The organism is Kitasatospora indigofera, from assembly GCF_014655955.1.
Classification (GTDB): Bacteria; Actinomycetota; Actinomycetes; order Streptomycetales; family Streptomycetaceae; genus Kitasatospora; species Kitasatospora indigofera.
Map to the genome: position 1 here is coordinate 57672 of NZ_BNBO01000013.1, position 108060 is coordinate 165731.

General features: G+C 75.0%; 100 protein-coding genes and 1 tRNA gene (1 of these 101 cut by a window edge). 59 read left to right on the plus strand and 42 right to left on the minus strand.

Translation table 11 applies throughout. The features are described 5' to 3' along the window. On the plus strand, positions 1-437 hold the 3' portion of the coding sequence (gene leuE, locus IE329_RS14285; protein WP_190211235.1) for a leucine efflux protein LeuE. The gene continues 226 nt to the left of window position 1, outside the view; 437 of the gene's 663 nt are visible here — the last part of the coding sequence; its start codon lies off the left edge, out of view; its stop codon occupies positions 435-437. A 136-nt stretch (positions 438-573) separates the two neighbouring features. Continuing rightward, a tRNA-Thr gene (locus IE329_RS14290) sits at positions 574-647 on the plus strand. Between the two features lie 161 nt (positions 648-808). Here IE329_RS14290 and IE329_RS14295 read toward each other — a convergent pair. After that, the gene (locus IE329_RS14295; RefSeq protein ID WP_190211236.1) at positions 809-1690 is read right to left on the minus strand and encodes a siderophore-interacting protein; all 882 of its coding nucleotides are present in this window, start codon (positions 1688-1690) and stop codon (positions 809-811) included. Between the two features lie 4 nt (positions 1691-1694). Next, a complete protein-coding gene (locus IE329_RS14300) occupies positions 1695-2738 on the minus strand; it encodes an ABC transporter substrate-binding protein (RefSeq protein ID WP_190211237.1) in 1044 nt (347 codons plus the stop codon). Between the two features lie 121 nt (positions 2739-2859). On the opposite strand from IE329_RS14300, the gene IE329_RS14305 reads away from it, so the two are divergent. The 3 genes from IE329_RS14305 to IE329_RS14315 all read left to right on the plus strand — a co-directional run bounded on the left by IE329_RS14305 (position 2860) and on the right by IE329_RS14315 (position 5908). Continuing rightward, complete coding sequence (locus tag IE329_RS14305; protein WP_190211238.1) at positions 2860-3936, plus strand: FecCD family ABC transporter permease; 1077 nt, start codon at positions 2860-2862, stop codon at positions 3934-3936. Then, positions 3933-4961, plus strand: coding sequence for a FecCD family ABC transporter permease (locus IE329_RS14310; protein WP_190211239.1), 1029 nt, complete (start codon positions 3933-3935; stop codon positions 4959-4961). Before IE329_RS14305 ends, IE329_RS14310 begins: the two co-directional genes overlap by 4 nt. 128 nt (positions 4962-5089) lie before the next feature. Continuing rightward, the gene (locus IE329_RS14315) at positions 5090-5908 is read left to right on the plus strand and encodes an ABC transporter ATP-binding protein (protein ID WP_190211240.1); all 819 of its coding nucleotides are present in this window, start codon (positions 5090-5092) and stop codon (positions 5906-5908) included. Between the two features lie 19 nt (positions 5909-5927). Here IE329_RS14315 and IE329_RS14320 read toward each other — a convergent pair whose 3' ends face one another. Beyond that, positions 5928-9041 (minus strand): putative bifunctional diguanylate cyclase/phosphodiesterase, encoded by a 3114-nt coding sequence (locus tag IE329_RS14320; RefSeq protein ID WP_190211241.1) that lies wholly within the window; start codon positions 9039-9041, stop codon positions 5928-5930. 166 nt (positions 9042-9207) lie between these two features. Between IE329_RS14320 and IE329_RS14325 the strand changes: the two genes are divergently transcribed. From IE329_RS14325 to IE329_RS14340, 4 genes are all read left to right on the plus strand, one after another. Next, complete coding sequence (locus IE329_RS14325) at positions 9208-12531, plus strand: amino acid adenylation domain-containing protein (RefSeq protein ID WP_268257280.1); 3324 nt, start codon at positions 9208-9210, stop codon at positions 12529-12531. 16 nt (positions 12532-12547) lie between these two features. Further along, the gene (locus tag IE329_RS14330) at positions 12548-13384 is read left to right on the plus strand and encodes a leucyl/phenylalanyl-tRNA--protein transferase (protein ID WP_190211243.1); all 837 of its coding nucleotides are present in this window, start codon (positions 12548-12550) and stop codon (positions 13382-13384) included. Positions 13385-13573: 189 nt separating this feature from the next. After that, positions 13574-14614 carry a LamG domain-containing protein gene (locus IE329_RS14335; RefSeq protein WP_190211244.1) on the plus strand — a complete coding sequence of 347 codons (1041 nt, stop codon included), beginning with the start codon at positions 13574-13576 and terminating at the stop codon, positions 14612-14614. Positions 14615-14797: 183 nt separating this feature from the next. Then, entirely contained in the window at positions 14798-15202 is a 405-nt protein-coding gene (locus IE329_RS14340; RefSeq protein ID WP_190211328.1) for a universal stress protein, read from the plus strand. Between the two features lie 18 nt (positions 15203-15220). Here the strand turns inward: IE329_RS14340 and IE329_RS14345 are convergent, their stop codons facing one another. From IE329_RS14345 to IE329_RS40585, 5 genes are all read right to left on the minus strand, one after another. After that, complete coding sequence (locus tag IE329_RS14345) at positions 15221-15805, minus strand: TrmH family RNA methyltransferase (protein WP_073924614.1); 585 nt, start codon at positions 15803-15805, stop codon at positions 15221-15223. Continuing rightward, on the minus strand, positions 15802-16380 hold the full coding sequence (locus tag IE329_RS14350) for a class I SAM-dependent methyltransferase (protein WP_229927433.1): 579 nt from the start codon (positions 16378-16380) through the stop codon (positions 15802-15804). Before IE329_RS14350 ends, IE329_RS14345 begins: the two co-directional genes overlap by 4 nt. Before the next feature lie 216 nt (positions 16381-16596). Continuing rightward, positions 16597-17097, minus strand: coding sequence for a carboxymuconolactone decarboxylase family protein (locus IE329_RS14355; protein WP_190211246.1), 501 nt, complete (start codon positions 17095-17097; stop codon positions 16597-16599). A 104-nt stretch (positions 17098-17201) separates the two neighbouring features. Continuing rightward, positions 17202-17420: a hypothetical protein gene (locus IE329_RS14360; protein WP_190211247.1), complete on the minus strand. Its 219-nt coding sequence runs from the start codon at positions 17418-17420 to the stop codon at positions 17202-17204. After that, entirely contained in the window at positions 17407-17799 is a 393-nt protein-coding gene (locus IE329_RS40585) for a hypothetical protein (protein ID WP_229927434.1), read from the minus strand. The genes IE329_RS14360 and IE329_RS40585 overlap by 14 nt, the downstream gene beginning before the upstream one ends. Positions 17800-17930: 131 nt before the next feature. On the opposite strand from IE329_RS40585, the gene IE329_RS14370 reads away from it, so the two are divergent. Both IE329_RS14370 and IE329_RS14375 read left to right on the plus strand, forming a co-directional pair. Beyond that, entirely contained in the window at positions 17931-18758 is an 828-nt protein-coding gene (locus IE329_RS14370; RefSeq protein WP_190211248.1) for a DUF5753 domain-containing protein, read from the plus strand. Positions 18759-18762: 4 nt separating this feature from the next. Next, positions 18763-18963 (plus strand): DUF397 domain-containing protein, encoded by a 201-nt coding sequence (locus tag IE329_RS14375; protein WP_190211249.1) that lies wholly within the window; start codon positions 18763-18765, stop codon positions 18961-18963. A 79-nt stretch (positions 18964-19042) separates the two neighbouring features. On the opposite strand, the gene IE329_RS14380 is transcribed toward IE329_RS14375, so the two are convergent. Next, on the minus strand, positions 19043-20305 hold the full coding sequence (locus tag IE329_RS14380) for a hypothetical protein (protein WP_190211250.1): 1263 nt from the start codon (positions 20303-20305) through the stop codon (positions 19043-19045). 315 nt (positions 20306-20620) lie between these two features. On the opposite strand from IE329_RS14380, the gene IE329_RS14385 reads away from it, so the two are divergent. Both IE329_RS14385 and IE329_RS14390 read left to right on the plus strand, forming a co-directional pair. Further along, positions 20621-20815, plus strand: a complete 195-nt coding sequence (locus IE329_RS14385) for a hypothetical protein (protein ID WP_190211251.1) — start codon at positions 20621-20623, stop codon at positions 20813-20815. A 157-nt stretch (positions 20816-20972) separates the two neighbouring features. Beyond that, complete coding sequence (locus tag IE329_RS14390) at positions 20973-22616, plus strand: SCO4651 family lipoprotein (protein WP_190211252.1); 1644 nt, start codon at positions 20973-20975, stop codon at positions 22614-22616. A 61-nt stretch (positions 22617-22677) separates the two neighbouring features. Here IE329_RS14390 and IE329_RS14395 read toward each other — a convergent pair whose 3' ends face one another. Both IE329_RS14395 and IE329_RS14400 read right to left on the minus strand, forming a co-directional pair. Next, positions 22678-25116, minus strand: a complete 2439-nt coding sequence (locus IE329_RS14395; RefSeq protein WP_190211253.1) for a lysylphosphatidylglycerol synthase transmembrane domain-containing protein — start codon at positions 25114-25116, stop codon at positions 22678-22680. Between the two features lie 156 nt (positions 25117-25272). Beyond that, positions 25273-26034: an SDR family oxidoreductase gene (locus IE329_RS14400; protein WP_190211254.1), complete on the minus strand. Its 762-nt coding sequence runs from the start codon at positions 26032-26034 to the stop codon at positions 25273-25275. A gap of 202 nt (positions 26035-26236) precedes the next feature. Between IE329_RS14400 and IE329_RS14405 the strand changes: the two genes are divergently transcribed. The 6 genes from IE329_RS14405 to IE329_RS14430 all read left to right on the plus strand — a co-directional run bounded on the left by IE329_RS14405 (position 26237) and on the right by IE329_RS14430 (position 31553). Further along, complete coding sequence (locus tag IE329_RS14405) at positions 26237-27133, plus strand: helix-turn-helix transcriptional regulator (protein ID WP_190211255.1); 897 nt, start codon at positions 26237-26239, stop codon at positions 27131-27133. 116 nt (positions 27134-27249) lie between these two features. Further along, a complete protein-coding gene (locus IE329_RS14410) occupies positions 27250-27516 on the plus strand; it encodes a UBP-type zinc finger domain-containing protein (protein ID WP_190211256.1) in 267 nt (88 codons plus the stop codon). 210 nt (positions 27517-27726) lie between these two features. Then, positions 27727-28005 carry a hypothetical protein gene (locus IE329_RS14415; RefSeq protein ID WP_190211257.1) on the plus strand — a complete coding sequence of 93 codons (279 nt, stop codon included), beginning with the start codon at positions 27727-27729 and terminating at the stop codon, positions 28003-28005. 199 nt (positions 28006-28204) lie between these two features. Beyond that, on the plus strand, positions 28205-29434 hold the full coding sequence (locus IE329_RS14420; protein WP_308438368.1) for a serine hydrolase domain-containing protein: 1230 nt from the start codon (positions 28205-28207) through the stop codon (positions 29432-29434). A gap of 210 nt (positions 29435-29644) precedes the next feature. Beyond that, on the plus strand, positions 29645-30136 hold the full coding sequence (locus tag IE329_RS14425; RefSeq protein ID WP_190211258.1) for an NUDIX domain-containing protein: 492 nt from the start codon (positions 29645-29647) through the stop codon (positions 30134-30136). 295 nt (positions 30137-30431) lie between these two features. Then, on the plus strand, positions 30432-31553 hold the full coding sequence (locus IE329_RS14430; RefSeq protein ID WP_190211259.1) for a hypothetical protein: 1122 nt from the start codon (positions 30432-30434) through the stop codon (positions 31551-31553). A gap of 77 nt (positions 31554-31630) precedes the next feature. On the opposite strand, the gene IE329_RS14435 is transcribed toward IE329_RS14430, so the two are convergent. The 4 genes from IE329_RS14435 to IE329_RS14450 all read right to left on the minus strand — a co-directional run bounded on the left by IE329_RS14435 (position 31631) and on the right by IE329_RS14450 (position 34532). Then, positions 31631-32077 (minus strand): GNAT family N-acetyltransferase, encoded by a 447-nt coding sequence (locus IE329_RS14435; RefSeq protein ID WP_190211260.1) that lies wholly within the window; start codon positions 32075-32077, stop codon positions 31631-31633. Then, on the minus strand, positions 32074-32826 hold the full coding sequence (locus IE329_RS14440) for a tyrosine-protein phosphatase (RefSeq protein WP_190211261.1): 753 nt from the start codon (positions 32824-32826) through the stop codon (positions 32074-32076). Before IE329_RS14440 ends, IE329_RS14435 begins: the two co-directional genes overlap by 4 nt. 145 nt (positions 32827-32971) lie before the next feature. Then, a complete protein-coding gene (locus IE329_RS14445) occupies positions 32972-33694 on the minus strand; it encodes a VC0807 family protein (protein ID WP_229927435.1) in 723 nt (240 codons plus the stop codon). Between the two features lie 154 nt (positions 33695-33848). Next, positions 33849-34532 (minus strand): hypothetical protein, encoded by a 684-nt coding sequence (locus IE329_RS14450; protein ID WP_190211262.1) that lies wholly within the window; start codon positions 34530-34532, stop codon positions 33849-33851. 570 nt (positions 34533-35102) lie between these two features. On the opposite strand from IE329_RS14450, the gene IE329_RS14455 reads away from it, so the two are divergent. The 3 genes from IE329_RS14455 to IE329_RS41505 all read left to right on the plus strand — a co-directional run bounded on the left by IE329_RS14455 (position 35103) and on the right by IE329_RS41505 (position 38705). Continuing rightward, complete coding sequence (locus IE329_RS14455) at positions 35103-35822, plus strand: RNA polymerase sigma factor (protein ID WP_268257281.1); 720 nt, start codon at positions 35103-35105, stop codon at positions 35820-35822. Further along, the gene (locus IE329_RS14460) at positions 35819-36841 is read left to right on the plus strand and encodes a hypothetical protein (RefSeq protein ID WP_190211263.1); all 1023 of its coding nucleotides are present in this window, start codon (positions 35819-35821) and stop codon (positions 36839-36841) included. Before IE329_RS14455 ends, IE329_RS14460 begins: the two co-directional genes overlap by 4 nt. A 232-nt stretch (positions 36842-37073) precedes the next feature. Beyond that, complete coding sequence (locus IE329_RS41505) at positions 37074-38705, plus strand: protein kinase domain-containing protein (protein ID WP_190211264.1); 1632 nt, start codon at positions 37074-37076, stop codon at positions 38703-38705. 33 nt (positions 38706-38738) lie between these two features. On the opposite strand, the gene IE329_RS14470 is transcribed toward IE329_RS41505, so the two are convergent. After that, the gene (locus IE329_RS14470; protein WP_190211265.1) at positions 38739-39317 is read right to left on the minus strand and encodes a potassium channel family protein; all 579 of its coding nucleotides are present in this window, start codon (positions 39315-39317) and stop codon (positions 38739-38741) included. A gap of 118 nt (positions 39318-39435) precedes the next feature. Then, positions 39436-40071: a MerR family transcriptional regulator gene (locus IE329_RS14475; protein ID WP_190211266.1), complete on the minus strand. Its 636-nt coding sequence runs from the start codon at positions 40069-40071 to the stop codon at positions 39436-39438. A gap of 136 nt (positions 40072-40207) precedes the next feature. Between IE329_RS14475 and IE329_RS14480 the strand changes: the two genes are divergently transcribed. Then, positions 40208-41635, plus strand: a complete 1428-nt coding sequence (locus IE329_RS14480) for an MFS transporter (protein ID WP_190211267.1) — start codon at positions 40208-40210, stop codon at positions 41633-41635. Positions 41636-41718: 83 nt separating this feature from the next. On the opposite strand, the gene IE329_RS14485 is transcribed toward IE329_RS14480, so the two are convergent. The 8 genes from IE329_RS14485 to IE329_RS14520 form a co-directional block, all read right to left on the minus strand. Further along, a complete protein-coding gene (locus tag IE329_RS14485) occupies positions 41719-42855 on the minus strand; it encodes a cytochrome P450 family protein (protein ID WP_229927437.1) in 1137 nt (378 codons plus the stop codon). After that, positions 42837-44474: a cytochrome P450 gene (locus tag IE329_RS14490; protein ID WP_229927438.1), complete on the minus strand. Its 1638-nt coding sequence runs from the start codon at positions 44472-44474 to the stop codon at positions 42837-42839. Before IE329_RS14490 ends, IE329_RS14485 begins: the two co-directional genes overlap by 19 nt. Then, complete coding sequence (locus tag IE329_RS14495) at positions 44471-45079, minus strand: GTP-binding protein (RefSeq protein WP_190211269.1); 609 nt, start codon at positions 45077-45079, stop codon at positions 44471-44473. The genes IE329_RS14490 and IE329_RS14495 overlap by 4 nt, the downstream gene beginning before the upstream one ends. Beyond that, a complete protein-coding gene (locus IE329_RS14500; protein WP_190211270.1) occupies positions 45057-45413 on the minus strand; it encodes a DUF742 domain-containing protein in 357 nt (118 codons plus the stop codon). The genes IE329_RS14495 and IE329_RS14500 overlap by 23 nt, the downstream gene beginning before the upstream one ends. Then, complete coding sequence (locus IE329_RS14505) at positions 45410-45835, minus strand: roadblock/LC7 domain-containing protein (RefSeq protein ID WP_190211271.1); 426 nt, start codon at positions 45833-45835, stop codon at positions 45410-45412. The genes IE329_RS14500 and IE329_RS14505 overlap by 4 nt, the downstream gene beginning before the upstream one ends. Then, positions 45832-47181, minus strand: a complete 1350-nt coding sequence (locus tag IE329_RS14510; protein WP_190211272.1) for an ATP-binding protein — start codon at positions 47179-47181, stop codon at positions 45832-45834. The genes IE329_RS14505 and IE329_RS14510 overlap by 4 nt, the downstream gene beginning before the upstream one ends. Positions 47182-47723: 542 nt before the next feature. After that, positions 47724-48020: a Sec-independent protein translocase subunit TatA gene (gene tatA / locus IE329_RS14515; RefSeq protein WP_190211273.1), complete on the minus strand. Its 297-nt coding sequence runs from the start codon at positions 48018-48020 to the stop codon at positions 47724-47726. Positions 48021-48321: 301 nt separating this feature from the next. Then, on the minus strand, positions 48322-49908 hold the full coding sequence (locus tag IE329_RS14520) for an MFS transporter (RefSeq protein ID WP_190211274.1): 1587 nt from the start codon (positions 49906-49908) through the stop codon (positions 48322-48324). 135 nt (positions 49909-50043) lie between these two features. Between IE329_RS14520 and IE329_RS14525 the strand changes: the two genes are divergently transcribed. Beyond that, positions 50044-50637 (plus strand): TetR/AcrR family transcriptional regulator, encoded by a 594-nt coding sequence (locus IE329_RS14525; protein ID WP_190211275.1) that lies wholly within the window; start codon positions 50044-50046, stop codon positions 50635-50637. Positions 50638-50685: 48 nt separating this feature from the next. On the opposite strand, the gene IE329_RS14530 is transcribed toward IE329_RS14525, so the two are convergent. Then, positions 50686-51003 carry a cupin domain-containing protein gene (locus IE329_RS14530; protein WP_190211276.1) on the minus strand — a complete coding sequence of 106 codons (318 nt, stop codon included), beginning with the start codon at positions 51001-51003 and terminating at the stop codon, positions 50686-50688. A 223-nt stretch (positions 51004-51226) separates the two neighbouring features. Between IE329_RS14530 and IE329_RS14535 the strand changes: the two genes are divergently transcribed. Further along, a complete protein-coding gene (locus IE329_RS14535) occupies positions 51227-51490 on the plus strand; it encodes a hypothetical protein (protein ID WP_190211277.1) in 264 nt (87 codons plus the stop codon). A 141-nt stretch (positions 51491-51631) separates the two neighbouring features. On the opposite strand, the gene IE329_RS14540 is transcribed toward IE329_RS14535, so the two are convergent. Continuing rightward, complete coding sequence (locus IE329_RS14540; RefSeq protein ID WP_190211278.1) at positions 51632-53317, minus strand: class I adenylate-forming enzyme family protein; 1686 nt, start codon at positions 53315-53317, stop codon at positions 51632-51634. Positions 53318-53450: 133 nt separating this feature from the next. Continuing rightward, positions 53451-54608, minus strand: coding sequence for an acyl-CoA dehydrogenase family protein (locus tag IE329_RS14545; protein WP_190211279.1), 1158 nt, complete (start codon positions 54606-54608; stop codon positions 53451-53453). Between the two features lie 265 nt (positions 54609-54873). On the opposite strand from IE329_RS14545, the gene IE329_RS14550 reads away from it, so the two are divergent. Then, positions 54874-56049: a TetR/AcrR family transcriptional regulator gene (locus tag IE329_RS14550; RefSeq protein ID WP_190211280.1), complete on the plus strand. Its 1176-nt coding sequence runs from the start codon at positions 54874-54876 to the stop codon at positions 56047-56049. Positions 56050-56218: 169 nt separating this feature from the next. Here IE329_RS14550 and IE329_RS14555 read toward each other — a convergent pair whose 3' ends face one another. Next, complete coding sequence (locus IE329_RS14555; protein WP_190211281.1) at positions 56219-56536, minus strand: hypothetical protein; 318 nt, start codon at positions 56534-56536, stop codon at positions 56219-56221. A 380-nt stretch (positions 56537-56916) separates the two neighbouring features. Between IE329_RS14555 and IE329_RS14560 the strand changes: the two genes are divergently transcribed. The 8 genes from IE329_RS14560 (at position 56917) to IE329_RS14595 (ending at position 69672) form a co-directional block, all read left to right on the plus strand. Further along, a complete protein-coding gene (locus IE329_RS14560) occupies positions 56917-58884 on the plus strand; it encodes an ATP-binding protein (protein ID WP_190211282.1) in 1968 nt (655 codons plus the stop codon). Between the two features lie 184 nt (positions 58885-59068). Continuing rightward, entirely contained in the window at positions 59069-61432 is a 2364-nt protein-coding gene (locus IE329_RS14565) for an ATP-binding protein (protein WP_190211283.1), read from the plus strand. 344 nt (positions 61433-61776) lie between these two features. Next, positions 61777-62466, plus strand: a complete 690-nt coding sequence (locus IE329_RS14570; RefSeq protein WP_190211284.1) for a DedA family protein — start codon at positions 61777-61779, stop codon at positions 62464-62466. A gap of 118 nt (positions 62467-62584) precedes the next feature. Continuing rightward, a complete protein-coding gene (locus tag IE329_RS14575; RefSeq protein ID WP_229927439.1) occupies positions 62585-64438 on the plus strand; it encodes a threonine/serine exporter family protein in 1854 nt (617 codons plus the stop codon). A gap of 71 nt (positions 64439-64509) precedes the next feature. Beyond that, positions 64510-65631: a hypothetical protein gene (locus IE329_RS14580; RefSeq protein WP_190211286.1), complete on the plus strand. Its 1122-nt coding sequence runs from the start codon at positions 64510-64512 to the stop codon at positions 65629-65631. Between the two features lie 238 nt (positions 65632-65869). Further along, a complete protein-coding gene (locus IE329_RS41510; RefSeq protein ID WP_190211287.1) occupies positions 65870-67333 on the plus strand; it encodes a C40 family peptidase in 1464 nt (487 codons plus the stop codon). Positions 67334-67420: 87 nt separating this feature from the next. Next, the gene (locus tag IE329_RS14590; RefSeq protein WP_190211288.1) at positions 67421-68200 is read left to right on the plus strand and encodes a hypothetical protein; all 780 of its coding nucleotides are present in this window, start codon (positions 67421-67423) and stop codon (positions 68198-68200) included. A 173-nt stretch (positions 68201-68373) separates the two neighbouring features. Continuing rightward, positions 68374-69672, plus strand: a complete 1299-nt coding sequence (locus tag IE329_RS14595; RefSeq protein WP_190211289.1) for a GNAT family N-acetyltransferase — start codon at positions 68374-68376, stop codon at positions 69670-69672. 177 nt (positions 69673-69849) lie between these two features. On the opposite strand, the gene IE329_RS14600 is transcribed toward IE329_RS14595, so the two are convergent. From IE329_RS14600 to IE329_RS14610, 3 genes are all read right to left on the minus strand, one after another. Further along, positions 69850-70653 carry a TetR/AcrR family transcriptional regulator gene (locus IE329_RS14600; protein ID WP_373311181.1) on the minus strand — a complete coding sequence of 268 codons (804 nt, stop codon included), beginning with the start codon at positions 70651-70653 and terminating at the stop codon, positions 69850-69852. 198 nt (positions 70654-70851) lie between these two features. Beyond that, positions 70852-71412, minus strand: coding sequence for a thiol-disulfide oxidoreductase DCC family protein (locus IE329_RS14605; RefSeq protein ID WP_190211290.1), 561 nt, complete (start codon positions 71410-71412; stop codon positions 70852-70854). Between the two features lie 9 nt (positions 71413-71421). Continuing rightward, positions 71422-71832: a hypothetical protein gene (locus IE329_RS14610; protein ID WP_190211291.1), complete on the minus strand. Its 411-nt coding sequence runs from the start codon at positions 71830-71832 to the stop codon at positions 71422-71424. 98 nt (positions 71833-71930) lie between these two features. On the opposite strand from IE329_RS14610, the gene IE329_RS14615 reads away from it, so the two are divergent. Next, the gene (locus IE329_RS14615; RefSeq protein WP_229927440.1) at positions 71931-72479 is read left to right on the plus strand and encodes a GNAT family N-acetyltransferase; all 549 of its coding nucleotides are present in this window, start codon (positions 71931-71933) and stop codon (positions 72477-72479) included. A gap of 39 nt (positions 72480-72518) precedes the next feature. Here the strand turns inward: IE329_RS14615 and IE329_RS14620 are convergent, their stop codons facing one another. After that, on the minus strand, positions 72519-73001 hold the full coding sequence (locus IE329_RS14620; RefSeq protein WP_190211292.1) for a macro domain-containing protein: 483 nt from the start codon (positions 72999-73001) through the stop codon (positions 72519-72521). A 9-nt stretch (positions 73002-73010) separates the two neighbouring features. Then, positions 73011-74315, minus strand: coding sequence for an MFS transporter (locus tag IE329_RS14625; RefSeq protein ID WP_190211293.1), 1305 nt, complete (start codon positions 74313-74315; stop codon positions 73011-73013). Between the two features lie 112 nt (positions 74316-74427). On the opposite strand from IE329_RS14625, the gene IE329_RS14630 reads away from it, so the two are divergent. Next, the gene (locus IE329_RS14630; RefSeq protein ID WP_190211294.1) at positions 74428-75402 is read left to right on the plus strand and encodes a LysR family transcriptional regulator; all 975 of its coding nucleotides are present in this window, start codon (positions 74428-74430) and stop codon (positions 75400-75402) included. A gap of 213 nt (positions 75403-75615) precedes the next feature. On the opposite strand, the gene IE329_RS14635 is transcribed toward IE329_RS14630, so the two are convergent. Further along, the gene (locus tag IE329_RS14635) at positions 75616-76227 is read right to left on the minus strand and encodes a YceI family protein (RefSeq protein WP_190211295.1); all 612 of its coding nucleotides are present in this window, start codon (positions 76225-76227) and stop codon (positions 75616-75618) included. 409 nt (positions 76228-76636) lie between these two features. On the opposite strand from IE329_RS14635, the gene IE329_RS14640 reads away from it, so the two are divergent. The 5 genes from IE329_RS14640 (at position 76637) to IE329_RS14660 (ending at position 83138) form a co-directional block, all read left to right on the plus strand. Further along, a complete protein-coding gene (locus tag IE329_RS14640; protein ID WP_190211296.1) occupies positions 76637-79861 on the plus strand; it encodes a DEAD/DEAH box helicase in 3225 nt (1074 codons plus the stop codon). A gap of 2 nt (positions 79862-79863) precedes the next feature. After that, on the plus strand, positions 79864-80241 hold the full coding sequence (locus IE329_RS14645) for a hypothetical protein (RefSeq protein WP_190211297.1): 378 nt from the start codon (positions 79864-79866) through the stop codon (positions 80239-80241). A 152-nt stretch (positions 80242-80393) separates the two neighbouring features. Further along, positions 80394-80951: a carboxymuconolactone decarboxylase family protein gene (locus IE329_RS14650; RefSeq protein WP_190211298.1), complete on the plus strand. Its 558-nt coding sequence runs from the start codon at positions 80394-80396 to the stop codon at positions 80949-80951. Then, a complete protein-coding gene (locus IE329_RS14655; RefSeq protein WP_268257282.1) occupies positions 80948-81853 on the plus strand; it encodes an RNA polymerase sigma-70 factor in 906 nt (301 codons plus the stop codon). The genes IE329_RS14650 and IE329_RS14655 overlap by 4 nt, the downstream gene beginning before the upstream one ends. A gap of 172 nt (positions 81854-82025) precedes the next feature. Continuing rightward, positions 82026-83138, plus strand: a complete 1113-nt coding sequence (locus IE329_RS14660; protein WP_190211299.1) for a DNA polymerase III subunit beta family protein — start codon at positions 82026-82028, stop codon at positions 83136-83138. Between the two features lie 12 nt (positions 83139-83150). On the opposite strand, the gene IE329_RS14665 is transcribed toward IE329_RS14660, so the two are convergent. Next, positions 83151-83978: an alpha/beta fold hydrolase gene (locus tag IE329_RS14665; protein ID WP_190211300.1), complete on the minus strand. Its 828-nt coding sequence runs from the start codon at positions 83976-83978 to the stop codon at positions 83151-83153. Between the two features lie 292 nt (positions 83979-84270). Between IE329_RS14665 and IE329_RS14670 the strand changes: the two genes are divergently transcribed. The 4 genes from IE329_RS14670 (at position 84271) to IE329_RS14685 (ending at position 86585) form a co-directional block, all read left to right on the plus strand. Next, on the plus strand, positions 84271-84714 hold the full coding sequence (locus tag IE329_RS14670; protein WP_190211301.1) for an SRPBCC family protein: 444 nt from the start codon (positions 84271-84273) through the stop codon (positions 84712-84714). 118 nt (positions 84715-84832) lie between these two features. Next, positions 84833-85297: a helix-turn-helix domain-containing protein gene (locus tag IE329_RS14675; protein WP_190211302.1), complete on the plus strand. Its 465-nt coding sequence runs from the start codon at positions 84833-84835 to the stop codon at positions 85295-85297. Positions 85298-85315: 18 nt separating this feature from the next. Next, complete coding sequence (locus IE329_RS14680; protein WP_190211303.1) at positions 85316-85882, plus strand: hypothetical protein; 567 nt, start codon at positions 85316-85318, stop codon at positions 85880-85882. A gap of 361 nt (positions 85883-86243) precedes the next feature. Then, positions 86244-86585 (plus strand): DUF2516 family protein, encoded by a 342-nt coding sequence (locus tag IE329_RS14685; RefSeq protein ID WP_373311186.1) that lies wholly within the window; start codon positions 86244-86246, stop codon positions 86583-86585. A gap of 143 nt (positions 86586-86728) precedes the next feature. Here IE329_RS14685 and IE329_RS14690 read toward each other — a convergent pair whose 3' ends face one another. Continuing rightward, positions 86729-88366 (minus strand): PP2C family protein-serine/threonine phosphatase, encoded by a 1638-nt coding sequence (locus IE329_RS14690; protein ID WP_190211305.1) that lies wholly within the window; start codon positions 88364-88366, stop codon positions 86729-86731. 227 nt (positions 88367-88593) lie between these two features. On the opposite strand from IE329_RS14690, the gene IE329_RS14695 reads away from it, so the two are divergent. After that, positions 88594-89181, plus strand: coding sequence for an O-acetyl-ADP-ribose deacetylase (locus IE329_RS14695; protein WP_190211306.1), 588 nt, complete (start codon positions 88594-88596; stop codon positions 89179-89181). A 334-nt stretch (positions 89182-89515) separates the two neighbouring features. Here IE329_RS14695 and IE329_RS14700 read toward each other — a convergent pair whose 3' ends face one another. Continuing rightward, on the minus strand, positions 89516-90346 hold the full coding sequence (locus tag IE329_RS14700; protein WP_190211307.1) for a methyltransferase domain-containing protein: 831 nt from the start codon (positions 90344-90346) through the stop codon (positions 89516-89518). Between the two features lie 449 nt (positions 90347-90795). On the opposite strand from IE329_RS14700, the gene mshA reads away from it, so the two are divergent. After that, positions 90796-92100 (plus strand): D-inositol-3-phosphate glycosyltransferase, encoded by a 1305-nt coding sequence (gene mshA / locus IE329_RS14705; RefSeq protein WP_229927446.1) that lies wholly within the window; start codon positions 90796-90798, stop codon positions 92098-92100. A 184-nt stretch (positions 92101-92284) separates the two neighbouring features. Then, on the plus strand, positions 92285-92845 hold the full coding sequence (locus IE329_RS14710; protein WP_190211309.1) for a type III secretion system chaperone family protein: 561 nt from the start codon (positions 92285-92287) through the stop codon (positions 92843-92845). An 18-nt stretch (positions 92846-92863) separates the two neighbouring features. Here the strand turns inward: IE329_RS14710 and IE329_RS14715 are convergent, their stop codons facing one another. Next, complete coding sequence (locus IE329_RS14715; RefSeq protein ID WP_190211310.1) at positions 92864-94246, minus strand: MDR family MFS transporter; 1383 nt, start codon at positions 94244-94246, stop codon at positions 92864-92866. Between the two features lie 148 nt (positions 94247-94394). On the opposite strand from IE329_RS14715, the gene IE329_RS14720 reads away from it, so the two are divergent. Further along, a complete protein-coding gene (locus tag IE329_RS14720) occupies positions 94395-95153 on the plus strand; it encodes a phosphoglyceromutase (RefSeq protein ID WP_073924507.1) in 759 nt (252 codons plus the stop codon). A gap of 300 nt (positions 95154-95453) precedes the next feature. Beyond that, positions 95454-96041, plus strand: coding sequence for a lytic polysaccharide monooxygenase auxiliary activity family 9 protein (locus IE329_RS14725; RefSeq protein ID WP_073924506.1), 588 nt, complete (start codon positions 95454-95456; stop codon positions 96039-96041). Between the two features lie 293 nt (positions 96042-96334). Here the strand turns inward: IE329_RS14725 and IE329_RS14730 are convergent, their stop codons facing one another. Together IE329_RS14730 and phoU are read right to left on the minus strand one after the other, a co-directional pair. After that, positions 96335-96511, minus strand: a complete 177-nt coding sequence (locus IE329_RS14730) for a hypothetical protein (protein ID WP_190211311.1) — start codon at positions 96509-96511, stop codon at positions 96335-96337. A 325-nt stretch (positions 96512-96836) separates the two neighbouring features. Then, positions 96837-97517: a phosphate signaling complex protein PhoU gene (gene phoU, locus IE329_RS14735; RefSeq protein ID WP_073924505.1), complete on the minus strand. Its 681-nt coding sequence runs from the start codon at positions 97515-97517 to the stop codon at positions 96837-96839. A gap of 302 nt (positions 97518-97819) precedes the next feature. Here phoU and IE329_RS14740 point away from each other — a divergent pair, with 302 nt between their 5' ends. Together IE329_RS14740 and IE329_RS14745 are read left to right on the plus strand one after the other, a co-directional pair. Further along, entirely contained in the window at positions 97820-99103 is a 1284-nt protein-coding gene (locus tag IE329_RS14740; RefSeq protein WP_190211312.1) for a sensor histidine kinase, read from the plus strand. Then, positions 99100-99795: a response regulator transcription factor gene (locus IE329_RS14745; protein WP_073924503.1), complete on the plus strand. Its 696-nt coding sequence runs from the start codon at positions 99100-99102 to the stop codon at positions 99793-99795. The genes IE329_RS14740 and IE329_RS14745 overlap by 4 nt, the downstream gene beginning before the upstream one ends. Positions 99796-99895: 100 nt before the next feature. On the opposite strand, the gene IE329_RS14750 is transcribed toward IE329_RS14745, so the two are convergent. Next, on the minus strand, positions 99896-100573 hold the full coding sequence (locus IE329_RS14750) for a DUF461 domain-containing protein (protein WP_190211313.1): 678 nt from the start codon (positions 100571-100573) through the stop codon (positions 99896-99898). Positions 100574-101118: 545 nt separating this feature from the next. Here IE329_RS14750 and IE329_RS14755 point away from each other — a divergent pair. From IE329_RS14755 to IE329_RS14785, 7 genes are all read left to right on the plus strand, one after another. After that, a complete protein-coding gene (locus IE329_RS14755) occupies positions 101119-101601 on the plus strand; it encodes a CarD family transcriptional regulator (RefSeq protein ID WP_030244332.1) in 483 nt (160 codons plus the stop codon). Positions 101602-101793: 192 nt separating this feature from the next. Beyond that, a complete protein-coding gene (gene ispD / locus IE329_RS14760; RefSeq protein ID WP_190211314.1) occupies positions 101794-102516 on the plus strand; it encodes a 2-C-methyl-D-erythritol 4-phosphate cytidylyltransferase in 723 nt (240 codons plus the stop codon). Then, the gene (gene ispF, locus IE329_RS14765; protein WP_190211315.1) at positions 102506-103030 is read left to right on the plus strand and encodes a 2-C-methyl-D-erythritol 2,4-cyclodiphosphate synthase; all 525 of its coding nucleotides are present in this window, start codon (positions 102506-102508) and stop codon (positions 103028-103030) included. The genes ispD and ispF overlap by 11 nt, the downstream gene beginning before the upstream one ends. A gap of 153 nt (positions 103031-103183) precedes the next feature. Beyond that, entirely contained in the window at positions 103184-103579 is a 396-nt protein-coding gene (locus tag IE329_RS14770) for a PPOX class F420-dependent oxidoreductase (protein ID WP_190211316.1), read from the plus strand. A 107-nt stretch (positions 103580-103686) separates the two neighbouring features. Then, positions 103687-105081, plus strand: a complete 1395-nt coding sequence (gene cysS / locus IE329_RS14775) for a cysteine--tRNA ligase (RefSeq protein WP_190211317.1) — start codon at positions 103687-103689, stop codon at positions 105079-105081. Positions 105082-105203: 122 nt separating this feature from the next. Then, positions 105204-106199 carry a 23S rRNA (guanosine(2251)-2'-O)-methyltransferase RlmB gene (rlmB, locus tag IE329_RS14780; protein ID WP_190211318.1) on the plus strand — a complete coding sequence of 332 codons (996 nt, stop codon included), beginning with the start codon at positions 105204-105206 and terminating at the stop codon, positions 106197-106199. A gap of 211 nt (positions 106200-106410) precedes the next feature. Further along, positions 106411-107976 (plus strand): DoxX family protein, encoded by a 1566-nt coding sequence (locus tag IE329_RS14785; RefSeq protein WP_229927442.1) that lies wholly within the window; start codon positions 106411-106413, stop codon positions 107974-107976. Positions 107977-108060 lie beyond the last annotated feature (84 nt).

Sequence of the window (108060 nt, forward strand, 5' to 3'; positions counted from 1 at the left end):
TGAAGTTCGGCGGCGCCGCCTACCTGCTCTGGATCGGCGTCGGCATGCTGCGCGCCGCCCGCCAGCTCTGGCGCGAGCACCGCGCCGGGGCCCTGAGCGAGCCGGACGGGGAGCCGGCGGCCGTCGCCGCCACCGAGGAGAACCCCTTCCGCCGGGCGCTGGTGATCAGCCTGCTCAACCCGAAGGCCATCCTGTTCCTGCTGTCCTTCTTCACCCAGTTCGTCGACCCCTCGTACGGACAGCCGGTGCTCTCCTTCGCCCTCCTCGGCGGGATCCTGCAGAGCTTCAGCCTGCTGTACCTCTCGGCGCTGATCTTCGCCGGCACCAGCCTGGCCGCCGCCTTCCGCCGCCGCAAGCGCCTCTCCGCCGGCCTGACCAGCGGCGTCGCCGTCCTCTTCGCCGGCTTCGCCGCCAAGCTCGCCGTCTCCTCCGCCTGACACCCCCGCCGACCCCGGCCCGGGCGCGCTCGAACAGGGGCCCGGGGGGCCGGTACGGATCACCCCCCGAAACTGTGTAGACTTGCCCGCGTTGCCGACGCAATGATTGCCCCCACGGGCAGCAGAGCCCGGCGGCGCCGCTTTAGCTCAGTTGGCCAGAGCAACGCACTCGTAATGCGTAGGTCTCGGGTTCGAATCCCGAAAGCGGCTCTGCGAAACCCCAGGACTCACTCGCCGTGACCTGGGGTTTTGTGTTTCCCGGAACCGATCTGCCGCCTGCCCGCACGACGCAGCCCGCCCGCCCGCCGGGGCGGCGGGCGGGCGGTTGACGTCGCCTCGACGGGGCTGCCGCCCCGGCGGGCCCGACGCCGTCAGCTTTCCCCCGTCAGCGCCTCCGCGCGCAGGTCCTCCTCGGAGGCGCCGCGGCGCCAGTAGCCGGAGAAGGTGACGGTGCGGCGGTCGAGGCCGCGTTCGCCGACCAGGTGGCGGCGGAGGGTCTTGACGGTGCCGGACTCGCCGGCGATCCAGGCGTAGGGGGCGCCGTCGGGGAGGGTGGCGGCGCGGACGGCCTCGATCAGGGGGGACGGGGTGGTGGCGGTGTCGCGGACCAGCCAGGTGATGTCGGTCTCGGGGGAGACGTTCAGGTCCTGGATGTCCTCGGCGTGCGGGACCTCGATCCAGACCCGGGCCCGGAGGCCGGGTGGCAGGTGGTCGAGGATGCCGGCGGCGGCCGGGAGGGCGGTCTCGTCGGCGGCGATCAGCACCCAGTCGGTGCCGGCCGGCGGCCGGAAGCAGACGCTGCGGTTGTCCTGGACGGCCGGGCCGAGCAGGATCACCCGGTCGCCGGGCCGGGCGGCCGCCGCCCAGGCCGAGGCCGGGCCGGCGGGGGCGGCGGAGCGGGTGGACGAGGAGGGCGCGACGCCGTGCAGGGCGAAGTCGACGTCCACCTCGTCCGGGTCGCGGCGCTGCGCGCGGACGGTGTAGGAGCGCATCACGGCCCGGACGTCCTCGGGCAGGGCCCGCCAGGCGGCGAACCAGCCCTCGCCCTCCTCGGTCGGGAGCACCGGGGCGGCCTGGCCGGGGTGCGGGAGGAAGAGCGAGAAGCTCTGGTCCCGGCCGCCGGAGGCGAAGCGGGCCAACTGCCCGCCGCCGAAGGTGATCCGGAGCATGGTGGGGCCGAGGCGCTCGGTCCGGACGACCTGGGCCTCGAAGAAGTCGTACTGCGCCGCGAGGTTCTCGGATCCGCCGCTCATCGGGTCAGCTCAGCTTCTTGGCGTTCTGGATGGCCTTGGCGAGGTTCTCCAGCAGCGGCGCGGCGCCGGCGTAGGAGAAGCGCGGGACGGCGTCCCACGGGGTGACCTGGCCGGCCTTGACCGCGGGGAGCCGGCCCCAGGCGGGCTTGGCGGCGAGGTCCTTGGGCTGCAGGGCGGTGCTGCGGTTGTCGAGCAGGATCAGGTCGGCGGGGAAGGTGCCGGCGTTCTCCCAGCTGAGGCTCTCGAAGTAGTCGCCGCCCTCCAGCTTGGTCGGCTGGACGAAGTCGACGCCGAGTTCGGCGAAGTACATCAGGTCGGTGCTGACCTTCGGGTTGGAGACGTAGAAGAGGTCGGGGCTGCCGGAGGCGGCCATCACCTTGATGCCGCCGGCGGCCTTGGCGGCCTTGGCGACCTGGCGGAGGTTCTCGGCGGCGGCCTCGAAGCGGGCCTTGGCGTCGGTGACCTTCTTGGCCGTCAGGTCGGCGCCGAGGGACCCGGCCAGCTTGGCGTAGTGCTCGATCGGCTGGGTCATCGGCACCCGCGCGGTGGTGACGACCGCGGTGGGGGCGAGCTGCAGGATCTTGTCCTTGCTCTCGTCCGGCACGTACCAGAAGGCGTCGGGGTCGTACATGTGGGTGACGAGCAGTTCGGGGCGCAGGGCCGCGTACTTCTCGATGCTGAACTCGCCCCAGACGTTGCCGAGGATCTCCACCTTGTCGATCGCGAGGTCGCCGGCCTGCGGGTCGGCCTTGCCGTCGGCGGTCTTCGTCTCGCCGAAGACGCCGACGATCTGCCGGTCGAGGCCGAAGTCGACCAGGGCCGCCGCGGCGCCGGTGAAGGCGACCACCCGGGACGGGACGGCCTTGGCGGTGAGTTCCTTCCTGCGGTCGTCGGTGAAGCTCCACGGGCCGCCGGCCTTCGCCCCCGCGCCGGTGTCCGAGCCACTGCCGCCGCTCCCGCAGGCGGTCAGCAGGGCGCCGAGGCCGGCGGCGCCACCGGCGGCGAGCAGGCCACGCCGGGACAGGGGGGTGGTGCGGGAAAACGGCATGGCGGGGTCTCTCTCGCAGTCGGGCAGGGCAGGGAAGCCTCAGAGGAATGTAGGTTAACCTAACCTAAGTCTTTGTACAGAGGGGGCCCGCCCGGAGCTCCCGCCAGCCCCGGAGCCCACTGTGTCCGTCACCAACTCACCCCCGTTGCAAGGGGGTTCGGCATCACTGCGGCCTTCCTCGGGGCTGCTGGGCGGCGCCCGGCCGGGTGGACGCCACGGCCTCCGTGCCGCCGGACTGGCCGGCTCCGTCCTGGTGCTGCTGCTCGTGCTGGCCCTGAGCATCGGCGTCGGGGCCAGGCAGCTCCCGCCCGGAGAGGTCTGGCAGGGCCTGGTCGACAGCCACTCCGAGGCCTGGACGGTGGTGCACCGGATGCGGCTGCCGCGCACCCTGCTCGGGCTGCTGGCCGGTGCGGCCCTCGGGCTGGCCGGCGCCGTGATGCAGGCCCTGACCCGCAATCCGCTGGCCGACCCCGGTCTGCTGGGCATCAACGCGGGCGCCTCGGCGGCGGTGGTCACCGCGGCCTCGCTGTTCGGGGTCGCCACCTTCGACGGCTACGTCTGGTTCGCGCTGGCCGGCACCGCGGTGGTCGCCGTCCTGGTCTACGCGGTCGGCGGCGGGCGCGGGGCGACCCCCGCCCGGCTGGCCCTCGCCGGGGCCGCGCTCAACGCCACGCTCTACTCGTACGTCAGCGCGACCATGCTGCTGGACACCGCCTCGCTGGACCGGATGCGGTTCTGGACCGTCGGCTCGCTGGCCAGTGCCGAGCCCTCGACGGTGCTCAAGGTGCTGCCGTTCGTCTCGGCGGGCCTGCTGCTCGCCCTCGGGCTCGCCCGGCCACTGAACGCGATGGCCCTCGGCGACGACTCGGCCCGTGCCCTGGGCGCCCGCCCCGGCCTCGTCCGCGCCGGCGCCATCCTGGCGGTGACCCTGCTCTGCGGGGCCGCCACCGCCGCCTGCGGCCCGATCGTCTTCGTCGGCCTGATGGTGCCCCACCTCGTCCGTTCCCTGACCGGGCCGGACCTGCGCTGGCTGTTCCCGTTCTGCGCGGTGCTCGCGCCCGTCCTGCTGCTCGGCGCCGATGTGCTCGGCCGGGTGCTGGGCCGGCCCGGAGAACTCCAGGTGGGGATCGTCACGGCGGTGCTCGGCGGCCCGTTCTTCCTCTACTTCGCCCGGCGCGGAAAGGGGGCCCGCGCATGAGGGCGCTGCGGTCGGCCGGCGGGCGCTCCGTCCTCCTGCGGCCCCGGGCCGTCGCGGTCGGGGCGGCCTGCGCGCTGCTGGCGCTGGTGGTCGGCGTGCTCGCGCTGGGCAGCGGCGACTACCCGATCGCCCCGGCCGACGTGCTGCGCACCCTCACCGGCGGCGGCTCGCCCGCCGAGGACTTCATCGTCAACCAGTTGCGGCTGCCCCGGGTGGTCACCGCCCTGCTGGTGGGGGCTGCGCTGGCGCTGTCGGGCGCGCTCTTCCAGTCGCTGGTCCGCAACCCGCTGGGCAGCCCGGACATCCTCGGGTTCACCCAGGGCGCGGCGACCGGCGCGCTGGTGGTCGTGGTGGCCGGCGGCAGCAGTCTGGCGCTGGCCGGTGGCGCGGTGGCCGGCGGCCTGCTCACCGGTGTGCTGATCTACGCCCTGGCCTGGCGCGGCGGGGTGCACGGGCACCGGCTGGTGCTGGTCGGCATCGGCACCGCCGCCATCCTCACCGGCGTCAACGGCTACCTGCTGACCCGGGCCCAGCTGATGGACGCGGCCCGGGCGGTGCTCTGGCTCACCGGCAGCCTGGACGGGCGCGGCTGGCAGGACGCCTGGCCGCTGCTGGCCGCGACGGCGGTGCTGGTCCCGGTGGTGCTGCTGGGCTGCGGCCGCGCCCTGCGGATGATCGAGATGGGTGACGACGCGGCGAGCGGCCTGGGCATCCGGGTCGAACCGGTGCGCCTGACGCTGCTGGCCTCGGCCGTCCTGCTCGCCTCGCTGGCGGCGGCCGCCGCCGGCCCGGTCTCGTTCGTGGCGCTCACCGCGCCCCAGCTGACCAGGCGGCTGACCCGCGCACCCGGGCCGAACCTGCTCCCCTCGATGTGCACCGGCGCGGCCCTGCTGGTCACCGCGGACTGGGCGGCCCAGCGGCTGTTCACCGGCCACCAGCTGCCGGTCGGCGTGGTGACGGGCGTGCTCGGCGGGGGCTACCTGGTCTGGCTGCTCGCCACCGAGCGCCGGGCGGGCCGGCTGTGAACGGGCCGGCTGTGAACGGGCCGGCCGCGAGCGGGCCGTCGCCCCAGGACCTGCCGGGGGACGCCCCGTACCCGGCCACCGCAGGCGAGGGGCACCGCCCCGCCCGCCGGACGAACGGAGAACCCACCATGGCACCGGACGCCCCACGGCTGAGCGGTACCGCGCTCACCCTCGCGTACGAGCGGCGGACCATCGCCGAGAACCTCACGGTGGCGATCCCCGACCGGTCCTTCACCGTCATCGTCGGGCCGAACGCCTGCGGCAAGTCCACCCTGCTGCGGGCCCTCTCGCGGACCCTCAAGCCGGCCGCCGGCGCCGTCCTGCTGGACGGTCAGGACATCACCGGCCTGCCCGCCAGGAAGGTGGCCCGGACGCTCGGCCTGCTGCCGCAGTCCTCGGTCGCCCCGGACGGCATCAGCGTGGCCGAGCTGGTCGCGCGCGGGCGCTACCCGCACCAGGGCCTGCTGCGGCAGTGGTCCGCGCGGGACGAGACGGTGGTCGAGGAGTCGATGGCGGCGACCGGCGTCGGGGACCTGGCCGACCGGACGGTGGACGAGCTCTCCGGCGGCCAGCGCCAGCGGGTCTGGATCGCGATGGCGCTCGCCCAGGAGACCCCGCTGCTGCTGCTGGACGAGCCGACCACCTACCTGGACATCGCCCACCAGATCGAGATCCTCGACCTGTGCGCGCGGCTGCACGAGGAGCAGGGCCGGACGCTGGTCGCCGTCCTGCACGACCTGAACCACGCGGCCCGCTACGCGACCCATCTGATCGCGATGCGCGAGGGCCGGGTGGTGGCGTCGGGGGCGCCGGCGGAGGTGGTCACCGCCGAGCTGGTGCACGAGGTCTTCGGGCTGCCCTGCCGGGTGATCGACGATCCGGAGACCGGTACGCCGCTGGTGATCCCGGCGGCCCGCCGGCGGGCCGGGCAGGCCGCCGGGGCCTGAGCCCCGACGGCCCCGGACCTCAGGAGCGGTCGCGTTCCGGCAGGCCGACCAGGGCGGCGTCCTCGCGGACCAGCGCACCGGCCTGCTCGACCGTCAGGGGCTGGGCGAACAGGTAACCCTGGCCCAGCGGGCAGCCCATCGCGGCGAGCAGGTCCCGTTGGGCGGTGGTCTCGATGCCCTCGGCGATCACCTGGACGCCGAGCGTGTCGGCGATCCGGGTGATGCCCTCGACCAGGGCGTACTGCTGCTGGGAGACGCCCAGCCCGTCGATGAAGGACTTGTCGATCTTGAGCAGCGAGATCGGGAACTCCCGCAGGTAGCTGAGCGAGGAGTAGCCCGTCCCGAAATCGTCGATGGCGATCCGGACGCCGAGGTCGCTGAGGGTGGCCATGTCGGCGCGGACCCGGTCGTCGCGGCGCATCAGGATGCTCTCGGTGAGTTCGAGGATCAGCGAGTCCGGCTGGATGCCGGAGGTGTCGATGATCTCCCGGACGACGTCCACGAAGCCGGCGTCGCGGAACTGCCGGGCCGAGACGTTCACGCTGACGTGCAGCGGCGCGCGGCCCCGGACGGCGCGCGGGGCGAGGCTGGTCCGCTGCCAGCGGGTGGTCTCGGCGGCGGCGTGCTCCAGCACCCAGGCGCCGAGCGGCACGATCTGGCCGCTCTCCTCGGCGAGGGCGATGAACTCCTCCGGCGGCACCATGCCCCGGCGGGCGTGCGGCCAGCGGACCAGTGCCTCGAAGGCCACCAGCCCACCGCCCGCGAGGTCGACGATGGGCTGGTAGTAGAGGGTGAAGGCGGACTCGGAGATGGCCGAGTCGAGGCTCTCGTTGAGTTCGTGCCGCTCCGCCAGCCCGGCCTGCAGGGCCGGCTGGTACTGGCACCACTGCCGCTTGCCGGAGGCCTTGGCCGAGTAGAGCGCGAGGTCGGCGTGGCTGAGCAGTTCGGTCGAGTCGACGCTGTCCTCGGTGGTGGCCACGCCGACGCTGGCGGACACCCGGACGGCTCCGGCGCTGAGCCGGAACGGCTCGGAGAACGCCGCGAGCACGCTGTCGGCGATCCCGCCGACGTCGGCGGGCGAGCGGGCGTCCTCGACCAGCACGGCGAACTCGTCGCCGCCGAGCCGGGCCGCCGTGTCGGAGGTGCGCAGCGCGGTGGAGACCCGGAGCGAGACGGCGACCAGGAGTTCGTCACCGACGCTGTGGCCCTGGGTGTCGTTGACCACCTTGAAGTCGTCGAGGTCGAGGAAGAGCACGCCGGTGACGGTGCCCCGGCGCTCGCTGCGGGTGAGGGCGTGGCTGACCCGGTCCTGGAAGAGCACCCGGTTGGCGAGCCCGGTCAGCGAGTCGTGGAAGGCCCGGTGGGTGAGTTCGCGTTCCATCTGCCGCTGGTCGGTGACGTCGCGCAGGGTGAGGACGAGGCCACCGACCGTCGGGTCCTCCCGGAGGTCGTTGCAGCGCACCTCGACCTCGATGCTCCGGTGGTCGCCGCGCAGCAGCCGCCAGTGTTCGCGCTGCTCGGAGCGTTCGCGGTCGCCGCGGCGCATCCGGGCCAGCGCGAGGACGACGGCGTGGCTGTCCTCGGGCGGGACGAGGTCGCTCAGCCGGGTGCCGCCCAGGCCGGGGTGGCCGAGCACCCGCTCGGCCGAGGAGCTGGCGTACCGGACGCTGTCGTCCTCGTTGAGGATCAGGATGACGTCGGAGGCGCTCTGCACCAGGGTGCGGAAGTAGGCCTCGCTGTTGCGGGCGTTGATCTCCTGGCTGAGGATCACCCGCTCGACGGCGAGTGCCGACTGGGCGGCGAGGATCTCCAGCGAGCTGCGTAACGCGGCGAGCCGCTGGTCGGTCCCGCCGACGATCAGCACGCCGACCAGGGCGTTCCCGGAGGGGCGTTCCTCCAGGGCGAGCGGGCAGACCAGCGCGCGGGGCATGCCGTCGAGCACCTTGGCCAGGTCGCCGCTGAACGTCTCGGCCGGTACCAGCCGGGACCCCTTGGCGTCGGCCGAGGCCGGCAGCTGCGGCAGCCCCTCGTCGGCCAGGCTGCCGCCTTCGCCGACGGCGAGGGTGGCGACGTGGTGGGGGGTGTCGGGCATCAGGGTGGAGACGGCGGTGCGGACGGCTTCGGTGACCTCGTCCACCGTGACCGCCGAGGTGAGTTCGGCGCCGGCGGCCCGCAGGACGCGTTCGCGTTCGAGTGCCTGCCGGTGGACCAGCACCACGCCGGAGAGCCGGGCCAGGACGAGCAGGAAGAGGACGGCCGAGAAGGCCGCGATCACCCCGGCGTGGCTGGAGTCCCCGTGGGACACCTCGATCAGCAGCACGGCGGGCGCGATCAGCGAGGCGAAGGCGAGCAGGGCGATCCGGCCGCGGGTGATGTGGGTGGGCTGGACCGGGATCGGCTCGGTGAGCTCGACCATCGAGGGGTGCAGGGCGGCGGCGCCCCAGAGCGCGTAGAAGGCGGCCCAGCCCAGGTCGACCGGGGTGCCGATGCTCCACGTGCCGTGCAGCTGGATGAGCCCGTAGAGCACGTCGGAGACCAGGATGCCGATGGTGCCGGCGGTCAGCAGCTGGAGCGAGCGGCTCTTGCCGCCTCTGGGGACGAGCAGGCGCAGCAGCATGGCCAGCACCAGGACGTCGCCGAGCGGGTAGGCGATCGAGATGGCCTTCTGCACCCACGTCAGCTCGGGGTCGCGGGCGTAGGGGAGGATCAGGTAGATCCAGGAGAGCAGCGCCAGACCGACCGTCAGGGTCAGTGCGTCGATGAGGCTGCCGCGGTCCTGATGTGCCGTCCGCCACCGGATGAACCCGAGGACGCCAGCCGCGTAGAGCAGGAACTCGGCGAGGTAGGCGCCGTCGGCGATGGACGGGAAATTCGTCTGGTGGAGGTAATCGGTCTGGATGACCTGGACGACCTCGCCCGCCGTGAAACTGAAATTGGCGGCGGCCAGGAAATACCAAGGGAGCGCGTGCGCGGGGCGGTTGATCCGGGCCCCGGCGATGATGGCGGCGACTCCGCTGAGTCCGATTCCCGTCCACCAGATGATGCGTTTTTCCGGGAACAGGTAATAGATGACGGTGAGAAGTATCATCCAGGCGAAGTAACAGGCCATCAGGCGCTGTCGGCGAGCTGTCAACGCATTCTCCCCCCTGTGCGGAGCTGATCCGCGGGAAGATCGATGCATGGAGGTCGGTCACTTGTCGGGCCCACTTATGATACACAACCCGACATTGCTGGATATAGTCGAGGAAGTGGGCCGCCGCTGACGGCGGGCCATGCACGGTCAGTATTCCCTCGTATGCATGCCGAGGTCTGGGCCAGTGGACACGTCCAAGCTTTCCCGGCCGCACAATTCCGGGCTCAATGCCGTACTTCTCGGCGGTGGTGGCCAGTACACGATCTGGCCGGGTCACTTAACGGTCCCGGCCGGTTGGCGCAGGGTGTACGGGCCGGCCCCGCTCTCCGCCTGCCGCGCCGAGGTGCGTGGCCGGTGGGCGGACGCGCTGCCCCCCGGTTCCCGGCAGGCGTCGGTCCGTCCTTCCGGGCCGCGGGGGCTGAACGGGTCCGGCGGCCCGGACGGGTCCGGGCCCGCCGGCCGGCGCCCGCTGGTCCGGGCCGCGGCCGCCGGCGTTCCCGAGCTGTTCCGGCGGACGGCCGCGCGCCACCCGGACGGCGTCGCGGTGGTCGCGGAGGACGGCGAGATCCGGTACGGCGAGCTGGACGCCCGCAGCGACCGGCTGGCCCTGCGGCTGCGCGAGCTGGGGGTGCGGGCCGGGACGGTCGTCCCGGTCTGCCTGGAGCGCGGCATCGACATGGTGTCCGCGCTGCTGGCCGCGCTGAAGGCGGGCGGCGCGTTCCTGTCGCTCGACCCGGCGCACCCGGACCGCCGGCTGCGCCAGCTGATCGAGGACGCCCGGGCCCGGTTCGTGGTGACCAACGCCGACCAGGCCTGGCGGTTCCGGACCTGCGCCCTCACCCCGCTGCTGGCCGAGGAGCACCGGGCGCCGCTGCCCGGTCCGGGGCCGGTCGACGTCGCGGCGCCGGGCGACCTGGCCTATCTGATGTACACCTCCGGCACGACCGGCACGCCCAAGGGCGTCCTGGTCGGGCACGGCGCGCTGGCGCAGTCGCTGACCAGGGTCGGCGCCGCGTACGGCCTGACCCCGGACGACCGGGTGCTGCAGCTCGCCGCCCTGGGCTTCGACACCTCGGTGGAGCAGATCTTCACGCCGCTGCTGCACGGCGCCACCCTGGTGCTCGGCGGCCGCCGCACCTGGGCCCCGACCGAGCTGCTGGCCCGGCTGCCGGAGCTCGGCGTCACGGTGGCGGACCTGACGCCCGCGTACTGGCACCAGTTCCTGCGGATGGCCGAGCACGGCGGCCCGCGCGAGAGCGGGCTGCGCCTGCTGGTGGTCGGCGGGGACAGCCTGCGGGCCGACGACTGCCGGGCCTCGCTGCGGCTGCTGCCCGGCACCCGGCTGGTCAACGCGTACGGCCTGACCGAGACGGTGATCACCTCCACGCTGTGCGAGGTCACCGAGGACCTGCTCGCCCCGGAGCCCGCGCCCGTCCCGATCGGGACGCCGCTGCCGGGCACCGAGGTGTACGTGCTGGACGGGGCCCTGCGTCCGGTGGCGCCGGGCGAGCGGGGCGAGGTCTTCATCGGCGGCGGGGTGCTGGCCCGCGGCTACTGGCGGCGTCCCGAGCTGACCGCCGAGCTGTTCCTGCCGGACCCGTTCACCGACGAGCCGGGCGCGCGGATGTACCGCACGGGGGACACCGGGCGCCGCCGGCCCGACGGGCGGCTGGAGCTCTTCGGACGGACCGACCAGCAGGTGAAGGTGCTGGGCTTCCGGGTCGACCCGGGCGAGGTCGAGTCGGCCCTCGCCTCGCACCCGGCGGTCGGCCAGGCCAGGGTGGTCGCGGTGGGCCGGCCCGAGGGCGGGCGGGTGCTGACGGCGTACTTCACCCTGCACAGCCCGGCCAGGGCCGACACCTTCCACCGGGGGGTGCGGGCCTACCTGTCCGCGCGGCTGCCGGAGCACATGGTCCCGGCCGCGTTCGTGCACGTCGACCGGATCCCGGCCGAGCCGGACGGCAAGGACCTGCTGCGCCCCTCGCCCCCGGACGTGGCCCGCAGCGGCAGCGGGACGGCGGTCGAGGCCGGGCTGGCGCACCTCTGGTGCGAGCTGCTGGGCGTGGAGCGGGTCGGCCCGGACGACGACTTCTTCGCCCTCGGCGGCAATTCGCTGATCGCGATGGAGATGCTGGCGCGGGCCCGGATCCTGTTCGGGATCGGCGTCACCCAGATCCGGTTCCTGACCAGGTCGCTGCTGCACCACCCGACGCTGCGGGCCTTCGCCGAGGTGACCAGGTCGGCCCGGACGGGCACGCCCGGCGAGGCCTCCCAGCCGGTGGACTTCGTCGCGGAGGCCGCCCTGGACGTCCCGGTCCGCCGGGGGCTCGGGCCCGAGCCGCGCTGGCGGGACCCGGCCGAGATCCTGCTGACCGGCGCCACCGGGTTCTGCGGTGCGCACCTGCTGGCCACCCTGCTGGAGACGACCGGTGCCAGGGTCCACTGCCTGGTCCGGGCGGCGGACGAGGAGCAGGGCCTGGAGCGGATCCGGGCGGCGCAGCGCCGGTTCCTGCGCCGCGAGCCGGTCACCGACCGGGTCGTCCCGCTGCTCGGGGACCTCACCCGGCCGAGGCTGGGCCTGTCCGAGGAGCGGTTCGAGGAGCTGGCCGCGCGGGTCGACGTGATCCACCACTGCGGCGGGCAGGTCAACTTCATCTACCCCTACCAGGACCTCCGGGCGGCCAACGTCGGCGGCACCCGGGAGGTGCTCCGGCTCGCGGGCCACGCCCGGGCGATCCCGGTGCACTACGTGTCGAGCATGGCCGTCCTGGCGGGCTTCGGCCCGGCCGGCGTCCCGGAGGTCACCGAGGACACCCCGCTCGGCCACCCCGAGCTGCTGTCGGTGGGGTACGTGGAGAGCAAGTGGGTGGCCGAGGCGCTGCTGCACAACGCGGCGGCGGCCGGCCTGCCGGTGGCCGTCCACCGGGCCGACGACGTCACCGGGGACCTGGCGACCGGCGCGATGAACACCGGGACGGAGGTCTGCGCGATGATCAAGTTCATCGCGGAGAGCGGGGTCTGCCCGGACGTCGAGCTGTGGCTGGACTTCGTCCCCGCCGACCGGTTCGCCCGGGCGGTCGCGCACATCGCCGCGCACCGGCCGGCCGTCGGCGAGGTCTACCACCTCACCAACCCGCGCCACGCGGTGCTGGGGGACCTCGCCGACCGGCTGCGGTCCCGCGGCTACCCGGTCGAGCTGCTCCCGTACCCGGCGTGGGTGCACCGGCTGGTGCGGTTCGCGGCCGGGCACCCGACGCACCCGATGACGCCGTTCGTCCCGCTGTTCGTGGACCGGTGCAGCGGCGCCGACCTGTCGATCAGCGAGATGTACTTCCGGCCGACGCTGCCGCTGTTCGCCCGGGGCAGGGCGGAACGGGCCCTGCGGGACGGCGGGATCGAGTTCCCCCCGGTGGACGCCGCGCTGCTGGACCTCTACCTCGACGACCTGCTGGACGCCGGCTTCCTGGAGCCGCCGCGGCCGGCGTCCTGAGGACGGGGGCGGGCGGATGGTGGTGCGGCACGGGACGTGGAACTCGGTCGACCTTCTGGCCGTGCCCGCGGACGCCCCGGCGGCGTTCTGCGCCGACCTGAGCCCGGAGGGCCTGCTGGCGGGCTACCGGGCGGGCGCCTATCCGATGCCCGCCGAGGACGAGTACGCGCGCTACCTCAGCGAGGCCCGCTTCGAGGACCTGGTGGCCACCGGGGACATCCCGGTGGTCGGCACGGCCGGCGACGACGTGCCGTACGAGGTCGCCTGGTGGTCGCCGGACCCGCGCCCGGTGATCGCGCCGGCCGCGGCCCGGACCGGGCGCCGGCTGAGCCGGGCCCTGCGCAACCGGCTCCGGTGGTCGACGACCGTGGACACGGCCTTCGGCCGGGTGGTCGACGAGTGCCGGGCCGGCCGGGTGCCGCGCTGGCTGACCGACCCGCTCAAGGAGGGCCTGTGCGAGCTGCACCGGGCGGGCAGCGCGCACAGCGTCGAGGTGTGGGAGGACGGCGAGCTGATCGGCGGCGCCTTCGGGGTGCGGGTCGGCCCGGTGCTCAGCCTGGACTCGATGTTCCACCGCCGCCCGGGCGCGGCCCGGGTCGCGATCGCCGATCTCGGGGCCCGCTTCGCGGAGGCGGGCGGGGAACTGCTGGACGCGCAGTGGGACAGCCCGGCGGTCCGCAGCCTGGGCGGCAGCCCGATGCCGCGGGCCTGGTACCTGGAGCTGCTGCGCTCCGGCCGGGGGGCGCCGCCGCGGGGCGGCACGCGGACGGCGGGGGAGCCGGGGAAGCCCGGTCCGCCGGAGGAGCCGGGCCCGCCGGACGAGCCGGACCCGCAGGGGCCGTCGGCAGGCTGAGCGTTCCGGTCCGGTCCCGGTCGCGGGGACTGCCCGGGCGGGCCCGGGCGGTTCGTGCGGTGGAGGGGGTGGAGGGGGTGGAGGGGGTGGAGGCGGTGGGGGCGTACGGGCCTTGCCGTGCGCCCGTCGGCGGGGTGGTCACGCCCTTCGGGCAGGCTGCTGAGCAGCGGTGATGGCTAGCATCCGGGCATGACCGACGGTACGGAACACCCGGACGCGGCCACCACCCCGGCGCCGCCCGCCGCCGGTCCGCCCCGGCCGACGGTGCCCGGACAGGCGCGGCAGGAGCCTGCGCCGTCCGGCGCTGCGGTGCCGCTGCCCCCGCAGCGCCCGCCCTCGCAGCCGCCGCCCCCGCAGCGTCCGCCCTCGCCGTCCGCCGAGCCGGACTGGGCGGCCATGGCCGAGCGCAACGCCGCCGGCCTGCGCCGCCGCCGCAGACTGCGGACCGGCGGGATCGCCGCCGCGCTCGTCCTGCTGGTGGCCGGCGCCGGCCTGCTGGGGTCGCGCCAGGCCGGTAGCGGGCCGGGGGAGGGCCCGGCCGGGCCGGGCGGCCCCATCACCGAGCTGCCGGCCCTGCTCGCCGACCACTCCGGGCGGAGCACGGTGGTGCTAGCCCCGGCCGCCCATGTGCAGGAGGTGCCGGGCGGGCACGTGCTCAGGCTGGCCGGCACCCCGGAGTCGTTCGCCCGGGCGGCGGACCAGCCGGTCGACGTCGGGCGTGGTTTCACCGTCTCGGCCTGGGTCTGCAGTGACGCCCCGACCGGCTCCCGGGCCGTGCTCAGCCAGGGCGACGGCCCGGCGTACTCCTTCGAGCTGGGCCGTACCGACGTGGCGGGCCGCCCGGCCTGGTCCTTCCGGGTCCGCACCGCCGAGCCCGTGCCGGGCGCCGCGGACGAGGGAGCCACCGTCCAGGTGGCCGCCGAGGGCGCCGCCACGGCCGGCACCTGGGCCCTGCTCACCGCCAGCTACGACGCGGGCCCGCACACCGTCGCGCTCTACCTGGACGGCCGGCCCGCCGCCTCCGCGCCCGTCCCCGGGATCTGGCCCGCCCCGGGCCCGCTGCAGTTCGGCCGGAGCCGGCAGCACGGCGACTGGGGCGGTCCGTGGTCGGGCGCGATCGGCCGGGTCATGCTGTGGGACCAGGCGCTGGACCCGGCCCAGGTCGCCGCCCTGGGCGGCGCCGCCGGTACCCTCACCGCCCGCCCGACGGCCTCCTGGCTGGTCGACTGAGCGGCCGGCCCACGGGCGGCGGCGGCGTCCGTCCGGGTCGGTCCGGCGGGGGCCGGGAGCCCCGGGCCCGGACCGTCCGGCAGCCGGCGTTAGCCTCGGAAGGTGAGCGACGAGAGCCGGACCGAACAGCCGGAGCAGGCGGGCGCGGGCTTCGAGCGGGGCACCGACGGGCCCAAGGTGATCATGGTCGGGATGGACGGCTCGGAGGCCGCCGCCCGGGCCGCCGCATACGCCGCCGGGCTGGCCCGGCGCCAGAACGCGCTGCTCGCCATCGTCTACGTGCAGCCGGTGTACGCCGGTGCGGCGGCCCTCGGCGCGTCGGTGAACGAGACCACCGAGGAGGTCGCCGGCGAGCTGGTCCGGGAGATCCGGGCGTCGGCGGAGCGGCTGCGCGGGGTCTTCGAGGTCCGCTGGCAGTTCCACACCTTCCGGGGCGACCCCTACCAGGGGCTGGTCAAGGCCGCCGACCGGCTGAAGGCGGACGCGGTGGTGGTCGGCGCCTCCGAGCAGGCCGGGCACCGGATCGTCGGCTCGGTGGCCCTCCGGCTGGTCAGGGCCGGACGCTGGCCGGTCACCGTGGTGCCGTGACCGGCCGTCCGGCGGGCCTCACTCGGTCTCGTCGAGCTCCAGGTCGAACTCCCCGGCGTCGCTGCCGTCCGGCGTGCCGCTGATCGCGTAGCCCTGCCGGCGGGCCTCGTAGCAGGCGACCGAGGTCGCCGAGGAGACGTTGAGCGAGCCGACCCGGCCCAGCTGGGGGACGAAGGCGACGGTGTCGCAGAGCGCGAGGGCCTCGGCGGTGACGCCGCGGTCCTCGTGGCCGACCACGAACGCGGCCGCCGGGGTGAGCTTCGTGGCGAACAACGGGACGGCCTCGTCGGCCAGTTCGAGGCCGACCACCAGGAACCCGTCGGCCTTGGCGGCCGCGACGGCCTCGGCGACCGTCTCGAAGTGCTCGGCCTTCAGGTACCGGTCGGTGCCCATCGCGGCCTTCTGCGCGCCGGCCGAGCGCACCGAGGGGGTGTCACCGGTGAGGTACAGCTTCTCGGCGCCCATCGCGGACGCGGTGCGGACGATCGAGCCCACGTTGAAGGGCGACTGGAGGTTCTCCAGGATGATCGCCAGCCTGAACTCGTTGCTGCGCCGCCACTGGCGGTGCAGGCGCTTCAGGTCGGTCCCGCGGAGCTGCTTCACGACGTCGTACCTCGTCCAGTGTCGGTGCCGGCCGCCTCGGGGCGGGGCCGCGCTTCAAGAATCCGGAATCCGTTGACCGAGGTGACCCGCGTGGTCGGGTAGCCCTCGGTGTTCAGCCACTTCTGCAGCGAGTCCGAACCCAGGTTCCGCTGCACGACGAGGAAGGCCGAGCCGTCCGGCGTCAGGCGCGGCAGCCACCGGTGCAGCAGGCGGTGCAGCGCGCCCTTGCCGATCCGGATCGGCGGGTTGGAGTAGATCGCCGTGAACCGCAGGTCCTCCGGCACGTCGTCCGGCAGCACCGCCTGGACGTTGTTCAGCCCCAGCGCCTTCGCGTTGTCGGTGACCAGGTCGAGCGCCCGGGTGTTGATGTCGACGGCCCAGACGGCGGACCGCTTGCGGCGCGAGGCCCAGGTCAGCGCGATCGGCCCGTACCCGCAGCCCATGTCCAGGATCGGCCCCTTCACCCGGGGCGGCGGGGCGTGCTCCAGCAGGATCCGGGTGCCCGGGTCCAGCCGGCTCCGGGAGAAGACCCCGGTGTCGGTGGTGAGCTCCAGGGTGATGTCAGGCAGGGTCACAGTGATCGGACGTCGCTCGCTGACAACGTCGGGTGCACTGGTGAAGTAGTGCGAGCCGGACATGATTTCCCCGTCGGGTCGTGAGGGCCTGGGGCCACCGGGTGGGCGCGGGCCGGCCCTGCTTGTTCGGCCCTGATCGTAACCCTTTACCCGCCGCCACCCGGATCCGTGCAGGTCAGAGCCCCAGGCCGGGCGACAGTGGCGAGCCGGCGCCGGTCAGCCGATGCCGGGCACCTTCCGGGTGGTGACGGCGATCCGGTTCCAGGTGTTGATGGTGAGGATGAGCGAGAGCAGCTGGGCCAGCTCCGCCTCCTCGAACTGCTCGGCGGCGCGGCCGTACACCTCGTCCGGCACGCCGTCGCCGATCCGGGTGACGGCCTCGGTCAGGGCCAGCGCCGCCTGCTCCTTCGCGCTGTACAGACCGGCCGGCGCCTCCCGCCAGACCGAGAGCAGGTAGAGCCGCTCCTCGCGCTCGCCGGCCTTGCGGGCGTCCTTGATGTGCATGTCGAGGCAGTACGCGCAGTTGTTGAGCAGCGAGGAGCGGATCTGCACCAGCTCCACCAGTGCCGGGTCCAGGCCCTCCCGGGCGGCGGCGTCGAGCGCGAGCAGCGCCCGGAAGGCCTTCGGGGCGGACTTGGCGTAGTTGACGCGGGCGGCGGGGGCGGCGGGGGCGGCGGGGGCGATGGTGGCGGTCGCGGTGTTCTCGGTGATCGTCATGTGGACAACTCTAGGAGTGGAATGCACCCCGGCCATGGTGCATTCCACTGCCTGTTTCATGGGTCAATTCCGCGCCGCTGCGGGCCGTCCCCGGTGCGGCGGTTTCAGGTGTCCACCGCGCACCAGACCAGGCCGTCCCGGCTGGAGTGCCCGAACCTGTCGGCCAGCCCGAGCGCGGGCAGCGCCGCCAGCTGCCGCCCGGGATCGTCGGGCACCGGCGCGGTCAGCAGGTAGCCGGCGGGCGTCCTGGAGAGCCGTACGTCGGTGCCGACGCTGGTGGCCAGCCGGGCGGCGATGGCTTGCGCCCGCTCAACGGCCCGCATCGCCCGCAGCACGCACCCCGCCCCCGGGCGGCGTGGCGAACGGCGGCACCCGGTCCAGCCAGCGGCCGTCCACGTCCCACTCCACCCCGCCGCCGGCCGGCCGTAGGAAGACCACGGTGCCGACCCGGTCCATGAACACGCCGGTCCGCCCGTTCAGCGTGTCCAGAACCAGTTCACCGCGCCTGGAGGGCCGGTGGGGGTGGGCCGGTGGCTCGGCCCGGCCGCCCCCGGCGGGCCCGGCCGGATACGGGCTCACCAGCCTGAGCCCTGCCTCCGGCCGCCCGCCGCAGTTCGCGGGGCAGCGGCAGGCGGGCAGGCTCCGGTCGCCGACGACGGCGGGCGCGGAGCCCTGCGGGCCCACGGGCTGAGGGATCGTCATGATCGTTTCTCCATGGCGGTCTTGGACTCGGCAGTCCTTACGTTCCGTAGTCCAAGCGTCGCGCTCCGGCGCTACGCTGAGAAGGCACGGCATGTCTCACGTTGGAAGCTGGCACACGAAGGAGTGCGCCGATGGTGTTCCGGCCCCACGAGTTGCACCCCACCCGTTCGAACCGCGACCTGTACGGATGGGAGATGCGCGCTCACCGCAAGCGTGCCGGTGACATGTCGCTCGATCAGCTGACCAATGTGCTGGACGGATTCTCGAAGAGCCATCTGGCCCGGGTGGAGCGTGCGGCTTCGATGCCGTGCGCCCGGCTGTCCCAGGCCCTGGACGCGGCATTCGGTACGGACGGCACGTTCGGGCGGCTGTACGAGCTGGCGAAGAAGGAGAAGTTCCCCGGCAAGTATCGGCGGGCCATGGACCTTGAGGGTCGGGCCAGCATCATCGAGGAGTACACCAGCGCCACGGTCCCAGGGCTTCTCCAGACACCCGGACTGGCCCGGAGATCCCTTCAGACCGGTCATCCACATGCGTCCGCGCAGGAGATCGACAGCATGCTCAGTGCGCGGCTCGACCGGCAGAAGCGGCTCTCTTCGACCCCTGCCCCGCGTTGCTGGTTCATCCTCGACGAGGCGGTCCTGCGTCGCCCGGTGGGCGGGTCGGCAGTGATGCGTGCCCAGTTGGCGGCACTGGTGGACGACCGGCGCTCGCATGTCACCTTGCAGGTGTTGCCGTTCGGGGCTGGTGAGCACGCGGAGATGGGTGGCTCGCTCACGCTCTACACGGTGCCCGGGAACCCGCTGATCGCCTGGGTGGAGGGGAGTCACTCCGGGGTGATCATCGAAGACCCGGAAGGCGTTGCCGCCCGACGGGAGTCCTACGATTTGCTCAGGGCTCAGGCTCTCTCGCCCCGGGACTCCTCGGCGATGATCAGAACCTTGATGGAGGAGTGCTGACGCCATGAGATCCGACCAGAACGAGCAGTGGCGGAAGAGCAGTTACAGCAACAACGACGGTGGGACCTGCATCGAGGTGGACGACGCACACCCCGGTGCCGTCCGTGACTCCAAGGACCCCGGAGGGCCCCGGCTGCGCTTCTCGCGCGACGCCTGGACGGCGTTCGTGCGCGCCGTCGCCGACGGGGAGTTCGGCGCGCCCTGAGCCCGGCCGCAGGCGTCGGCGCGGGCCGGCTCCCCAGGGTCTCCGGGGGCCGGCCCGCGCTGTCGTGTTCCGGTGAGGGTCAGCCGCTGACCGACGGGGTGACCTTCACGGTGGGGGCGGTGTGGCCGTCGGCGGTGGCGCCGATCTGGACGGGGAGCTTGGTGCCGCCTGCCCAGCCCTTGTCGACGCCGATCCGGAAGGTGTACTCGGCGGTGGTACCGGCGCCGAGGGTGCGCTGCAGGGAGGTGGTGTCGACGGCGAGGTAGCCGTCGCAGTCGTAGTCGGCCTTGAGCGCGCGCCACTGGCCGTGGTCCTGCACCATGACGAAGAGGTCGCCGGGCGAGACGACGTGCTGGGTGAAGTCGCCGGAGTCCGGGTCCGTCAGGGTCTGCACCTTGAGCGCCGGGGCCGCCGAACGGAAGGCGCTCCCGGTGGGGTTGGTGACCTTCACGGTGTACCGGGTGCCCTGACCGCCGACCACCACGGCGCCGGGGCCGCCGGTCACGGTGACCTTGGGGAGGTGGCTGTCCACGACCTCGGTGTCGACGACCTTCTTGTTGCCGATCTGGTTGAACGTGGTGGTGTTCCCGTACGAGGCGGCCTCGACGGACAGGGTGCCCGGGCCGTTGTCGGCGGCCAGGTGGATGCGGTACTGGATGGTGCGGCTGGCGCCGGAGGCGAGCGGGAAGGCGGCCGCCGTGCCGGTGGTGGCGTAGTCCATGCCGCCGCCCTGGCTGAGCGGGAACTCGTGCCAGACGTTGCCGTCCTTGCGCTCGACGGTGCCGTGGGCCATCGCCAGGACTCGTGTGCAGGGCGCGCCCTCGTACTGCTGGGAGGAGACGACGGGGACGACCGTGTCGTAGCGCTTGGTGCCGGTGTTGGTCCAGGTGACGGAGAAGGAGACGGTGCCGCCGCCGGCCTCGATCCGCTGGCCGGCCTTCAGGCCGTCGAAGCGGATCTCGATGCCGCCGCCGGGCTTGACCACGCTCGTGGGCGTCCTGGTGGCGGAGGGGGTCCCGGCGGCGGCCGGGACCGGGGCGGCGGTGGCCGGCGCGGGGGCCGGAGCGGTGGTCGCGGTCTCGGTCGCGGTGGGGGTGGTGGTGGGCGCCGGGGTGGCGGTGGTGGTGGGTGCGGTGCTGGTCGGGGTGGGGGTGCCGGCGGGGGTGCTGAGGGTGGGTGCGGTGGTGGGGGCGGCCTGGGGGGAGCTGTCGGGGGTGCAGCCGACGGCGCCGGCGGCGATGACGGCGGCGAGGGGCAGGGTGAGGGCCAGGCGGCGGGAGCGGCCCTTGGCCGAACCAGCGGTGACGATCTTCGCAAAGCGGTTGATAACGGACGCGTTCATGATGCAGGTCCCCCTGGGATGAGAATGCGGAAGCTTTTTGCGAGGCGACCGGCCCGTCCCCGGCTTCCCGCCGGTCCGTCTCGCTGGCCCTCACCCTGATGGACGTGCATCCCCCCGGGGGGTTGCAGGTGAGTTCAGAAAATCTTTCCGGCCCCCCGGGGGCACCCCTGGGCCGCCCCGGCGGGAAGGCCCGGCAACACGCCCACGCCCGGGCGAGGCGTCGCGTCCGGGGCGCTGCGGACGGATACTTCAAGGGCCCCGTCAGGCAGGGCCCAGCAGGGTCCGGGTGAGGCTCCCAGCAGCGAGGACGACACCATGCCGCAGAATCCCGAGGACTACGTGGACGAGGTCGCCGCCGAGGCCGACGAGCCGGTCGAGGACGATCCGGAGGCCGACGAGTACGACGAGCTGGTGGAGCGCCGCGCACTGGGGGCGGACCCGGCGACCGATGTCGCCGATGCGGCGGAGCAGGCCCGGGTGGTCACCCTGGACGAGGACGAGTACCGCTGACACGGGGCGGCGCCGCCGTCGATTCGTCCCGATTGCCCTGCGACCTGCCGGATTCCCCACCGCCGGCCCGGCCGAATCGGTTTGAACCCGTTCAAACGCTCTGGCAGGATCGGGCCGACCGGGCCTGGGGCCCGCGGAACGTGTGGGGGGTTGGGTCATGCGCGCGCTGCGCCTTTTTTCCGCTGCCGTCGTCGGTGCCACGCTGGTGGGCGCTCTGACGGCCTGTGACGGCGTGACCGGGGCCGGGACCTCGGACGAGGCCGAGGCGAGGGCCGCGCTGGCCGCCTCGGCCGAGGTGATGCTGAAGGCCGGTAACGGTGCCGTCGAGATGGACACGCCCGGCGATGGGCCGACCGCGAACCTCAAGGGCTTCGCCTCCTGGAAGGACCGGTCGGCACTCGACGTCAGCAGCAAGGCCACGGGCTCGGACTACCGGGTCCGGGTGGTGGGCGACGCCAGCTACCGGGCGGTGCCCGCCTCGCTGGTCAAGCTGTCCGGCGGCAAGCACTGGGTGGCGTCCCGCACGCCCTCCGCCGACGAGGCCGTGAGCGGCGCGGACAGCCGCGACAGCGTGCTCGCGCACATGATCGACCCGGTCCGCCAGCTGCGGCTGGCGGCGAGCAGCGGCACGCTCAGCACGGCCGGCACCGGGCCGCGCGACGGCGAGGGGACGCGGCACTACCGGAGCGTCCTGGACGCCAACACGCTGATGAACGCCATGGGCATGGCCGGCGCCGAGCCGGACCGCACCTTCGCGCTGCGGCCGAAGCAGGCCTTGCAGGACACCGCGAAGAACGAGTCGAAGAGCGCGTCGAGGAACGCGTCGGCGTACGCGTTGAAGGACGCGTCGCAGGAGCCGGCGGAGAACGCGCGGACCCTGACGGCCGAGTTCGCGATCAACGACAAGCAGGAGCTCGTCCGGGTCCGGCTGTACTTCAACGAAGCCGGCCGGACCTCGCTGGCCCAGGACAACGCCCCGCTCGTCCTGCACTACTCGGGGCTGGGCGGCGCGCCCGCGATCGAGGCGCCCGCCAAGAAGGACGTCATGCGCGATCCGCTCGACCCCAGGTCGCGGACGCCCCAGGCGCAGAACCCGACGCACGACGCGGCCGAGTCGCTGGAGGGCGCCGTGGCGAAGGCCCAGCAGCAGACCTCGTACCGGACGACCCGGACCGGGCCGGAGGGCTCGGGCGAGCGGGCCGTGCTGGCCTTCCAGCAGTCCGGGTCGTCCGCGTTCTCCATCACCGCCTCCGACATCGAGACCTGGGGCAACCCGAAGACGCCCATCGACAAGGACGGCCACCAGCACGTGATCATCACGGGCGGCGTCTACTACGCGCTCGCCGAGCTGAGCGTGGGCAAGAGCTGGCTCAGCCTGGAGAACGGGACGGGCGACTCGAAGGCCAAGGGATACCTGCCGGCCTTCGTGGGGGCGCTCGCGGCGACCGACGAGGCGGCCTGGGTGGCCACCGAGGAGATCGGCGGCCGCCCGGTGGAGCACTACCGGGGCACCGTGGTGTTCTCCACGCTGGCCGAGTACACCGGCCCCGTGCTCGGGCAGTTCGAGCGCGACACCTTCATCAAGGAGGCCCGGGCGCACGGGCTGGACAAGGCCGACATCGACGTCTGGCTCGGCCTGGACGGCCTGGTCCTGCGGACCAGGGAGTCCGGCAGCGGCTCCCAGGGCGCGTACAGCGTGACCGAGGAGTACAGCGACCACGGCGCCGTCCGCGACATCCCGGCGCCGCCGGCCGCCGACGTGATCTCGTCGAAGGACCTGCTGGACGGCCTGAAGCGGTAGGGCCTGGCGCGCCGAACCGCACCGCGGCCCCGGACGGACCCGTCCGGGGCCGCTCCGTCGTTCAGAGCGCCTTGCGGCGCTGCAGCCAGGCGAAGGCCGCCCAGCCGGGCAGCACCGGCAGCAGGAAGGTCAGCAGGCGGTACAGCACCACGGCGGCCACCGCGGAGCCGCTGTCCATGGCGGCGGTCGCCACCAGCATCCGGGGCAGTGTCAGCTCGATCCAGCCCGCGCCGCCCGGGGTCGGCGCCGCGCTGCCGACGGCGTTGCCGACCAGCAGCACCACCGCGACCGACGCGAAGCTCGGACGGCTGTCGACGGCCTGCGCGCAGCAGTACAGGCAGGCCACCAGGCAGAGCGAGACGAGCAGCTGCCCGGCTATCCCGGCGCTCAGCCGCGCCGGGCTGCGCGCCAGGTCGAGCAGCCGGGGCAGCACCTCGGAGGTGAGCGGGCGGAGCCGGGCGCCGAGCCAGCGCCTGGCGGGCGGGACGGCCGCGGCCAGCGAGAGCAGCACGGCGGCGCCGGCCAGCCCGCCGACCAGGGTCGGCAGCGCGTCCAGCTCCGAGCCGGGGTCGTTGCCCAGCAGGTAGACGAAGGCGCCGAGCTGGAGCAGGTGCAGGATCAGGCCGAGCAGCTGGCCGACGCCGACGCTGGACAGCGCCTGCGGGGTCGGGATGCCCGAGCGCTGCAGGAACCGGGTGTTCAGGGCGATCCCGCCGACCCCGCCGGGCGAGACGATCTTGACGAAGCACCCTGCCACCTGGGCCAGCGTGGCGTGCCAGAGGTTCACCCGCTCCGGCACGAAGCCGACGAAGCCGACGGTGGCGGCGCCGTGGCTGGCGGTGGCGGCGAGCACGGCCAGGGTCATCCAGCCCGGGTCGGCGCCGGCCAGGGTGGCGATCGGGTTGTGGTCCGTGGTGAAGAACTGCGGCAGCAGCAGGCAGCCCGCCACCACCCCGCCGACCACGGCCAGCAGGGTGCGCGGCCGCAGCCGCTCCAGCCGGACGTCCCGGACGGCCGCCTGCGGGCGGGTGCGCAGCACCTCGGCGCGGATCGCGTCCAGCAGCTCGGGCTGCTGCTTGAGGTCGGCCCGGGTCCGCCGGGCCAGCGCGATCGGCTGGAGCAGCGGCAGGGCCGCGCCGACGGCGGCCGGTCCGAGCGCCGCGACGCCCGAGCCGACGGCCCGCTCGGCGCCGGTCCGCAGGGCGAGGGTGGTGAGCAGCTGCGCGACGTCGGCCCGCAGCACCAGGTCGCTGGCCGCGATGTCGCCGTCCGCCAGGTCGACCAGGTGGACGGCGCCGCACTCGGCGACCAGGACGGCCTCCGGGACGAGCGCCCGGTGCGAGATCCGCCGGGTCTGCAGCAGCTTGAACTGCGCCCAGACGTCCGCCAGCAGCTCCTCGGTCAGCTCCTCGTCGGCGAGCAGGCCGAGGGTCCGGCCGGGGACGTGCTCGTAGGCGACCAGGGCCGCGTCCGGGCCGAGTTCGGCGCTGGCGACGACCCGGCGGGTCCGGACCCCGGCGGCCACGGCGGCGTACGAGACCAGCGCCTCGTGCTCCAGGCCGGTGCGCAGCGAGCGCAGCACCCGCGGGTGCGGGGCGGTGCGCAGCCGCAGCCGGCGCCAGACCCGCTGGAACAGTGCGGCGACCAGGGCCTGCCGGTCCAGCAGCAGGACGTCGAGGTCGGGGCGGCCGTCGTCCTGCCCGACCAGGTAGCGGTCCGGGCCGGACGGCGTGATGGTGCGCGGGCGCAGGCCGACCTGCCGCAGGCTGAGCGCCAGCGCGGCCGGCCGGGGCCGCGGGTCGGGGACCCCGACCGCGTACAGCGTGCCGTGCGCCACGGTGGCGCCGATCAGCAGCCCGAGCAGCAGTGACAGCGGGCCGGCGTACCCGCTGAGCAGGCCGGCCACGCCGGAGAGGGCGAAGGCGACCCGGGGCCGGTGGCGGTCGCGGGCGCCCGCGGCGATCAGGAAGGCCAGCACCGGCGCCAGGTAGCCGTAGACCGGTTCGGTGTGGCCGGGGCCGTCGGGCAGCGGGTGGGTGAGGGCGTCCAGCAGGGAGGCGGGGGCGGCGCCGTCGATCCAGAGGTCGAGGGCGACGCAGAGCCCGTACGCCACGGTGGCGGCCAGCAGGCCGTCCGCCACCTGCTGGCGCCCGCGCCGGCGGTCGTGGCCGAGCAGCAGCCGGGCGCCGGCCACGGCGGGGACGAGCAGCAGGGCGGCGGTGGACAGCGCCCCGGCGATCCGGGAGACCGCGCGCGGGATCAGGTCGACGCCCTGGGCGATGTCGGCGTCCATGCCGCCGGCGGTGGCCTGGGCGTAGTCGGCGAGCAGCAGGGTCAGGCAGATCGCGGCCAGGCCGAGCAGCAGCCGGATCAGCGCGGCGGGCTGCCGCACCCGGTCGGTGCCGCCGACCATCCGGCGGACGGGTGCTCCGGCGGGTGCGGTCGGGGGCGGTCCGGCGGGACGGTCCGTGTCCGTGCCGCTGCCTTGTCGATCTGTCACCGTGGCCACGCGGCATGCTCCCATGCCCGGCCGTCCGGGGGGAGTGGCGGGCCCGGTCCCGGCCCGACCCGGGGCGCGGTCCCGGCCCGACCCCGGGTGCGGTCCCGGTCCGACCCCGGGTGCGGCCGGCGGGTCCGGTCCGGGCCGCCGGGCGGGTCAGGCCTGCCGGGTGGGCAGCACCAGCAGCTGGCGCAGGTTGACCTCGCGGCGGCGGCTGACGGTGTAGCCGATCAGGTCGGCGACGTCCTCGGCGGTCAGTGCGGGGATGGCCGCGAACATCCCGCCCAGCTGCTCGGCGAGCTCCGGGTTGTCGATGTGCCCGCCCAGTTCGGTCTCGGTCAGGCCGGGCTCGACGTTGGTCACCCGGACGTCGCGCGGGCCCAGTTCGGTGCGCAGGGCGGCGGAGAGCTGGGTGAGGCCGGCCTTGGTGGCCGCGTACACCGCGTAGTCGGGGAAGACCACGTGCGAGGCGATCGAGGAGACGTTCACCAGGTCGGCCGTCCGGCCGGCCGCGGCGGCGCCGGTCAGGTCGGCGGTGAAGGCCCGGATCACCCTGAGCGCGCCGGTCAGGTTGGTGTCGATCATGCGGCTCCACTCGTCGAGCCGGCCCGCGGCGATCGGGTTGGGCAGCATCACGCCCGCGTTGTTCACCACCAGGTCGACCTGGCCGTACGCGGCCCGGACCCGGTCGGCGGCGGCGTCCACCGAGGCCTGGTCGGTGATGTCGACGGCCACCGCGAGGGCCTGGCCGCCGTCGGCGCCGATCTTCGCGGCGAGTTCGTCCAGCCGCCCGGCCCGGCGGGCGAGCAGGGCGACCCGGGCGCCGTTCGCGGCGAGCAGGCGGGCGGTGGCCTCGCCCATGCCGCTGGCGGCCCCGGTGACGACGGCGGTGCGTCCGGCGAGGGTGGGGTAGCTCATGGGGTTCTCCTGGTTCGGGTCGCTGCTGCGAACGGCGTTGCTGCGCAGGGGGCCGTGCGGTACACGCCGGGTGGTGCGGTCCGGGTGTTCCTCGTGCCGTCGCACCCCACTCTGCGCGGCCGTCGCGGGGCGGCCCAGGCCTTGCTCTTCCTAGGAAAACCAGTACCAGGATCAGGCCGGGCCCCCGGTCTAACCTGGACGGATGGAGAACACGGTGGGGGAGTTCCTGAAGTCCCGGCGTGCCCGGATCCGGCCCGAGGAGGTCGGTCTCCCCTCGCACGGGCGCCGGCGCGTCCAGGGCCTGCGACGCGAGGAGGTCGCGCAGCTGGCCGGGGTGAGCGTCGACTACTACATCCGGCTGGAGCAGGGCCGCGGCACCTCCGCCTCCGACGCGGTGCTGGACGCGGTCGGCCGGGTGCTGCGCCTGGACGGGGTGGAACAGGCCCACCTGCGCGACCTGCTCCGCCCCGCCCGGGCGACGGGCCGCGCCGTCCGGGGCCGGCAGCAGGTCAGGGAGGGCGTCCGGCTGCTGCTGGAGATGATGGACGCGGTGCCCGCCTTCGTGCTCGGCCGCCGGATGGACGTGCTGGCCTGGAACGGGCTCGCCGACGCGTTGCTCGGCTTCGGCGGCCGGCCCCCGGAGGAGTGCAACGCGGCCCGGCACGTCTTCCTCGACCCGGGCGCGCGGGACTGCTACCCGCAGTGGGAGGCGGTCGCCGCCGAGACCGTCGGCTACCTGCGGCTGGACGCCGGCCGCTACCCGGAGGACCGGCGGCTCGGCGCGCTGGTCGGTGAACTGTCCGTCCGCAGCGAGGAGTTCCGCCGACTCTGGGCCGACCACCAGGTCAGGGAGAAGACCCACGGCAGCAAGCTGATCCACCACCCGCTGACGGGCACGCTCAGCTTCGGGTACGAGACGCTCGCCGTCTCGGGCGCCGCCGACCAGCTGCTGATCGCCTACACCACCCCGGCGGGCTCGCCGACGGCGCAGAAGCTCGCCGTGCTGGCGAGCTGGACGGCGGACGGCCCGCCGCGCGGCCCCGCGGGCGCCCCGGCGCCGGGGCGGGGCACCGGGGAGGACGTCTCGCCGCTCGGCTGACCCGGGGCGCGCGGGCCGGTCCGCGCGCGGTGGGCGAGGTGCGGTGGACGAGGTGCGGTACGGGCGGCCCGGCGCGGTTCCCGGCCGTCGGACCCCGGCCTTACTACCCTGCGTACATGAGCGCGTGCGAAGACCTTGCGGCGGCCCCTGCGGACATCGTTCCGACGCCCCCGACCGACGGATGCGCCGACTGCCTCGCCGCGGGCAGCCGGGACTGGGTGCACCTGCGGCTCTGCCTGGACTGCGGGCACATCGGCTGCTGCGACAACTCGCCGCAGCGGCACGCCAGTGCGCACTTCCACAACAGCTCCCACCCGGTGATCCGCTCGTACGAACCGGGCGAGGAGTGGCGCTGGTGCTACGTCCACGAGGCGATGGGCTGAGGCGACAGCCCGCGACGCGGGGCGGGGCCGGGCTGCCGCGGCGGTACGGGGCGCGCCCGGCCGGGGCCGCCGGGGTGCGGACCGCGCCCCGGGGCCGCCGGGAGCCGGCCGGACAGAATGTGTATTCGGATGAAATCCGGACATAACATCCCGTGCGGCTCCCTCGTCCCCGCAGGTGCGGCGGCGAGCACCGCCGAAGGGAGATCAACGATGGCCATGCAATCATCGGCCCGGATGAGCAAGCTCCAGCGCGGCACCCAGGAACTGCTGGAACGCCGGGGGATGGCGGCGACGCCACGGCCGCTCGAGCCGCCGTCGCTCACCAACGCGCCGCCGACCGGGGCACCCGGCATGCACTTCGGGGACAGCACGTTCCGGCACGGCGGCCGGGACGACGGCACGGCGACGGCCATGCACTCCGCCCCCGCCATGCACGCCGAACTGAAGGGCCACCGCCACCGCGGCGCGGAGAAGCACTCCGCCCACTGAGTCCTCTCGGGGCGGGAGCGCGCGCCCGGCCGTCCGCCGGCCGCGCTCCCGCCCCTGACGCGTGCCCGGCCGCACCTCGGGGGAATCCCCCTGCGGGATCAGGGGCGGCTCCGGGCCCGTCCCGGATGGCCCGGCGGCAGGGGTCCGGCAGGCTGCTCGACGGAAGCACACCGCCCGTCGACCGCCTGGAGCGACTCCCGTGAACTCGTCCGCGCACCGCACCCGTTGGACCACCCTGGCGGCTGCCGCCGCCCTGGTCGCCGCCGTCGTGGCCGGCGCCGGGACGCCCGCGCTCGCCGCCGGGCCGGCCACCGCGGGCCACCCGTCCGCCGCCACCGCCCAGCCCGCCCGGCCGGACCGGGACGCGCTCGCCCGGACCATCGCCGACCTGCCCGACGAGGGGATCACCGGTGCGCTGGTCCGGGCCGGCGGCCGCGGCGGGCGCTGGTCCGGCACGGCGGGCGACGGGGTGGACCCGGACGGCCGGTTCCGGATCGGCAGCATCTCGAAGGTCTTCACCGCCACGGTCGTACTGCAACTCGCGGCCGAGCACCGGCTGGCCCTGGACGCGCCCGTCCAGCGCTACCTCCCCGGCCTGCTGCCCGCGGACCTCCCGGCCGTCACCGTCGGCCAGTTGCTCGACCACACCAGCGGGCTGCCCGGCGGCTCCGGCCTCACCTCCGGGGACGGCAGCACCGGCTGGTTCGCCGCCCACCGCACCGACTCCTGGACGCCGGCCGAGGTCGTCGCCGCCGCCCTCGCCGGCCCGATGAGCTTCGCGCCCGGCAGTGCCCAGCAGTACAACGGGATCAACACCTTCGTCGCCGGGATGGTCGTCGAGAAGGTGACCGGCCGCACCTTCGCCCAGGAGGTGCAGACCCGGATCGCCCGCCCGCTGGGCCTGCGCGACACCTACGTGCCCGCCGCCGGCGACACCTCGCTGCCCGACCCCTCGGCGCACGGCTACCTGACGGTGCCCGGCCCCGGCGCCGGTGACCCGGGGGTCCGGGTGGACGTCACCGAGCAGAGCCCCTGGCCCTGGGCCGAGGGCGGCATGATCTCCTCCGCCCCGGACCTGGAGCGGTTCATGACCGCGCTCTTCCGCGGCCGGCTGCTGCCGCCCGCCCAGCAGGCCGAGCTCTTCACGGTGCCCGACGTGCCCAACGTCCGGAACAAGAACTGCGAGATCGGCCCGACCGCCGGCCGGGCGTGCTTCAGCATGGGCCTGATGAGCGTCACGCTGCCCGACGGCACGCTCGTCTGGGGCAAGACCGGCAGCCGCCCCGGCTTCACCAGTGGCCTGTTCGCCACCCGCGACCTGAGCCGCCACGTCGTGTACTCGTTCAACCCGACCGGCCTGAACGGCGAGGAGTTCCCGCACGTGTGGGCCGTGGTGACGACGGCGTTCGGGTCGGGGCAGGCCTATTGAAGGGGCCGGGCGGGCTGAGCGGGCGGGCGGGCTGAACCGGCCGGGTAGGCGGGCTGAACCGGCCGGGCCGGGCGGGCCGAACCGGCCGGGCGGGCGGGGTCGCGGCCGGTGGTACGCCTCCGGTCCCGCCCCGGCGGACCGTGGCACAGTGGGGGCGCACATTCTCGATCCGCGCCGGTCCGCCGGTCGCGCACTCCAGAAGGAGTCACCATGTCGGACGGCCCGCTGAAGTCCCGTGAGGAATGGCTCGCCTCGCTGCCGCGCGCGTACGCGGCCGCCGGATGCCTGCTCCGGGACGAGGAGGGACGGGTGCTGATCGTGAAGGCCGGCTACCGCGAGCACTGGCAGTTCCCGGGCGGCACCATCGACCTGGGGGAGGGCCCGGACGCCTGTGCGGCAAGGGAGTTGGAGGAGGAGACCGGGATCGTCCGGGAGGCCGGCGACCTGCTGGTGGTCGCCTGGACGCACCCGTCCGAGGAGCTGGCGCACCCCGCGATCCACTTCCTCTTCGACCTCGGCAGCATCGCGGGCGACACCCCGGTGACCCTCCCGGCGGGCGAACTGGACAGCTACCGCTGGGCCCCGGTCGAGGAGGCGCTCCAACTGCTCGGCCCCGCACGCTCGTTGCGGCTGGCGGCGGGGCTGGAGGCACGTGCGGACGGGCGGGTGCGAATGGTCACCAGCCCGGTCTCCGGCTTCTGAGCAGGCCGTTCGATGGCCCGGCCGGCCTTGCCGACCGGGGCTGAAAAGTCGAACTGACGTATCGTCATATCCCTTGGTGTGCAGATGAAATGGATGATCCCCCGGATGTAGCATCCGGGGGATCAGATCCGCTACGACTGCCTGGCCACATTTTTCTTGGCCGAAAGATATCCAGGCGGTCGCACACCATCGAGTGGCCGACGCCGGCCGAGCCCGATCCCCCGAGTGTACGCACGCCGAGCGGCGTGTGGGGCCCTCGGCGCGTCGGCGGGGCGCGGCGCCCTCGGGAGAAACCATGAACCTCAGCGACACCGCCGGCGTCCGCCCGGCCGGCTGGACCGCCCCCGCCAACGAGTTCCGCACCCGGCTCGGCCAGTGGATGCAGCAGATCCCCACTGGCGGTGCCTGGAAGTCCTTCGGGTCGGCGTTCGCGCTCTTCCTGATGCACGCCGCGCAGAAGGCCGACGCCGACGGGACCAACCTCCACCAGGCTCCCTCGAACGAGTGGTTCGCCAAGTCCTGCCGGACGTCCAAGGACTCGATCCCCCGGTTCTACCGGGCCGCCGCCGAGGCCGGGCTGATGACCCTCGCCTTCGGGCCGTCCGGTGCCCGGGTGCGGGGCTACGCCTGTGTGCTGCCGGTCGGCGGCGTCCCGCGCTGGGAGGCGGCCCTGGCCGTCCTCCGGCAGGACCGCCGTAGGGTCCGGCAGGCCGTCCGCCGGGCGGCCGGCCGGCTCGCCGGGCCCGCCGGGGACGTCACGGGGACGGATGCCGCCGTGCCGGCGGTGCCCGCCGTGCCCGCCGACAACTCCGCACGCGACGCCGGCACCACCCGCACCGCCCCAGCCGCCCCCGTGCGGGCAGCCGCCTCCGGCCCCGTACCCGGCAGCGCGGACGGGCCCCCGTCGGGCAGGTCCGCACGTGCGGGGCTGCCCGACGGGGGCACCGGAGGAAACAGCTCCGCACGTGCCGGTTCGGGCAGGTCCGCACGTACCGGCACACAGGTCCGCACGTGCGGGCCCGACCAGGAAGCCCATCACCAGGACAGGACGACGGCTGGTCTTTCCGGGCCCGTAACCACTCCGCGCGTGCGGGCGTTGTTGAGCGTGGGGGGAGCGGCCGCATCGGCCGGACCCGCCCCGGCCGAGCCCCTCCCGGCCGGACCGTGGACCGCCGGACCTCCCGGCCCCGACGACCTGGAGCACACCGGTGGACCGCAGCACCGCGACCGGACGCCGGCGGGCGTTCCCGCCGCACCGGCCTGCGCCGCACCGCCCCCCGAGCCGGCCGGACCGGCCGCGCCCGGCCCCGGGTGGCCGGCGGGGGAGGTCGTCCGTCCGGGAACGCCGGGGTGGGACGAGCTACGTGCCACCATGCGGGCGATCCGTGAGCGCCTCGGCGGTGGCCGCCGCCGGTGACGCTCCGGGCCGGGCGGCTGGTCTCCCGGCGCCGCGGCTCCCGGCGGCCGGGCCCGGCGCGGCCGGCGGCCCGGCGGTCAGAGGCCGAGCTTGAACCCGTCGTGGCTGCGGACGAAGCCGAGCGAGGCGTAGAAGGCGTGGGCCCCGGCGCGGCGCTTGTCGCTGGTCAGCTGGACGAGCGTGCAGCCGCGTCGGCGGGCCCGCTCGACGGCCTCGCCGATCAGCCGGCGGCCCAGCCCGTCGCCGCGCCGGTCGGCCCGGACCCGGACCCCCTCCAGCAGGGCCCGCTCCTGGCCGTGCCGGCCGAGGCCGGGGATGTAGGTGAGCTGCAGGTAGCCCAGGACGGTGCCGTCGCCCTCGTCCAGGACGAGCATCTCGTTGCGGGCGTCGCCGTCCACGGCCTCGAAGGCCCGGCCGTAGGCCTCGTCCACCCGGACGCCGGCGGGGTCGGTGACCCCCTCCTCGTCGGTGAGCAGGGCGATGATGGCGGGGAGGTCCTGGCGGACGGCGTCACGGAAGATCACGGGTGGATCATCGCAGCCGGCGGGTCGAGCAGCCGGGCGCGGGCGGCGGCCAGGTCGGCCGGGCCGAGTCCGGCGGCGAGCAGCCGGGCTTGCGGGTCGAAGCCGTCCAGCGCGGTGAGCAGGGCGCGGTCGGCGGTGGTGCCGGCCCGGTCCAGGACGGCGGTGATCAGGGCGTCCTCGTCCGGGCGCCCGAGCATGCCCCACAGCGGGCGCAGGTTCGGGCCGCTGAGCAGGTAGTCGGCGACGATCGCGGCGGGCTCCACGTCCGCCAGGCTGAGCAGCAGCAGGGCGGCCAGGCCGGTGCGGTCACGGCCCGCGCCGCAGTGCACGACCACGCCGCCGGGCCGGGCCCGGGCGACGGCGGCGACGATCGCGGCGATCGCGCCGGGGCACTCGTCGAGGTAGGGGCGCAGCGAGAGCGGGGTGCCGTCCAGTTCGCCCCAGCGCTGCCACCAGTCCGCGCCGGCCAGCTCGTCGAGCGGTATCCGGACCAGGTCGAGGCCGGCGGGCAGCGGCAGCAGCGGCTTGTACTCGTCCGCGTTGCGCAGGTCGATCACGGTGCGGATGCCGTAGGCCCGCAGGGCCTCCCAGCCCTCGGCGGTGAGCCGGTCGAGGTTGTCGGCCCGGACGACGGCGCGGTGGCGGGTGCGGCCCCCGGTGGCGGTCGGCAGGCCGCCCAGATCCCGTACGTTGAGGCAGCCGTCCCAGGTCAGGGTGCGCCTCTCGGTCTGTTCTCCGGTGTCTGTCATCGGTTCCCCCCGTGTCCGGTGGGGGCGGTCGCCCCCTCTGTTGTGACTCCTGGGGCGGCCCGGCGGTTCCGGACCGGGCCCTTCGCCCGACGCTGGGTCAGCTCCGGCCAGGGGCCCGCCGCCCCGGCCGGGGCGGTGCGCCCGGTCAGGCGGCGGCGGGCTCGGGGAGGGCGGCGGCCTCGGCCCGGACGAGCTTCTCCATCGGGTCGGCGGCGGCCCGGCCGAGCACGGCGGCGACGAGGATCGCGGCCACCAGGAAGACGGTCGACAGCCAGGCCATGGTGCTCACCGGCAGGGTGAAGGCGCCGGTCACCCGCGCCGCGCACTCCCCGGACAGGGCCAGGCCCCAGATCGCGGAGAAGGCGCGCTCGTGCCGGCGGAAGGCCCGCGAGCCGGCCGCCCGGCCGTCCGCCAGCCGCTGCCAGGCGGCCGTGCGGAGCCGGTCGCCCTTGGTCAGGAAGGGCATCAGCACGCCGGACATCAGCGGCCGCCCGGCGGCCACCGAGGCCAGCACCGCCAGGCCGACGGCGCCACTGAGCAGGCCGTCCTTGGCGATCATCAGGCGGGCGTCCCCGGTGACGCCGGCCAGCACCAGGCCGAGCAGGTTCACCGCGAGCATCAGGGCGGCACAGGTGTTGAGCCGGCGTTCGCGCAGCAGCCCGAGGACGGTCCGGACGGCGGGGATCAGGCCGGCCAGGCCGAGCGCCGCCACCTGGCCCAGGCCCAGCGCGGAGTGCAGCAGGACGTAGCCGCCGAGCGGGGCCAGGACGTCGATCGCGAGCGGTGCGAAGGCCGAGCGGGTGCTCGCCGTCGCGGCGCGGGGGGTGGTCGCGGTGGTGGTGCCCGTGCTGGTCAGGATCTGGCTCATGTCGGTTGCCTCCGCCGGGAGTTCGCGCCGGGCGGTCCGCCCTGCGTCGTGCCTCCAGTCTGGCGATCCGGCCACCATGGCCAGCAGTGCCTTCCGTTGCCGGATCGGCGTGACAACTGTCATGGGAGCGCCCGTGATACGGCTCCCGAGGTGGCTACCGGCCTGGGAAGACCCAGAGTTCGCGCCCCAGGGTGTCCGCGCAGCGGACCGCCCGGAACCGCTCGTCCCCGGCGGAGAGGAAGCCCTCGGCGACGCCTTGCAGGACCTCCCGGGCCACCGGGTCGGACCGGCTCCAGGCACCGGTGAGGACGAGGGTCTTGTCGGTGAGTTCGGCGCGCTGGATCCGGGCGACCGAGGCGCTCAGCAGGACGGCGTTGACGTCGGCGAGGCCCGCGCGGGACAGGTAGGTCTCGCCGGTGCGGTGCCGGTCGACCAGCCGCAGCAGCTCGGGCAGGGCGTAGTGCCGGACGGCGGCGACGGCGTCCTCCACGGCGACCTGCCAGCGCGGGCCGGGGAGCACCTCCCACCACATCTCGTCCTGCACCGGCAGCAGTTCCCCGATCCGGGCCCGCCAGGTCTCCACCCCGTACCGGACCCGGGGGTCCGGGCGCAGGCCGGGGAGGCCGCTGTCGGCCCAGTCCTGCTTGCCGGTCAGGCTGAGTTCGAGGGTGAACCGCACCCGGTCGCCGAGCGGGCGGCGGACGACGCCGATCAGGGCCCAATGGCCCTCGTCGGGGAGGCTGAAGGTGTGCCGCCATCCGGTCAGGCCCAGGGCGCGCATGGCGGGCGCGAAGTGGTCGCGCAGCCCGTCCGTGTAGAGCTCTTGGGCGGTCTTCATCACGTCTTCCTGGTCGGCGGGGTCGGCGGGGTCGGCGGGGTCGGCGGAGCGGCCCGTGGCGGGGGCCGTGCGGGCACGGGCCGGCCCGTGGCGGGGCCGGTGGGCCGGGTGCCGCGGCGGGCGGGCGGCCGGGGCGGTGGGGGCCGGGGCGATCGGGCGGCGCCGGGGGCGCGGGAGTGGGACGGGCGGCGGCCGGGACGCGCGGTGGTCGTCCGCTCGCGGCCCGGCCGGTGCGGCGGGCCCCTGGTGCGAAGAAGTCGTGGAGGTCCGGTGTCGTTCCGGTTCCCGTCCAACGTATGCGGGGTGCGGGTATCGGAACCGCGGGCGAACGACAGCGGCCGGGGGGACCTTGGACCCTCCGGACAGGGGGTTTGGTCCCGGCCGCCGCAACACGGAGTTCACCGGGCACCCGTCCGGCCGGGTGCCGGATGCCGGATGATGGTGCGAGTGCACAGTGCAGACCGCCCCGGAGCCGGTACCGACAGAGGTGTCGGCGTCCCCGGCTTCGTCCCGCCGCCGCGTTCCCGGTCGGCCGGCCCCCCGCCGGACCGGTCGGCCGCCCGCCCTGCCGTGAACCCCGCCGCAGGTGCCGCCGCCCCGGCCGGGCCGAGAGCCGCCGGCCGCCCGGCGGAAGGCCCGGCCGACCTCTCGGCCGCCCTGACCGCCGCCCAGGGCGGCGACGAGGACGCGTTCCGGCAGCTGTTCCGGGCGGTGCAGCCCGGGCTGCTGCGCTACCTGCGGGTGCTGGTCGGCGGCCGGCCGGGCGACACCCAGGACGCCGAGGACATCGCCTCCGAGACCTGGCTGCAGATCGCCCGCGACCTGCACACCTTCTCCGGGGACACGGACGGGTTCCGCGGCTGGGCCGCCACCGTCGCCCGCAACCGCGCCCTGGACCACCTGCGCAGCAGACGCCGGCGCCCCACCGCGGACCTGCCGCTGGAGTACCTGGCCGAACTGGCCTCCGGCGACGACACCGCGGGCGCCGCCCTCGCCACCGTCGGCACCTCCGACGCGCTCGCGCTGATCTCCCGGCTGCCGCGCGACCAGGCCGAGGCCGTGCTGCTGCGGGTCGTCATGCAGCTGGACGCGGAGAGCGCCGCCCGGGTGCTCGGCAAGCGGGCCGGCACCGTACGGATGGCCGCCCACCGGGGGCTGCGCGGACTCGCCAAGCTGCTGGAGCGCACCGGCGCGCCCGAGGCCGGGTTCCCGCACCGGGGGGCTCCGCAGAAAAAATCTCCGCAGGGTGTGACAGAACCCAGGACCGCGACGCTGAAGGACTTGAGATGAGCACCAACCGATCCCGTCGGATCGACCGCGACACCGCCGAGCAGTTGCTCGCCGGTGCGGCGGCCGGTACGCCGGTCGGTCAGGCCTCCCTCACCGGAGAGGACGGCGACAGCGGGCACCAGGCGCTGGCCGCCCTGCTCACCGCTGCGGCTGCCCCGCCGGCGGAGGGCGATCTCTCCGGTGAGGAGGCGGCCCTGGCCGCGTTCCGGCTGGCCGCCCGTCCCGCCGCCGTACCTGTCCCTGTTCCCGCTCCCGCCGTACCGCCCCGGAGACGATCGATGGCAACCGCCGCGCTGGCCCAGGCCTTCAGCGCCAAGGCCGCCGTCGTCGCGCTCGCGGCCAGCGCCCTCGGCGGGGTCGCGGTCGCGGCCGGGGGTGGCCACCTGCCCGCCGCGCTCGGCGGGGGGCCGTCAGGATCCGGCCGGCCCGCGGCCCTGAGCACCCCCGAGATGTCCACGGGCACGCCGCCCGGCACCCCGTCGGGCAAGCAGACCGGTGCCCGGAGCAGCTCCTCGCCGGGCGGGGCCCCCGTCCCGTCCGGCGGACCCGCCACCGCGGGTGAGGCCACCGTCCCGGGCGCCGCCGAGTCCGCCGGCCCGCTGGACGCCCCCGGCACGCCGACGGGCACCCAGCCCGGGGCCGGTCCGGGCGAGCGGGGCGCATCGCCGACCCCCGGCGGCCCGACCGCCGTACCCGAACTGGTGGCCCTCTGCCAGGAGCTGGCCGACGCCGAGGTGCACGGCAAGACCCTGCGCTCGCTCGCCGCCGAACCCCGGTACGCACCGCTGCTCAAGGCGGCGGGCGGCGCCTCGAAGATCGAGGGCTACTGCGCGGCGGTCCGCGCGGGGACGACCGGCAGCGCCCGTGAGGGCGGCGGCCAGGCCACGGCCGGCGCCTCGCCGACGGCTGCGAACGGGACGCAGGGCGGCCAGACCGGCGCCCCGCAGTCCTCCGAGACGGCCGCCGGCCGTGCCGAGGAGCCGGCCGCGCGATCCGGCAACACCTCCACCGCGAGGTGACACGAACTCCGGACGGGCGGTGGGTGAATCCCCCCGGACCCGCCGCCCGTCCGGACCCCTTCCCCGCCCCGCCGGCCGCCGCCCGGCCGGCGGACCACCGCCGGCCCGCCGGCCGCGTACCGGGCCGGGCGCCCGGGATCCGTGGGGCCGCCGCGCCGCGGCGGCTATCGTGCACAGGTGCGCGAGGCGACCAGGAGCCCTGGGCGCCGGGACGGTGAGGGGAGCGGTTCCAGTGATCGGACGTGCGCTGAACGAGCGTTACGAGCTCGTGGAGATACTCGGGGTCGGCGGGATGGCCACCGTCTGGCGCGGTGTCGACCGGGTCCTGGGCCGGCAGGTCGCCGTCAAGGTGCTCAACGGCGGACTGGCCGACGACCCGCGCTTCGCGGAGCGGTTCAGCCGGGAGGCCCAGCACGCCGCGATGCTGGCGCACCCGCGGATCGTGATGGTCTTCGACTCCGGGGTCGACCAGGGCTCGCCGTACATCGTCATGGAGCTGGTGCACGGCCGTTCGCTGGCCGCGCTGCTGGCCGAGCAGCCGATGCTGCCGGTCGAGCGGGCGGTCGGGATCGCGGCGGCCGTCTGCGAGGCCCTGGAGGTGGCGCACGGCGCCGGCCTGGTGCACCGGGACATCAAGCCGGGCAACATCATGATCACGTACGACGGCGGGGTGAAGGTCGTCGACTTCGGCATCGCCCGGGCCGGCTCCTCCGGCGCCGGGCTGACCCAGGCCGCGACCGTGCTCGGCACCGCCGCCTACCTGTCGCCCGAGCAGGCCACCGCCGGGGCCGTGGACGGCCGCTCCGACCTCTACGCGGTCGGCTGCGTGATGACCGAGATGCTCACCGGCGAGCCGCCGTTCACCGCCGACACCCCGGTGGCGATCGCCTTCAAGCAGGTCTCCGAGCAGCCGCTGCCGCCGTCCGCCCGCCGCCCCGGGACGCCCCCGGCGCTGGACGCCGCCGTGCTGCGGCTGCTCGCCAAGAACCCGGGGGACCGCCCCCACGACGCGGCCGCGGCCCGTGCCGAGCTCCTCGCCGCCGTCCCCGCCCGTCCGGCCGGCTCGGCCGCCGACCGGACGGCCGAGCTGCTGGCCGGCGGTGACCAGGCCCGGCCGCTCTTCCCCGGTGTGCCGCAGGGCGGCGCCGACCAGCAGCACACCACCGTCCTGCCCCCGGTCCCGGGCCCCGGCGCGTACCCGGGCCACCACCCGGCGCCGCCCGGCCCCGCCACCACCCTGATGCCGCCGGTGCCGGTGATGCCGTCCGCCGGGCAGGCACCGCCGTACGGGGCCGCCTTCGGCGGCCCGGGCCCGGAGCGCCCGCGGCCCCGGCGCCGGCCGCTGCTGCTCGGCGCCCTGGGGGTGGCCGGGGTCGCGGGCGCGGCGGTGATCGCGATCGTCGCCCTGGACGGACCGCCGGCCGGGAGGTCCACCACCCCGCCCGCCGCGACCCGCAGCGCCGCACCCGGCAGCCCCGTGCCGGTCAGCCCCACCGCCGGGGCGTCGACCGCCCGGCCCTCGGCCACGGCGTCCCCGGCCCCCACCAAGCTCCAGGGCCCGGCGGTGCAGCTCGCCGCCCTGCGGGAGCTGGTGGCGAAGGCGCAGCTGCAGAAGGAGCGCGACAAGCAGGCCGACCTGCTGCGGGCCCTGGACGACGCCGGCAAGGCGCTCGCCGCCGGGCGGGAGGCGGACGCGCAGCAGGAGCTGAAGGACGCCCAGCGGATCGTCCGGGACCTCGCCAAGAAGCACGCGATCGACACCGCGACCAGCCTGAACTGGCAGGCCAGGCTGACGGTGCTGGTCAACACGGTGAACCCGGCGGCGGGGGCGGCCGCCGGCAACGACGCCGGGAACGACAGCTGACGGTTGCCGGTGGGTGCCGGTGGCCCTCGGTCGTCAGCCGTCCGGCCCCGGCCCCGGCTCCGCCTCCGCCTCCGGTTCGCGTCCCGGAGGCCGGCCGCTCCCGCGGGCCCGTGCGCTGATCTGGCTGCGCACCCGGTTGCTGAGGCTCCCCGCGGCCGCGGCCAGGAAGACGAAGTTGTAGAAGATCTGCAGGATCACCACCACCCTCGCCTCGTCCCCGCTCGGCGTGATGTCCCCGTACCCGACGGTCGACAGGGTGATCACGGTGAAGTAGAACGCGTCCAGTCTGCTGTGCAGGCCGTCGAACTGGTTGTCCCGGGACAGCACGAAGTAGCCCGCGGAGAAGGTCACCATCGACAGCATGATCAGGAACGCCAGGCCCACGCCGGGCCGGCCGCCGACCTGGGTCAGCACCTGCAGCGTCTTGCGGAGCAGGAGCACGGTCAGCACGGTCAGCGCGGCGCCGAAGACGATCCAGCTGAGGGCCGGCCGCTCGGGCCCGAAGAACTCCAGGGGGAGGGTGAAGTAGCCGATCATCAGGGCGGCGAAGCCGCCGACCACCGAGGCCACGCCGCGGATCAGCTTGGGGGTCCACGACTCCACGGGCACCATCCTGCGGCTGGGGGGTCCACGGCTTCCGGCGCAGCCCTCCCCAGCCTGCGGCCCGGTGCCCCGGCCCGCCCGGGGGCCTGCTCCGTTCGGGTCCGCGGGCCCGCCGCCGGGCGGGCCGTCAGCCCAGGGCGGCGAAGGCCCGGGCCGAGGCGTCCTCCTGGGCGAGCCGGTGCAGGGCGGTGATCAGCGCGTCGCCGAGGACGGTGCCCAGGACCACGCCCTCCACCTGGCTGTCCGGGTCGGAGCGGCGGCCGACGGTGGCGATCTCCGAGGCCGCGAGGCTCTCCACGGCGTCCGCGTAGTCGTCGAGCACGACGAGCAGGTCCTGCTGCCCGAGTTCGAGGTAGCTGTGCAGGACCTGGGTCAGGGTGTCGCGGGCCGGTCCGGGGCTCTCGACCAGCCAGCCGCGTTCGGCGATCAGCCGGTCGGCGCGCTCCCGGGCCTCCAGCAGGTCGGCGGAGTCGGGGTCGCCGGCGGGCGCCGGGTTGAGGGCGTGCTGGGCGATCCCGAGCCGGTCGTGCAGGGAGTTGTCGGGGGCGTCGATCGAGTCGAGCACCGTCCGGGTGGCCGCGATGGAGAGCTTCCCGACGTCCAGCAGGGCGCGGACCAGCTTCAGCCGCCGGACGTGGGCGTCGCCGTACTGGGCCTGGTTGGGGCTGGTCAGCTCGCCGGCGGGCAGCAGGCCCTCGCGCAGGTAGTACTTGATGGTCGGCACCGGGACGCCGGTCCGGGTGCTCAGCTCTCCGATGCGCATGGGCTCTCCCTCTCCAACGGTATGGATAGCTTACATCTCCACTTTTTTCCCGAGGGCCCTTGCGCCCCCTCGGGATGGATACCCATACTGTCCATTATCGATAGTGAACAGTATTGCTATCCATAAGGAGCCGGTCATGCCCGAGAACCGGCCGGGAGCGCTCTGGGCGCTGCTGGCGACCTCCGTCCCGATGTTCATGGTCTCCCTCGACAACCTCGTGGTGACCAACGCCCTCAACGAGATGAGCGCCGACCTGGGGATCGGCCAGTCCGAGCTGCAGTGGGTGGTGAACGGCTACGTGCTCGCCTTCGCCGGGCTGCTGCTGGCCGGCGCCGCGCTCGGCGACCGCTTCGGCCGCCGCCGGGTCTTCCTCTGGGGCGTCGCCGTGTTCACCCTCGGCTCGGCCGCCTGCGGCCTGTCGGGCACCGCGGACCAGCTGATCGCCGCCCGCGCGCTCCAGGGCGCCGGGGCGGCCGCCATCCTGCCGGTCTCGCTCACCCTCGCGGTCGCCGCCGTGCCGCCCGCCCGGCGGGCGCTCGCGGTCGGCGTCTGGGGCGGCGTCAACGGACTCGGCGTCGCGATCGGACCGCTGGCCGGCGGCCTGGTCACCGAGGGCCTGGACTGGCACTGGATCTTCTGGATCAACGTCCCGGTCGGCCTGCTCGCGCTGCCCCTCGTCCACCGGGCCGTCCGGGAGAGCCGGGGCCGCGAGGGCGCCCTCGACGTGGCCGGCGTCGCCCTGGTCACCGCCTCCGTGATCGTCGCGGTCTGGGGCATCGTCGGCGCCGCCGACCACGGCTGGACCGGCCCCCGGACACTGGCCGGCCTCGGCGGCGGGGCCGTGCTGCTGGCCACCTTCGCCGTCCAGCAGCGGCGGGCCCGGCAGCCGCTGGTGCCGGCCGGCATGTACCGGATCCGGTCCTTCATGCTCAGCAACACGGTGGCGCTGGCGATGTACTTCGGCGTCTTCGGCTCGATCTTCTTCCTCGCCCAGTACCTCCAGGGCCCGATGGGCTACTCGCCGTTCGAGGCCGGCCTGCGGACCCTGCCCTGGACGGCCGCGCCGGTGGTCGTCGTCCCGCTCGCCAGCGCACTGGTGGCCAGGATCGGCGGCGGCGTCCTTCAGGCCCTCGGCTGCGTGCTGCAGGCCGCGGCCCTCGGCTGGCTCGCCCTGCTGGTCGGCCCCGGGGTCTCCTACGGCTCGCTGGTGCCGGCCCTGGCGGTGGCCGGACTCGGCATGGGCCTGGTCTTCGCCGCCAACCCGGCGACGGTGATCGGCAGCGTCGCCGAGCACGAGCACAACAAGGCCTCCGGGCTGAACAACACCGTCCGCGAGTTCGGCGGTGCGCTGGGCATCGCGGTGATCACCACCGTCTTCAGCCAGGGCGCCCGGGCGGCGGCGGCGTCCGGACCGGCTGCCGCGTTCGAGCAGGGGCTGCGGGAGGCCCTCTGGCTGGGCGCCGGCGTGGTGCTGCTCGGCGCCGTCGCCGGCCTGCTGATCCGCCGGCCGCGCCCCCGGGCGGCGGCCGGCGCCGAGCGGCAGGCCCTGGCCCGGGTGCGATGAGGCGGGCGCCGGGCCGGCCGGGCGTCCGGAGGTCCGGGGCGCGGCGGGCCGCCCGCCGCGCCCCGGACCGTCGTGGAGCCCGACTACCCCGCGGCCGGCCGCAGCACGGCGGGCAGGGCGAGGTGGCCGTTCGAGATGAACGACTCCACCGGCGGCAGCTCCCCCGCCGGCTCGACGAGCGCCAGGTCGGGGAAGCGCTCGAACAGCCCCGGCAGGGCGATCGCCGCCTCCAGCCGGGCCAGCGGCGCCCCGAGGCAGAAGTGCACCCCGTGGCCGAACGCCAGGTGCTCCTTGCCGGCCCGCGTCACGTCGAAGACGTCCGCGTCGGCGCCGTGCACGGCCGCGTCCCGCCCGGCGGCGGCGTACGCGGCCAGGATCGCGTCACCCTTGCGGATCAGCACGTCCCCGGCCTGGATGTCCTCGACCGCGTACCGCAGCGGCAGGTTGGCGACCGGCGACCGCAGCCGCAGCGCCTCCTCGATGACGTCGTTCCAGGAGGCCCGGCCGGCCCGCACGTGGGCCAGCTGCTCGGGGTGGGTGAGCAGCAGGTGGATGGCGTTGTCGAGCAGGTTGACGGTGGTCTCGTGACCGGCGCTGATCAGCAGCAGCAGGGTGTCCACCAGCTCGCTCTCGCTGAGCTGCGCGGTGCCCTCGCCGTCCGCCTCCTCGTCGCGCACGCTGAGCAGCACGCTGGTGAGGTCGTCGCCCGGCTCCTTGCGCTTGAGCGCGACCAGTTCGGTCAGGATGCCGTAGATCGCGACGACGTTGGCCTGCGCCTCCTCGGCCGTCGCGTTGGTGTTGAAGATGCCGTCCACGCAGGCGCGCAGCCCGGCGTGGGCCTCCTCGGGCACGCCGAACAGCTCGCAGATGACCTGGATCGGGACGGGGTACGCGTAGCCCTCGCGCAGGTCCACCGGCTCCCCGGCGGGCGCCGCGGCCAGGGCGTCCAGCAGGTCGCTGGTGATCCGCTCGACCCGGGGCCGCATCGCCTCGGTGCGGCGCGCGGTGAACGCGGCGGCGACCAGCTTGCGCAGCCGCCGGTGCTCGGTGCCGTAGGCGGTGAACATGTTCTCCACGGCGACCCAGAGGTTCAGCGGCCAGTCCGCCGGGATGTCGCCGTTGATGAACGCCGTCCAGTGCCGGCGGGCGCTCTTGGAGACCCGGGGGTCGGTGAGCAACTGCTTCAGCAGCTCCTGGCTGCCTACCGACCACGCAACCACGCCACCAGGGAGCTCCACCTGCGCGACCGGCCCGTCCCGGTGGACGCGGGCGGCCTCGCCGTGGATGTCGCTGCCGGTCGGGTCGAGGGCGTAGGGGCAGGAAGCGGCGGGAGTGGCTGAAGGGGCTGCCATGAGGTCTCTCCAGGGGTCTCGGCGGGGCGTCCGGGTGCGGCGGTGCGCGGTGCGGCCGTGCTGGCCGCGGCGCTGTGCGGCGCCGCGGTGGAGGGAGCGGTGCGGTACGCGTCGGCGGCGTCCGGTCCGGCCTGGTGCGGCGCGGCGTGCTGCGGGGACGGGTACCCCGGCGCGCCGTACTGCGGACCGGCCTGCTGGGGCCCGGAGTACTGCTGCGGGGCGGCGTGCCGCGGTGAGCCGGCCGGAGTCGGCGTCACCGGGGGGAAGCGCACCGGCAGGGCGGCCAGCGCACGGTGGAACGGCCCCGGCCGCCAGGGCAGTTGGCCTGCGGGGACGGCGAGTTCCAGGTCCGGCAGGCGGTCCAGGAGCTTCTCCACCGCGACCGTGGCGATCAGCCGGGCCGGGCTCTGCGCCGGGCAGGTGTGCGGGCCGGCGCTCCAGGCCAGGTGGGCCCGGTTGCCGGTACGGTGCTCGGCGGCCAGCGCCGGGTCGTTGTTGGCGGCCGAGAAGCTGATCACCACCGGGTCGCCCGCGGGCAGCGTCACCCCGCCGAGTTCGGCGTCCCGGACCGGGAAGTGCACGGCGTAGTTGGCCATCGGCGGGTCGGTCCAGAGCACCTCGTCGAGGGCGTCGTCGACCGGCAGGCTGCCGCCCGCCAGACTGCCCGCGAAGCGGTCGTCGGAGAGCAGCAGCCGCAGCGCGTTGGTGATCAGGTTGAGCTGCGGCTCGGTGCCGGCGCCCATCAGCAGCACCAGCTGGTGCAGCATCTCCTCGTCGGTCAGCCGGGACGGGTGGGACATCAGCCAGGAGGTGATGTCGGGCCCCGGCCGGGAGCGCTTCAGCGCGACCAGCTCCAGCAGGCAGGCGGTGAGCTCCTGGTTGGCCCGCTCGGCGTCCACCCCGTCGAAGATCCCGGACATCCCGGCCACCAGGCGGTCGCCGAACTCGGCGGGGGAGCCGAAGAGTTCGTTGAACACCAGGAGCGGCAGGGTGCGCGCGTAGTCACGGACCAGATCGGCCTCGCCGAGGGTGGCGAAGCGGTCGATCAGGACGTCGGCGCTGCGCTCCACGTACCCGCGCAGCGCGACCGGGTCGACCTGCTCCAGGCTGTCGTTGATGGCGCCGCGCAGCCGGGCGTGGTCGGCGCCGTCCGTGAACAGGGCGTTCGGACGGTAGGCCATCATCGGCAGCGCGGGGCTGTCCGGGGCGATCGCCCCGCGGTTCAGGTCCTTCCAGCGGCGCGGGTCCTTGGAGAAGGTCTCCGGGGTGCGCAGCACGTCCAGCGCGGCCGCGTACGAGGTGACCAGGGTGGCCCGCACGCCCGGGTACAGCTCGACCGGGGCGGCCGCGCCGTACTGCCGCAGGTGCGCGTAGACGGCGTCCGGGTCGGTGGCGAACTCCTTGTCGTACAGCGGGAATCCGAAGGCCGCGGGGGCACCGTCGGCGTTGTGCGCCGGGCAGCCCGGGGGCGGGGCGGGGTGGGTCACGCGGGCTCCAGTTCGGTGGGGTCCTCGACGCGGGCGGAGAGGTACTCGACGAGCGTCACCAGGGCGCGGGTCGCCGAGCCGGTGTCCCGGGCGTCGCAGCTGACCAGGGGGGTGTCGGGGAGCAGGTCGAGCGCTTCGCGCAGCTCCTCCTCGGCGAACTCCGGTGCGCCGTCGAAGCGGTTGACGGCGACGGCGTACGGCAGGCCGTGCTCCTCCAGCAGGTCCATCACGGCGAAGGACTGCTCCAGCCGGCGGGTGTCGGTGAGCACCAGCGCGCCGAGCGCCCCGTAGGCCATGTCCCGCCAGAGCGGGGTGAAGCGCTGCTGTCCCGGCGCGCCGAAGAGGTAGAGCACCAGGCTCTTGCTGAGCGTGAGCCGGCCGAAGTCCAGGGCGACGGTGGTGGTGTCCTTGCCGTGCACGCCGGCCAGGTCGTCGACCAGGGCGCCGGCCTGGGTCATCCGCTCCTCGGTCCGCAGCGGCGGGATCTCGGAGAGGGTGCCGACGAAGGTGGTCTTGCCGACCGCGAAGTGCCCGACGACCAGCAGCTTGACGGCGGTCCGCACACTCGGGGCCAGGTAGATGTCAGAGACGGGCCCGGAGGCCATCCAGTACCTCCCGCAGAAGCTGGGAATCGGGTTGCGCGGCGCGCGGCACGGCGGCCCTGGTGAGGATGTGGCCGCTGTCGACCAGGTCGCCGAGCAGCACCTTGGTGACGCTCACCGGCAGGTGCAGGTGGCCGGCCACCTCGGCCACCGACAGGGCGCCGAGCAGGCAGAGTTCGACGATCCGGCGGCGTTCCGGGCTGAGCCCGGCGAGCGGGCGGTCCGGCATCGCGCTGACCAGGGTGACCAGGTCGAAGGTGTTGCGGCTGGGGTGGGACCTGCCGTCGGTCACCACGTACGGCCGGACCAGGCCCTTCAGCCGCCGGGCGCCGCTCATGTCCGGAGGCCGGCGTCGTGGCGCGGCGGGCTGGTGAGTTCCTTGCCCAGCCGGTCGACCAGCTTCTGCATCCGGTAGCTGACGGCCTCCATGTCCACGGTCTCGCTCGCGGAGACCGCCAGGTAGGCGCCCGGGCCGGCGGCCACCAGGAAGACGTAGCCGTCGGCGAACTCGATCAGCGTCTGCCGCCAGGGGGTGCCCTCGCGGCCGGCGAACCCGGAGGTGGAGCGGCTGATCGACTGGAGGCCGGAGAGGGCGGCGGCCTGTCGGTCGGCCTCGTCGCGGGAGATCCCGCGGGAGTGCGCGCGCAGGAGGCCGTCGGCGGACAGCAGGATGGCGTGCCGTGCCTCGGGCACCAGCAGGACGTCGTCGAGCATCCACCCGAGTTCGTTGTCCAGGTGGCTGTTGAGCGGGCTGTTCATGCCTGCGGGGTCCCTTCGGGATCGGTGGTCTCGGCGCGTCCGGCCCGGGTGCCGCGGGCGAAGGCGCCCATCCGGCGTGCGGTGTCCTCGGCGGAACGTCCCCAGGCGTCGTCCCAGTCGGCCTCCGAACCGAGCCGGGCGTCCGCGGCGGGCCGCACGGCGGCGGCCTGCTCCGGGGAGGCGTGCCGCCGGCGCCGCTTGGGCAGGCCGCCGACGGTCTGCCCGAGCGGCGCGGCCGGGAAGGCCCGGTCAGGTGCGGGGGCGGGGGCCGGGGCAGGGACGGAGCGCACGGCGGGGGCGGGAGCCGGCGGCGCGGCGGCGGCGGGCTCCGGCTCGGTCTCGGGTTCGGGCTGGGTCAGCAGGGCGCTCGGCAGGAACAGCACCGCGCGCACCCCGCCGTACGGCGAGCGGGTGTCGACGGAGACGCTGAAGCCGTAGCGGGCGGCGAGCACGCCGATCACCGCGAAGCCGAACTGCGGCGGGTCGCCGAGCTGGGTGACGTCCACCGCCCGCTGCCCGGAGAGCAGTTGGCCGGCCCGACGGACCTCGCGCTCGTCCATCCCGACCCCGGCGTCGTCGATCACCACGCAGGCGCCGTTGTGCGCGGGCTGGAGGTTGACCTCCACCGTGGTGTTGGGCTGGGAGTGCCGGGCCGCGTTGTCGAGCAGCTCGGCCACCGCGAGCACCACCGGCTCCACCGCCCGGCTGACCACGGCGAGTTCGTGCTGCGTCCGGACCTCGACCCGCCGGTAGTCCCGGATCCGCGACTTCGCGCCGCGCACCACGTCGGAGAGCGCGGAGACCCGGCGCTGGCGGCCCGGCCAGGAGCCGCAGAGCACGGCGATCGCCTGGGCGCGGCGGCCGAACTGCGAGTTGGCGTGGTCGATCTCCAGCAGGTCGCGCAGCACGTCGGGGTCGTCGTGGCGGTCCTGCATGTCGGAGATGGAGAGCTGCTGCTCGTTGGCCAGCCCCTGGAGGGAGCGGACGGCGCCCTTGAGCGCCGTCTTCGCGGACTGGTCGGCGCGGTCCCTGGCCAGCGCCGCGGCGCCCGCGAACTGCTCCAGCACGCTGTCCAGGTGGCCGGCGAACGCCGTCCCGGCGAGCCGCGCGTCGGCGGCCGGCGGGAGGTCGTGGGGCGCGGCGTACGGCGCCGCGGCGAGCGCCGGTGCCTGTACGGCGGCCAGCCGGTGGGCGGCCTCGTCCCTGGCGGCCACGGAGTCCTCCAGGGCGCCGATCCGCTCGCCGAGCGAGCCGGTGATCCGCCGCTGGCGCAGCAGCAGGACGGCGGCGGCGGGCGCCCCGACCGCCAGGCACCATGAAACGGCGTCCGGTATGTGTGGGGTCATCAGATCCTCGTGGCGGAATTCGAACCGCCGATGGGTGACAGGCCGCGGTCATCCTAAGCGGATCGACGACGCATTGTCAGAGGTTCGTCTCGCATGGTGATCTGACGAACACTTTTTTGATGTTGCGTCAATGTGATTGCAATGGAGCGGTTTTGTCGAAAATCGAACTGTTCGGATCGCACTCGAAGCCACTTCTGCCACCCTGGCCCTGGCGGTCCCACCAGGGCCAATGGCCCCATCGGCACCGCCTGTTCGGCCGCGACAGCGGGGTGCCTGCCGGGGGCGCCGGGGCGGCCCCTGTGCGGCCCTCCGGGCCCGGCGCCGCGGCGGAAAGTCGTCGGCCGGTCCGCCCCGGCCGGCGGCGGGAGTGGAGCCAGGGGCAGGGGCAGGGGCAGGGGCAGGGATGGCGGCGGAGGCAGGGTCCCGGGGGCGGCGGGGTGCGCGGATCCTCGGGGCGGCGCCGGCGGGCCCGAACAGCAACGGAGCCCGCATCCGTCGGGGACGGATCGCGGGCTCCGCGGAGCGTTCGGGTGCGGCCGGGCTCAGGCGCCGGTGGCCGACTTGGTGTTCTCGGAGGCCGTGGTGACGTTCGACGGCGTCACGGCCGCCGGGCGCGGCTGCTCGGGCGCCGGCGTCGCGGTGGACGCGGCGGTGGCGTTCGAGGGGGCACCGTCGGCCGGCGCGTCGTCCTCGCGCAGGGCCTTGGTCTCCGCCTTGAGGATGCGCATCGACTTGCCGAGCCCGCGGGCCATCTCGGGCAGCTTCTTCGATCCGAAGAGCAGGATAATGACAGCCAGCACCACCAGGAGGTGCCAGGGCTCCAGACCGTTACGCAGCATCCCTGACCACCGGTCCCTTCGATTCTCGCCGTTGTCGCCGGGCAAATCGCCCGGCCTGGCCAGTATGCCTGGCGAAGACGGCGAACGTATACACCGGGCGGGAAACGGTGGTCAAAGAGCCGGAGCCGTAGGGGTGGATTCCGGGGCATCGGCCGGGGCCTCCGCGCGGACCGTCCGGCCGCCCGGAAACCGCTGCTGACCTGCGGGGGAAACGCAGCGGAGCCCCCTCCCGGCCGGGAGGGGGCTCTCGATGACCCGCGTGGCCCGGCGACCGGGCGATCTCACTCCTGCGGGCGGCCGGTCAGACCGCGGCCGGCTCCTGCCCGCCGTGCTCCGGCTCGCCCTGCTCCGGCCCGGCCGGGGCGGTCGGGGCGGCCGGCACCGGCAGGTGCCGCATCAGACGGTGGGCCGCCACCGAGGCGCCGAGCAGGAAGACCAGCCCGACCACCGCGGCCACGTGCATGCCGTCCGTGAAGGCGGACCGGCCGGCCTCCAGCAGGTCGCCGCCGAGCCGGCCCGGCAGCTGCCCGGCCACCGAGACCGCTCCGCCCAGCGTGTCGTGCGCGGCCTTCGCCGCCTCGCCGTCCAGCCCGGCCGGCAGCCGGCCGTCCAGCCGGCCCTTGTAGATCGCGGCACCGGCGGCGCCGAGCAGGGCGATGCCCAGCGAGCTGCCCAGCTCGACGGCCGTCTCGGAGGTGGCGGAGGCGGCGCCGGCCTGCTCCGGCGGCGCGGCGGCGACCACCATCTCGGCGGTGAGGGTCATGGTGCCGACGCTGCCGGCGGCCAGCACGCCGGCGGCGACCAGGATCAGGGCGAGCGGGGAGTCCGGGCCGACCAGCGTCATCATCCCGAAGCCGGCCGCGCCGACCAGGAACCCGCCGGCCATCAGGTGCGCCGGGCGGACCTTGCCGGCCAGGGCGCCGGCCAGGCCGACCGCCGCGCCGACGCCGACGCTCGGCACCAGCGCCCAGAGCGAGGCGGCCAGCGGGCTCATGCCCTTGACCAACTGCAGGTACTGCGAGGTGAAGAGGGCGAAGCCCATCATCGCGAACATCGCGATGGTGTTGACGGTGATCGCGCCGCTGAAGGTGCGGATGCGGAACAGGCCGAGGTCGATCAGCGGGTGGGCGGCGGTGCGCTGACGCAGGACGAAGGCGGTGCCGATCAGCAGTCCGATCGGCAGGGCGAGGGCCGGCAGCAGGCTCCAGCCGTCCACCGCGACGGTCTTGACGCCGTAGACGACCGGCAGGATCGCGGCCATCGAGAGGACCGCGCCGGGCAGGTCGAAGCGGCCGGCCTTCGGCGCGCGGTACTCGGGGAGCAGGAACGGCGCGGCGACCAGCACCAGGGCCATCACGGGGAGGGCGATCAGGAAGGCCGACCCCCACCAGAAGTGGTCCAGCAGCAGACCGCCGGCCACCGGACCGAGGGTGGCGCCCCCGGTCAGCACCCCGCCCCAGGCGGCGAGCGCCACCTGGCGCTGCTTCGGGTCGTGGAACATGTTGCGGATCAGCGCGAGGGTCGAGGGCATCACGGTGGCCCCGGTGATGCCGAGCACGGCCCGGGCGGCGATCAGCTGGTCCGCACTGCCGGACCAGGCGGCCAGCAGCGAGGCCCCGGCGAAGCCCGCGGCGCCGATCATCAGCAGCCGGCGGCGGCCGATCCGGTCGCCCAGCGCGCCCATCGTGATCAGGAACCCGGCGAGCAGGAAGGAGTACATGTCCATGATCCACAGCTGCTGGGTGCCGCTCGGCGCCAGGCTCGTGCTGATGAACGGGACGGCGAAGAAGAGGACGCCCATGTCCATGCTCAGGACGAGGACGGGGAGCAGGAGGACGGCGAGGCCGATCCATTCGCGGCGGCCGGCGGGGCCGTGGGTTGCGGTCATGGGGATGACAGTACGAGCGTTTCAGACGCTTGTCTAGTACGTATGTCTAGATCGAACGTCTCGCTCTTTCGTCTTACTCAAACGTCTAGGTCATACGTGCAAGACATCCGTCCAGGGCTGTCGTAGCATCGAGCCATGGGAAATCGAGAAGACCTGCTGGCCGGGGCCAAGCGCTGCCTGTACGAGAAGGGCTACGGGCGGACCACCGCCCGGGACATCGCCTCCGCCTCGGGGGTCAGCCTGGCGGCCATAGGCTACCACTTCGGCTCCAAGGAGTCGCTGCTCAACCTGGCGCTGATCGAGGCCGTCGGTGAATGGGGCGGCGCGCTGGCCGCCGCGGTGGCGCGGGCCGACGGCGGCACGGACGACCCCGAGGAGCGGTTCGTCGCCGTCTGGGACGGCGTCCTGGAGACCTTCGTCGAACACCGCGGCCTGTGGGCCGCCCAGTTCGAGGCGATCGCCCAGGTCGAGCACGCCCCCGAACTGAAGGAGCAGCTCGCCGCCGTGCAGAAGGAGGGCCGGCTCGGGCTGGCCGCGCTCTTCCAGGGCCTGCCAGCGGTGCCGGACAACGAGACCGAGCTGGCCCGGGGCATGTTCTACCAGGCCCTGCTCGCCGGGCTGGCGGCCCAGTGGCTGGCCGCGCCCGAGCTGGCCCCCACCGGCCGGGACGTGCTGCGCGGCCTGCGGCTGGTCGGCGACAGCGTGCCCCGGACGGTCACGGCGGCCTGAGGGCCCGACGGGTACGGAAGGCCCGCGGTCCGTCCGGCGGCCGCCGGGTCAGTTGGTGACGGCGGTCAGCAGGACCACCGAGTCCACGTGCGCCAGCAGCCCGTGCCGCTCCTGCGGGATCGGGTGCAACTGCCCGGTGGACAGCTCCAGCCGCCGGCCCGCGATGGTCAGCGACACCCGGCCGCGCAGGACCTGCAGGCTCGCGGCGCTCGGCGCGTTGTGCTCGTCCAGGGCGGTGCCGGCGGTGAGCGCGATCACCGTCTGGCGCAGCACGCCGTCGTGGATCAGCAGGTGGGCGCTGCGGCCGTGCGCGCTGGCGGCGGCCTTGGCGGCCTGTTCGTCGGCGAGCTGTACGAGATCGTCCATCGCGTCCTCCTGGAGGGGCCCCCACCCGGGACCCTAGGGCCGACCGGCCCGGCTCCGCATGCCGGGCGCGCCCGCCGTCCGCCCGCCGTGGCGACGTCGTGGGGCCCGCCGTGCCGGCCGTCGTGCGGCCCGCCGGGTGAGCCCGCTACCCGGTCGGAGCAATTCCGCGCGACCCCGGCCCGTCCGGGATGCGGGGGTGGGCGGGCTCGCGGATGGTGGACCCATGGCGAATCAGAATGTCCTCAGTGGAATCCAGCTCAACCGTGGCCTGCTGGTCGGCGGTGTGGTGCTCACCGGTGTCGGAGCCGTCCTCGGCCTGGCCGGTGCCGTGATGGTGAGCGTGTCCATCGCGTCCGCCGGGCGTAGTTGGGTGCGGCAGTTGGACACCCCGCCGTCCCAGCTGGCGAGCCGCAAGCTGCAAGACGCCAAGGCCGCCTCGATGGCGGGCTGGGAAGTCTGGCGCGCGCAGCAGGGCTCGTCGAACTGACCGCCCGGGGCGGCCCGGCCCCCGGGCCCGCCGTCCCCGTACGGTTCGCCGGCCCGTGCCGCCCCGGCAGTCCGCCGGGGCGGCCGCGCCGTGCGCCGGTCGCGGGCGCGTCGTAGGCGGGTCGCCGGCGGGCCGAGGCGGTCAGCCCGGCAGCAGGGCCGCGACCTGCTCGCGCAGGGCCGGCTTCAGCAGCTTCCCGGTCGGGTTGCGCGGCAGCGGCCCAGGGTGGAACACCAGGTGGGCGGGCACCTTGAAGGCGGCCAGCCGCCCGGCGACGTGCGAGCGCAGCCCGTCCCGGTCGGGCGCCGCGCCGGTGCGCAGCACGACCACCGCCGCGACCTCCTCGCCGAGCAGCGGGTGCGGCACGCCGACCACGGCGGCGTCCGCCACCGCCGGATGGTCGCAGAGCACGCCCTCCACCTCGACGCAGTACACGTTCTCGCCGCCCCGGACCACCATGTCCTTGAGGCGGTCGACGATGTACACCTCGCCGTCCCGGAGCCGGGCCAGGTCGCCGGTGCGGAACCAGCCGTCGCTGAAGGCGGCCGCGGTCGCCTCCGGATCACCCGCGTAGCCCCGGAACAGCGGCTGCCCGCGCAGCAGCAGCTCACCGACCTCGCCGTCCGGCAGGGCCGAGCCGTCCGGGCCGGCGATCCGGACCTCCACGGCGGGGCAGGGCCGGCCGACGCTGTCCGGGTGCTCCCGGTAGCGGGCGCCCAGGTTGGCGAGCACGCCGCCGCAGGTCTCGGTGAGCCCGTAGCCGTTGCGGGCCTCCACCCGGCCGCCGAACCGCGCCGTGATCCTGGCGGCCAGCCCGGGCGGCGCGGCCGCGCCGCCGGTGCTCACCACCCGCAGCGTGGGCAGCCCGGCCCCGGCCCGGTCGGCTGCGTCCAGCAGGCCCAGCGCGGTGGTGGGCACGCCGACGAACATGGTCACCCGGTGCCGGTCGACCAGCCGCAGCGCCTCCGCCGGGTCCCACCGGTGCATCAGCACGGCCGTCCCGCCGTTCGCCATCAGCGGCAGCAGCGTGCTGAACGCCGCGACATGGAAGAACGGATAGGTCATCAGGGTGGTCTGCGGCGGTACCCCGGCGAGGTCGCCGCCGGCGGACAGCACCGCGGTGGCGGCGAAGAAGCGCGGGCCCAGCAGGGCCGCGCACCAGGCCGAACGGGTGGCCGCGACCGCCTTGGGACGCCCGGTGGTGCCCGAGGTGTAGATCAGGGTGGCGTCGCCGCCGGGATCGAGCGGGACGTCGGGCAGGTCCGCGCCGGGGGCCGGCGCGGGCAGGTCCTCGAAGCGGTCCGCGCCGGGGCGCGGCCGGTCGCCGACGGTCAGCAGCCGGGGGCCGGCCCCGGCCCGGTGGGTGAACCAGGGCCGCATCCGCTCGGCCCGCTCCTGGTCCGCGACCACCAGGGCGGGCCCGCAGTCGTCCAGCGCGTACGCCAGCTCCCGCTCCTCCCACCAGGCGTTCAGCGGGACGGCGACCAGGCCGGCGGCCTGGACGGCCCAGAAGGCGATCTGCCACTCGGGCAGGTTGCGCATCGCGATCACCACCCGCTGCCCGGGCCGCAGGCCGTAGGCGTCCAGCAGGTGGTGGGCGAGGGCGGCCACCCGGGCGTGGTGCTCGGCGTACCCGAGGGCGCCGCCGGCCGTGACCAGGAAGGGGCGCTCGCCGTGCGCCCGGGTGGCGTCGAGCAGGTCGCGCAGGGTGGCCGGGCCGCCGGTGTACCGCGGGCCGGACCGGGTCGCGGTGACGGCGAAGGGCATGCCGGGCGCGCTGAGCGCGGCCTGCACGCGGGTGACCGAACGGAGCGAGTCGCTCGTCATGACGTCCTCGGAAGCTGCGGGACCGGCCGGGCCCGGGCCGGACCGGCGGCGGGACCGGCCGGCCCGCCGCCGCCATGCTCCCCCCGCGCGGGAGGCCGCCCGGCACCGGGGGTCTGCCGCACGGGGGCGGGCGCTACAGGCCGAGCGACTTCGCGATGATCGTCCGCATGACCTCGCTGGTGCCGCCGTAGATCCGGAACACCCGGTTGTCGGTGTAGAGGCGGGCGATCGGGTACTCCAGGATGTAGCCGTAACCGCCGTGCAGCTGGAGGCACTTGTCGATCACCTCGGAGGCCGACTCGGTGCAGAACAGCTTGGCGGCGGCGGCGTCCGCCACCGTCAGCTCGCCGTTCTGGTACAGCTCCAGGGCGCGGTCCACCATCGACTGCTGGGCGACCACCTGGGCCTCGCAGTCGGCCAGCGTGAACTTGGTGTTCTGGAACTCGGCGACCGTCCTGCCGAACACCTTGCGGTCCTTCACGTACCGGACGGCGAACTGCACGGCCGCGGCGGCCGAGGCGTACGCGCCGACCGCGATCGCCAGCCGCTCCTGCACCAGGTTGTGGGTCAGGTACGCGAACGCCTTGCCCTCCTCGCCGAGCAGGTCGGCGACCGGCACCTTGACGTCGGTGAAGGAGAGCTCCGCGGTGTCGGAGGTGCGCAGGCCGATCTTCTGCAGCTTGCGGCCGACCGCGTAGCCCTCGGAGGTGGTGTCCACGCACAGGATCGACAGGCCCGCCCGGCGGTCGGCCGGGTCGTGCGGCGCGGTGCGGCAGACCACCAGCACCAGGTCGGCGAGGACTCCGCCGGTGATGAAGGTCTTGGCGCCGTTCAGCACGTAGTGGGTGCCGTCCTCGGACAGCCTGGCCGTGGTGGTGATGCCGGCGAGGTCGGAGCCGGCGCCCGGCTCGGTCATCGCGATCGCCGTCATGATGTCGCCGGAGACGAAGCCGGGCAGCCAGCGCCGCTTCTGCTCCTCGTCGGCGTACTCCATCAGGTACGGCAGCACCAGGCCGGTGTGCACGCCGGAGGACCCGAAGGTCACGCCCGCGCGGGCGCACTCCTCGCTGACCACCGCCTGGTACTTGAAGCCCGTCTCGCCCGCGCCGCCGTACTCCTCGGGCACCTCGATGCCGTAGACGCCCAGCGCGCCGAGCTTGCGGTAGAAGTCGCGCGGCGGGTGGCCCGCGGCCTCCCAGCTCTCGTAGACCGGGACGACCTCCTTGGCGATGAAGTCCCGGATGGTCTCCCGGAAGGCCTCGTGGTCCTCGTTGAACACGGTGCGGCGCACGGTGGCGCTCCCTTCGGTGGTGCTCCGGCGGGGGGCCTGGCGCCCGCGGCGGCCAGGAGGATCGCGGCACAAGTTAATCGTGGGTAGCTTCCGCTGTCCAGAGCTGTCACCGGGGATTCCCGCGGGTGTCCCGGGGACGGTTCACCTGGGACGATCCGCCGCTAAGTGAATCGTTGCTAGGCTGCCGGCCGGGCTCGGCGGGCACCGTACGACGGGCGGCCACCGGCGGACGGGCGGGCAGGCGGGCGAGCGGGCGGAGGGCGCGGTGACGGGGACCCGACGGGTGCGCCCCGGCGGCGGCAGCCGCCCGGCCGGGCGCCGGGCGCAGATCCTGCGCCTCGCCGCGGACCTGTTCCACCGCCACGGCTACCACCAGGTCTCGATGACGGAGGTCGCGGGCGGCCTCGGCATCACCGCCCCCGCCCTCTACCGGCACTTCCGGGGGAAGCCGGAACTCCTCCACCAGGTGGTCGGAGGCGGTCTGGACGCCCTCGCGGCAGCCCTCGCCCCGGTCCGCGGAACGGCCGAACTCTGCGCCGCGCTCAGCACCGTGGCGATCGAGCAGCGCCCGCTCGGCACCCTCTGGCAGCGCGACGCCCGGCTGCTCCCGCCCGGCCGGCGGGCCGGGCTGCGCCGCGAACTGCGCGCGGACGTCCGGCTGATGGCCGGCCTCCTGCGCGCCGACCGGCCCGGCATCCCGCCGGCGGACGCGGAGTTGCTGTGCTGGTCGGCGCTCTCGGTCTACGGCGGCCTGTCCAACCACAGCTTCGCGCCGCCGCGCCGGCGCTTCGAGCTGCTGCTGCGGGAGATCGGGACGGCCCTGCTGGCGGTCTCCTTCACCGGCGCCGCGGACCGGCCGCCGGTCCTCGCCGGCCCGGTGGCGGACCGGCCGGGGGAGCGCCGCGAGGAGCTGCTCGCGGCCGCCGTCCGGCTCTTCCACGAGCGCGGGTTCGACAATGTGAGCACTGGTCGGCTCGGCGCGGCGGTCGGCATGGCGGGGCCGAGCGTCTACCACCACTTCGACAGCAAGGCCGCCCTGCTCGCCGCCGCGCTGGAGCGCAGCCGGGAGCGGCTGCGGCAGGAGGTCGGGCACGCGCTGGACGGCGCCGCCGCGGCGGACGCGGCGCTGGCGGCCGGCCTGCGGGCGTACATCGGCTTCGCCCGGCGCCACGGCCACTACCTCGGCGCCATGCTGAGCGAGACCGAGCGGCTCGCCCCGGCCGACCGCAAGGCCGCCGTGGACTTCCGCCGGGACTTCCTGCGGACCTGGGTCGGGCTGCTCCGGCAGGTCCGCCCCGGATACGACGCCGCGGAGGCCCGGATCCGGGTGCACTCGATGTTCGCCCTGGTCAACGACGGCGTCCGGAACCGCCCGCACAGCGAGCGGGCGGACCTGGCGGACTGTCTGGAGCGGATGGCCCGGGCCGTGCTCGGGCTCTGAGCCGTGCCCGGCGGACGGCGCCGGACGGACGGGGGCCGGGCGGCCGTGCAGGGCCGGACGCCGACGGGCCGGGTGCCCGCCCCCGTGCCGAGGGGCGGGCACCCGGCCCCGGGCGGCCCCGCCGGCAGGTGCGCCGACGGGGCCGTTCGGGAGAGCCGGGCGGGCCGGCCTAGTAGAGGACGAAGGGGTAGTAGACCTTGGCCGCCAGGTTGCCGTTGCCCTGGAGGGCGCCGACGGCGCCGGCGTTGCCCGCCACGGCGGTGGAGTTGCCCTGGTTGCTGCCGCCCGAGCCGGTGGCCGACTGCTGGGACCCGGCGGCGTTGCCGTGGACGCCGCCCACGATGTTGCCGGACCCGACGCTGCTGACGACGCTGCTGTTGGAGTGCTGCTCGGAGCCCGCGCCGTTGTCGGCCTGGGCGGTGCCGATGCCCGCGAGGAGGAACGCCCCGAGGGCGGTGACAGCGGCGACTGCGCGAATGCGGGACACGATGGTCTCCCTGAAAGGTCGGTGCGAGAAATGGCGCCCCCGGGGTGGCCGCCCCGGGACGCGCCGTTGCCTGACGTCGCACGTCCAGCATTCACCAGGGCGTGGCCCGGTTCCACCGAATGGAGCACAATTCGCCCGATGGTGTCATAAAGGCGGAACAACCGGAGAACACCGGAGGCCGTTCCGCGGCTCCGGCCCATTGATGAACCGCTTTGGTTCGCGCGCCCGTTGGCCCGTCCGGACGGGCGACTGAACGCGGTCGAACCGCCCGTTCCGGGCGGTCGGACGGCAATCCCGGCCCGACGAACGGGTTTCCCGCCCGAAGGCCGTCCGATTAAGGAATGGTCCAGGCAATAGTCGTACTGGCACACTGGGGCCTCATGTCTGAAGGTCACCGCCCCGGCCCCGCGCCCACCGAGGATCTGCGTACGACCGAGGTCGACCTCGGCGGTCTGGTGAGCGTCCTCGCCACGCACCTCTACTCCACACCACTGGTCGCCCTGCGCGAACTCGTCCAGAACGCCCACGACTCGCACACCCGGCGCCGGTTGGAGGACCCGGACGGCCGCCACGCCCCGACGATCCGGGTCCGCGGCGACTCGGCCCGGCGGACCGTCAGCATCGCGGACACCGGCGCCGGCCTGACCGAGCCGGAGATCCACGCGTACCTCGCCACCGTCGGCACCGGCTACACCCGGCTGCTGCGCGAGGTCACCGGCAACGACGAGCTGATCGGCGCGTTCGGCCTGGGCTTCCTCTCGGCCTTCTCGATCGCCGACGAGGTCACCGTCACCACCACCTCGCACCGCGAGCCCGCCCTCGGCCACCGCTACCGCAGCCGCGGCGGCGAGCAGTACAGCGTCGAGCCGGTCGCCGCCCGCCGCACCCCCGGCAGCGTGGTCGAGCTGACCCTCAAGACCGAGCACGCCCACCTGGCCGAGGAGCAGGCGCTGCGCGAGGTGCTCGGCCGGTACTGCGTCCTGCTGGGCGTCCCGGTCTTCGTCGGCGACGACGAACGGCCCGTCAACGACGTGCCGGTGCCCTGGCGCGAGGAGCCGGCCGGCGACCCGTACGCCGCCCGGATGCGCTTCGCCACCGCCTTCGGCCGCCGCTTCGAGCCGCTCGCCGCCTTCCCGGTGGGCCCGGCGGCCGGCGGCACCGACGCGGTCGGCCTGCTCTGGGTCCAGGACGGCGGCACGTACGGCAGCAGCGACAACCGCGACCTCGCCGTCTACCTGCGCGGCATGCTGCTCTCCGAGGACGCCCGCGACCTGCTGCCCAGCTGGGCCGGCTTCGTCGGCGGCGTCGTCGAGTCCCACCGGCTCACCCCCACCGCCAGCCGCGAGGACCTCCAGCGCGACGAGCACTACCGGGCGCTCCAGCAGGCCCTCGCCGACGCCGTCGTGGACGGCCTGTACGAGACCGCCCGGCTGCGGCCCGCCGCCTGGCGCCGGATCCTCGCCCGGCACGGGCAGGACCTGCTCGGCGCGGCGCTCTGCGACGACCGGCTGTTCACCCTGCTCGCCGACGACGTACCCGTCCCGACCTCGCAGGGCGACCTGACGGCGGGTGCGCTGCGGGCGGCCGGCGGCGGCGCGGTGCACATCGCGCTCGGCAGCGGCGGCGGGTTCGAGGAGATGCTGTACCGCGCGATGCAGGTCCCGATCGCGCGCGGCGACCGGTACGCGGTGCTGCCGTTCCTGCGCCGCTACGCCCAGCTGCGGGACTGCCGGATCGTCGAACTCGGCAGCGAGCACGGCAACCGGGAGCTGTTCCGCGACCCCGAGCGCCCGCTGCCCGCCGAGGAGCGGGCCTGGCTGGCCGCGGCCCTCGCGGACGAGGGCGAGCAACTGGTGCCGGCCCGCTTCGAGCCGCCCGGCCTGCCGCTCGTCCTGGTGCCCGACCGGGAGGCGGAGCTCAAGGCCAGGATCGAGGACGACCAGGCGGACGCCCGGATCCCGTCCGCCGCGCTGCGCCTCGCCCGGGCCTTCACCGCCCGTACCGGCGGCGAGGTGAAGGCCCGGCTGTACCTGAACCTGGCCGCGCCCGCCGTCCAGGACCTGCTCACCGCCTACCGCTCCGGGCACACCGGCGCCGCCACCGCGGCCGGGCTGCTCCGCTCGCTCAAGGTGATCATGGCGGCCGCCGCCGGCCCGTCCGGCACCTCGCCCGCGGGCGACCTGTCCGCCGCCCTGGCCGGGATCGGCACCGCCGTCTCGGCCCTGACGGCGGCTCTGCCCGCGGGGCTGCCCGCCGTCCCGGACACGTTGCCCGACCTGCCCGAGGCGCTGCCCGGCGCGCGCCCCGACGCCTCGGGCGGCGGGCCGGACGAGGGGGCGGGAGCCTGAGCCCGCACCGCCCGGCCGGGCCCCGCCCGGCCGGCGCAGCACCGTCCGGCACGGCACCGTCGGCCGGCACCGTCGCCGCGATCGCCGTCGGCCGTCCGTCCGGCCGCGTCCCGTCCGTCCGTCGCCCGTCCGTCATCTGCGCACCCGTCAGCAGCGCACAGCACCACCCGCAGGGGGAGACCGCATGAGCACCGACATCTGGGCCTGGGTCCACGACGCCCACCAGCAGCTCGCCGAGGCCGGTCACCACCGCCTCGCCGAGGCCATCTACGAACTCCCCGGCCACGCCAACGAGGGCCGCAACGACCAGCTGGACGCGGTGTTCCCGGAGGCGGTCGCCACCGCGCGGGCCCTGGACCTGCCCTGGGTCGAGGTCTACCTGCGGCACTGGCGGATGCAGAACCTGCTGAACAAGCGCCACCAGGGCGAGCAGGCGCTGCCCGAGGCCGTGGACCTGCTGGAGTTCGCCCACCGCGAGCAGACCGCGAGCTGCCCGCAGTCCGTCTGCGTGGTCCAGGACTTCGCCATCTGCCACGCCCGGGTCGACGGCCCCGGCTTCGTCCCCGAGCGGCTCGCCGTCCTCAGCGAGACCCTGGACCGGATCGAGCCCGCCCGCGCCTGCTTCGACTGCCTCTCCCGCGAGTACTCCGACGCGCTGGAGGACGACGGCCGCCCGGCCGAGGCGCTCAGCCACCTCGACACCGCCGCCACCCGGATGCGGGCCGCCGGCCAGCGGCTCTCGCTGCACTTCCACCACTCCCGGGCCGGCACCCTGCACCTGCTCGGGCGGGACGAGGAGGTGCTGGCCCTGCTGGACACCGCCGAGCAGGCCGAACGCGCCCGCGGCAGCGAACTCAACGAGAGCGACCGCCGCTGGGGCGCCATGCTGCGGGCCCGCGCGCTGGCCCGGCTCGGCCGCGTCGAGGAGGCGCTCGCCCTGCTGCCCGCGGCCGACGAGGCCGAGCAGCACCCGGACCTGCGGCCGGCCTGGGTGGCCACGATCGAGATCCTGCACGCCGCCGGCGCCCACGAGAACACCGCCGAACTCGGCGCCGCGGTGACCGGCTGGGTCGGCTACCTGGACGCCACCGGCTCCCACCGCCCCTGCGTGGACCTGCTGCTGGCGGCCGGCCGGCTCGCCCTGGCGCGCGGCGCCCGCACGGTGGCGCTGACCCTGGCCGCCACCGGCGAGCGCAAGCTCACCCAGCTGCGCCGCACCGACGGCGTCGCCGGGCAGGTCGCCGAGCTGCGGGCGGCCGCCGAGGCGCTGCCCGAACCGGAGCTGCCGGTGCCGCCCGGCGAGCTGCTCGCCCTGCTGGCCGCCCGGGCGGAGCCCGGCGCGCCGGAGGCCGACGCCGACCTGATCGCCGCGGCCCGCAGCCGGTACCAGGGCGACGAGGCCGGGGCCACCGACCTCGTCCTGCAGCTGGCCGGACTGCTCGGCGCGCTCGGCCACACCCGGGCCGCCGCCGACCTGCTCTGGGAGCGACTGGACCAGGACCCGGGCCACGAGGAGCTGACCGGACTGCTCGGCGCCGTCCTGATCGACGCCGGCGACGGCGACGGGGTGCGCCGCCTGGCGGACCGCCTGATGGCCACCAGCCCCGCCGACGCGCACTGGACGCGGGCCCGCTGGGCCGCCGCCGAGAGCCGCTGGGCCGAGGTCGGCGAGCACTGCGCGGCCCTGCTGGCCGAGGAGCCGACCCGGATCAACACCCGCCGGCTGGCCGCTGCGGCCGCCACCGAGCTGGGCGACCACCCGCGGGCCCAGCGGCTGTACGAGGAGATCCTGCTGCACGCCCTGCCCGCCGAAGGCACCCCGCCGCAGGAGCAGCACCGTACCGTCCAGGAGTCCGACCTCTGGCACCTGGTCACCGCGGCCACCGCCAACCGCGACTGGCCCGCGGTGCGTGCCGCCGGCGCCCGGATCGGCATCGAGTTCGACGAGCCCGAGGGCCCGGTGGACGAGGAGTGGCAGCTCGTCACCGTCCGGGCGGCCCGGGCCAACGGCACCGCCGCGGACCTGCCGGCCGTCCGAACCGGCCCGGCCACCGCCCGCCTGCTGCCGGTGCTCGGGGACGACCTGGACCTCAACCACGGCGACGTGGTGGTCTTCGCCCCCGCCCTGCTGGAGCGCCCCCCGGGCGAGGACGCGCCGCAGCAGGTCCGCGAGCGCTGGCGGCCGGTGTTCCAGCTGCTCACCCTGCTCGACCCGGCCGGCTACACCACCTGGTGGATCGACGGCGCCTGGCCCGGGGACAAGAAGTGGGCGGCCTTCCGGCAGGACCTGAACGAGGCCGGGTACGCGGTGTGGGCCTACAGCTCGGACGAGTACGCCGTCACCGACCCCAAGGACGAGGACGAGATGCTGCCCGGCATCTACGCGGCCGTCGGCGTGCCGCCCACGGCCAGGGCGGCCGAGGCGGACGCCGTGCTGCGGCGGCTGACGAAGCGCTGGAAGCACCCGCTCGCCTGGCTCGACCTGGCCAAGGCGGCCGGGGTGGACACCGCCCGGCACGAGGAGACCGTCGAGCGGTACGGCCTCTGACCTCCTGGTCCCTCCCGTTCGCCGCTGCGCTTCCGGCCCTCCGTCGCTGCCCCGGCCCACCGCCCTCACCGGCGAGGGCCGGGGCAGTGCCGTCCGCGGGGCCGGGTCGGCGGGGGAGGGCAGGCCCGCGGACGGCGGGGCGGACAGGGCAGGGCAGGGCAGGGCAGGGCAGGGCGGGGCAGGGCGGTGCGGGGCGGGGCGGGGCGGACAGGGCAGGGCGGCGGATGGTGCGGCGGGCCGGCGGGCCGGTGAGCTGACGGTCCGTCCCCCTCGAACGGCCGGGTACTTGGTGAATGCTTTACTCTTTCATTGCCAAGCGTCGACCTTTCGGGAGTGCCGCCACCGTGACCAGCCTCGCCCTCGGCCCGTCCTGGCTCGACCCGGCCACCCTGATCCCCGCCTTCGGCCTGATCGGGATCCTGGCGATCGTGTTCGCCGAGTCCGGCCTGCTGATCGGCTTCTTCCTGCCCGGCGACTCGCTGCTCTTCACCACCGGCATGCTGGTGGCCGGCGGCACCTACCTGCACCAGCCGCTCTGGCTGGTCTGCCTCCTGGTGGTGGCGGCCGCGGTCGCCGGCGACCAGGTCGGCTACCTCTTCGGGCGCAAGGTCGGCCCGGGCCTCTTCAACCGGCCCGACTCCCGGCTCTTCAAGCAGGAGAACGTCGAGAAGGCCGCCGCCTTCTTCGAACGGCACGGGCCCAAGGCGATCGTGCTGGCACGGTTCGTGCCGATCGTGCGCACCTTCACCCCGGTCGTCGCCGGGGTGAGCCGGATGAACTACCGCTCCTTCGTCCTGTTCAACGCGATCGGCGGCGTGCTCTGGGGCGCGGGCGTCACCGTGCTCGGCTACTTCCTCGGGCAGATCGCCTTCGTCCGGGACAACATCGAGCCGATCCTGATCGCCATCGTGCTGCTCTCCGCGGTGCCGGTCGCGATCGAGCTGCTGCGGGCCCGGCGGGCGGCCGGCCGGGCGGCCGCCCCCGGTCACGCGGCCGGCGGCGGCGGGGAACCGGCCGCCGACCGCGCCCGGTAGGCCCAAGGCGCCGGCCCGGCAGGCCACCACGTACATGTGCGTCCGCGAGTTCGATCGGGCAAGGTGTAACCGAAGATCGAAGGGTGGCCCGGCCACCAGGGGCGGCGAGGAGCGGGAAGTGCCGAAGCGGGGCCGGCCGGGCGGCGGCAAGAAGGCCAGGGGCGGCAGGGCGGCCCGGCCCGCCCGGGACACCCGCCAGGTGCACCCCTCGGACGCCCCGCCCACCGAGGGCCTGCTGGGCCACCCCGCGCCGCCCGCCGGCCCCGCCGCCGTGCCGCTCGCCCCGGCCGCCCCGGCCACCGAGGGCCTGCTGACCCCGTACATCGAGGCGCCGGCGGCCCGGTCCCGCGCCGCCGAGCTGCGGGCGACCGAGCTGCGGGCCGGCGGACGGCCGGCGGGCCCCGCCGGGACCGGCCGCGACATCGGCGACCCGGACGACTCCGCGCCGCCGCCCGGCCCGGAGGACACCCTCACCCCCGAGGACTGGCGCGCCGCCGGCTACACCCCGCCGAACGGGATCGCCGTCCCCACCCTGAACCCCGGCGCCCCCGGCGACGCCCCCTGGCCGGACCGGATGCGCACCCTGCTGCGCACGCCGATGTCCGAGCGCCCGGCCTTCGAGCGCACCCCGCGCGAGCGGCAGTCCGAGGCGACCGCGCGCAACGTCCCGCGGATCCTCGACCTGACCCTGCGCATCGGCGAGCTGCTGCTGGCCAGCGGCGAGGCGGCGGAGGACGTCGAGGCCGCCATGCTCGGCATCGCCCACGCCTACCGGCTGGACCACTGCGAGCCGCAGGTGACCTTCACCCTGATCGGGATCTCGCACCAGCCCTCGCTGGTCGAGCCCCCCGTCACCGCCGACCGGGTGGTCCGCCGCCGGACGTCCGACTACACCCGGCTCGCCGCCGTCTACAAGCTGGTGGCCGACATCACCGCCGAGCAGGTGACGGTCAACGACGCGTACCGCCGGCTCGCCGAGATCCGCCGCAACCGGCACCCGTACCCGGTCTGGCTGCTCTCGCTCACCACCGGTCTGCTGGCCGGCGCGGCGACCTTCCTGGTCGGCGGCCGGCTCGACGCCAAGGCCTGGCTGGTGTTCGCCAACGCCTTCGTCGCCGCGATCCTCGGCGACCGGCTGGCCTCGCTGATCGCCCGGCGCGGACTGCCGGAGTTCTACCAGTTCGTGGTCGCCGCGATGCCGGCCGCGGTCTCCGGCATCGTGCTCTCCTTCAACGACCTGGGCCTGCGCGGGTCCGTCGTCATCACCGGCGGGCTGTTCGCGCTGCTGCCCGGACGGGCCATGGTCGCGGCCGTCCAGGACGGCCTGACCGGCTTCTACATCACCGCCGCCGCCCGGCTGCTCGAAGTGATCTACCTGGTCGCGGGCATCGTGATCGGCGTGATGCTGATCCTCTACCTGGGGGTCGGCTTCCACGCCAAGCTCAACCCGGACGAGAGCCTGGTCGGGATCAACTACCCGCCCGTCCAGCTGGTCGCCGCAATGGTGCTCACCCTGGCCTTCGCGATGCTGCTGCAGACCGCGCGCAGAAACCTTTTGCTGGTCACCCTGAACAGCGTCGTCGGCTGGTCCAGCTACGGGGTGCTGGTCTACAACGCCCAGGTCTCCCCGATCGTCGCCACCGGCGTGGCGGCCGGCCTGGTCGGCCTGTTCGGCCAGTTGATGGCCCGCTACCGGTACGCCTCCGCGCTGCCGTACGTGACGGCGGCGATCGGCCCGCTGATGCCCGGCTCGGCGATCTACCTCGGCATGCTCTCGTTCGCGCAGGGCCACGCCAGCGCCGGGCTGGTCTCGATCACCCGGGCCGCCGCCATCGCCCTCGCCCTCGCCATCGGCGTGAACCTGGGAGGTGAGATCGCGCGTCTGTTCATGAAGATCCCCGGCAGCACCGAGCCGCTGACGCTCTACCCGGCCGTCCCCCGGCGCGCCGCCAAGCGCACCCGGGGATTCTGAGCGGACGTTAGACCCGTCGGCACCGGACGGGCGGACCGCCCGGTGCGGCACCAGGAACGAAGGTACGACCCATGCACCTCGCACAGCTCAGCCTCGACTCGCTGCTGGACGGCTATCAGCAGCACATCGTCGCCGCGCACAAACAGCCGCTCTTCCTGCTGCTGGTGGGGTTCATCGTGTCCTTCGTCTGCATCCGGTTCAGCGTGCGGATGATCCGCGCCGAGGTCCGCTGGTGGCCGGGCAACATCACCCCGGGCGGGCTGCACATCCACCACATGGTGTTCGGGCTGGGGTTCCTGCTGGTCGGCGGGATCGGCGTGTTCGCCACCAACGGCGGCCACCCGTGGATCGACTGGTTCGGGCTCAGCTTCGGCATCGGCTGCGGCCTGGTGCTGGACGAGTTCGCGCTGATCCTGCACCTGGACGACGTCTACTGGGGCGAGCAGGGCCGCAAGTCGGTGGACGCGGTGATCTTCGGCATCCTGATCACCGCCCTGCTGCTCACCGGCTACGTCCCGCTCGGCGTGGTGCCCAGCCAGCAGACCCGCTGGGGGCTGGTCGCGGTGATCGTGGTGAACGCGCTGGTGTCGATCGTCGCCCTGCTCAAGGGCAAGGTCTGGACGGGCCTGCTCGGCATCATGGTCCCCGGCCTGTCCTGGATCGGCGCGATCCGGCTGGCCCGCCCCAGCAGCCCGTGGGCACGCTGGCGGTACGCCGCACGCCCCCGCCGCAGGGCGCGTGCGCTCCGGCGTGAGCGCCTGCTCCACCGGCGTGCGGACCGGGCCCGTACCTGGCTTTTCGACCTGATCGCCGGAGCGCCCGACAAGGTCCCGGCCCACCACACCGCCACCCACCGGGTGGCCGAGCGGATGGCCGCCCGGGCCACCGCCCACCTGGACGCGCACGAGGCCCGCGCCCTGGCCCGCCGGTCGGCCCGGCTCGCCGACCGGCGCTCGGGCGCCGGCGTCCGCCGGGCACCCGTACCCGCGCCGGGCGCCCCCGGCGGGTCGCTGCACGAGCACGACGGTGAACGCCGGCAGGCCGGTCTGCGCCGCCGCACCGTCCGGGCCGGCCGCAGCCGGACGTACGCCGTGCGCCCCGGCGTGACCGGTGCCGTGCCGCAGCAGCCCCCGGCGGGCACCGCCCCGGCGCACCGGCACCTGCGGCCCCGCACGCCCAGGGTCCGCCGCTAGGGCCCGTCCGCACCCGGGGCCCGTCCGACACCGGGCCCCGGACCCCGGCCGCACGCCGACCGCCCCGGCGGGACGGCGGGACGGCGGGCGCCCGATCGGATGGTCCGACATCTCACCCGGCTGCCTGGCCCGCCGAGCCACGGGGAAGGAGGGGCTTTGAGATGATCACCACGAGTGACCAGAAGGTCACCTGAAGAGACATCTGGCCGCTCGTCGGACGCGTGAGAAGGACACCCCCGTGACACGCAGACTCCTGCCGATCCTCCTGCTGGCTCTCACCCCCACCCTCGGCCTCGTCCCGCCCGCCGCCGGGGCCGCTCCCCGGGCCGCCGCGCCGGCCGCCGGGCCGTCCGGCACGGGGCAGACCGCCCCCGACCCCGCCGCCGGGGAACCGGCCGGCCCCGCCGGGGCCCGGCACACCGCCGAGCCCTACCCCTCCGCCGAGGACGTCGCCCGGGCCCGGGCCGACACCGACCGGCGGGCGGCCGCGAGCGCCGCCGTCGAGGCCAGGCTCACCGCCGCCCAGGGCGAGCGCGAGCAGGCCTCGCTGGCGGCCGAACGGGCGGTGGAGGACTACAACGGCGCCCAGGCGCGGCTCACCCGGGCCCGGGCCGCCGAGAGCGAGGCCCTGGCACAGGCCGCCGTCGCCGAGCTCGCCCGGTACGCCGCCGCCGAGGAGGCGGCGCGGCTGGCCGCGGAGACCTACCGCCAGGGCGCCACCGCCGAACTCTCCGCGATCGACGCGCTGATCGGCGCCCCCGGGCCGCGTGCGGCAGGCGCCCAGGCGGCGGTCGTCCGGGTGGTCAGCGGCAGCACCCGGCAGATCCTGGACGCCGCCACCGGCACGGCCGCCGCCGCGACCCGCGCCGGCGCCGCCGCCCGTGAGGCCGCCGCCGCCGCCGAGCGGGCCGCCGCCGAGGTCCGGACCGCCCGGGACCGGGCCCAGGCCCAGGTCGCGGCCGGTCAGGCCCGGGTGGCCGAGATCGGCCGGCGCCGCGAACAGCTCCTCGGTGAGCTCGCCGTCGCCCGCGGCACCACCGTGGAACTCGAACGCCGCCGCCGGGAGGCCCAGGAGGCGATCGCGGCCCGCGCCGCCGAGGAGGCGGCCAGAGCGGCGGCCGAGGCGGCCGCGGCCGCGCAGGCGGCGGCGGACCGGACCGCCGCGGAGAAGGCTGCCACGGACAAGGCGGCGGAGGAGAAGGCTGCTGCGGACAAGGTGGTTGCGGACAAGGCTGCGGCGGACGTCGCCGAGGCCGCCCGGGCGTCGGCCGACCAGGCCGCCCAGCAGCCCGCCGGCCCGTCCGCCGCGTCGCCGGACGGTCCCGGCGTGTGGTCGGCGCAGGGCGCGGAGGCCGCGATCGCCTTCGCCCGCTCCAAGATCGGCCTGCCCTACATCTGGGGCGGTGAGGGCCCGGCCGGCTACGACTGCTCGGGGCTGACGATGATGGCCTGGCGCACCGGCGGCCGGCGGATCACCCACTTCGCCGCCGACCAGTACGCCGAGTCCACGCCGGTGACCTACCGCCAGCTCCGCCCGGGCGACCTGGTGTTCTGGAGCGACACCGGCCGCGCCGCCGACATCCACCACGTCGGCCTGTACATCGGCGACGACCAGATGATCGAGGCCCCCCGGGCCGGCATGCCGATCAAGCAGGCCAGCCTCTGGATCATGGGCACGCCCGACTTCTACGCCCGGCCCTGAGAGGGCGGCGGCCCCGAGCTGCCGGTCCGCCGATCGACGCCCGGCCGGCCCTGGTCCCGGCAGTGCGCCCCTGGCTAGGCTGCGGGCATGACGCAGCCCCCCGGATTCGGCGCGATGCTGGCGTGGTTGCTGGACCACCGAGGGCTCGACGCGGAGGCGTTGGCCGACCGTGCAGGGTCGACGGCGGACGAGATCCGCGGGGTGGTCGCGGGGGACACGCCCGGCGAGGGGCTGCTCCGGCGGCTCGCGCCCGCACTGGGTTTCCACGCCCTCGACCTGTTCGTCCTCGCGGGTCCGTCCGTCCCGGAGGACCTGGCGCCGTTGGACGCCACGGCTGAGCGCAGCGTCCGGGACGCCGTGCTGGACGCGCTGGACCTCCCGGCGGCGGGACGGCAGGAACTGCTGCGGTTCATCCGCTCGCTGCCGCAGCAGGAACGATCCTCCGCCTTCGCCCCCAAGCGCCTCGCCGATCCCGCCGACGGGCCGGGCGCCCGGCTCGTCCGCATGCTCCAGTACCGCAACCTGGACTGGTCGGGCATGGCCCACATCCTGGGGCTGGTGACGCCCACCTACCTGTCGACGGTCACCTACGGCCTGATCGGCACCGGTCGCGTGGAGCTGACACCTCGCCTGGTGACGGACTTCGCCGCCCTGCTGGGCCTGGACGCCCGCGAACTCGCCGGGCTGACGGGCGTCGATCTGCCCGCGGTGCCACCGCCCCCGGCCCCGGAGGCCGTGGACGCCGCGGCGCTGCTGTGGGAGGCACGTCGCCTGTCCGCCACGCAGGCGCGCCAGGTCTCCGAGCTGGCGCGCGCCATGCGCGACGACTCCGGAGACGGCCGCCGCGGCGACCCGTCCGGGCCCTGACACCCGCGGGCACCCGCGGTCGGCCCGGTGATACGCCCGGCTTCCGGCCCGGTGATCGGCCCGGGAGCCGGGCCCGGCGCACGCGGCCTCCCGCCCGGAGCGCGTCCTCCCGGTGCGCCCCGCCGGGCCGAAAATCGGGTGCCCGGGCCGGCGGCCGGTCGTACGGTGGGGCGATGGGCAACAACGGACACGGCGGGACCCGCGATCCGGGTCGGGGCCGGCAGGACGGCAGCGGCACCGGGATCCGGGCGATCACCGAGGACGACATCCCCGGCTGGGACCGCGCGCTCGCGGTCGGCTTCCTCCGGCCGCACGCCGGGGAGGCCACCGAGTACCGGCGGCTCGGCTTCGAGCCCGGGCGCTCGCTCGGCGCCTACGACGGCGAACGCTGCGTAGGGACGTTCCGCAGCTTCGACGCCGAACTCACCGTCCCCGGCGGCGCGACCGTCCTGGCGGACGCGATCACCAGCGTGACCGTGAGCTCCACCCACCGCCGGCGCGGCCTGCTGCGCGCGATGATGACCCGCGACCTGGCCGCCGCGCACGAGCGCGGGAACCCCGTCGCCATCCTGATCGCGGCCGAGTACAACATCTACGGCCGCTACGGCTTCGGCCCCGCCACCTCCACCCACGGCTGGAACATCGACCTGCTGCGGGCCGGCGGCCTGCGCAAGGACCTGCCGGCCGTGCCCGGCGGCCGGATCGACTTCGCCACCATGGCCGAGGTGCGCAAGGTGGGGCCCGAGTTCCACGAGCGCTGGCGGCGCACCCAGCCCGGCGCGATCACCCGCACCGAGGTGGGCTGGCGGGTCCGCACCGGTGACGTGAAGGCCCCCGGCCCGGAGTGGCAGGAGCCCTTCGTGGCCCTGCACCGGGACGCCACGGGCACCGTCACCGGCCTGGTCGCCTACAAGGTGGACGACAACTGGGACGGCAGCTACCCCGACTGCACCCTCACCGTCCTCGACCTCCAGGCCCTCGACGGGCCCACCGCCGTCGGCCTGTGGCGGTTCGTCCTCTCGGTCGACTGGGTGCGCAAGGTCGTGGTCGAGAATCTCGCCCCCGACGACCCGCTGCCGCTGCTGCTCAACGACCCGCGCGCCGCCACCCCGTACGCCGACAACTCCGACTTCACCTGGCTGCGGGTGCTCGACGTCGAAGCGGCGTTCGCCGCCCGCAGCTGCGGCGGGCCGGGCCGGATCGTGCTGGACGTCACCGACCCGCTCGGGTACGCGGACGGCCGCTGGGCCGTGGAGGCCGCCGACGACGGCACCTGTCGCTGCACGGCCACCACCGACGAGCCCGACCTCGCCCTCGGCGTCGGCGCGCTCGGCACGCTCTACCTGGGGGGCGAGAGCGTCGCGCGGCTGGCCGCCGCCGCCCTGGTCACCGAGCTGCGCCCGGGTGCCGCCGCCCGGGCCGACCTGCTGCTGCGGACGCCGGCCCGGCCGTGGAACCCGGACGGGTTCTGACGATCCGTCCGGCCGTACCCCCGGCCGCTCCCCGGCCCCGGCCCCCGGCCATGCCCCAGGCCCCGGTCATGTCCCCGGCCCCGCGTCCGGTCCCGCCTCCGACGGTGCGACGAGCCCCCGCCCCACCCCGGGGCAGGGGCGGGGCAGGGGCTCGCGGTCCTCGGTCGCGTGCTCCGCTCAGCGGGCCTGGGTCCGGCCGATGGTCGGCAGGATGAAGTCCTGGATCAGGCCCTTGGCGTCGCGGACGATCGGGCGGAACACCCGGTAGCGGGACAGGTTGATCACCCGGGCGGCCATCGGGGTGGAGCGCCGGACGAACTCCCTGGTCCGCTCGGTGTCCGGGGTGCGGTCGAAGACCCAGTACAGGACGACGACCATGAGGTGCAGCCAGAGCAGGTCGGGCAGCAGCTCGGCGAGTTCGGCGTCCAGCTTGGGCGCCAGCTCCGAACCGGTCAGCACCTCCCGGAACAGCTCGACGGCCGTCGCCCGGGCCGGGTGCGACTCGTTGGAGAACGGGCTGAGCGAGCTGGTCGGGTCGGCGGCCGTCCGGAAGAACTGCGAGGCGAACTCGTGGTACTCCGCCGCGCAGTCGAGCCAGGAGGTCAACGCGATCTCCAGGCGCTCCGCGAAGTCCTTGCGGCCGGCCATCCGCGCCCGGGCGTCGGCGGCGTGCTGGTACGTCATCTGGTCGTAGAACCCCTGGATCAGGAATTCCTTCGACGCGAAGTAGTAGTACGCGTTGCCGACCGACACCCCCGCCTCGGCGGCGATGGCCCGCATGGTGGTCTTGTCGTAGCCGCGTTCCTTGAAGAGGCGCATGGCGGTCTCAAGGATCAGCGCCCGGGTCTGCTCGCTCTTCCCGGTCTTCGGGAGCGCCCGGCCACCGGGAAGCTCCGGGGCCGCCGGAGTGCGCTCGTCCTTCGTGCTGTCGCTGTCCTTGGGCTCGTCCACGCTGGCCGAGCCTACCGGGGTGTCAGCCACGGCTCACGGCTCCTGCCGCCGGGGCGGCCGCGTCCGGGGCGGCCGGCCGGCGCTCCGGACGGGATCCGCCGGGGCCGGCGGCGCTCCGCCCGGGAGTGCCGGGCGGGCCGCCCCCGTTGTCCCGGTCGCCGTCCCGGTGCTGCCGGTCGGTGCTGTTCGCGCCGTTCGTCGGTGTCACGTCGTCCACGGTGGTCGAGCCTAGCCCGACCTGACGCAGGCGCCGTCGTCGCAACGGGGCGGCCCGTCCGCCGGCCGCCCCGGCGGCCGGGCGCCCGCCCAGCCGCTGTCCTCGGTCCGCGCCGGGCCGGCCGGCGGAGCGCCCGCCCAGCCGCTGTCCTCGGTCCGTGCCGCACCGGATGCCCCCTCCGCACCCGGTGCGGCACGGTCCGCTCCCGTGGCCGCGCGGTACTTCCCGGCGGCGAACGCCGCCGCCCTGGCCAGCGGGAGACCGGCCGGAGTGCTGAGCCGCAGGGCGAGCGGCCGGTGCGCGGCCAGGGCCCAGAGGCAGGTGACGAAGGCATGCGGCCCCCGCCGGACCTCCCCGGTGTCGGCGACCACGGTGATCTCGCCGAGGCCGGCGTCGTGGTCGAGGTCCGGGTACCGCTCGCGGGCCTCGGCGGAGGCGACCGCGACGAAGTCCAGCGGTACCAGCTGGGCCTGGTCGCGCAGCCAGGCCGTGAGCCGGCGGCAGAGCGGGCAGCCGGGGTCGTGCAGCACGGTGACCCGGGTGACCGGCGGGGCGGCGGTCGCGGTGCGCACCGGCGGGCCTCAGGCCTGGGCCGGGCGCGGCGCGACGTAGCCCTGCGGGGCGACCGGCGGCCGCTGCCGGCGCTCCGGGTCGCCGCGGCGGCGGATCCGGTTGAGCACGTAGACGTTGGCGAGGTGCATGAAGCCGAGGACCAGCAGGACGGTGCCGAGCTTGACCGACATCGCGTCGAACACGCCCTGGGTGCCGGTGATCTTGTCGTCGGTCTTCATCCACAGGGCCACGAAGCCGAGGTTGAGCAGGTAGAAGCCGACGAGCAGCAGGTGGTTCACCGCGTCGGCGAGCTTCTCGTCGCCAGCGAAGACGTCGGCCAGGAAGATCTTGCCGTTGGTCGAGAGCGTGCGGGCCACCCAGACCGTGAGTCCGGTGGCGATCGGCAGGTAGACGGCATAGCTGACCACTGTGAAGTCCATCCGGACCACCCCTTTTCGAACGCGTTCAAAACCTTCTGGCGATGACTCTAGCGAGAGTTTTGAACGCGTTCAAGTGGATGCTGTGGCAGGCTCGCCCCATGACGAACCGGACTGACCAGGACGTGACGATCAGAGTCGGGACCACCGACGACGCCGAGGACGTCGCGGCCCTGCACGCCGACAGCTGGCGGACCGCCTACGCCGGGATCGTGCCCGAGGGGGCCCTCGGCGACGGGCTGGCCGCGGAGCGCCGCGAACTCTGGGCGATCCGCCTGGGCGCCGACTACGGCGAACCCGCCAACACCCCCGAGCTGCTGGTCGCCGAGCGCGCGGGGGAGACCGTCGGCTTCGCCTACCTCGTCCCGCAGCCCGACGGCCGGATCCTGCTCGACAACCTGCACGTCCGCCCCGGCCGGACCGGCGGCGGCACCGGCGCGCTGCTGCTGCGCGCCGCCCTCGCCCACGTCGTGCGCCGGCACCCGGGCGCCGACCTCTACCTGGAGGTGCTGCGCGCCAACACCCGCGCGGTCGCCTTCTACGAACGGGAGGGCGGCCTGCGCACCGGCGCCCACGAGGGGTGGTTCCCCGGCGGCTTCACCCTGCCCGAGTACGAGTACACCTGGCCCGCCCCGGGGGCCGGGGGCTGAGGCCGCCCCGCCGGGACGCCCGGGGGAGCAGCCGCGCCGTCAGTCGTGGTCGTACACCGTGACCGGCACCCCGGCCGAGGTCAGTCGAGCCACCACCAGCGGCTCGACCAGCTCCCAGCGTCCGCCCGCCAGGCCGCAGCCGATCCGCGGCATGTGGACGGAGGCGCCGAGCGCCAGCGCCTGCGGCGCCAGCCGGGCGAGCGCGGCGTCGATCGCCTCGTAGCGGACCGGAACGCCCTGGGACCGGCTGGTCCGGATCCCGCGCTGGCCGACCATGTTCGCCACGTGGACCCAGCGCTCGACCTGGACCACCTGCACGGCGCCCAGGCCGAAGTCGTTGGCCGCCCGCTCGCGGTGCCAGCGGCGGAACGCGGCCTCCGGCTCGGGCCAGCGCCGGGAGAGGGCCAGGACGAAGCCCTTGCCCCAGCCGCCCAGGTCGTTGCAGACATGGGCGATCACCTTCGCGCCCTTGCCCCGCGGGGCGGTGGCGTCGCCGCGGACGTGCTCGATGGTCGCCGTCATGGGGGGAGGCTAGCGGTCGGCACCGACAGGGTGCCGGGCGATTTCCGCGCCGGACCCGGCGCCCGCCCCCGTCCCGGCCGTCGCGCCCGCCACCGTCCCCGCCCCGGGCGCGTCCGGCCCGCGCCCCAGGGTGCGGCGCCCGGCCAGCGCGACCAGCAGGGCCAGCACGGCGGCGCCCGCGGTGAGCCGGTAGCCCGCCCCCGGGCCCGCCTGCTGGGCGATCAGGCCGCCGGCCGCCGCGCCGGCCGAGATGCCGGTCAGCAGCGCGGACACCGCCACCGACATGCCCTCGTTCAACTGCCGCCGTGGCAGCAGCTCCTGGACCACGGTCATCCCGGTGACCATGGTCGGAGCGGTGCCGGTGCCGGCCACGAACAGTGCGGCCCCGAGCAGGCCGAGCCCGGCCCCGGCCAGTGCCGCGGCGAGCGGGAGCAGCAGGAGCAGGGCCATCGCCGCCACCCCGCACAGGAAGCGGACGGCGGGCGCGCGGCGCGGCCGGAGCAGTCCGAAGACCAGCCCGGCCAGGCAGGAGCCGGCCGCGACCAGGCCCAGCAGCGGGCCCGCCAGCGACTTCTGGCCGAGCGCGTCGGCGTAGGCGAGGGTGGTGACCTCCATCGAGCCGAACACGGTGCCGGTGGCGAGGAAGGTCAGCGCCATCACCCGCAGCCCGGGCCGGCGCAGCGGCGATCCCGGCCGGCGCTCCTCCGGATCCGGTGCCTGGACGGGGGGTTCGGTGCGGCGCTGGGCGGCGAACAGCAGGGCGCCGGCCGCGCCGAAGGTCCCGCCGGCGATCAGGCCGGCCTCCGGGAACAGCGAGGTGCAGAGCAGGATCGCCAGGACCGGGGCGGTCATGAAGCAGGCCTCGTCCAGGGCCTGTTCCAGTGCGTTGGCGACGTGGCGGGCCTGCGGGTCGGCCCGGAACAGGTACGCCCAGCGGGCCCTGGCCATGCCGCCGAGGTTCGGGTTGAAGGAGCAGGCGGCCCAGCAGAGGTAGAGCGTCCAGTCCGGCGCGCCGAGGTGCACGCAGAGCAGCAGTCCGGCGAGCGGCACCGCGCAGCCGAGGACGGCGGGGACGGTGGCCCGGGCCTGGCCGTAGCGGTCGACCAGCCGCCCGACCAGCGGGAGGCCGACCGCCGCGGTGACCAGGCCGGCCGCCGAGACGGTGCCGGCCAGCGCGTAGGAGTCGCGCCGGGCGGCGATCATCGCCACGGTGGAGACGCCCGTCATGGAGAGGGCCAGCCGGCCGAGCAGTCCGGAGAGGGTGAAGGCGAGGGCGCCGGGGGCGGCGAGGATGCGGCGGTACGAGGCGAACACGGGTCTCCAGGGCGGGGGCTCGGCGGGTGCCTCCAGCCTGGCGGGGGAGCGGCCGGCCGGTCCAACACCTGTTTCGCCGTATTCACAACGGGCTGTTGTTAATATCGCCGCCATGCCCCGTGACCTGCATCCCCGCCTGCTGCGCGGCTTCGTCGCCACCGCCGAGACGCTGCACTTCGGCCGCGCCGCCGAGCAGCTGCACATCGCCGAGCAGGCCCTCAGCCGGGACATCAAGGCGCTCGAACTGGCCCTCGGCGGAGCCCTGTTCACCCGCACCACGCGCAGTGTCGAACTCACCCCGGCCGGTGCCCGGCTGCTGCCGATGGCCCGCCGGCTGCTGCTCCTGCAGGACGAGATCCTCACGGCCGCGAACGGATCCGCCCACCGGCCGCTGCTGCTGGACCTCAACAGCGACGTGACCGGCGACGACCTCACCGCGGACCGGCTGCTCGCGCACGTCCGGGCGGCCTGGCCCGAGGGCGAGCTGCTGGCCCGGTTCCACGGCGGACTGGCCGCCGCCGCGGCCGCGTTGACCACCCACCGGTTGGACGTCTCGATGGGACGGTTCGCCGAGCTGCCGCCCGGGCAGCGCGCCCAGCTCGTCCATGTGCCGGTCCGGCTGGAGCCGATGGCGGTGATGATGACGAGCCGGCACCCGCTGGCGGCGCGCACCGAACTGCCGCTCGCCGACCTGGCCGGCCACCCGGTGGACATCTGCGCGGGCAATCCGGCGACCACCGAATGGACCGACCTCGGGGCCCGGCTCCTCGCCGAGCACGGGCTGGTGGCGGCGGAGCCGCACGCGGCCCCGGTCGGGGTGGACGAGACGGCCCGCTACCTCGCCCGGCACGGCGAGCCGATGCTGACCACCGTCGGTGGTCCGCGGATCCCCGGCGCGGTCACCGTGCCGCTGGTGCGGCCGGTGCCGCTGAGCCTGCTCGGGCTGGTGCACCGGCCCGAGCCGCGGCACCCCGGACTGGACGCGCTGATCGCGGCGGCCGCCGAACTCGGCGGCCGGGAGGGCTGGTTGCGCCGTCCGGCGGACAGCTGGCTGCCGGCGGCGGACGCCGCGCTGCTGGCCGGCTGAGCCCGGGGCGGGCGGCCGGCCGACGGCCCCGGGCACGGCGCCGCCCCTGCCGTCGGGGGTCGGCAGGGGCGGAGAGGGGGCGCGGCCGGGCCGGGACGCCCCGGCGGGCGGGGCGCGGTCGGGCCCGCGGGCGGGTACGGCCGTGGTGCGGCGGGCCCGCGGCGGCCCGGTGCGGGCCGCCGCCGGGTGGGCCGGCGCCGGGGCCGGCGCGGTTCAGGCCGCCTTGACCGCCGAGATGTCGAAGGTGAGCTTGACCTTCTCGCCGATCAGCACGCCGCCGGTCTCCAGCGCGGCGTTGTAGCTCAGGCCCCAGTCGGTGCGGTCGATGGTGGCGGCACCCTCGAAGCCGACCCGCTCGGCGCCGTAGGCGTCCGTGGCGCTGCCCGTGTACTCCAGGTCGAGGACGACCGGGCGGGTGGTGCCCTTGATGGTCAGGTCGCCGGTCATCCGGTAGGAGTCGTCGCGCAGCCGCTCGGCGGAGGTGCTGCGGAAGGTGATCTCGGGGTGGGCCTCGGCGGCGAAGAAGTCCCCGGTGCGCAGGTGCTCGTCGCGCTGGGCCTGCTTGGTGTCGATGCTGGCGACCTTGATCACGAGCTCGGCGGAGGAGTTGGCGGGCTCGCTGCCGTCCAGGTGGAGCTTGCCGTCGTACTCGGTGAACGAGCCGCGGACGTTGGTGACCATCGCGTGGCGGACGGAGAAGCCGACCTGGCTGTGCGCGGTGTCGACGGCCCAGTCACCGGTCAGGTGCGCCAGGCCGGGGCCGGCCAGGGCGTCCACGACGGCGGTGGCGGTGTCGGCGGTCTTGGTGCGGTTGAACAGGCCCATGGCTCCTCCTTCGGTTCGAAGCCTTTTGTTTAGGCTTCAACTTGATGGCTCCACCATAGACCCGTTTCGTTCAAAGTTCAACCATGTGCGGGGTCGGATTCCTCGGGCGGGGATCCCGGCCCCGCCGCCCGCCCCTCGCGGGGCCCCCGGGCCCCGGCCGCCGCCCCTTCGGGGGGTCGGGGTGCCGTTGGCGGCGCGCAGCCGGACTCCGGGCCCGGCGGGCCCCGGATGATCGCCTCGGTCTCGGCCGCCACCTCCCCGTACTCCTTCGGCCGGTCCGCCAGGGGCTCGCCCTCCGGCAGCCGGAGTGGCCCGAGCGGCGTCGCTCGTCCGTTCGAACGACGGCCGGTGCGGATACGCTTCGAGGACCGTCGGCCGAAGCCGTCACCGCAGACCGGAAGGCCCGCCCATGTACGCCCTGCACGCGCTCTGGCGGGCGGACGGGCGGCTGGCCCTCTGGGCCGAGGACGCCCAGGCCTACCGGGCCGGTCCGGCGCCGGGCGGGCCCGACCGTCCGGGGCGGGCCCACCCGTACGCCTGCCCGGCCTCCGCCGTGGCCGGGCTGCTGGCCGGCATCGGCCCCGGGCTGGGCTGGCTCGCCGACCAGGCCCCCGAGCGCTGGGCCACCCTGCGACTGCCCAGCTCCGGCGGCCTGCCCACGCCCTCCCCCGAACTCCCCGTGCCGCCGAGCCGCGGGGGCGGCTCGCTCACCCCCTGGCGGGTGCCCGCCCTGCTCTTCGGCCCCGCCGCCGCGGCCCAGCTGCTCGGCGAACTCTTCGACCCGCGCTGGGCCGTGACCACCGCCGAACTGCCCGCCGCAGGGCGGGTCGAGATCACCCACGGCGCCTCGCTGCGCTGGCTGACCGGCGTGCACGACCTGGCCTGGCGGCTGGTCCACCGCGGCCGCACCCGGCCGCTGCCCACGGTCGAGGACGGCGAGCCGTACGCGCGCTGGCGCCCGGCCCTGGACGAGGACGGGCGACGCGAGGCCGCCGCGATGGCGGCCGGCTGCCCGCCGGTCTGCCGCGGCGAGTGGCCGGGCCCGGCGGCCGGCCGCGGCGGCGCCGACCTGGTCGCCGAGCTGCTGGAGGTACTGGTCGACGCCGAGGCCCGGGCCGTGCTGGCCGACGGGCCTCCGCTGCTGCGGACCGGCCCCGGCGCCCCCGGCGCCCCCGGTGGCTCCGGCGCTCCGGGGCCGGGGCCCGGCACGGCCGCCGAGCGCTGGCTCGCGGCGCTGACCACCGCCGACGGCCGGATCGAGGCCGCCCCGGGTGACCGGAGCGAGCAGAGTGCGGCGGCCGCCGGGCCCGGCCCGGACGAACACGCGGAGTTCGCCGCCCTGGCACAGCGCCTCGCCGCCTGGTACGCGGGCCCGGCGCCCGCCGACACCCCGCTGCGGCTCTGCTTCCGCCTGCTGGAACCCTCCGGCCCCGACCCCGACGACCCCGAGGGGCGCCCCTCCGACGACCACTGGCAGCTGGAGTTCCTGGTCCAGGCCGCCGACGAGCCGTCCCTGCTCGTCCCGGCCGACGACCTGCGGTCCGGCAGCGCCGCCCTGGCCGCCTTCGCCCGCCGGACGGACGACCCGCTGGACGCCTACGCCGCCGAACTCGACCGGGCCGCCCTGCACTGGCCCGCCCTGGCCGAGGCCCGGCGGGCGCTGCACCCGACCGCCCTGCGGCTGGACCGGGCCGGGGCCCTCGACTTCCTCCGCACCGCCGCCGCCGACCTCACCGCGGCCGGCTTCGGGGTCCTGCTCCCCACCTGGTGGCGCCGCCGCCCCGTCCTCGGGCTCGCCCTGGAGGTGCGCACCCCCGCCGCCGGGATCGTCGGGACCACCGGGCAGATCGACCGGGACGCCGTGGTGGCCTTCCGCTGGCAGGCCGCCCTCGGCGAACTCGCCCTCACCCAGGAGGAGCTGGCCGAACTGGCCGAGGCCAAGCAGGGCCTGGTCCGGATCCGCGGCCGGTGGGTCGAGGCCGACGCCGGGCAGATCGCCGCCGCGCTGGCCTTCCTCACCCGCCACCAGGAGGGCACCATGCCCACCGTCCAGGTGCTGCGGACGGCGCTCGACCCGCGGGCGAGCATCGCCGGACTGCCCGTGACCGCCGTCCACGCCGACGGGCCGCTCGGCGACCTGCTGGCCGGGCGGGCCGCCGCCCGGGCGCCCGAAGCGGTGCTCCCCGGGGACTTCCGGGCCACCCTGCGTCCCTACCAGGAAAGGGGCCTGGCCTGGCTGCGGTCGCTGGCCGGCCTCGGCCTCGGCGCGGTGCTCGCCGACGACATGGGCCTCGGCAAGACCGTGCAGACGCTGGCCCTGCTGGCCGTCGAACGAGCCGAGGGCGTCACCGGACCGACCCTGCTGGTCTGCCCGATGTCCCTGGTCGGCAACTGGCAGCGGGAGGCCGAGCGGTTCGCGCCCGCCCTCGGGCTGTACGTCCACCACGGGGCCGGCCGGCCCACCGGGGACGAACTGCGGGCCGCCGTCCAGGGCGTCGACCTGGTGATCACCACCTACGGGCTGGTCCAGCGCGACGCCCGGGCCCTGGCCGCCGTCCGCTGGCGCCGGATCGTCGCCGACGAGGCGCAGTACATCAAGAACTCCGCCACCGCCCAGGCCAGGGCGATCCGCGCGCTGCCGGTGAGCACCCAGCGGATCGCCCTCACCGGCACCCCGGTGGAGAACCGGCTGGCCGAGCTGCACGCCGTCCTGGACTTCGCCAACCCGGGCCTGTTCGGCTCCGCCGCCGGCTTCAAGGAGCGGTACGCGATCCCGGTGGAGCAGCACCGCAGCGCCACCGTGGCGGCCGAACTCCAGCGCCTCACCGCGCCGTTCGTGCTGCGCCGGCTGAAGAGCGACCCGGCGATCGCGGTCGAACTGCCCGCCAAGCAGGAGATGACGGTCTGGTGCAACCTCACCACCGAACAGGCCGGCCTCTACCAGGCGGTGGTCGCCGAGCTGCTGCACCGGGTCCAGGGCATCCGCGGGGTGGAGCGGCGCGGCACGGTGCTGGCGGCCATCGGGCGGCTCAAGCAGGTCTGCAACCATCCGGCCCAACTCCTGCACGACGGTTCGGCGTTGGCCGACCGGTCGGGCAAGGTGGCCCGGCTGGTGGAGATCCTCGCGGCCGCGGCCGCGGAGGGCGACCGGACGCTCGTCTTCACCCAGTACGCGGAGTTCGGCCGGCTGCTCCAGCCGTACCTGGCCGAGCGGCTCGGCCAGGAGGTGCTCCACCTGCACGGCGGCGTGCCCAAGCGCCGACGGGAGGAGCTGGTGGCCCGGTTCCAGGCCCCGGACGGCCCCGGCGTCTTCCTGCTCTCGCTCCGGGCCGGTGGTGCCGGGCTCAACCTGACGGCCGCCAACCAGGTGGTCCACCTGGACCGTTGGTGGAACCCGGCGGTCGAGGAGCAGGCCACCGACCGGGCGTTCCGGATCGGCCAGCGCCGGGACGTCCAGGTCCGCCGGCTGGTCTGCGTCGGCACCGTCGAGGAGCGCATCGCCGAGATGATCGAGTCCAAGCGGGCCCTCGCCGAAGCCGTGGTCGGGGCCGGCGAGCACTGGCTGACCGAGCTGCCGGCCGACGAACTGCGCGCCCTGGTGGCGCTGTCCGCCGACGCGGTGGGGGAGGAGTAGCCATGCCGGCGCCCACGCCCGCGACCCCGCCGGAGGACCGTGACGGCCCCGGGGGCGGTACCGCCCCGCCGGACGCCGTCGGGACCGCCGCCGCGGACGCCGCCGGTACTGCGGCCCCGGACGCCGTCGGGATCGCCGGCAGCCCGCTCGGGCCCGGTGGCGCCTTCGGGCCGGACCTCCCGGCCGGGCCCGGCGAGCGGCCGCTCGCCGACTGCCTGGCGGACTACTGGCAGGGCGGCTTCACCCTCCGCGACACCCCGGAGGACGATCCGGACGAGGCCGCCACCGCCCGGCCCGGGCCCGGTCCGTCCGGCATCACCGTGCGCGGCCGCGACCTGGCCACCCTGCTCGACCGCGCCTACCGGGCCTTCACCGCCTGAGCCCGGGCCGTGCGTCCGGGCCGTGCGCTCGGGCCGGGCGTCCGGGCCGCGCGAAGAATCCCGCGCCACCGATGTCACGATCCGCGGGGCTGCCCGGTCCTCCCTACGGAGCGCGTGGCCGACCGGGCCACGCGGGAGCACAGGAGGCCACCATGTCCCGGATCTCGCTCGACCCGCCCCGCACCCTGCTGATGCGCATCGGTGAGTGGTACTCCCGCCGTACCTACGGCAAGGTCCTGGAACCCGGCCAGGCCCTCGGGCACAACACCAGGGTGCTGTCCACCTACTTCCGGCTGGAGCAGCGTGCCGCCAAGTGGGACGCGCTCGACCCGGCCCTCAAGCACCTCGCGGTGATGGCCACCGCCGCCAGGATCAACTGCTCCTGGTGCATGGACTTCGGCCACTGGGAGGGCGGCCGCCTCGGCCTCGCACCGGAGAAGATCGCCGCCGTGCCGCGTTGGCGGGACGCCAAGGAGGTGTTCTCCCCGCTGGAACTGCTGGTCATGGAGTACGCGGAGGCCATGACCGAGACCGAGCCCACCGTCACCGACGAGCTGGCCGCCGAACTGATCGCCCGGCTGGGCGCGCCCGCCTTCGTCGAGCTGACCTCGATGGTCGCGCTGGAGAACTGGCGCTCCCGGGTGAACATCGCGTTCGGCCTGACCAGCCAGGGTTTCTCGGAGGCCTGTGCGCTACCGTCGGGCAGGTGAGCGACGAAGCCCCGCAGCCCGGCCCGGCCGGCCCCGACCGCCTCGACGTCTTCGAGGCACACCGGCGGATGCTCTTCGGCATCGCCTACCGGATGCTCGGCAGCGTCGCCGACGCCGAGGACCTGGTGCAGGACAGCTGGCTGCGCTGGAGCCAAGTCACCGCCCGGGTCGACAACCCCGGCGCCTTCCTGGCCCGTACCGTCACCAACCTCGCGCTGAACCGGCTGAGTTCGGCCGCCGTCCAGCGCGAGGCGTACGTCGGTCCGTGGCTGCCCGAGCCGCTGGTCACCGCGCCCGGCGCCGCCGAGGAGGTCGAGATGGCCGAGTCCGTCTCGTACGCCATGATGGTGGTGCTGGAGAGCCTCTCGCCGCTGGAGCGGGCTGTGTTCGTGCTCAAGGAGGTCTTCGGGTTCTCGTACCCGGAGATCGGCGAGGCGCTGGAGCGCAGCGAGGCCTCGGTGCGCCAGGTCGGGCACCGGGCGAAGTCGCACGTCCAGGCCAGGCGTCCGCGCTTCGACGCGCCGGCCGAGGTCCGGCGGCAGGTGACCGACGAATTCCTGGCGGCCTGCCTCGGCGGCGACCTCAACCGGATGCTGGAGCTGCTCGCACCCTCGGTCACCGCCTGGAGCGACGGCGGCGGGCGGGTCAAGGCGGCGATCCGGCCGATCGACGGCGCCGACAAGGTCGCGCGCTTCCTGCTCGGTGTCCTCGCCAACCAGCCGCTGGAGGGCATGCGGGTGCACGACGTGGACGTCAACGGCCGGCCGGGCCTGTTGATCGACGCGGCCGGGCAGGTCGACTCGGTGGTCGTCCTGGAGATCGAGGACGGCCGGATCGGCGAGCTCCGGATCCTGCGCAACCCCGACAAGCTCACCCACCTGCGGCCCGGCGGTCCGGCCTGACCCCTCGGCCCGGTTTCCCGGCCTTCCCCCGCCCGGTGCCGGCGCCGGCACCGGCACGGGCACCGGCAGGCACGGGCACCGGCACCGGTCTCGAACCGCCCGGTCCGCCCGGCCCCGGCCGCCCGGAGCCGGGCTTGACCCTCGACCTGGTCGAGCCCCCAGAGTCCCCGGCATGGAGAGCCACATGCGCAGTATCGGCGAGACGGCCAGGGACAGCGGCCTCACCGTGAGCGCGCTGCGCTTCTACGACAGCGCCGGCGTGCTCCGGCCCGCCCGGGTCGACCCGCAGACCGGGTACCGCTGGTACGCGCCGGAGCAACTGGCCGACGCCAGGCTGGTCGCCCGGTTGCGCCGGGTGGGGCTGCCGCCGGCCGAGATCCGGCTCGTCCTCGCGGCGGTGCCCGGCACCGGCGAGGCGCACCGGATCGTCGACGCGCATCTGCGCCGGCTGGAGGACGGACTGTCCGACGCCCGGCGCGAGCTCTCCTTCGTCCGAGCACTTCTCGACCAGAGGGAGCACCCCATGGACCCGATCCGCCCCGAGAGCACCGTCACCCTCGCCGCCGCCGAACTCGCGGCCGCCCTGGACGCCGTCCGCTTCGCCGTCGGCGGCGACCCCGAAACCCCCGTCCTGGCGGGTGTGCTGTTCGAGATCGAGGGGGAGCAGCTGCGGCTGGTCGCCACCGACCGCTACCGGATGGCGCTCGCCTCGGTGCCCGTCCGGGCGGCGGACGGCGCCGCCGTGGCCCCTCCGGCCGCCGCGATCGTCCCGGCGGCGCTGGTGGACGGCGCCCGCGTGCTGCTCGCCGGCTGCGCGGAGGCCGTCCTGACCGTCGGCGCGGCCCAGTTCGCCCTGGAAGCCGGCGGACACCGGATCGAGGGCGCCGGCCTGGACCACGACTACCCCGACTACCGGCGGCTGATCCGGCTGGAGCACACCCGGCGGGTCGAGACCACGGCCTCGGCGCTGCGCCGGGTGGTGACCGAGGCGGACGTCCGCCTGATGCGGCGCAGCGCCGAGGGGGCCGAGTGCGAGGTCACCGTGCTCACGGTCGGCCCCGGCGGCGAGCTGTCCGCCGCCGCCGGGCCGGCCCCGGACGCCGCGGGCGGAGCCGTCCAGGTGGCCGTCGACCGGGGGTTCCTGCTGGACGCCCTCCGGGCCGGCGCCACCGAGCAGCTGGTGCTCGAACTGGGCGGCCCGATCACCCCGTTGGCGATCCGGGCGCCCGGCCGGGAGGGCACCTTCTCGCTCCTGATGCCGGTCCGGATCCCCGAACTCGCTTGAGCGGGCGGGGAGTCACCCCCGGCCGGCCAGGAACTCCCGTACCAGGGAGGTGAACCGGCCGGGCTCGTCGATCCACGGCCGGTGCCCGGAGCCGGCCAGCACCTCCAGCCGGGCGCGCGGATGGCAGTCGGCGACCAGCCGGGCGGGTGCGGTGCCGATCAGGCCGTCCAGGGCGCCGGCCAGCACCAGGACCTCGGTCGTGGGCAGCGGGACGGGGCTGCCAGCCGACGCGTAGAAGGCCTCCCGGAACCACGGCGGCGGCGGGACGAGCGGCCGGGCGCTCTCCCGGCGGGCGGTCCCGTTCCAGGTCCCCCAGTTGAACGGGGCCAGCTCGGCCAGGAGCCGGGGCGTGGGATCCGCCCCCTCGGCGAGCTTCCGCCCGGCGGCCGCGGCCCGCGGGTACCAGTCCTCGCCGGCCCGGCCGGCCCGGATCGCCGCCAGCTCCGTCTCGTCCGGCTCCCTCGCCGCCCGGCCCACCGGCGTGACGAGGACCAGCCGGCCGACCTCCTCGGGCGCCTCGGCCGCGTACCGCTGGGCGACCAGCGAGCCTGCCGAGTGGGCGAGCAGGTCGACCCGGTCCAGCCCCAGGTGGCGGCGCAGCTCCGCCACGTCCCGGGCCTGCGCCGCGAACGAGCAGCTCGCCCGGTCCCCGGGGAGGTCGGAGCGCCCGGTGGCCCGGGCGTGCAGCCGGACCACCGTCCGGTGGGCGTCGAGCCCGCCGAGCGTCCCCAGGTAGCGGGCGTCCGTCCCGGGCCCGCCGGCGAGTGCCACCAGCGGCGGGCCGTCGCCGGCGCTGTCGTACCAGAGACGGGTTCCGTCGTACGAGGTGAAGTGCGGCATCCGGGCATGATCACATGCCGGGCGGGCGCCGCTCCACGGGAATTCGGCCCGCCGGGGCCGGGGCGCCGGCGGGACGGCCGGGCACCCGCTGGCGAGCCTTCCGGGCTGGTTCCGCCGGGTTTGGGATGATGCCCGCACCCGGGCCGCCGGACCGCGCACCCCGCGCGCCGGTGCCCCGACCGCCGGCTCCCCGGTCGCCGATCCCCGTTCGCCGAGGTGCGGTCCGCGCGGCCGGCCCCGCACCTCGCGTCCGGCTCCCCGAGCCCGGGCGCGAGCGATCAGAGGAGCGTTCATGGGCGGTCGGTTCGAGGGGACGGTCGACATCGACCGTCCGGTGGCGGAGGTCTTCGCGTTCCTCGCGAACGGCGAGAACGACCGCAGATTCAGCCCCCGGGTGCTGGAGATGGCCAAGCGGACGGACGGCCCGACCGGTGTCGGCACGGTCTACGCCAGCACGGTCAAGGACGCCGGGATGAAGACCCGGCGCGAGTTCCGGATCACCGCCTTCGACCCGCCCGGCCGGATCCGCTGGACCGAGATCTCGAAGAACCTGGTGACCGCCGAGGGCGGCTACGACCTGGAGCCGGTCCCCGGCGGGGGCACCAGGCTGCGGGTCTTCAACGACCTGGAGGGCCACGGGGTCGGCAAGCTCCTGGTGGGCCTGGCACTCAGCGCGGCCCGCAAGGACGCGGACGCCTTCGCCCGGCGGATCAAGAGGGCGGTCGAGGCGTCCTGAGCCCGGCCCGCGACGGCTCGCGTCGCGGGCGGGGCGAGGCGCGGCGGGGCGACACGCGGTGGTTGCTCCCGCTAGCGATGTGCTTGCAATTGCAAGCAGGGTCGGGCAGGCTGGTGCCATGGCCTCACTGAACGTCGGCTCGCTGGGCGAGTACATCCGCGAGCAGCGGCGCACCGCGCAGTACTCGCTCCGACAGTTGGCGGAGGCCGCCGGCGTGTCCAACCCGTACCTCAGCCAGATCGAGCGCGGGCTGCGCAAGCCGAGTGCGGAGATCCTGCAGCAGATCGCCAAGGCGCTGCGGATCTCGGCGGAGACGCTCTACGTCCAGGCCGGGATCCTGGAGGAGCGGCGTGGTGAGGGCCTCGAACTGCGGGCCGCGATCCTGGCCGACCCCTTGATCAACGAGCAGCAGAAGCACGCGCTGCTCGCGGTCTACGACACCTTCTTGAGAGAGAACACGGCTCCGAGGGGCCCGGCCCGCAAGGGCGCGGCCCCGAAGCAGGACCAGGCCGCCGACGGGGAGCAGGACGCACCGCGGGCCGAGCAGCCGGCCGCGCAGGCCGGCCGCGACCGAGAGACCTAGACGCCAGGAGGACCAGCCATGCCGATCACCGATGAGATCAAGAAGACCCTGAACGACCCGACCCCCCTGTACGCCCTCGCCGGCGCCGGCGACCTGGCCTACGAGAAGCTGCGGGAGGTGCCCGGCAAGGTCGAGGCGCTCGCGGCGGACCGCAAGGGCACCCAGGAACGCGCCACCGCGCGACTGCAGGAGGCCCAGGCCCGGCTGGTCGAGGCGCAGGCCAAGGTGACGGAGTCGGTCAACACCCTCCCCGCCGACCTCAAGGTGCTGCAGGAGAAGGCGCAGACCTTCGCGCTCCAGCAGGTCGGCCGCGCCGTCGAGCTGGCCGTGAAGGCCAAGGAGACGTACGACGAGCTGGCCGTCCGTGGCAAGGGCGTGGTGGACAAGGGCCGCGGCGAGGAGTCCGGCGAGCTGGCCGGCACGGCCGCCCCCGCGCAGGCCGAGGCCGAGCCGGTCGACGCCGAGATCGTCGAGGACGAGGCCGCCGAGGACGAGATCGGCGAGGACGACGCGCCCGTGGCCGACGCCGCGACGGCGGAGAAGAAGGCCCCGCGGGCGCGCCGGAGCACCGCCCCCCAGAAGTAGTCCCGAGAGGTAGTCCCCGGAGGCGGCACCCGGAAGCACAGCCGTGGGCGGCACCCCGGATGAAGGGGGCCCCGCGCTGGACGGCTTCCGGGGCGGGTACCGCGGCAGCAGCCCCTCCGCCAGCCCGGCGTCGCGGACCTCGCGCGGTCCGCGACGGGTGAGCACCCGCCCCGGCGGGTAGGCGGAGTGGGACGGGCGCGAGCTGCCGGCCCGGCGGGTGGTACCCGCCGGGCCGGGCGGGCCGGGGCACATTCCGGTGTCTCGGTACGTTGTCACCTGAACGAGCAGGGTGGCCATGCCCCGCCGGCGGCGTCGCCGCCGCAACGGGGCGGGCCTGAGTGAGGAGACCGTAGTGGGCGGATTGGGCCAGGTACTGGCCTTCGACTTCCTGAACCCCTTCTGGTGGCTGGCGGTCGGAATCCTGGGGTTCAAGCTGGCCGCGCTGCTCGACGCCGCGAGCCGGCGGGAGGACGCCTACCGGGCGGCCGACAAGAAGAGCAAGCCGTTCTGGCTGATCATCCTGGGCATCGCGTTCGGCTTCGACCTGCTGTTCGGGGCGAACTTCCTGTACAGCTTCCTGACGCTCGGCGGCCTGGTCGCCGCGATCGTCTACATGGTCGACGTCCGGCCGGCGATCAAGCAGCTGACGGACGGCCGGGGCGGGAACAACAAGCGGAACACCGGGCCGTACGGGCCCTGGTGACGGTGGACCGGCCGGGATCGACGGCCGGGTGCGGACGGGCCGGGTGCACAGGCACCCGGCCCGTCCGCGTTCGCGTTCTCGCCCAGGGGTTCTCGCGTACGAAGGCGGCCCGCCCCGGGGGCGCCGGGGCGCCCCCGGACGGGTCAGCCCAGGATCAGCGGGGCGGGGTTTCGTTCGAGCAGCAGCACGGCGACGTCGTCGGTCAGCGCCCCGCCGTTGAGCTCCTCGACCTCGGCGATCGCACTGTCGACCAGCCGGCCCCGGGTGAGCCCGGCGGCCTGGTGGTCGCCGATCAGCTCGGCCAGGCCGTCCTGGCCCAACCGCCGGGAGCCGGCGCCGATCCGGCCCTCGACCAGCCCGTCGGTGTAGAGCAGCAGGCGCCAGCCCGGCCGCAGCTCCAGCCGCTGGGCCGGCCAGGCCGCCTCGCAGTCGTCGCAGGGGAGCAGCCCCAGGGCGGGGCCGGCCTGCCCGGCGGGGAGCAGCTCGGGGGTGTGGTCCGGTCCGAGCAGCAGCGGGACGGGGTGCCCGGCGAGGTAGAGCCTGGCGTGCTCCACCCCGGCGCCCTCCGCCGGGGCGCCGGCCGCTCTCGCGGTCTTCGTACCCCGGTCGGTGCCGGTGCCGGTGCCGGTGGCTGTGGCGGTCGGGCCGGCCGGGTCGTCGCCGGGCTCGATGACGAGCATGCAGAGCGTCGCGAAGATCTCGTCGCTGCGGCGCTCGTGCTCCAGCACGTGCTGAAGCGTCGTCAGCAGCTCCTCGCCGGTGAGGCCGGCGAACACCAGGGTGCGCCACGCTATCCGCAGGGCCACCCCGAGGGCGGCTTCGTCGGGGCCGTGCCCGCAGACGTCACCGATCACCACGTGCACGGTGCCGTCGTCGGTGCGGACGGCGTCGTAGAAGTCGCCGCCGAGCAGGGCCCGGCGGCGGCCCGGGCGGTAGCGCCGGGTGAAGGCGAGCCCGGCGCCGTCGAGCAAAGGGGTGGGGAGCAGGTGGCGCTGGAGCCGGGCGTTCTCCTGCCCGCGCAGCTCGGCCTCGACCAGCCGCCGCTGCGACTCGTCGGCCCGTTTGCGCTCCACCGCGTACCGCAGGGCCCGGGCGAGCAGCGGGCCGTTGGTCTCGTGCTTGATCAGGAAGTCCTGGGCGCCGGCCGCGACGGCGGCGGCCCCCAGTTCGGCGCCGGCGGCGTCGGTGAGCACCACCACGGCGGTCTGCGGGGCCCGGCGCAGCAGCTCGCGCAGCCCGTCCAGGCCGTCGGCCGACTCCCCGGCCCCCGCCCTGGCCGTCGCGAGGTGGCCGTGCTCCGGCCGGTCATGGCCCGCGGCGGTGCCGTCCGGGCGGGCCGGGGTGAGGGCCGGCCGTCCGGTGGGGGCGGCGAGGTCGAGGAGCACGCAGCCGAAGTCGGTGCCGCGGGTGCGGCCCCGGCGGGTCCACGGCGGAGGCGGCGCCAGCAGGTCGACGGCGTGGTCGAGGCTGTGCGCCCAGTGGATCTCGAAGGACGCGCCGCTGCCGGCCACTGCGGCCTTGATCAGCTCGGCGTCCGAGGCGTCGTCCTCGATCACCAGCACCTTGAGGGGGGCGGCCTCCACCGCGGCCGGGCGGCCGGCCGGAGCACTGTCCTGGGCGGGAGTGCCGCGCGGGTGCGGTATCGGCGCGGCGGCCACGGTGGTGGGTGCCGGCCGCTCCTCGCGGACCGTCCGGCTGCGGGCACGGCCGTCACGGGCACCCGTGAGGGCGCCCGGCGGGTCACCGGCGCCAGGTGCCCGCCCGTCTCCCGTTGCGGGCATCGGTCGATCCTCCCTTTCCCCGACTGGGCAACGGTCGGCGTCCGTGCGCAGTGCCCGCCTGGCACCGCGTGTCGGGGAACTTCTCGCGACCATAACGTGATCTCCGGGGATTTCTGTGGCTCGTCGGCTTCGGTGTGGCTATCGCCACGCCGGTGCCGGCTCGTCCGGATAGCGTGAATGAGGTGGGCGGCCCGGCGAATCCGGGCCCGGGACGGGAGGATGACGCGGTGACACGGATCACGCTGATCGAGGGTGACATCACCGAACAGCAGGTGGACGTGGTGGTGAACGCCGCGAACTCCTCGCTCCTGGGTGGAGGCGGCGTCGACGGCGCCATCCACCGCAAGGGCGGGCCCGAGATCCTGGCGGAGTGCCGGGCACTGCGGGCCTCCCACTACGGCAAGGGCCTGCAGACCGGCAGGGCGGTCGCGACGACGGCCGGGCGGCTGCCGGCCCGCTGGGTGGTGCACACCGTGGGGCCGGTGTACCTGGCCGAGGACTACGAACGACGGGCTGAGCTGCTGGCCTCCTGCTATCGGGAGTCGCTGCGGGTGGCGGCGGAGCTGGGTGCGCGGACGGTGGCCTTCCCCGCGGTGTCGGCCGGCGTCTTCGGCTGGCCGCTGGACGACGCGGCCCGGATCGCGCTCGCCGCGGTGGCGGGCGCGGCGCTCGCGCCGCGGACGGAGGAAGAGGGAGTGGAGGAGGGACGGGAGAAGGATGCGGACGCGCCGGCGGAGGTGCGGTTCGTCCTGTTCGGGGCGGAGTCTTACGCGGCGTTCGACCGGGCGTTGCGGGCGCTGGAGCAGCGGGGCTGACGGCAGGGAGGCGGCGGGGCGGGTGCGACGGCGTGGTGCGGGCACCGGGCTGGGCGCGCCGACCCGGGCACGGCGGCGGGCACGGGGTGGCGGTGCTGCGGCAGGACCTGCCGCAGCGGAGGCGCCGGCCCGGGGCCGGACCGACTGACCCCATGGTGGCGTGACGGGACGTCAACACGCCAGAGCAATTCGATAACTCGTTCGAGTGAATCGCCGCGGTCGCTCACCAGCCCCGCGACCGAGGCACCCGCTGAAGCACCCGCCGCGCCGTCCGCCGCGGCAGCCGCCGGCCCTGCCCCTCTCGCCCGGGCGGCTCCGGCCCGGTCCCGACCCGCTACGGCGCCAGCGCCGTCCAGGGCACGGTGACCTCCCCCTGCCGCCACCGGCCGCGCGCGTCGACCAGTGGCCAGCTGCCGCCCAGCGCCGTGCACGCGGCCACCCAGCGCTGCCGGGCACCGAAGGCCCCGTAGGGTGCGGCGGCCGCCCAGGCTCGGTCGAAGTCGGCCAGGAAGGCGTGCACCGGCCGGCCGGGCACGTTGTGGTGGATCAGCGCCTTCGGGAGTCGTTCGGCCAGGTCGGAGGGCTGCCCCAGGCCGCCGAGGCGCGCCGCGAAGGTGACCGTCCGGGGGCCCTCGGGGCCGATCGCGACCCAGACGTGCCGCCGCCCGATCTCGTCGCAGGTGCCCTCGACCAGCAAGCCGTCCGGCGCCAGCCGCCCGCGCAGCCGGTCCCAGACGGCGGCCACCGCCGACTCCTCGTACTGCCGCAGCACGTTCGCCGCCCGGATCAGCTGCGCCGGCGCGCCGCCGTCCAGCGGCACCTCGAAGCCCCCGCGCCGGAAGGTCAGCAGCGGCGGCAGCGCGTACGGGAGCGCCGCCGCGACCCGCTCCGGCTCGATCTCGATCCCCACCACCCGGACGTCCGCCCGGACGGCCCGCAGCCGGGCGGACAGCTCGACCGCCGTCCACGGCGCGGCCCCGTACCCCAGGTCGACCGCCACCGGCGGCCGCTCGGGCGCGCGCAGCGCCGGGCCCAGGGTGTGGGCGATCCAGCGGTCCATCCGCCGCAGCCGGTTGGTGTTGGTGGTCCCGCGGGTGACCGTTCCGACCGGCCGGGCCGCCCGGCCCCGGGCCGACGGAGGTGCGGGATCGAAGGAGGCGGCCATCCCAGCAGGGTACGCGCAGCCCCCGGGCGGATCTCATGGAGCGGGCGGGAATGCGGGCCGGAGGCCCGTGGTTGGCACACTGGTGGCGACGTGCGCCCGGTCGGCCCCACGGCCGGGCAGACGCCGCCGACCGGTGTGCGCGAGCCCGCGCGCACCGCCGCGCCCGCGGAGCGGTGGCCCGAGCCAGGGCGGCCGGCCCGGGGGAGCGGCGAGGCGGAACCGGTGGGGTACGGCGGTGCGGCGGTCCCGCGCCGCGCGGTACGACCGGCCGCCGCGGCGCAGCGGTGGCACGGGGGGATCGCCGCGACCGGGCGGCGGTACGCGGCAGCGTCGCCGCGGCACGGCAGTGGCAGCAGGAAGTGGGGGAGCACAGAGGAGGCTTCAGCCAGGTGATCCAGGACCCCGTCCGTTCGGTTCGTCGTGTCCAGGGCCAGCCAGGCCGCGGCCGTCTGCAGACCTTGGTCGGCGGCAGGTCGCGCCGGCCACGCCGGATAGCCATGCTGAGCGTGCACACCTCGCCCCTGCACCAGCCCGGCACCGGTGACGCGGGCGGGATGAACGTCTACATCGTCGAGCTGGCCAAGCGCCTCGCCGAGCTCAACATCGAGGTGGAGGTGTTCACCCGGGCGGTCTGCTCGGACGACGCCCCCACCGTCGAGCTGGCCCCGGGCGTGCTGGTGCGGCACGTCACCGCCGGGCCGTACGAGGGCCTGATCAAGGAGGACCTGCCGGCCCAGCTGTGCGCCTTCACCCACGGCGTGCTGCGGACCGAGGCCGGTCACCGCCCCGGGCACTACGACCTCGTCCACTCGCACTACTGGCTCTCCGGCCAGGTCGGCTGGCTGGCCGCGCAGCGCTGGGGCGTGCCACTGGTGCACACCATGCACACCATGGCCAAGGTCAAGAACGCCGCGCTGGCCGAGGGCGACAGCCCCGAGCCGCCGGCCCGGGTGATCGGCGAGACGCAGGTGGTCGAGGCAGCCGACCGGCTGATCGCCAACACCGCCGAGGAGGCGGCCGAGCTGGCCCTGCACTACGCCGCCCGGCCCGACCAGCTCGCGGTCGTCCACCCCGGCGTCAACCTCGACGTCTTCCGCCCGGGCGACCAGGCGGCCGCCAGGGCCCGGCTGGGCCTCCCGCAGGACGCCGCGGTGCTGCTGTTCGCCGGCCGGATCCAGCCGCTGAAGGCCCCGGACGTCCTGCTGCGCGCGGTCGCGGTGCTGCTCGACCGGCAGCCCGGGCTGCGCGAGCACCTGGTGGTCCCGATCGTCGGCGGCCCCTCCGGCAGCGGGCTCGCCAAGCCGGAGAGCCTGCACAAGCTGGCCGCCGAGCTCGGCATCAGCGACGTGGTCCGGTTCCATCCGCCGGTCGGGCAGGACCGCCTCGCCGACTGGTACCGCGCCGCGACGGCGCTGGTGATGCCCTCGTACAGCGAGTCCTTCGGCCTGGTCGCCCTGGAGGCGCAGGCCTGCGGGACGCCCGTGGTGGCCGCGGCCGTCGGCGGCCTGCCGGTGGCCGTCCGCGACGGCGTGACGGGCACCCTGGTGGCCGGGCACGACCCCGGGGACTGGGCCCGGGCACTGGCGCCCTACGCCACCGAGCCCGGCCTGGTCCGTGACCGGGGCCGGGCCGCCGCCCGGCACGCCGCCGAGTTCGGCTGGGGCGCCGCCGCCGCCGGCACCGCCGAGGTGTACGCGGGAACCCTGAGCCGGCCCGCCGGCCGGCTCACCGGCTCCCGCCTGCGGCTGGCCTGACCCTCGGCGAGGGCGCCCGGGGTGCCCGCGCGGCCCGGGGGCCCGGCGCCCTGGCGGGCCGCTGCGGGCGGCCGCCCGCCCCGGCGCCGCGCCGGCCGCCCGCCCCGGCCCGTCCGGCCGCGCACCGGGGCCGCGCGGTGACCGTTGCTGCGCACCGGCGGTACCGGCGAGTAACGTCACCCCCATGGCAATCCGCACCAAGGACGAGGCCCTGACCCTCCTGCGTACCGCCCTGGACGAAGCCGGGGTGGCCTGGGAGCCCGCCGCCACCGACCCGTTCACGCTGGTCGCGACGCTGCCGGGGACCCGCAAACTGAGCACCGCCTGCGCGCTGCGGGTCGGCGACCACACGCTCTCCGTGAACGCCTTCGTGATCCGCCGCCCGGACGAGAACCACGAAGGCGTCTACCGCTGGCTGCTGGAGCGCAACACCAAGCTCTACGGGGTCGCGTACGCGATCGACGCGCTCGGGGACGTCTACCTCGCCGGCCGGCTGCCGCTGGAGGCGCTGACCCCCGAATCGGTGGACCGCCTGCTCGGCACGGTCCTGCAGAGCGCCGACGAGCCGTTCAACACCCTGCTGGAACTCGGCTTCGCCTCCGCGATCCGCCGCGAGTGGGAGTGGCGCACCAAGCGCGGTGAGTCGACCCGGAACCTCGACGCCTTCGCCCACCTCGCCGGCCCCGCCGCGGGCCGGCCGGCCGCCGGCGACGCGGCGCCGGCCGAGGGCCCGGCCCCGGCCTGAGCCCGGGCCCGTCGGGCCTCAGGCGGTGTTCTCCCCGGTGCCGCCGACGCGGTCGGCGGCACCGACGGACCTGACGGCGCCGCCGGTGCTGCCGGTGCTGTCCATGACCTGGTCCGCGCGCAGCTGCTTCGGCAGCACCACCCCGTCCGCCTCGGGCACGGCCCCGTTCGCCCCGGGCACGGCCACGGTCACCGACGGCGCCGGCGTCCGGCCGCCGACCACCAGGTAACCCGCGGCGGCGAGCGTTCCGCAGACCGCACAGGCGCCCCAGACGGCGCCCCCGCCCGCGTACTGCAGCAGCAGGCCGCCGACGGCCGGGCCGAGGAAGGACGCCAGCGACCAGGAGAGCGAGTAGACGCCCTGGTAGCGGCCGCGCGCGTGGGCCGGGGAGAGTTCGGCGACCAGGCCCATCATGGTCGGCGCGTTCATGATCTCGCCGATCGTCCAGATCGCGACGGTGACCGCGAAGAACGTCGCGGAGGAGCCCGCCAGGGCCGTCAGCCCGAAGCCCCAGCCGGTCAGCAGCGCGCCGGCGACCAGCAGCGCCGTCCGGTTGCGGCCCTCCATCAGCCGGGTCACCGGGATCTGCAGCAGCACGATCAGCAGGCCGTTGAGGCCGATCACCAGCCCGTACCGGCTGCTGGAGATGCCGGCCTGCCCCATGTCGACGGCCAGGGTGGTGCTGCCCTGCTGGGCGACCAGGGCCAGCAGCAGGTTGAGCGCGACCACGGTCATGAACCGGGCGTCGCGGAACACGGTGGCCAGGCCGACGGCCGGCCCGTCCGGACGGAGGGCGGGCGTGTCGGGCCTGGTCTCCGGGATCTTCACGAAGACGACCACCGCGCAGAGCAGCGTGGAGAGCGCGTCCAGCAGGAACAGCGTCAGGTAGCCGTGGGTGGCGATCAGGCCGGCCGCGGCGGCGGAGACCCCGAAGCCGATGTTGATCGCCCAGTAGTTCAGCGAGTAGGCCCGGACCCGGTCGGCGGCGGGCACCAGGTCCGCGATCATCGCGGAGACGGCGGGCCGGGAGGCGTTGTTGAAGAGCCCGACCAGGAAGGCGACCACGGCGATCGTCACCGGGCCGTCCGAGAAGCCCAGCACCGCGGTGAAGACCGCCGTGCCGAGCTGGGCGGCGACCAGGGTCGGCCGGCGGCCGGCCCGGTCGGTCAGTACCCCGGCGCCGATCGCGGCGACGGCCGAGCCGAGCCCGAAGAGCGCGGCGACCAGACCGGCGTAGGAGGCCGAGTAGCCACGGTCGGCGGTCAGGTACAGGGCCAGGAAGGTGACCACGAACCCACCGAGCCGGTTGACCAGCGTGGAGGTCCAGAGCCACCAGAACTGGCGCGGGAGGCCGCCCAGCGTCTCCCGCGCGGTGCTGCTGATTCTGGCGGGGACGGGCATGCGGGGCTCCCGGACGGCAGGTGTCGCGATGAGCGGTACGGGGTGGATCGGACACCGGGACAGTAAGTGGCGCTGACGATGGGCACACATTACACAGCGCCCCCGGTGCCTGTCAGGCCCTTAAAACCCCTCCACTAAGCTGGGGGTCATGGCTGATACGACCTACCGACTGATCCTGCTCCGCCACGGCGAGAGCCAGTGGAACCAGAAGAACCTGTTCACCGGTTGGGTCGACGTCGACCTCAACGAGAAGGGCGAGAAGGAGGCCGCCCGCGGTGGCGAGCTGCTCGCCGCCGAAGGCTTCCTCCCCGACGTGCTGCACACCTCGCTGCTGCGCCGCGCCATCCGCACCTCGCAGATCGCGCTGGACAAGGCCGACCGGCACTGGATCCCGGTCAGCCGCAGCTGGCGGCTGAACGAGCGCCACTACGGCGCCCTGCAGGGCAAGGACAAGGCCCAGACGCTCGCCGAGTTCGGCGAGGAGCAGTTCCAGCTCTGGCGCCGCTCGTACGACACCCCGCCGCCGGTGCTGGCCGACGACAACGAGTACTCGCAGGCCGGCGACGCCCGCTACGCCGAGATCCCGAGCGAGCTGCGTCCGCGGACCGAGTGCCTCAAGGACGTCGTCGACCGGATGCTGCCGTACTGGTACGACGCGATCGTCCCGGACCTCGCCGCCGGCAAGACCGTCCTGGTCACCGCCCACGGCAACAGCCTGCGGGCGCTGGTCAAGCACCTCGACGGCATCTCCGACGAGGACATCGCGGGCCTGAACATCCCGACCGGCATCCCGCTGGTCTACGAGCTCGACGCCGACTTCAAGCCGGTCGTCAAGGGCGGCCGCTACCTCGACGCCGACGCCGCCGCGGCGGCCATCGAGGCGGTCAAGAACCAGGGCAAGAAGTAGTCCGAACCCCCTTCGGCCGGTCCGGCCCCGCTCCCCGCATCCGGGGCGCGGGGCCGTTTCGCGTTTCCGGCGAGGCGGCCGGCGAGGTGGCCGGAGTCGGCGGAGGTGCTTGCCGGGCAGGGGTGCTGACCGTCCGTCAAGGCCCGGTGTCCCAAAATGGTTCAGACCATTGACGCTCGGGTGTCCCGGCTTCTAGCGTGGGGGTACTGGCCTGGCGCAGGCATGCCAACGAACTCTGTCGGCCGCTCCCCACACGCGGCCTGTGTCCGGCGTGTTCATCCACCCCCACGGAGGAGCACCATGCGCAAACGTCATGTTCTCGCGGCGACCCTCGCGGCCGCCGCCGTCCCGCTGGGTCTCGCGTTCCCCGCCCAGTCGCACGGCTACATCTCGACCCCGCCGAGCCGCGCCGCCCTGTGCGCGGCGGGCACCGTCACCGGCTGCGGTGACATCCAGTGGGAGCCGCAGAGCGTGGAGGGCCCGAAGGGCTTCCCGTCGGGCGGCCCGTCCGACGGCACCATCTGCGCGGGCGGGAACTCCCGGTTCGCCCAGCTGGACGCCCCGCGCGGCGGCAACTGGCCCAGCACCAAGGTGACGGCGGGGCAGAAGCTCACCTTCACCTGGAAGTTCACCGCGCGGCACGCCACCACGTCGTTCCGGTACTTCCTGACCAAGGCCGGCTACAACGCCACCCAGCCGGTGACCCGGGCCAACCTGGACCTCACGCCGTTCCTGACCGTGCCCTACAACGGTGCCCAGCCGCCGACCACGCTCAGCCACTCCGCGACCCTGCCCACCGGCCGTACCGGGCACCAGGTCGTCGTCGCGGTCTGGGAGATCGCCGACACCGGCAACGCGTTCTACTCCTGCACCGATCTGACGTTCTGAGCGCGCTGACCGCTCCGAGCAGGCCGGACCCGCGGTGAGAGACCGCGGGCACGGTCCGAGGCTGTCCCGGGCCTGGTCCTGAGCCTGGCCCGGGCAGACCGCGGCCGGCCGGGGTGCCCCGCAACGGAGCGGTGGCACCCCGGCCGGCCTTCGGTCGTTCCCGCGCGGTCGACACCGCGCGTCCTTCCCGCGCAGGCTGACCGGCGCCGGCTGTCCCGCGCCTGATGCCGGGCGCGGGGTGCGGGCAGCCGGCCCGGCGGGCCCGTGCCGGAGGGCGGTGCGGGCGGAAGGGGTCAGTGGCCGCAGCAGCCGCCGCTCGCGCCGCCGCACTGGCAGGGCGCGCCGCTCTGGCAGCCGCAGCCGCAGCCGGGACCGCAGCCGCAGCCGGCGGCGAGGACGGGCAGCAACCGGGGAGTGGTGGGCTCGGAGGTACGGACCGGGGGCGCCGGCCGGGTGGGGGTTGCCTTCATGGTGCTGGACCCTCCTCGTGACGGGCACACTTCTGTGCCTACACGTCGAGTGAAGCGTCGCGCCCGGGGAGCGTCAACGGGCGCGCGGGGGTGGGGGCCCGGCCTGCCGTGCTCCCTCACCACCGCCGCCCGCGGTTTAGAGCGACGGGCCCAAGGTGGGAGGTGACGGGGGACGTACGCCCCCCGGCCACCCCGAGGCGGCGTCGGTCGCCGCGGCCCCGCCCCCGGCCCCCGGCCGGAGCCACCCCCGGTCCGGCCTGGTCCGGCCTCGCGATCCGCGTCCCCGACGCCGCCCCTCCATTGACCCACCCCGGGCCGGACGGTCCTACTCCGAGGTTGCCGCCTCGCCCGAGGCGACGAACTCCTCGACGTGCTCGCCCGTCACCAGGTAGACGACCCGCTTCGCCACCGAGACCGCGTGGTCGGCGAAGCGCTCGTAGTAGCGGCCGACCAGCGTGACGTCCACGCCGGTCTCGATACCGTGCTGCCAGCGGTCGTCGATCAGGTGTGCGAACAGCTCGCGGTGCAGGGCGTCGATGGCGTCGTCGTCCCGCTCCAGTTCCAGGGCCGCGTCGACGTCCTTGGTGGCGATGACCAGGCCGGCCTTGGCCACCAGGCGCTGGGCGAGCTGGCCCATCTCCAGGACGATCGGGTGCAGGTCGTTGGGCACGGCCGACGCCGGGTAGCGCAGCCGCGCGACCTTGGCGACGTGCCGGGCCAGGTCGCCGCAGCGCTCCAGGTCGGCGCTCATCCGCAGCGAGGTGACCACGATCCGCAGGTCGGTGGCGACCGGCTGCTGGCGGGCGAGCAGGTCGATCGCCCGGTTCTCCAGGTCGTGGTGGAGGGCGTTGACCTTCTCGTCCGCGGCGATCACGCTCTCGGCGAGCGCCAGGTCCGCGTCGAGCAGCGCGGTGGTGGCGCGGCCCATGGCCGAACCGACCAGCCGGGCCATCTCGACCAGGCTGTCGCCGATCGAGTCGAGTTCCTCGTGGTACGCGTCGCGCATGCTCTCTCCTCAGAAGCTGTGTCGGTGGCGGTGCCGACCGGTCGCCCCGCAGTCCGGGGACTGGCGGGACGGCCGCTGCTGGTGGCGCGAATCGTACGCGCGCACCAGGGGCGGCGGGCGGGTGTCCGCTGCCGCTGCCCCGTCCCACACGGGCCGTGCCACCACACTGGGCCGTCCGGGCGACGCCGCCCGCGCCGACCGGTGAATCGACGGCTACCTGAAGGTGAATTCTCGGCAACGTCAGGCCGATGCCTTGATCGGACCCTGGGGGAGGGCCTCCGGGATGCGCTTACGCTGGCCACATGGACGTGAATGTGGCCGCCGCCGCTGCCTGCGCCATAGCCGGGCTCGGCGTCGGTCTCACGGCCGCCATCGCCTTCCGTTGGAGCGAACGCGAACAGGCCCGCGACCGGCACGGCAGCAGCGGCAAGAACGCGAACGGCACCACCGGCACCCAGGAGTCCCCGCTGCCTCCCGGCGTGGACACGGTGCTCTCGGTGCTGCGCTCGTGCGCGATCGTGCTCGGGGACGGCGACGAGGTGGTCAAGGCCAGCTCCGCCGCCTACGCGATGGGCCTGGTCAGGGGCGGCGCGGTGGCCGTCGACCAGATGCTCTCGCTGGCCCGGGCGACCCGCCGCGACGGGGAGATCCGCCAGGCGGAGCTGGAACTGCCCCGCCCGGGCGTGGCCCGCGCCGCCGACCCGCTGGCGGTCTCCGTCCGGGTCGCGCCGCTCGGCTCCCGCCTGGTGCTGGTGCTGGTCGAGGACCTCACCGAGCGCCGCCGGGTGGAGGCCGTCCGCCGCGACTTCGTCGCCAACGTCAGCCATGAGCTCAAGACCCCGGTCGGCGCGCTCTCGCTGCTCTCCGAGGCGGTCGCCGACGCCTCCGACGACCCGGAGGCGGTGCAGCGCTTCGCCGGCCGGATGCAGATCGAGGCGACCAGGCTGGCCAGCCTGGTCCAGGAGATCATCGACCTGTCGCGGGTCCAGGACGACCGGTTGATGGTCGACCCGGAGCCGGTGCCGGTGGACGAGCTGATCGCCGAGGCGATCGACCGCTGCCGGCAGCAGGCCGCCGCCAAGCAGATCCACATCGCGGCCGGCGGCATCGCCGGGCTCTACCTGCACGGCAACCGCGGCCAGCTGGCCGCGGCGCTGGGCAACCTGGTGGAGAACGCCGTCAACTACAGCCCGCCGCGGACCCGGGTGGCCATCGCGACCCGCCGGATCTCCAGTGCGGCGGCGCTCGGCGAGGCGGACGGCGAGCTGATCGAGATCTCGGTGACCGACCAGGGCATCGGCATCTCCGAGAAGGACCGCGAACGGGTCTTCGAACGCTTCTACCGGGTGGACCCGGCCCGGTCCCGCCAGACCGGCGGCACCGGCCTCGGCCTCTCCATCGTCAAGCACGTGGCCGCCTCGCACGGCGGCACCGTCTCGGTCTGGAGCGTCGAGGGCCAGGGCTCCACCTTCACCGTCCGGCTGCCCGCCGGGCAGGCCCCCGGCGACGGACCGCTCGCCGGCGAGTCGTCCGCCCACCCCCTGTCATCCCCATCCCCCCAGCTTGCCCCGGAGGCCCGAAAGTGACCCGAGTACTGGTGGTCGAGGACGAGGAGTCGTTCAGCGACGCCCTCTCGTACATGCTCCGCAAGGAAGGCTTCGAGGTGGCCATCGCGGCCACCGGGCCCGACGCCCTGGAGCAGTTCGAACGCAACGGCGCCGACCTCGTCCTGCTCGACCTGATGCTCCCGGGCCTGCCCGGTACCGAGGTCTGCCGCCAGCTGCGGGTGCGTTCCAACGTGCCGGTGATCATGGTGACGGCCAAGGACAGCGAGATCGACAAGGTGGTCGGCCTGGAGATAGGGGCGGACGACTACGTCACCAAGCCGTACTCCACCCGCGAGCTGGTCGCCCGGATCCGCGCGGTGCTCCGCCGCCGCGGTGAGGACGGCGGCCCGGGCGCGGACGGCGGCGGCCCCGGCGCGCTGGAGGCGGGACCGGTCCGGATGGACGTCGACCGGCACGTGGTGACGGTGGACGGCGCCAAGGTCGACCTGCCGCTCAAGGAGTTCGACCTGCTGGAGATGCTGCTGCGCAACGCCGGCCGGGTGCTGACCCGGATGCAGCTGATCGACCGGGTCTGGGGCGCCGACTACGTCGGTGACACCAAGACGCTGGACGTCCACGTGAAGCGCCTGCGGGCCAAGATCGAGCCGGACCCGGGCGCCCCGCGGTACCTGGTGACGGTCCGCGGCCTCGGCTACAAGTTCGAGCCGTAACCGCGCGCCGCACGGCCGGGGCCCCGCGCCCCGTACGACGGCCCCCGCCCCCCAGGAGGGGGGACGGGGGCCGTCGCGTTCGTCCGGGTGCCGCGTCGGGTCAGTGCGCGGCGGCGATCGGGCTGCCCGAGGCGGTGGGGCTGCCGGAGGCGGCCGGGCCGGTGGGCTTGGCACCGGCCGTGGCCGTGGCGCCGGCCGTGGGGCTGGGCGCGGCGGCCGGGCTGGCCGTGCCGGCGGCGGGCGAGGCCGGGGCGGAGGGCGTGGGGGTCGGGCCGAAGCCCTTGTAGTAGCCGAAGTTCGCGTAGACGGCCGCCTCGGCCTGGACCTGGCCGGCCTTCTCGAAGGCGAAGGTGGTCGGCACGAAGCCGCCGACCTGGAGGGTCGCCGAGGCGAGGCGGGCCGTGGGCTGGCCCGGGCCGCCGAGCAGCACCGCGTCGCCGGGCTTGATGATCAGCTCCTTGAGGGGCGCGCCGCTCGGGTCGGTGAGGGTCGCCGTCCCGCCGCCCTCGACGCTGATGGACTCCAGCCTGGCCGGCTCGGCGCCGGTGTTGCTGATGTTGACCGTCACGTTGGCGGGCCCGGTGTGCTCGCCCGAGGTCTCGTCCCCGGTGACGACGACGATGTTGTTCAGCCTGAGGTCGGTGCCGAGGGTCACCGACGTGTTGTCCGGCTTGACCTCCAGCGTCTCCGCGTTGTTGCCGGCCGCGCAGGCGGACAGCGAGGCGATGGCGATGGCGGCGATGGCGGCGAGGCTGCCGCGTCGAAGGCTGCGGCTCACGGCGGCGGCTTCTCCTTGGTCACGTTTCGGATGGTCAGGGCCCAGGTTACCGACCGCTGTTATCCGCTCATCATGGGGTGGCCCCGTGTCGCGGGCCGAGTCCGGCGGGCCGCCGGCGGCGGGGCGGGCGGGGCGGGCGCCGACGGGGCCGGGACGGGTCGCACGGATCTCCCGCCGACCCGCCGCAGTGCGGGCGTGGCGTGCACGCCCCCGGACACCTCCGCGCGCCGCGCCGGAGGATTCGCCGCCCACGAACCAGGCCCGGGCCTGCCCGGCCGTCATGGACCAAGATCGGATCACGATCGGGAAACGGCGGGATAAAGAGCGAAAACTCAAGATCCAATCATGGTTTCGTGAGTGTTGCAGCAGGTTTCGCCCGGCGCCGGAACCGCCTCCGACCTGCGGGAAGCCTCCGTCGACGACCGGTCGCAGCACGTCATGGGGGTGCTTGTCAAGCCCCGAGACCGGCCCTGACCTGCGAAAACGCCCTTCGGGTGCGCCGAAAAGCGTGTTATTCTGGAAAGCCACGGAAGGGGTCCTGTCACATGACGTTCAAGGTTGGCGACACGGTGGTCTACCCCCATCACGGGGCTGCGCTGATCGAGGCCATCGAAATTCGCCAGATCAAAGGTGTGGACAAGACCTACCTGGTGCTGAAGGTGCAGCAGGGTGACCTGACGCTGCGCGTGCCCGCCGAGAACGCAGAGTTCGTCGGTGTGCGCGATGTGGTCGGCCAGGAGGGTCTGGACCGGGTCTTCGAGGTGCTTCGCGCACCGTACACCGAAGAGCCGACCAACTGGTCCCGCCGCTACAAGGCGAACCTCGAAAAGCTTGCTTCGGGCGACGTTATCAAGGTCGCCGAGGTTGTGCGCGACCTTTGGCGTCGCGAGCGCGAGCGCGGGCTGTCCGCGGGCGAGAAGCGGATGCTCGCCAAGGCGCGCCAGATCCTGGTCAGCGAGCTCGCGCTGGCCGAGAACACCAACGAGGACAAGGCGGAGACGCTGCTCGACGAGGTGCTGGCCTCGTAGTTCCGCGTTCCACGTTCACAGCGCCCGATGCCGGCGCGCCGCTCAGGGCGCTCATGCTCCCCGATGTGGTGCAGTGGCACTTCGGGCGCTGAGGCGTGTCCGGAAGGGGTCGCGTCCGTCGTGCACGCCATGGCCATACCCACTTCGCCGAAGGAGTGAAACCTGAACACGGCAGCAGCAGTCGCAGCAGCAGTGGTGCCCGCCGCCGGTCGCGGTGAGCGGCTGGGGCCGGGAGCCCCCAAAGCCCTGCGGGAACTCGGCGGGGTGCCGCTGCTCGTGCACGCCGTCCGGGCGCTGGCCCGCAGCCGGGCCGTCGGCCTGGTCGTGGTCGCCGCGCCGCCCGAGGGGGTGGCCGAGGTGGTGACCCTGCTCGGCAGCCACGGCCTGGAGGGCAAGGACGTCCGGGTGGTGCCCGGCGGGGCGACCCGCCAGGAGTCGGTGCGGCTCGGGCTCGCGGCCATCCCGGCGGAGGTCGGGATCGTGCTGGTGCACGACGCGGCCCGCCCGCTCGTGCCGGTGGAGGTGGTGGACGCGGTCGCGGCCGCCGTCCGGGCCGGGGCCGAGGCCGTGGTGCCCGCGGTGCCGCTGGCCGACACCGTCAAGCGGGTCGAGCCGCAGGCCGCCGGAGCCCCCGAGCCGGTGCTCGACACGCCCGACCGCTCCACCCTGCGCGCCGTGCAGACCCCGCAGGGCTTCCGCCGGGAGGTGCTGTCGCGGGTGCACGCCGAGGCGCTGGCCGAGGAGGCCGGTGGCGGACTGCCGCCGGTCACCGACGACGCGGGCCTGGTCGAGCGCTACGGCGGCCGGGTGGTCGTGGTGCCGGGCCACGAGGAGGCCTTCAAGGTGACCCGCCCGCTGGACCTCGTGCTCGCCGAGGCCGTACTCGCCCGACGGAGGGCCTCCGATGGCTTCTGAGCCGTACACCGCACCGCTCCCGCTGATCCCCCGGGTGGGGATCGGCACCGACGTGCACGCCTTCGAGGCGGGCCGGCCGCTGCGGGTGGCCGGCCTGGACTGGCCGGACGCCGAGGTGGGCCTGGCCGGCCACTCCGACGCGGACGTCGCCGCGCACGCCGCCTGCGACGCGCTCTTCTCGGCCGCGGGCATCGGCGACCTGGGCGCGCACTTCGGCACCGACCGGCCCGAGTGGTCCGGCGCGTCCGGGGTGAAGCTGCTGGGCGAGGCGGCCCGGCTGGTCCGGGAGGCCGGCTTCGAGATCGGGAACGTCTCGGTCCAGGTGATCGGCGTCCGTCCGAAGATCGGGAAGCGCCGGGCGGAGGCGCAGGAGGCGCTCTCCGCGGCAGTCGGCGCGCCGGTCTCGGTCTCCGGCACCACCACCGACGGACTCGGCCTGACCGGCCGGGCCGAGGGCCTGGCGGCGATCGCCACCGCGCTGGTCTACCAGGTGCCCGGACACTCGTCGGAGTGAATCTTCCCGGGGGACGAACAACCGGGGAATGAAGGGTCGGTGACGCGTGTTCAGCGCAGTTGACCAAGGTGGAGGTCCCTGGGGTCGGCGCATCCCGGCCGGTGTTTCGTCACCCTTGCGACCCCGACTGTCGAGTGAACGAGAAGAGGCTCCATGGCAGCGCAACTCTCAGACCGCGCGAAGGCAGTGATCGACGGCAAGGCCTTCGCCGTGATCGCCACGGTGCAGCCGGACGGCAGCCCGCAGGCGTCCGTGGTCTGGATCAAGCGGGACGGCGACGACCTGTTGTTCTCCACGGTCGAAGGCCGGCGCAAGCACCTGAACCTGCTCAAGGATCCGCGGATCTCCCTGGTGGTCTACCCGACCGACGACCCGTACTCCTACGTGGAGGTCCGTGGCGAGGTCACCTTCAGCCACGAGGGCGGCCGGGAGCTGATCGACGAGCTGGAGCTCAAGTACCGCGGCAAGGCCAGGTACGCCTACGACACCCCCGACGCCGTGCGCGTCGTGGTCCGGCTGACCCCGCGCAAGGTGATCGGGAACCTCTGACCGGAGGGCCGGCCTCCGGTCGGCCACATGTGCGTAACGACCCCGCGGCAGCATTGACATTCAAGAATGTCGCGGGGCACCCCCCTGTGCCCACTACGCTTGACGCTGTGAGCATTCGCCTGTACGACACCGACGCCCGCCAGGTACGCGACTTCGTCCCGCTTGTACCGGGTTGTGTCTCGATCTACCTGTGTGGCGCCACCGTTCAGGCGGCCCCGCACATCGGGCACATCCGGTCCGGCCTGAACTTCGACATCATGCAGCGGTGGTTCGCCTACCGCGGCTACCAGGTCACGTTCGCCCGCAACGTCACCGACATCGACGACAAGGTGATCGCCAAGGAGCGCCAGCTGGGCACGCCCTGGTGGCAGATCGCCTACGCCAACGAGCGGGCCTTCAACGACGGCTACTCGGTGCTCGGCTGCCTGCCGCCCACCGTGGAGCCGCGGGCCACCGGGCACATCCCCGAGATGATCGAGATGATGCAGGTCCTGATCGCGAAGGGCCACGCCTACGAGGCCGACGGGAACGTCTACTTCGACGTGAAGTCCTTCCCCGACTACCTCTCGCTCTCCAACCAGAAGCTGGAGAACCTCCGCCAGCCCGAGGGCGAGGGCGAGACGGGCAAGCGGGACAGCCGCGACTTCGCCATGTGGAAGACCGCCAAGCCGGGCGAGCCGAGCTGGAGCACCCCGTGGGGCAACGGCCGTCCCGGCTGGCACCTGGAGTGCTCCGCGATGGCCCACAAGTACCTGGGCAGCTCCTTCGACATCCACGGCGGCGGGCTCGACCTGATCTTCCCGCACCACGAGAACGAGATCGCCCAGTCGAAGGCCTACGGCGACGGCTTCGCGAACTTCTGGGTGCACAACGCCTGGGTCACCATGAGCGGCGAGAAGATGAGCAAGTCGCTCGGCAACTCGGTGCTGGTCTCCGAGATGGTCCAGCGCTGGCGCCCGATCGTGCTCCGCTACTACCTGGGGGCCCCGCACTACCGGTCGATGATCGAGTACAGCGAGGAGTCGCTGCGCGAGGCCGAGGCCGGTTTCGGCCGGATCGAGGGCTTCGTCCAGCGGGTCGTGGAGCGCTGCGGCCCGGTCGAGGCTGCCGCCGAGGTGCCGCCGGCCTTCGCCGAGGCGATGGACGACGACCTGGGCGTGCCGCAGGCGCTGGCCATCGTGCACACCGCCGTCCGGCAGGGCAACAGCGCGCTGACGGCGGACGACAAGGAGAGCGCGGTAGCACGTTTGGCCGAGGTCCGTGCGATGCTCGGTGTGCTGGGCCTCGACCCGCTGGACCCGCAGTGGTCCGGCGCGGACCACGGCGAGGACCTCCACGGCGTGGTCGACTCGCTGGTCCGGCTGGTCCTGGACCAGCGGCAGGCGGCCCGGGCCCGCAAGGACTTCGCGACCGCGGACGCCATCCGCGACCAGCTCGGCCTCGCCGGGCTGGCGATCGAGGACACCCCGTCCGGCGCGCGCTGGACGATCAACAACCAGTAACCCCTCGCGCCGGAGGGGTGAGGGTGGGCCGTACCGGATCGGTGCGGCCCATCCACATGACGCAGAGCAGGTCGCGGACGGAGTCGCCGTCGGGCGTGCGAGACAGACAGGAATGAACAGCCATGGCCGGCAACAGTGCACGCAGGAACCGTCGCAACCCCGGATCGAAGAAGGGCGCGAGTGTCGGGACCGGCGGCCACAGCCGGAAGGCGCTGCAGGGCAAGGGCCCGACGCCGCCCGCCTCGGCCCGCAAGGGGCACGTCAAGCAGCGCCAGGCCAACGCGGCCGTGAAGCGCGAGATGGACGCCAAGTCGCGGGCCGGCATGCGCCGCAGCGGTGGCGGCGGGCGCGGCGGCCGCGGCGGGGCCGGCGCCGCCGAGCTGGTGGTGGGCCGCAACTCGGTGGTCGAGGCGCTCCAGGGCGGGGTGCCCGCCACCGCGCTCTACGTGATGCAGTTCATCGACACCGACGACCGCGTGCGCGAGGCCTTCCAGGCCGCCAACGAGCGCGGCATCCCGCTGATGGAGGCTCCGCGCCCGCAGCTGGACCAGATGACCGGCGGCCTGAACCACCAGGGCCTGGTGCTCCAGGTCCCGCCGTACGAGTACGCCCACCCCGAGGACCTGCTGGGCGTCGCGGCCGACCTCGGCGAGGACGCGCTGATCATGGCGCTGGACGGCGTGACCGACTCCCGCAACCTCGGCGCGGTGGTCCGCTCCGCCGCCGCCTTCGGCGCGCACGGCGTGGTCATCCCCGAGCGCCGGGCGGCCGGCATGACGGCGGGCGCCTGGAAGACCTCCTCGGGCGCGGCGGCGCGCCTCCAGGTGGCCCGCGCCACCAACCTCACCCGCGCGCTGGAGGCCTACCAGAAGGCCGGCTGCCTGGTGGTGGGCCTGGCCGCCGACGGCGAGGCCGAGGTCGGCGAGCTGGAGGCGCTCACCGGCCCGGTCGTGATCGTCGCGGGCAGCGAGGGCAAGGGCCTGTCCCGGCTGGTCTCGGAGACCTGCGACATCCGGGTGCGGATCCCGATGCCGGGTGCCACCGAGTCGCTGAACGCCGGCGTCGCGGCGGGCATCGTGCTGTACGAGGCCGCCCGGCTGCGTTCCAGGACCTCCTGACCTGCACGGATTTGGGTGAAAGCGATCGGGCCTGACCGGGCCCGATCGCTTTTCTCATGATCACTTCAAGTGGCCGCCAAGAATCCACCCGGGAGAGTGTCCTAACCGGCCGTCACCCGGTTAGACGGGTGTGGACACCAGAACACCTCGGTTCCCCGGGCAGGGCGGCACGGCGGGGATAGATTCCGGCCCCGGTCTCAACACGGTCAAGGTGCCGTCCGACCCCGCCCGGCTGAGCAGCACCCAGGCGAGCTTCCGGCTCAGACTCGGCGCCCCCGTGGCGCCGCTGATCGACGTGCCCGGCGACCTGCCGGCCTACGGCGCGGCCTTCGGCGACCCGTACGCCTCCCAGGGCTTCATCCGGCGCCCGCTGGTCACCCCGCAGGTGGTGGTCGACACGGCCGAGGTCCCGCTGCTCGCGGGCGCGGCCGTCGGCGCGCCCCGCCGCAAGGGCCGGGTCACCGCCGTCACCTGGACCGGCCAGGCCGCTCCCGGGGACATGGCCGCCACCAGGCTGCTGGAGGCCGTACGCCTCAGCACCGTGCCGGCCCCGGCCGGCGCGCGCGGCCCGGGCGCCCGGGCGGACGACGACACCCAACTGCTCCCGCCCTACGGCGGCTCCTCGACCGTGCCGCGCCAGCCGGGCTCGCCGGCCGGTCCCGGCACCACCGGCACGCCCAGGCCCTGGACGCCGGCCGGCGAACTGCCGGAGGTCTCCGCCACCGCGGCGGGCGACTCCAGGCACGCCTGGTACCCGGGCCGCCGCGTCGACCTCGGCCTCGTGCTGCTCCCGCTGCGGGTGCTGCTCGGCTCGCTCTCCGTCTACGCGGGCTTCAGCAAGCTCTGCAACCCGGTGTACTTCGACGGCGGCGACCGCGGCTCGATGATGCGCTGGCTGGCCTCGCTGCACCCCTGGCGGGTCGCCGAGCCGCTGCTGGACTTCGCGATGGCCCACCCGGTGGGCGCCGGCCTCGGCGTGGCCTTCACCGAGATCGTGGTCGGCGTGCTCTCCATCCTCGGCCTCTGGCAGCGGTTCGCGGCCGGCGCCGCGATGGTGCTCTCCGCCGCGCTGCTGTTCACCGTGAGCTGGCGGTCGGTGCCGGTCTACGACACCCCCGACCTGATCTTCCTGGCCGCCTGGAGCCCGCTGCTGATCGCCGGCGCGCCGTTCGGCTCGCTGGACGGGCGGCTCGCCCTGGAGGCCTGGCGGCGGTACGGGGCCGGCGCGCCCGGCGCCCTGCGCCGGCGGGTCCTGCGCCGGGGCGCCGTGATCACCTCCCTGGTGGTCGGGCTGACCCTGCTGCTCGGCTCGATGCTCGGTGCCGCCGTGCGCACCGGCGGCCGCCCGGCCCCCGGCCCGGCCACCCCGAGCAGCGACTACGGCACCCCGCTCTGGCCCGGCACCGCCTCGACGGCGCCGAGCCCCGCGGCGACCCCGACCGGCAAGCCCTCGCCCACGGCCTCGCACCCGCCCACCCCGACCGCGACCCCCTCGGCCTCCGCACCCGCCTCGCCGAAGGCGAGCCAGAGCGCCAAGCCCCGTTCGGGGAAGACCGACGCGGCTCCCTCGGCCGGGACGCCGAACGCCCCCGCGGCCGGAACCTCGTCCAGCGGTCGCACCGCCGCCCCCGGCGGCACGGCGCCCCGGCCGAGCCAGAGCAGCGCCGGGTCCGGTCTGCTCGGCGGTGTCCTGGGCAGCGCGCCGCTGACGGAGCTGCCCGCCCTGGGAGCCCAGCAGGGCGGCCGGGCGCAGCCCGGCACGGTGGTCTCCACCTGACCGACGCCGGCCCGGCGGGAACACCACCCGCCGGGCCGGCGGACAGCGACGAGCCGGCCGGGACACTCCCCAGGGAGTGTCCCG

Excerpts from the sequence above, each read along its gene's own strand:
- IE329_RS14645 (WP_190211297.1), top strand. The coding sequence starts at position 79,864 with ATGCCGGCGCCCACGCCCGCGACCCCGCCGGAGGACCGTGACGGCCCC.
- IE329_RS14450 (WP_190211262.1), bottom strand. The coding sequence starts at position 34,532 with ATGAAGACCGCCCAAGAGCTCTACACGGACGGGCTGCGCGACCACTTC.
- IE329_RS14560 (WP_190211282.1), top strand. The coding sequence starts at position 56,917 with ATGTCTGAAGGTCACCGCCCCGGCCCCGCGCCCACCGAGGATCTGCGT.
- tatA (WP_190211273.1), bottom strand. The coding sequence starts at position 48,020 with ATGCTGCGTAACGGTCTGGAGCCCTGGCACCTCCTGGTGGTGCTGGCT.
- IE329_RS14370 (WP_190211248.1), top strand. The coding sequence starts at position 17,931 with ATGGTGTTCCGGCCCCACGAGTTGCACCCCACCCGTTCGAACCGCGAC.
- IE329_RS14480 (WP_190211267.1), top strand. The coding sequence starts at position 40,208 with ATGCCCGAGAACCGGCCGGGAGCGCTCTGGGCGCTGCTGGCGACCTCC.
- IE329_RS14680 (WP_190211303.1), top strand. The coding sequence starts at position 85,316 with ATGCCGATCACCGATGAGATCAAGAAGACCCTGAACGACCCGACCCCC.
- IE329_RS14525 (WP_190211275.1), top strand. The coding sequence starts at position 50,044 with ATGGGAAATCGAGAAGACCTGCTGGCCGGGGCCAAGCGCTGCCTGTAC.
- IE329_RS14360 (WP_190211247.1), bottom strand. The coding sequence starts at position 17,420 with ATGCGGGCCGTTGAGCGGGCGCAAGCCATCGCCGCCCGGCTGGCCACC.
- IE329_RS14495 (WP_190211269.1), bottom strand. The coding sequence starts at position 45,079 with ATGGCCTCCGGGCCCGTCTCTGACATCTACCTGGCCCCGAGTGTGCGG.
- IE329_RS14500 (WP_190211270.1), bottom strand. The coding sequence starts at position 45,413 with ATGAGCGGCGCCCGGCGGCTGAAGGGCCTGGTCCGGCCGTACGTGGTG.
- IE329_RS14310 (WP_190211239.1), top strand. The coding sequence starts at position 3,933 with ATGAGGGCGCTGCGGTCGGCCGGCGGGCGCTCCGTCCTCCTGCGGCCC.
- IE329_RS14340 (WP_190211328.1), top strand. The coding sequence starts at position 14,798 with ATGGTCGGGATGGACGGCTCGGAGGCCGCCGCCCGGGCCGCCGCATAC.
- IE329_RS14415 (WP_190211257.1), top strand. The coding sequence starts at position 27,727 with ATGGCCATGCAATCATCGGCCCGGATGAGCAAGCTCCAGCGCGGCACC.
- IE329_RS14725 (WP_073924506.1), top strand. The coding sequence starts at position 95,454 with ATGCGCAAACGTCATGTTCTCGCGGCGACCCTCGCGGCCGCCGCCGTC.
- IE329_RS14675 (WP_190211302.1), top strand. The coding sequence starts at position 84,833 with ATGGCCTCACTGAACGTCGGCTCGCTGGGCGAGTACATCCGCGAGCAG.
- IE329_RS14565 (WP_190211283.1), top strand. The coding sequence starts at position 59,069 with ATGAGCACCGACATCTGGGCCTGGGTCCACGACGCCCACCAGCAGCTC.
- IE329_RS14295 (WP_190211236.1), bottom strand. The coding sequence starts at position 1,690 with ATGAGCGGCGGATCCGAGAACCTCGCGGCGCAGTACGACTTCTTCGAG.
- phoU (WP_073924505.1), bottom strand. The coding sequence starts at position 97,517 with ATGCGCGACGCGTACCACGAGGAACTCGACTCGATCGGCGACAGCCTG.
- IE329_RS14460 (WP_190211263.1), top strand. The coding sequence starts at position 35,819 with ATGAGCACCAACCGATCCCGTCGGATCGACCGCGACACCGCCGAGCAG.
- IE329_RS14580 (WP_190211286.1), top strand. The coding sequence starts at position 64,510 with ATGCACCTCGCACAGCTCAGCCTCGACTCGCTGCTGGACGGCTATCAG.
- IE329_RS14390 (WP_190211252.1), top strand. The coding sequence starts at position 20,973 with ATGCGCGCGCTGCGCCTTTTTTCCGCTGCCGTCGTCGGTGCCACGCTG.
- IE329_RS14430 (WP_190211259.1), top strand. The coding sequence starts at position 30,432 with ATGAACCTCAGCGACACCGCCGGCGTCCGCCCGGCCGGCTGGACCGCC.
- IE329_RS14445 (WP_229927435.1), bottom strand. The coding sequence starts at position 33,694 with ATGAGCCAGATCCTGACCAGCACGGGCACCACCACCGCGACCACCCCC.
- IE329_RS14335 (WP_190211244.1), top strand. The coding sequence starts at position 13,574 with ATGACCGACGGTACGGAACACCCGGACGCGGCCACCACCCCGGCGCCG.
- IE329_RS14635 (WP_190211295.1), bottom strand. The coding sequence starts at position 76,227 with ATGGGCCTGTTCAACCGCACCAAGACCGCCGACACCGCCACCGCCGTC.
- IE329_RS14730 (WP_190211311.1), bottom strand. The coding sequence starts at position 96,511 with ATGAAGGCAACCCCCACCCGGCCGGCGCCCCCGGTCCGTACCTCCGAG.
- IE329_RS14530 (WP_190211276.1), bottom strand. The coding sequence starts at position 51,003 with ATGGACGATCTCGTACAGCTCGCCGACGAACAGGCCGCCAAGGCCGCC.
- IE329_RS14720 (WP_073924507.1), top strand. The coding sequence starts at position 94,395 with ATGGCTGATACGACCTACCGACTGATCCTGCTCCGCCACGGCGAGAGC.
- IE329_RS14700 (WP_190211307.1), bottom strand. The coding sequence starts at position 90,346 with ATGGCCGCCTCCTTCGATCCCGCACCTCCGTCGGCCCGGGGCCGGGCG.
- IE329_RS14620 (WP_190211292.1), bottom strand. The coding sequence starts at position 73,001 with ATGACGGCGACCATCGAGCACGTCCGCGGCGACGCCACCGCCCCGCGG.
- IE329_RS14770 (WP_190211316.1), top strand. The coding sequence starts at position 103,184 with ATGGCAGCGCAACTCTCAGACCGCGCGAAGGCAGTGATCGACGGCAAG.
- IE329_RS14630 (WP_190211294.1), top strand. The coding sequence starts at position 74,428 with ATGCCCCGTGACCTGCATCCCCGCCTGCTGCGCGGCTTCGTCGCCACC.
- IE329_RS14410 (WP_190211256.1), top strand. The coding sequence starts at position 27,250 with ATGAGCGCGTGCGAAGACCTTGCGGCGGCCCCTGCGGACATCGTTCCG.
- IE329_RS14650 (WP_190211298.1), top strand. The coding sequence starts at position 80,394 with ATGTCCCGGATCTCGCTCGACCCGCCCCGCACCCTGCTGATGCGCATC.
- IE329_RS14755 (WP_030244332.1), top strand. The coding sequence starts at position 101,119 with ATGACGTTCAAGGTTGGCGACACGGTGGTCTACCCCCATCACGGGGCT.
- IE329_RS14325 (WP_268257280.1), top strand. The coding sequence starts at position 9,208 with ATGCCGAGGTCTGGGCCAGTGGACACGTCCAAGCTTTCCCGGCCGCAC.
- IE329_RS14505 (WP_190211271.1), bottom strand. The coding sequence starts at position 45,835 with ATGAACAGCCCGCTCAACAGCCACCTGGACAACGAACTCGGGTGGATG.
- IE329_RS14540 (WP_190211278.1), bottom strand. The coding sequence starts at position 53,317 with ATGACGAGCGACTCGCTCCGTTCGGTCACCCGCGTGCAGGCCGCGCTC.
- IE329_RS14385 (WP_190211251.1), top strand. The coding sequence starts at position 20,621 with ATGCCGCAGAATCCCGAGGACTACGTGGACGAGGTCGCCGCCGAGGCC.
- IE329_RS14425 (WP_190211258.1), top strand. The coding sequence starts at position 29,645 with ATGTCGGACGGCCCGCTGAAGTCCCGTGAGGAATGGCTCGCCTCGCTG.
- IE329_RS14355 (WP_190211246.1), bottom strand. The coding sequence starts at position 17,097 with ATGACGATCACCGAGAACACCGCGACCGCCACCATCGCCCCCGCCGCC.
- rlmB (WP_190211318.1), top strand. The coding sequence starts at position 105,204 with ATGGCCGGCAACAGTGCACGCAGGAACCGTCGCAACCCCGGATCGAAG.
- IE329_RS14475 (WP_190211266.1), bottom strand. The coding sequence starts at position 40,071 with ATGCGCATCGGAGAGCTGAGCACCCGGACCGGCGTCCCGGTGCCGACC.
- IE329_RS14400 (WP_190211254.1), bottom strand. The coding sequence starts at position 26,034 with ATGAGCTACCCCACCCTCGCCGGACGCACCGCCGTCGTCACCGGGGCC.
- IE329_RS14595 (WP_190211289.1), top strand. The coding sequence starts at position 68,374 with ATGGGCAACAACGGACACGGCGGGACCCGCGATCCGGGTCGGGGCCGG.
- IE329_RS14510 (WP_190211272.1), bottom strand. The coding sequence starts at position 47,181 with ATGACCCCACACATACCGGACGCCGTTTCATGGTGCCTGGCGGTCGGG.
- IE329_RS14670 (WP_190211301.1), top strand. The coding sequence starts at position 84,271 with ATGGGCGGTCGGTTCGAGGGGACGGTCGACATCGACCGTCCGGTGGCG.
- IE329_RS14715 (WP_190211310.1), bottom strand. The coding sequence starts at position 94,246 with ATGCCCGTCCCCGCCAGAATCAGCAGCACCGCGCGGGAGACGCTGGGC.
- IE329_RS14710 (WP_190211309.1), top strand. The coding sequence starts at position 92,285 with ATGGCAATCCGCACCAAGGACGAGGCCCTGACCCTCCTGCGTACCGCC.
- IE329_RS14520 (WP_190211274.1), bottom strand. The coding sequence starts at position 49,908 with ATGACCGCAACCCACGGCCCCGCCGGCCGCCGCGAATGGATCGGCCTC.
- IE329_RS14640 (WP_190211296.1), top strand. The coding sequence starts at position 76,637 with ATGTACGCCCTGCACGCGCTCTGGCGGGCGGACGGGCGGCTGGCCCTC.
- IE329_RS14535 (WP_190211277.1), top strand. The coding sequence starts at position 51,227 with ATGGCGAATCAGAATGTCCTCAGTGGAATCCAGCTCAACCGTGGCCTG.
- IE329_RS14610 (WP_190211291.1), bottom strand. The coding sequence starts at position 71,832 with ATGGACTTCACAGTGGTCAGCTATGCCGTCTACCTGCCGATCGCCACC.
- IE329_RS14405 (WP_190211255.1), top strand. The coding sequence starts at position 26,237 with ATGGAGAACACGGTGGGGGAGTTCCTGAAGTCCCGGCGTGCCCGGATC.
- IE329_RS14660 (WP_190211299.1), top strand. The coding sequence starts at position 82,026 with ATGGAGAGCCACATGCGCAGTATCGGCGAGACGGCCAGGGACAGCGGC.
- IE329_RS14330 (WP_190211243.1), top strand. The coding sequence starts at position 12,548 with ATGGTGGTGCGGCACGGGACGTGGAACTCGGTCGACCTTCTGGCCGTG.
- IE329_RS40585 (WP_229927434.1), bottom strand. The coding sequence starts at position 17,799 with ATGACGATCCCTCAGCCCGTGGGCCCGCAGGGCTCCGCGCCCGCCGTC.
- IE329_RS14690 (WP_190211305.1), bottom strand. The coding sequence starts at position 88,366 with ATGCCCGCAACGGGAGACGGGCGGGCACCTGGCGCCGGTGACCCGCCG.
- IE329_RS14665 (WP_190211300.1), bottom strand. The coding sequence starts at position 83,978 with ATGCCGCACTTCACCTCGTACGACGGAACCCGTCTCTGGTACGACAGC.
- IE329_RS14380 (WP_190211250.1), bottom strand. The coding sequence starts at position 20,305 with ATGAACGCGTCCGTTATCAACCGCTTTGCGAAGATCGTCACCGCTGGT.
- ispF (WP_190211315.1), top strand. The coding sequence starts at position 102,506 with ATGGCTTCTGAGCCGTACACCGCACCGCTCCCGCTGATCCCCCGGGTG.
- IE329_RS14375 (WP_190211249.1), top strand. The coding sequence starts at position 18,763 with ATGAGATCCGACCAGAACGAGCAGTGGCGGAAGAGCAGTTACAGCAAC.
- IE329_RS14315 (WP_190211240.1), top strand. The coding sequence starts at position 5,090 with ATGGCACCGGACGCCCCACGGCTGAGCGGTACCGCGCTCACCCTCGCG.
- IE329_RS14300 (WP_190211237.1), bottom strand. The coding sequence starts at position 2,738 with ATGCCGTTTTCCCGCACCACCCCCCTGTCCCGGCGTGGCCTGCTCGCC.
- IE329_RS14740 (WP_190211312.1), top strand. The coding sequence starts at position 97,820 with ATGGACGTGAATGTGGCCGCCGCCGCTGCCTGCGCCATAGCCGGGCTC.
- IE329_RS14615 (WP_229927440.1), top strand. The coding sequence starts at position 71,931 with ATGACGAACCGGACTGACCAGGACGTGACGATCAGAGTCGGGACCACC.
- IE329_RS14590 (WP_190211288.1), top strand. The coding sequence starts at position 67,421 with ATGACGCAGCCCCCCGGATTCGGCGCGATGCTGGCGTGGTTGCTGGAC.
- IE329_RS14470 (WP_190211265.1), bottom strand. The coding sequence starts at position 39,317 with ATGGTGCCCGTGGAGTCGTGGACCCCCAAGCTGATCCGCGGCGTGGCC.
- IE329_RS14440 (WP_190211261.1), bottom strand. The coding sequence starts at position 32,826 with ATGACAGACACCGGAGAACAGACCGAGAGGCGCACCCTGACCTGGGAC.